This is a genomic window from Mesorhizobium sp. CA8, assembly GCF_020164955.1.
Lineage (GTDB): Bacteria > Pseudomonadota > Alphaproteobacteria > Rhizobiales > Rhizobiaceae > Mesorhizobium.
The window spans coordinates 57,672-173,014 of the sequence record NZ_JAIUHG010000009.1; the positions used below are offsets into that span (position 1 = coordinate 57,672).

Consider the following 115,343-nt stretch of genomic DNA (forward strand, 5'->3'; position numbering starts at 1 on the left):
GCTTTGCGGTCCCGGCCGACACCGTTGTGGGCTCATTGCGGCTGGTTGAGCAGCAGAAGGTCGAAATCCTGCGAACGCTCGCCCGGGATGCCGAGATCATCATCATGGACGAGCCAACTGCGGCGCTGCCCCAAAACGATGCAAGCACGCTGTTCGACATCGTCAGATCACTGCGCCAGCGCGGCAAAACCATAATCTACGTCTCGCATTTCCTCAACGAAGTGCTCGCAATGGCCGACTTCGTGACCGTGCTGAAGGATGGTCATTTGATCGATACCTCGCCTGCCGCGGGCGAAACACCTCGCACGCTCGTTCGCAAGATGCTCGGCCAGGAGATGGACCTCGCCTTTCCTGCGAAAACGAGCCCGGTCGGCAGCCACCCAGTCCTGCAAGTCGAGGGTCTCAGCCGCGCTCCGGCTTTTCAAGACGTATCGTTTTCGGTGCTGCCCGGCGAAATAGTCGGACTGGCCGGGCTGGTCGGGAGCGGCAGGACAGAGCTGGGCCGGGCCATCTACGGCGCGGATCGTTTTACCTCCGGCTCGGTTCGGTTCAACGGCGAGGCGCTGAAGGTCTCCAGCCCGAAGGACGCCATCAAGCTCGGTATCGGACTGGTGCCGGAATCCCGCAAGGATCAAGGGCTTATGCTGTCCATGGATATCATGGACAACATGACCATGCCTCATCTCGGCAGCTACACGCGCGCCGGCCTGATTAACGAACCGGGGCGTAAGGCGGCAACTTCGCGCGTCGCGCAGAGGTTGAAAATCATGAGGCCGGTCTCCGGGCTGCCCGTGCGGTTGCTCTCGGGCGGCAATCAGCAAAAAGTCCTTCTCGGGCGCTGGATGATGCGCAATGCGAAGCTGCTCATCATCGACGAACCGACCCGCGGCGTCGACGTCGGTGCCAAACAGGCGATTTACGTCTTCCTGAACGAACTGGCCCAGCAAGGCATGGCCATACTGCTGATCTCGTCCGAGATGGAGGAGATCCTGGGCCTTTGCAATCGCGCCGTGGTGATGCGCGAGGGGCGTGTCAGCCGGCAACTCATGGCAGGGAACTTGACGGAAGACTCCGTCCGGCGCGCCGCGTTCGGCATGCAAGAAGACGGAGAATGAGAGTGATCGCGCAAGAATCTGGACGGGCTGCTGAACGCAAGCGGATTGCTTTTTCGACTGGAGAGTTGGGCGTCGTTCTCGGCTTCCTGTTGCTTTTCATCGCGCTCAGCATCTTCAGCCCTGTCTTTTTCACGCCGCGCAACCTGCTGAATATCGTCGATCAGTGGGCGCCGATCGCACTGATCGCCTGTGCGGGCACCCTGGTCATCATGGCCGGAGGGTTTGATCTCTCGGCCGGTGCCACTTTTGCCCTGGCCGGGATCCTGTCGATCCTCGCAACCAATGTCGCTGGCCCTGTCGCCGGCATCGTGACCGGGCTGGGGGTCGGTTTCCTGATCGGACTGGTCAATGCGCTGCTGACCACGGTTGGGAGGGTCAACACCTTCATCGGGACACTGGCGACCGCGATAATCGGGCGGGGTATCGCCACTGCCATTACAGGTGGCTTCATCGTCTCCACGGACTCCGAGGGTTTTGCCATCCTCGGCACCGCACGTGTTCTCGGCATACAATTGTCGGTCTATATCCTGGCGCTGACTGCCATCGCCTGCACACTGGTTGTGCTTCGCACCCCCTTCGGGCGCCATATCCTCGCGTGTGGGGGCAACCCCGAAGCGGCACGTCTGTCTGGCGTCAGTGTGCACCTTACGCGAGGGGCTACGTTCGTCATTTCCGGTCTGCTGGCGGCGCTCGCCGGCCTTATGGTCGCCAGCCAGGTTGGGTCCGTGCAATCGACGACCGGCGTTGGCATCGAGTTTACCGCCATAGCCGCGGTTGTCATCGGCGGCAATTCCATCTTCGGCGGCGAGGGCGCCATCTGGCGCACCGTGGTGGGCGTCTTCATCCTCGCCATGATCGGCAATGGATTCACGCTCCTGGGCCTCAACCCAACTTATCAGGACATCGTCAAGGGATTGATTATCCTGGTCGCCGTTGGGATCGACGCTTGGACTCGCAAGAAAATCTGAGGGCAACAATGAAATATTCTTCCATTCAAAAAAAATGCGGCTTTTGTGGCAAGATGCTCGCAAGGGTCAGCACTGATGAATTCTGCGACAAGACCTGCGAGACAGCCGCCGCGACTAGTCCGTTGCCAGATGATCTCCCAAAGGCTTTGGCAGAATGGTTGAAGACCGACTGCTATTCCGGGCAATCCAACGTCGATGCGATCACGCTCGAAGTGATCAACGGGGCTCTGCTGTCCATCTGCAAAGAGATGGCCAAGACCATGGAGCGCACGGCCTACAGCCCGGTCTTCTACGAGGGTGCCGACCTCACGACAGCTATCTATGACGCGGATCTGACTCTCATCGCCCAGTACGAGGGCATCCCGGCTCAGATGGGTTCGATGAAATTCGCGGTCGAGGCAGGCATCGATCACATCGGCAAGGAAAATCTCCAGCCCAACGACGCCATCCTGTTCAACGACAGCTATCACGGAACGCCCCATCTTCCAGAATTCTGCATGATCATCCCGGTGTTCCACGATGGGGAGATCGTCGCCTACTCGGCCACCATCGCACACCATACCGACGTGGGCGGTAAGTCGCCGGGGTCGATGCCAGCCGACGCCACCGAAATCTACCAGGAAGGCGTCATCATCCCGCCCGTCAAATTCATCAAGGCCGGGAAGGAAGATCCCGAGCTGTGGGAGATCATGCTCGCGAATGTCCGCACCCCGTTGAAGTCCTATGGCGACGCCATGGCGATGTACGCCAGTACGCGCATTGGCGAGCGTCGCATTCTCGAACTGGTCGAGCGGCACGGACGCCATCGTTTCCAGGAGTTGTGCGATGAAGTCCGGCGCTATGCCGAGCGCCGCATGCGCGCCAGCATCCGCAGCATCCCGAACGGGATCTACGAAGGCACAGTCCGCTTCGACTATGATGGCGTGACCACCGATCCCACCGTCGTTCGGCTGTCACTGATTGTGCTCGATGAGGACATCATCTTCGACTACCGCGGCAGTGACCGACAAGCAAAGGGACCCGTGAACAGCCCCTACGGCGTTGCTTATTCCGCGAGCGCCAATGCGATTTTCAATGTGGTCGATCCGTACCTGAACCACAATCAGGGCACCTTTGCCCCGCTTCATGCCATCCTGCCGCGGGGCAGCATAGTCAACTGCATGCATCCGGCTCCTCTCAGCGGCGGTCAGTCCGAGAGCCACAATGCATTGGTCGAAGGTGTTCTCGACGCCCTACGCAAGGCAATTCCCGACCGGGCGCCTGCTCCTGGCGGGAGCTCGACCACCCAGCTCACAGGTGGCGGCCGCGATGAACATGGCGAACCGTATACATTCATAACCTGGGAAGGATCGGGCTGGGGAGGCCTTCGCGAACGGGATGGAACGACGGCGGTCATGGCTTGGGTCGGCGTCGGCAGCAAGACATTCCCTGCCGAGGTGCTCGAGACCCACTACCCCTGGCGGGTTCGCAAGCACGAGTTGCGCCCGGACAGCGGCGCGGGAAAGTTTCGGGGCGGGCTTGGGGTTGCGACCGAATATGAAATCCTCGTGGATGATTTCCAGCTCAACAGCGTGTCCTGGCGCGGTGTGTCGGCGCCGACCGGGTTCAATGGCGGCGAAGCCGGCCAGATCACCACCATAAGAGTGCTCCGCGACGGCAAGGAATACACGCCGCTCGAGTTGGGGGCTCACATTGTCTGCCCCACACAGTTCAGCGCTCTGAGACTTCGCCGTGGCGATCGACTGCGAGTCTGCTCGCCGGGCGGCGCCGGCTACGGAAACGTGGCGGATCGAGATCCATCTCTCATCGAGCGTGATCTGATTGCCGGCTACATCACACCCGCAAAGGCCGTCCAATCCTATCGCATGGCCAAGGCGCAGGTGGACGCGATTGCTTCGAAGTACGGCCAGCGGTCCGGCAATATCCGAGTTTGAGGGATTCTTCATATGACAATGATCGGCGTCGACATCGGCGGCACCTTCACTGATTTCATTATTGCCGAACGCGGCTCGGTCCGCGTTCACAAGCGACCAAGCACCCCCAAAGCGCCGGCAGAGGCGTTCCTGAAGGGCTTGGAGGAGGCTTCGGTCGCTCCCGGTGCGCTGGAAAAGGCGGTCCACGGAACCACCGTTGGGACAAACACGATGATCGAGCGCCGGGGGGCCAGAGCCGGGCTGATCACAACGCTGGGCTTTCGCGACACACTGGAGATCGGTCGCGGCATCAAGCCGATGACCGACTATTTCAACCTCCGCTGGAGCGCGCCTGCGCCCTTGGTTCCACGGGAATTGCGATGCGAGGTATCGGAGCGAGTTGCGCCTGACGGCAGTATGGTTGATCAGTTGGATGAAGCCGGTGTTGAGGCTGCTCTAGCCTTCCTGTCGGAGCAGGGCTGCGATTCCGTCGCGGTCTGCCTGCTGTTCAGTTACGCCAATCCGGTGCACGAGCGCCGGATCGCCCAGATTGCAGCGGAGAGGTTCCCCGAACTCTCGATCTCCACGTCCTCGGACCTGCTGCCGCAGTGGCGAGAATATGAGAGAACCTCCACCACCGCCGGAGACGCCTACATTAAGCCCGTGATGGCGCAGTACTTCACCGCCCTGGAGAACAAGATGGCGGCCGGGGGACTGAACCGCGAGCTTTTCATCATGAAAAGCAATGGTGGCCTGATGACTTCGCGGACCGCCAAGAACTATCCGATCCACACCTTCCTCAGCGGTCCGGCCGCGGCCGCACTGGCAGGGAAATTCATCGGAAAGAGTGCAGGCTACGACAATGTGATTACCACCGACATGGGCGGCACCAGCTTTGATTTGTCCTTGGTGCGTGACAACGAGCTTGCCTACCGCACCGAAGGCGAAATCGACGTCGGTATTCCGGTTCTCATTCCGACCATTGACATTCGCACCCTCGGCGCTGGCGGCGGTAGCATTAGCTGGATCGATGTCGGCGGCGCCCTGAAAGTCGGACCGCAGAGCGCGGGGGCTGATCCGGGCCCGGCCTGCTATAGTCGCGGCGGCACAAAACCGACCGTCACGGACGCCAACCTTGTCCTCGGCAGACTAGGCACTGAAGCGGCACTGGGTGGATCGGTAAGGCTCGATCGTGACAAGAGTGTCGCGGCAATCAGGCAGGTCGCAGAGCCGCTTGGTCTGGAGGTCGAAAAGGTCGCCAAGGGCATTATCGACATCTGCATCAACAATATTGTGCATGAGGTACGGGCGATAAGTGCCCAGCAGGGAATCGATCCGAGAGCCTTTGCCATCATTGCAGCAGGCGGTGCCGGACCCCTGCATGTAGCGGCGCTTGCCGACGTTCTCGGAATGAGAACCGTGATCGTACCGCCGCGGCCAGGTTTGCTCAGTGCTTCCGGGTTGCTTTTGGCCGATCTGCGGTTCGATAGCGTCCGTTCGTGGCCCTTGGTGCTTGAACGCGGCGACCTTGGCCAGCTCAATTCAGTCTTCGACGAGATGGTTGCAGAAGCCCTGCATAATCTCGAGGGGGAAGGCTATGCCGGCGAGCCAACGCTGATCCGTTCGCTTGACATGCGCTACGAAGGTCAGAACTGGGAAATCAGTGTCCCTGTGCCGACCGGGGAGATTTCGTCCGAAGTGGTCGCCACGGCCTTCGATACCGAGCACGAGCGCCTCTACGGGATTCGCATTCCCGATGCTCGCCACGAAGTTGTCAATCTGCGCGTCACCGCCATCGGCCCTCAGGCAGATCCGACGCGCTGGCTACCGACCATACCAACTGGCGTCGCCGGTCCGCCTCCGTCGAGGCGCAGGGTCTATGACCACGCCTCCGATCAATATGTTGAAGCGCCGATCTATCATCGCGAGACACTGGTAATCGGCCAAGAGTTCGAAGGCCTTTGCATTGTCGATCAGACTGACACGACGTTGTTCGTGCCCTTCGGGTGGAAATGCAAGGTCGACGATCAAGCCAATATCGTCATGACCCGCGAAGATTAACTGCAAGAAGGGAGGACAACATGGATCGTGACCGCGCCAAGGGGTAGGGAGCGGAACTCTGAAGTGGAAGTCAAACGGTAACAAAACCAACGAACTGAAAAAGTATCAAGGAGCGGAACAATGAAAAAATCAGGTCGTAGAATCTCAAAAGAAGCTATCGGGTTGGCCGGCGGCATCGCGCTGACGATGTCGATGACCACCGCGGCGCTCAGCGAACAGCTAAAGCTCGCCCTCTTCGTACCCTTCAAAAACGCCTACTATGCCCAAACGATCGCTTCGACACAGTCTATTGTGAAGGAAGCTGCCGGGACGGTGGAAGTGTTTGACGCCGGCTCGGATGCTCAACAGCAGGCCAGGCAGATTCAGGATGCGACGGTATCGACGCGTTTCAATGCCTTTATGATCGTCCCGTTCGACGGCGGCGGGGTAGTGCCTTTTGTCAAAGCTGCGGCCGACGCCGGGATCAAGGTCGCGATCGACACGACCGTCGTCGGGACGGACTTGAAGACCGAAAAGATCCAGGTCCCCGGGGTAGTGAGTTCCGCGACCAACCCGCCCTACCACGATGGCCGGTCGATCGGAGAGAACGTGGTGGAGGCATGCAAGAATATCAATCCGTGCAAGGCCATCTACCTGGCTGGTAAATTTTCCTTCGGCTACGACAGCGGCGTTCGGACAGGCGTTGAGGAAGTCCTGAAGAGCCACCCGAACATCAAGATCGTATCGATGGTCGAGGGAAACTATCTTGCAGATACCGCGTTCAAAACAATGCGGGACGCGTTTCTGGCGAACCCTGACGTCAACGTCGTCTTCTCCACTTCCGATACGATGATCGCAGGGGCGGTTAAGGCCGCCAAGGCGTCTGGGCTCACTCTTGGCGAGGGCGGTATCAAGCTCGTCGGCAATGGCGGCTCCGAAATCGCGGCACAAGGCATCAAGGACGGAACATGGTATTCGTCGCTGATCTGGATGCCGACATCGAGCGCTCAGTTCAACATCAAGAACTTGGAAGCTGCCGTAAACGGCAAGCCGCTGCCTGGTGAGGCGGCCATCTATACGCCGAAGGCGTTAAGCCCGGTCGGCCTCTTCATCGACAAGACGAATGTCGACAAGTTCAAGCCGGAGTACCAGGGCAGCTGAGCGATGGTGGGCAGCATCGTCGATGCTGCCCACTGCGCTTACTCTAGAGTTTTTGAGGCCGAGCATCCGATGGGCGATTTTTCGACGATTGAGTACAGTCTGCAGGACGAAGTAGCGACCATTCATCTCAATCGCCCCGCAAAGCTCAATGCCATAAACCTGCAGATGGTGTCCGAGCTCGAGGATGCCACGCGGCACGCGGAAGCCGACCCGGGCGTAAAGGTCATCATCCTGGCGGGCCGCGGCAAATCCTTCAGCGCCGGGTTTGACTTGAAAGAGATAGAACCAGGTTCATCCGATCCGGAAAAGAAACGACGTAATCTGGAACGGAAGTTCCGGATGATCATGAGCTTCTGGAATTGCTCGAAACCCACCATAGCGGCGGTTCACGGCCATTGCGTTGGTGGAGGGTTCGAGCTCGCACTATCCTGCGACATCACTCTGGCTTCAGTCTCATGCAGAATGGGAGAGCCCGAGGTCCGTTTCGGCTCCGGGGTGCTCGCCATGCTCCTTCCCTGGCTAACCGGGGCAAAGGCCGCCAAGGAACTGCTGCTGAGCGGCGATGACACAATGACAGCAGAGCGTGCGCTGTCGCTGGGCATCGTCAACCGCCTCGTGTCCGATGATGCGCTGGAGGAAGAGGCCAGGTCTCTCGCCAGGACAATCAAGCAGGCAGATGCTCATGCAGTGGCTATGACCAAGCGTGCGATCAACGGCTCGTTGAATGCTATGGGCATGCAGGAGGCTTTGCTGCACGCGCTTGAGATCGAGGTTTCGATTGAAACTGCTAGCACTCCGAAACGCACTGAATTTCAGCGAATTTACCAGACTGAAGGGCTCAAGGCTGCCTTGGCGTGGCGTGACGCAGCCGGCTAACCAAGTCAAATGACGATCGACGGCTATTGCCATTGCGGGAAGACGAAGTACCGCCCCCTGCAAGATGTTGTCTCCACGCTTGATGCGGTCGGAGTAGGCAGGGCCGTCCTTGTTCAGCATATGGGTGAGTATGACAACAGCTATATCGGCAAGGCTCTTGCCGAAAATCCCTCGCGCTTTGCCGGTGTCGCGCTTTTGAACCCAACAGGCGATTGGTCGGCTGCGTTGAAGACGCTCGCCGCGAGCGCTGGCTGGAAAGGAGTCAGAGTCGATCAGCCCATGTTGCTTGGGGCCACGGCCATGTGTCGTGCCGTCCTGGAGCGCGGGTTGGAGCTGCTGGTCTATATCGATGAGGACGGTGTTTCAGGAGTGCAGGAGCAGATCGCGGATCTTGCCACCTCGAACCCAAAGAGGCGGATTGTCATCTCGCATTATGGGATCGCTGATCGCGTCGAGTCTTTCAACGGATTCGGCCTGGCCTGCGGACTGTCGTCGATCTCTAACGTGAGGATTGTGCTCTCCGGCCTTTCCCAGTTTTCGAAGGAACCGTTCGACCCGTTCATCGAGCCCACGCATGAACTCATCGAATGCTTCGGCACCGAACGGCTGATGTGGGGGTCCAATTTCCCCGTTTGCGGCGATCGCGGTGGCTACGCCGCAGCCCTGGATTTCATTCAGTCCGGCAAGCTTGGCTTATCCGACAAAGCCCTCAATGACATCTTGTCCAAGACCGCTGACGAGACGTGGTTTGCGTAGGCCAGGGTTATGATCATGGAAATTTCGTCCCTCCAGGAGAGAGCATGACCGACACCTTCAAAGCCATCCGCGTCTCGCGCGATGCGGACAAGAAGCAGTCCGTCGATATCGTCGACCTCACCGAGGCCGACCTGATGGAAGGCGACGTTACCGTCGCCGTCGAGGCGACGACGGTGAACTACAAGGACGGGCTCGCCATCACCGGCAAGGCGCCGGTCGTGCGCCGCTGGCCACTGGTTCCAGGCATCGATTTCGCCGGCACCGTGATTTCCTCCTCGCATGCTGACTGGCGCAAGGGCGATAAGGTGATCCTCAATGGCTGGGGCGTCGGCGAGACGCATTACGGCGCCTATGCCGGCCGCGCCCGCGTCAAGGGCGACTGGCTGGTGCCGTTGCCCGAGGGCATGAGCGCGCATGATGCCATGGCCGTCGGCACGGCGGGCTACACGGCCATGCTTTCCGTCATGGCGCTGGAGCGTCACGGCATCGCGCCCGACCGCGGTCCGGTGGTTGTGACGGGCGCTGCGGGCGGCGTCGGCTCGGTCGCCATCTCGATCCTGTCCAGCCTTGGCTACCATGTCATCGCTTCGACCGGCCGCAACGCCGAGAGCCCCTATCTGATCGATCTCGGCGCGGCCGAGGTGATCTCGCGCGAGGAGCTCAGCCAGCCGGCGAAGCCGCTCGCCAAGGAGCGCTGGGCAGGCGGCGTCGACTCGGTCGGCAGCCACACCCTGGCCAATGTGCTGTCGATGACCTCCTATGGCGGCGCGATCGCCGCTTGCGGCCTCGCCGGCGGCATGGACCTGCCGGGAAGCGTCGCGCCCTTCATCCTGCGCGGCGTCTCGCTGCTCGGCATCGATTCGGTGATGGCGCCGAAGGCGGTCCGCCTGGAGGCGTGGCGCCGCATCGGCACCGACCTCGACCTGAAGAAGCTGTCGACATTGTCGCGCACGATCGGTTTCGACGGCATCGTCGCCGCCGCGCGCGACATCGTCGAAGGCAAGATCCGGGGCCGCGTCGTGGTCGATATGTAGCCGGAACTTCGCAAGGCAGCGGTTCCTCAGGCTTTCACCCAAATCACCGCTGTGAGACGTATCCGCCATGTTCCGGACCCTGTCCAATAATGATGAATGCACGTCGCAAATGTTCGTTTCAGGCGAGGCCGCGTGCGATAACTCGGCTGAAAAACCCGGTGAGGAATAGATGATGGTGAAGACAAGACGCACCGCGGTCTGCGCAATTACAAACGCCAAGCCCGCCGCGAGACCGAGCTCCTTTGTGTTCTATCTAGCTCAAGACTTCCCCATGATTGCGTTCTCATCTGCGGTGGACGCTCTTCGGCTCACCAATGCTGCTGTTGGATACCGCGCCTATGACTGGCGTGTCGCTTCGCGTAACGGCGATCCTGTGCGATCAAATTGCGGGGTCGATGTCTCGGCTGTCAGCGATCTTGCAGCAGAGCGAAAGAACCTCCTTGGTTCCGAGCGACCGGCGATGGTCATCGTTTGCGCTGGACGACTTTTGGAAGGCTCCTCCGATCGAGGTCTCGAGGCTTGGCTGCGCGAATGCAGGCTTCGCCGAATTTCAGTTGGTGCGTTCGGGTCGGGCAGCTACGCGCTCGCCAAGGCGGGCCTTCTGGACCGAAAAAAATGCGCTATCCACTGGGAAAAGCTGCCAGGTTTCAGCGAACAATTCCTCACAACATTTCCGAGCCACACGCTTTTTCAGGAAGACGGCGATATCTGGACCTGTGCTGGCGGTATGGCCGCGCTTCATATGATGTTGCACATTGTTGACAGAGATTTTGGCGAGCAGATCGTCACGCGCGTTTGCAATCAGGCATTGGTGGAACGGGCAAGGCTCCCCAGCGAGCGCCAGCGGATGCCGTTAGCCAACCGACCCGGCATGGTAAACGAAACGGTCGTGACCGTAGTGGAGCAGATGGAGCTGAATCTGGCTGAGCCGTTGTCCGTGGACGAGCTTGCATCGCGCGTGAAACTCTCTCGGCGCCAGGTGGAACGTCTATTTCGCAATCACATCGGTCACTCACCCGTGAGCTACTACCGTCAGCTGCGGCTGGAACGGGCAAAGCTGCTGCTCATGCAGTCCCAGATACCGATTGTCGACATAGCCATCTCCTGCGGTTTCATATCCGCTTCGCACTTCTCTAAGTGCTATCGAGAAGCAAATGGCATGTCGCCGATGCATGCGCGGAAAAATCGCTATCATCTTGCCAGTGGCGTGATTGCAGGCGGGCTGTACGGAGCGGCCGCGTAAGGAGCCGCCCGCTCACTGCGCTATCGAGGTAGGTCTCATGCCCAGTCGGGTAAGCGCTGCCGGATGGATTTTGGACGCACAATAGAAATACGGCCGCCGCCAGACGGCGCCGGGCATGTCACCCGTCCGCTTCCTGGTCTTCAGCGGTGAGCATATCCCACAGGCGCTCGACTTCGCGTCCTGCGAACTGCCCTAGATCGGCGGCCTGGACCGCGTTGAGGCGCATCGCTGTTTCTGAACCACCGGCGTCATGTAACGAAAGTTCAACACGCCCCGCCTGATCCAGCATCCATGCGAGCGCCACTGCTTCCGGCAAGCTGGACCCGGCGGTAACCGCGCCATTGCCACGCAACACGATGCCACGCGCCGCACCCATCATTTCAGCGACGCCAGCTGCCAATTCATCTTGGCGAAGAAGACGCGTGTCGAGCCACAGGGGAGGCGAGGGGGCGAAGTAGGCGCTGAACACGTCGCGCGCTGCAGGCACTTTGCCCATCAGCGACAATGGCATCAGACTTGGCGAGTAGAAGCGGCAGACACCGCTCACATCTGGTCGACGCCGATAGATCTGTTGATGGACCCGTACCTCACCCAGGACGCCGGCCGGCAACGGAGCATTGATCTCGACGATCGTGCATGCTTCGCCGACCTGTATGCGTCCCGGCGCCTTGGGTGGGCCTACGAGAAGATGGTCCGCATCCAGTCGCGCGCTGCAATGGCCAAAGGCGGTTACCAAGCCCGCCCGCGCTATCGCGCGACAGGCGAGTCTCAGCATTCGGGCGGTATGTTCTTCACTGGTGGCTGCGGGTTGAAGCATCTCGGTATCGTCACTGGGCCGCAAGTTGGGAGGTGCCGCCAGGATTGCATGCTTGCGGCATGACGCGCTGCCGAGGCGACAGACGGCCAAGCTGCTCCAGCAGGATATGGCAACGCAGCGTCGCCTCCGCCGCCCGGCGCTCTGGAGGCTCCACGGTCAGGCAGATATCACCCAGACGGCGATGACACTTTTGCGCATAGACGCATCCATGACCAGCCGTGACAGGCGTGTTTTCGTCGGACGTCGTCTCAAGGATCGGCCTTTCGCTCCGCAAGGCGGCGTTCAGGAGTCGTTCCGTATAGGGATGAAGCGGACCGTGATAGACGTCATCTACCAACCCGCTATGCACGACCTTGCCGCGGTAGACGATCATGACATCATCAGCGAACGCATGCACGACCGCCAGATCGTGGGAAATGAAAAGGATCGCGGTACCGCGCTGCGCCTGCAGATGCTTCAACAATTGCAGGATCGATGCTTGGACCGAAACGTCGAGAGCCGACACCGCTTCGTCGGCGATGACCAGCGCCGGCGATCCCGCGAAAGCTCGCGCGATGGCTACCCGTTGTTTTTGACCGCCGGAGAGTTCGGCAGGGTAGCGATCCATCAAAGCGGGATCAAGTTGCACGGCGAGCATCAGATCTCGTGCCCGTTGATCGACTGCGGATGCAGCTTTCAGGTTTGTCAGCTTGCGAATGGCGCGACGCAGTCCTGTTCCCACTGTGCGAGCGGGATTGAGCGTGCCACCCGGGTTCTGAAACACCATCTGCATGGCCGACGCGACCTTGTCTGACCGGCCACTTGGCGGCAGTTTGGAGCCTTCGAAACGGATGTACCCGTCGCTCGGCTGGTCCAGCCCGATAACCAGGCGCGCCAGCGTTGATTTTCCTGAGCCGGACTCTCCAATAACCGCCAGGGTGCGCCCGCGGTACATGTGGAAGGAGATGTCGTCATTGGCGCGGACTGCTTGCCCATTCCCGGAGACTGCGCGATGGGGAAACAAGCGGGTCAGGTGATCGGCTTCCAACAAGGGGGCGGGCAAGGCTGCCGGAGCTGTATCGTTTCGAACAGCATCCTGCAGCGGAACGTCAGCTTGTTCCGTGATCGGGAAGTGGCAACGGACCCTGTCATCGGGTTGGAGATTGTTCAGCGCTCGCAACTGCGGATGCTCCTCAAGGCAGCTATCGGCGCGCGCGTTGGAGCAGCGGTCTGCAAATCGGCAGCCTTCGATGCGTGGTTCGCGTACTTTGGAGGGTATGTCGATCCCGGTTAGTAGGGCACGCTGGCCCCTTGCGGCGATGCGAGGCGTGCACGCCAGAAGTGCTCGCGAATAGGGATGCGAGGGCTCGTTCATGATCTGATCGGTTGGCCCGATCTCGACCAGTTCTCCCTTGTACATGACGCCGATGCGTGAACACACCTGCGCCACAAGAGGCAAGTCGTGCGATATGAACAACATGCCCATTTGGCTGCTGGAACGGATTTCCGCGATAAGATCTACAATCTCCGCCTGGACCGAGACGTCAAGGGCCGTGGTCGGCTCGTCGAGCAGCATCAACGCAGGTCGGGCCAGCAACGCCATTGCGATAACAATCCGCTGCTTCTGGCCGCCGGACAGCTCAAAAGGGTAACTGCTTAGGACGCGATGAGTGTCGGCCAGCCTAACAGATCGCAGCGTGTGTTCTATACGCGCTTCCCGCTCCTCCCTCGACAGCACAGCCAATGTCGCGACCTCGCGCAACTGACGTCCTATCCGCAGCCGCGGGTTTAGCGAGGCCATCGGATCCTGATGGATCATCGCCAGTTTGCGTGCCCGAAGGTCTCGCAGGGCCGAGCTACGGAGTCCGTTGACGGGAATGCCGCATACCTGCACGCTTCCAGAGAGTATCCGCGCGCCACCCGTCAGATGGCTCATCACGCTCATTGCCAGGGTCGACTTCCCACAACCAGACTCGCCCACAAGTCCCAGGGCCTCTCCCGATTCTATGGACAGCGATACCTCGGAGACTGCTTCGATGGCCCGGCGTCCTTTGCCATAGGCGATCGTCAACGCTTCGACCTCAAGCACGGAGCTCACAATATCCATTTGTCTTGCTCCTCTTTCTGGCCAAGCCTTCTGCCAAATGATCAGGCGCGTCGCGCAACGGAGGCCACGGCGTCCGCGACAAGGTTGAAGCCAATCACCAAGGAGGCGATCGCCAGGCAGGGCACGAGGCTGATATGAGGCCAGACCAGCATGAAGGCCACGCCCTCCTTGACCATCCCGCCCCAGTCCGGGTCGGGCGGCGGCAATCCAAGCCCCAGGAAGCCGAGTGAGCCGATCTTGATGATCGTGTAGCCCATGCGCAGGCAAAAATCGACCAGCAGCGGTACGACCATGTTCGGCAGCAGCTCGAAGAACATGATGTAGAGGCCGCTCTCATTGCGGATGCGAGCCGCGTCCACAAACTCCCTATCCTTCAGGTCAAGGACCATGCCCCTGACGATGCGAGCAACGGCAGGCGCCGTGCTGACGGTGACAGCGACAATTATGTTGGAGGAGGAAGGACCGATCGCGGTGATCAAAACGACGTAGAGAACAATCACTGGAAATGCCAACATGACATCGCAAAGCTTCGTGACGATCGGGTCGATCAGCCTCGAGTAGCCGGATGCCAGGCCAAGCACGATGCCGAACGCGTATGAGGACAGAAGCGACAGGGGAGCGATGGTCAGCACGGAGCGGGCGCCGAATGCGATGCGCGCCCACACGTCACGACCGAGTTGGTCCGTACCCAGCAGGTGCAATGCCGAGGGTTCCGGCTGAGACAAAGCAGCGATGTCCTGCGCGTTCGGATCATATCCGGTCAGCAGCGGCGCAAATATCGCGACAAGACACCAAAGGACCACCGGAACGCAGCCGACGTAGAACAGCGGTGATCGAAGTAAGAGACTGTTCGAGACCGCTCGCCAGATTCGTTCAATGACAACCGGCGGCCTGCCATGACGAATCGGCGCCAGGAGCGGCTGGGTCTGATCGCTCATGCTCGCGCCCTCATCTCGGGATTGAGGACCATGTAACCCACGTCGCTGGCAACCTGAGTAAGTATGACCACGACCAGCGAGATCAGCGTACAGGCCTCGACCAGGGCGATGTCACCAGAGAGTGAGGCCTCCAAAAGCACTCGGCCGAAGCCTGGATAACCGAACACTACTTCTGTAACCACAACACCCGAAACCAGCCAGCCGATCTGCAGCAAGATTACAGTAAATGGCGTGACCATGGCGTTCTTTAGCGCATGTACGAAAACCACTCGTCTAAAGGAAAGGCCCTTCAGGATTGCGGCTTTGATGTAGGGAGAGCGCATGACGTTCGTCATGGAGGTACGGACGGTGCGCGCCACATATCCGAAGTCATAAATGATCAATACGGCCGCGGGCAGGATCAGCTGCGAACTCACCGACCAACCGGATGTCGTATCCAGGTTGCTTGCGCCAGGCAGCACCTGATAGGTGACGACAAATACAAACATCAGGATCACGGCTGATGCGTATTCCGGCACCGAAGCGGCGACGGATGCGACCAATGAGAGCGACCGATCGATTGCCGATCCTTCATAGGCGCCGCAGACGATCCCGATTAGCATACCCAGCAGCGCGATACCGAAAAACGCGACGGTTGCGAGAAGCGCCGTGTTCTCGAGCGCGGGCAGAACCACTTCCACTACCGGCTTTTTATAGAGTTGCGAGTAGCCGAAATTCCCAAAATATCGGGCGTCAACGACTGGCGAGCCGATCAGTCCCGACGTAACAACCGGGTCTTCGCGCAGGCCCACGACAACGCCAATCCAGCGAAGGTAACGAACAAGCAAGGGATCGTTGAGGCCGAGCTTCTCACTCAGCATCTGCCGCGAACTTTCGCTCGAATAAGGCCCGAGGATCTTGGCGGAGACATTGGTCGAGGAATATTCCAGCAACACGAAAACCAGGAAAGATGCCACCAGCATCGTGGCCAGTGCGCTCCCGACACGCGTCGCCAGCCGAACCGTGGGGTTCACTACGCAACCTCCTGGAGAGCGTCCAAGCGCTCCTCGTCGACCACCTGGTTGCGCAAGACACCAATCTGCTCGATATCCACCTCCACGACGTCGCCGTGCTTGAGGAAGACTGGCGGATTGCGCGACTGACCGACGCCACTCGGCGTGCCCAGCACCAGGATGTCGCCCGGCTCCAGAGTCATCGCCTGCGAGACAATCGCGATCGCCTCGGCCACCGGAAAGATCATGTCGTCGGTATTAGCCGATTGCATGACGGCCCCGTTGATTCGCGTTTGAAGCCTCAATCCGCGCGCCAGGGGCGGCAGATCGGAAGCGGCTACCAGACCGGGGCCAAACGCGCCGGTGCTGTCGAAGTTCTTGCCGATGGTCCATTGGGTCGTGCGAAGCTGAAAGTCCCGGACGCTGCCGTCGTTGAAGCATGAATAGGCGCAGACGAACCCGGCTGCGTTTTCCATCGAGATGTGTCGGCCACGGCGGCCGATCACCGCGACGAGTTCTCCCTCATAGTCGAATTTGACAGACACCTGGGGACGCGTCAGAGCGCCCCCTGGTGCAGCCAGAGAGGTCGACGAGCGCATGAAGATGCTCGGATACTCCGGCTTGTCAAAACCGCTCTCGGCAGCATGGTCGACATAATTCAGCCCGAAACATACGATTTTGCCGGGCCGGGGCAACGGCGGGAGCAGCTTCACCGAAGCCAGCGGCACTTTTGCGCCACGATAGGCTTTCGCCATCCGGACCGCCTCATCGAGGCGACCGGCCTGCACCAGTTCCAGCATCGTTGCCGGCAATCCCCTGTCGATTGCCCTCAGGGCAGCTACACCGTCGTCAAAGAGGTAGCCTGCTCGTTCGACGCCGTTGTCAACAAAGCTCACTAGCACGTTACGTTCCTCTCTCAGACGAGTCCCAACTCTTCGCCGAAAATGTAGCCCGACGGGTGCATCTGAAAGCCGCCGATGTCAGACCTCAGATACGTATAGTTTGATTTCCAGATCGGCTGCACGATGGGGCCGTCGTCCTGCATGAGAAGCTCGATGTCCTTCATGATCAGCCGCCGCTGCTCGATGTCGACCGTGGCTTCAGCCTTGCTGAGCAGTTCATCGAGCTCCGGGTTGGAATAAGACGATTCGTTCCATGGTGTGCCGGTGCGGTAGGCAAGCGCCAGCTGCATGATGGCCAACGGGCGGTGAGACCAGCGTGTGACACCGAACGGCACTTTGTCCCAAACTTCCCAATATTGAGCGCCTGGCAAAACCTTCAGCTTCACGCGGATGTTCGCTTCGGCCCACTGGGAGGTTACGCCCTGCGCCATGTTGACAAGATATTCGTAGTCGGCCGGAACGCTGAGCTCCAAATCGAGCCCGCTGGAATAGCCTGCGGCCGCGAGAAGGCGTTTTGCTTCTGCAAGGTCGCGCTTCATCGGCGGTAGGGGCGCGTACTCCGGGTTGACGGGGGCAACATGATGATGCTCACCGACTTTGCCCCGGCCCCGCAGCGATAGTTGCAGGATCGCATCCGCATCCGTCGCAAGACGCAGCGCCTTGCGCACACGTGGGTCGTCGAACGGCTTGATATTGCACTTGCCCCGAATGACGCCCGTCGTCGAAGTCGCAATCTCATAGTATTTCAGGCCAGGAAACTTGCTTAGCACGTCGACCTGAGAGGCGTCCGCCTCGTAGAGCCCATCGATTTGCTTGGACGCAAGCGCGGCGATGGCTGTGCTGGCGTTGTCGCCGAGATCGTAAAACGCGAAAGTCTCGAGTGCTGGCTTCCTGTCCCAGTGGTTGGTCCGGGCCTTGTACACGATGCGGTTGCGCGGCTGGAACTCGACCACTTCGAACGCACCGGTGCCATTCGCACCGACACCGAAATTGCCATTGCTTTCCGGATCCATCATCGGCAGCGCGGTGTGGAAAAGATGCTCGGGAACCGCCAGCTGGGGCGCTTTCAGGTTCAAGCGCACGGTGAAGTCATCGACTTTCTCAATTGCGTTGGCGTCCCACAATGTGACTTTCTTCTTGTCGCCGGCTTTTTCCTCGTTGAGCATGTACGACTTGAACAAGCCGATGCTCGAGGAGCCGTTGGCATCGTCCAATGCAAACTTCAGGTTCCAGACAACGTCATCGGCGGTGAACCTTCGACCGGACCTGAAGGTCACGTCGTTGCGCAGTTTGAGTGTCCAGGTTTTGAGGTCTTCGCTCACATCCCATTTGGAGACGAGATTGGGTCGGGTGATATTGTCCGCGCCGGTGCGGGTCAGGTTGTCGAGCGTCTGCCGAATGATGTTGCTCTTCTGGGCGCTATCGACCTGAAACGGCTTGGTCACGTCGTCGACGCGCATCCCCAATTTGACCTCACCACCCGGCTTGAACGTCGGCTGGGCTTCTTGAGCTCGTGCCTGCGGGATGATTTTATCGGCCATCGCATACGCTGTCGCAGCTGCCGTGCCGAGCAAAGTTACGGTACGCAAGAACTCGCGGCGAGTAGCCCGGCCCTCGGAGAGCAAGGAGGCTGCCTTGGAGACATATGGATGATGATCGCTCATTGGATTCCCCGTTTGTATGAATTTTTATGGTTTGCCGGCTTCGTTCGGCGAAGCCTTGTTTGAAGCATCGCCCGGCGCGAACCTCTGTCGCTATTGCATGTGGTCACACGCGATATCTGGTTGGTTATCGACCACCTCCCGGTTGGCATTGTTTCCAGCCTTATGTCCGACGGCGGATCAATGGTGGAAAGGTGGCGCAGGGTGCGGCCTCGGCAGGAAGGTCCGCAATCATCATTCCCAATATGGAGGCATAACAAAAAAGGAGGTCGCCTGCCTTCGCTGAGGGCTGCACATTAACTGGGAGCGGCAAGATGGGCCGACCAAGACGGGCCGACAATCTCCGATCCCCTGTCAGCGCGACGGCGGAAAAACATCAAAATCGAAGCGGGTCTCTCAATGGACAGCAATTCTTTCTCGTGCGATCTCGACCAGCGGGACGGTCTGACCTTCAGCCTCGACGCAAGATACTATACGGACCCGGCGATCTTCGATCTCGAGAAGGAAAGGATTTTCTTTCGCAACTGGCAATTTATAGCGCACAGTAGCGAGATCCCCAATGCTGGCGACTACGTCACGCGCAAGATAATCGACCAGGAAATAATCATCGTGCGCGGTCAGGATGATGAGATCCGCGCATTCTATAACGTGTGTGTCCATCGTGCTCACACCTTGGTCCGTGGCGATGGCAATTGCGGCCGCGTGATGACCTGCGCCTATCACGCCTGGAGCTACAATCTCGACGGTACTCTGCGCGGGGCGCCTAACCACAAGCAGGTCGAGGGTTTCGATCGAGCCAAGGTGCGGCTTTCCGATGTGCGCGTCGAAATCTTCAGCGGTTTCATTTTCGTCAATCTCGACCCAGACGCCCGACCGCTACGAGATCTTACCGGAGACCTCGACAAGCAAATCGCCGCTTTTGTGCCGAACCACAACGATCTGCGCTTTCTGGTCGAGAAACGCATAGAGCATGACTGCGGCTGGAAAGTTTCGGTCGAGAATTTCAATGAGTGCTACCATTGCCTGGTGGTGCACAAGACGTTGCGGGAAAAAGTTCTCGATCTCGACACGTACCGCACTGCGGCAGAAGGCATATATATACGCCATTTTTGCGAAGGCCGCGCTCCCGGCGAGTCCTTGTATCGGTTTGATCCAGAGCAGGGTCAAAACATGGGCGCTTTCTTCATTTGGCCGAACGTTGCCATTGTCAGCTATCCGGGAGGGATCGTCAGTACACGACACTTCATTCCCATAAACAGCCGACAAACGATCTACAGCTACCGATGGTACACCGACGGTCGAGCGAACGACGATGACATTCTCGACATGGCCCAGAAGCACTACGACACCAATGGTGTCGAGGATGCTGCCGTGGTCCACGAAGTGCAGAAGGGCCTTGAGAGCCGCGGCTACTCGCAAGGTCCGCTCATGATCGATCGTGGCCTGACCGAAAGCAGCGAGCACGGCGTCGGTCATCTACAGCGTCTCGTTCTGCAGGCATTGGCCTCATAACAAGCGGGGGAGCATCCATGAGGACCAGAAAGACCGAATGGTCGATCAGCTTGATCCATGCCCGCAAGCGGCGGGCGGCCTGGTGGGGACCAATCAAATCCAGCGAAGAATTGCTTGAAATCGTCTGTGACTATGGCAGGCGGCTTGGTGTGAAAGTCAATCCGTTCACGTCGGAATCTGAATCCGAGCTTGTGTCGCACATCTACAATGTAGCAGACCAAACGGACGCCTTCTTAGTGAACCCAGCCACTTTCACGACCTATGGCCGCAGCTTTCAAATGGCTTTGGTCGACACGGGCAAGCCGTATGTCGAGTGCCATTTCGCCAACCTGTCCAAGTGGTTCGAGGAGATTTCGCCACGTCAGCCGATCGAATCTATATTCACCCACCAGAGTTCGGGCATGGTGATGGGGCTGCGTCACTACAGCTTTGTCGGAGCGCTGGTGTCTCTCGTTCTGGCCCTGGACGATAAAAACTTCCTTGGCGCGAATGCTCGCAACGCCGAAGCGGCGTAGCCGCAGAGGGCTGGCAGAACAAGTTGCCATGCCCCTGTGAAGTTCGGCCGCAGGACACGAGATGCCGCCGCAAAGCTGCTAGCCGGACATGCGATGGTCGGCAGAGCGAAAAAGTCCCGCTGAAGCGGGTGATGATACGCACCAATGAGCACGCTGTCGCCGACCCGGCTGTCCTCGAGGATTTCCGCCTGATCAGCTCGCCTCCGCGACTTGGCGCGCCCCGCAAAAGTCCCTTCCCGACCAGCCCATTGCAAATGCAAGCTTAGGAGTTTTCTTTTGTCTCAGACCATAGGTTTTCTGGGCCTCGGCAAGATGGGGCAGCCCATGTGCGAACAGCTCCTGAAGGCGGGATTCCAGACCTTCGTCGTCGATCCTTCGGACGAGGCTGCCGGTCGGCTGGAGCGCCAGGGCGCGGTGCGCTTGCGGACGCCCAAGGCCTTGGCCGATCATGCCGCGATCGCGGTGATGATGCTGCCGACACCCGAAATCGTCGAGGAGACGGTACTCGGCGTGGACGGTCTCGTCCACGGAGCCAGGCTAGTCTGCGCTATCGATATGGGCACCAGCGGTTCGGCCTTGGCGGTCAGGATCGGTGAGGTCCTGCACCGGAATGGAAAGCGGTTCGTCGATGCGCCGGTGACAGGCGCGATCAAGGGGGCTCAGACCGGTACACTAACGATCATGGCGAGCGGGATGCCCGAAGACATCGACTTCGCTTCGACCGCGCTTGCCGCGCTCGGGAAGATGCATCGCGTGGGCAGCCAACCGGGGATGGGCCAGACGATGAAGCTCATTAACAATTTGGCATCGGCAGCGAACATGGCTGTCACCACCGAGGTGATGGTCTTGGGCCGGAAGGCCGGCCTGGACTGCCAGCAGATGCTCGACATCATGAACGCCGGCTCGGGCCGCAACTCGGCGTCTGAAGACAAGTTCCCGGACGCCATCATGCCGCGAACGTTCAACTTCGGCTTCCCCATGGACCTTCAGATCAAAGACCTGAAGCTGTGTATGGACGAGGCGTTGCGGCTGCGTGTACCGATGCACGTCGGCAGCAGCGTGTTCCAGCTCTGGTTCCATTGGTTGACACAGGGATCCGACAAACGCGATTTCACAACCATCGTGGAGATGATCGAGACGTGGTCTGGCGTAAAGATCGAATCGTCAGCCCAGAAATAGAGGGACGCACCCTGAAATCCGGCTGTGGGAAATCTGTCGGAAGCTATCCAAACTGCCGGATGAGGAAAGCGCTCCGATGGGCTCGCACCTAGCCTTCGAAGTTCGGCGACCAGTGTTGTTCCATGGCCTTGGCACTCTTTGCCGCCTCCTCCTTCAGCCATGAGACAACGATGGTGGTGGCTCTGGTCTCGATGCGTTCCTCCGGTAAAGCCATGTAGTAGGCGCGAGGCGTTCTCACTCCAATGGGAATTGCTTCCGTAAGCGCGCCGGCATCAAGCAGCCTCTGGACCAGACTCCGAAGCGCGAGGCATATGCCGTGGCCCGCGCGCGCGACCTCGATCATCACTGCGTAGTTGTTGAACTGTGCGCCCGCTGGCGGGATATCGGCGTAGATTCCCAGATCACGAAACCATGTGCGCCAGTCGAGGCCGCCGGGATCTGTCATGTCCAGCCAAAGAAGCGGTAAGGCCAGCAGGTCGGTTGGCGTGTTCAATTGATCGCGGAACCGCTCTTTCATATCCGGAGTGCAAACAGGAATTATTTCTTCCCCGAACAGCTGAAAGGCACGCCAGCCCCGCCAATTGCCGGTGCCATAACGGATGGCGATGTCGCAATTGCCCACGTCAGGCGATACAAACGGATCGTTCATTATCAGCCGTATGTCGATCGTCGGATGGCGCGCACGCAAATCTGACAGCAGAGACGCAAGCCAGAAGATGGAGAACGAGATGCTTGCCGTGATGGTGACGCTGCTCGGCTTCACGATACGTCTCAGATCAGTGCATGCCTCCGCGATATCCACCAAGCTGTCGTTGACCGCAGCAAAAAGGCGTGACCCTTCCGGGCTTAACTTTAGTCCCGTCGGCGAGCGATGGAAGAGTTTCACGCCCAGATCATCTTCAAGGACGCGGATCTGCCTGCTGATCGCGGCCTGGGAAACGTTGAGCTCTGATCCTGCCTTGGTGAAATTCATCTTGCGCGCAGCTGCCTCGAACGCAACGAGGCTATGCAAGGGCGGCAGCATCGAGCGCAGGGCTGTCATCGGATTGCTCCAAACGCTAAGGAAAGAACCTAAGGGGGTAACGCGGAACCTGAGACTGGGTCAACAAGCATCGATCGACTGGCACTAACGGTCGCGGCTTGGCAACAATTGTCATGCCCTCATAATCTCAATCCGCGTTGAACGCGCCTCACCGTTCAACGAAAGCTAGCCGCAACTGGCAAGATTGAGGCGATATAAATGAGAGGTTTAGCAGGCAAGACAGCCGCCGTAATCGGCGCGGGACAAGGTATTGGTCAAGCGGTGTGTCTCGAACTCTCCCGCTATGGCGTGAAGATCGCGGCGATTGATCTCGAAGAGCCGCGAGAGACGCTGGACCGGCTTGCTGGATCCGGCGCTGAGGCGCGAGGCTTTTGTACCGATGTGCGCTCTTTGACGGACATGCAGAAGACGGCAAAGAACGTTTCGGATTGGGCCCAATCGCCAAGCTTCGTGATCAATAGCGTAAATGTTCGTTCTTTTTCGCCGATATTGGAACTCAGTGCTGCCTATTGGCAAAATACGCTCGACGTCATTCTGACGGGGGGGTTCAACACCGCTCGCGCGTTTTGTCCGGCCATGGTCGAGCAAGGCCATGGTTCGGTCGTCTTTTTCACATCGATCACCGCACGTTATTCCTTCCCCAATCTCAGCCACTATCAGGCGGCCAAGATGGGGCTCGAAGGATTGTCTCGTGCACTTGCGTTCGAACTTGGTCCAAGCGGTGTGCGTGTCAACTCCGTCGCGCCGTGGTTGGTCGCCACTCCCAATTTCGGCGACCGCGCCGCGTTTTTCGAGTCCGAGGCACGAAACGGTGCTTTGAAGCGTCTCGCTACGCCCGAAGAAGTATCGCGACTTGTCGCATTCCTTTTGTCGGACGAAGCGTGCACGCTCACAGGCCGCGAAATCGACTGCGATATGGGCTACTCGTTGGCAGCTCAAGATTTCGACGGCTGGCTGGAACGGCGAGGCGGTGGCGTGCGGCCTGGCGAAGACGGTCGTGCCTTGGAACTTCCTCTGGAACGCCGGCTACGCGACAATTCCGACGTATTCTGACACCGGCCCTCAACACCTTATCCGAGGGATGGGGACGAATCGTGACGCTGGCAGTGTCGACCGCCCCTACTCGAAACTGTTGTCCGCACACAACCCTCGATGATGTCATGGCCTCGAGCAGCGCCGGCGTATTCAGTACATTTCTCAAAATCCGGACGCCTCTCTCAACCCGACCCTTCGCGTAGCGACAGAGCTGACGCGAGCGGTGAATTATTTCTTTGCATTGTCACGTGAGCGGGCGTGGCGTCGCATAGAGGCCGTTCTAGAACAGGTCAGGCTCCCGGCAAGTTATCTGAGGCGCTTTCCCGATGAGCTTTCCGGAGGAGAGCGCCAACGCATCGCCATTGCCAGGGCATTTTTGGCCGAACCGGATATCTTGGTCTGCGATGAAATTCTTTCCGCACTCGACGTTACCACGCAAGCTTGATCATCGATGCGCTGAACCATCTCAAATCGACTAACTCGATCACCCAGATTTTCATTTCTCACGACCTTGCATCGGTGAAGAAGGTCGCGGAGAACGTTGCGGTCCCGTTTCGCGGACAGCTTATGCAGGTGGGTAGCTCACATTGTGTCTACGACGGTCCACGTCACCTCTATGCCCAGGCTCTGCTGAACGCAGTGCCCCGGCTCGGCTATCGGCAATTAGCCGCTCACTGTCGAGCCACTCGCAGGCGGCTCTGCGGAAACATGCGCGTATTTCATTCGCTGTCCCCTGAGGATCGTCGGCACCTGCGATAAAATCGCGGCTCCGGCAAGGAAGTCGGCAACGCAGGTTTCGTCCGCTCCCATCGGCAGTTGGTCGAGTTGGCGCCAGCATCACACCAAGGAGAAAATGCCCGGTGAAGAAATGCACGACATTGCTGATCAGCGACTATGGCGCTGACGACGAAGCTTGGCGCAAGGCCTTCAGTGTCCACGATCCCAAGGCTGACATCAGGACTTGGGATGGTCTATGGAGACCAGAGGAAATTGACGCAATCCTGATCGATACCACCATGACCAGCCGGGGCGGGTTCGCTGAGTTCAGGAAGTTGCGCTGGGTCAGTTATCTTGGTCACGCAGCAGGAGACGTGCTCAGCGATCAAACACTTCCCGCCGGTGTCATCGTTACCCACCTCAAGGATCAACAATTGGCTGACAGTCTGAAGTTGTCGGCGCTCCAGTCCGTTCTTTCGCATCAGCAGCGGATTCTCGATTATAGAGCCCGGCGGCATCGCGCGAATGGTCGCGCATCAGGACCAAGCAGCCCTCAGATTTTTCTGTTGTTGTGCTCGGCATGGGTTTCATCGGCGTCCAGATTGCCACCATGCTCAAGGAGCATGGCTTTTCGGTCTCGACATGGAGCCGCTCGAACAGGTCCGTGCTCGGGATCGCAAGCCATACGACAGCAGCCAAGCTTGACGAGCTCCTCTCAAGGGCCGATTTCGTGTTGTCCATATTGCCGGAAATGCCCTCGACACGGCAATTGTTCGACGCCTCGAAGTTTAAGCTGTTCAGGCAAGACTGCGCATTCGCGAACAGTGCAGTCAACCAGGACGATCTCCTTCAGGCGATCGCGAGGGGGCGGCTACACTCCGCCTATCTTAATGTCTTCGAGACCGAGCCCCTGCCTTGGTTCAGTCCGCTTTGGTCTAATCAGAAGGTCGTTATAACGCCGCACGCCGGCGGCGGCCTCGGAACCAGCGAGGACAGCCTCGTCCAGGTGCCATCAATTATGGGCGTTTCCTCAGGAACGAGCCCCTGGAAAACACGGTGAGCAACGAGCGCGGGTACTGACCAGCAGCCTGTTCGGACCTTCTGGCCGACGTCGGCCGCACCCGCATCAACAACGCACCGCGGTGGTACGTCAAACCACGCTGCTTTGCGAGGCTCAGCACAGCTGCGATGAAGGCCTCTCAGGTATGGGAAGCTATCGCTGAGCGGTATGCCAGCCGCATCGCGATTTGGCCCGGGACCAAGTGCGCACCTGGCCATATCGCAGGCCGGATGTATCCGGAAAAATGACCTGCCAGATTGTTTTGCACTCGAAACCAGTGAGTGCCGCCCGCAATGCCCTTTTCGGCTTTGCGAAACGAGCCGCCATATTGGAGGATGAAACTTCCGCCATGCAGTGGCTCGCCACCTGCAAATCGGGCGCGGGGAAAAGTGCAAGCGTTAGTTGGGCGCTTCTGCTATTGGTCTGTCGAGTCGAAATTTCACCAGACCGAAAATAGAAACGGTTTCTTCAAGATGCGGCAGACTCCGTCGGCCGGGCAACGAAGTGCTATCAGCGCAATTGCCGCTTCCATGGCCTTTTTGGGATGAAATGACGGGCTTGAACAGATTTGAAAGAGCAGTCGTTGTGCAAGCTAGCCGCCATAGCTCAGAGCGGGTCGTGTTCGATGTCAACGACGCTGCCGCTATCTTGCTTCGCGATCTTGATCGCGAGACCTCAAATGAAAAGCCGCGATGGTCGCCTGTCTTCAGGCGTTGCGCGGTCAGGCCCATCCACCAGCTGCTCGAAGAGCTTTCGTGGCAGCCGCGCTCGAAGCAAAGATTCTGCGCAGCGATTAGAAGGCAATCCCCAGCAGTAGATCCAGCCGCGTGATGGAAGCCAAACGCTGTCCGCGGGAGGGCTCCGAGACTTGGCGCTAGTTTGCTGCCAGGCGCGCCCTGCCTTCGGCCGGAATCGGAAATATGATCAACACTTCCTCTCCCGCCTGCCAGCTTCACTGCTCCCGGGACGCCTGACTGTGGTATGTATTGGGACGTTAGCCGAGCTCTTCCCAAGAACGATGCACAGATCAAAGACTGTGGTGGTTTAGCCGGTATGGAATTTTGGCGCGACGACAGCAGCAATCGCCGTGCGCGAAGCGCTCCGCCGAGATCAATGCGCTTCCGTGAACTAGATTGCCGGGAGCCAGGCCCAGACCGCGATTTAATCGCGCCGGAGCTGAGCTCTCAAGTGCCCAGGCGCGAAACGAAAGTGCCGGCCATTGATTGGCGGACGCTTCACGCTTGCTCGTTCCCGCCATGCTGGTCGGGACCGAGTATCCATCTGCAGTCAGAATGCAGGTGCTTTCGCATGCTAATAGCGCCGCGTCTCCGCAGGGTTTTCGACGGTTTGGAACCGGTTCCCCAGATAGCGCAAACCGGGAAAGGCGGAGCGCGGCTGGGAGGGAGAGGGGGGAGGAAACGTTCGCAGCGGGTTTGAAGGTTCGGAGAGAGGCTCCGGCCGGCCGGCTACGGAGAAACGACATGGCAAAGGCCATTCAGAAAATCACCCTCGACCGATCGGACGACATTCCCTTCGACAAGCTCGAACTCTCGCAGAAGAACGTTCGCAACATCAAGGCGGGCGTCTCGATCGAGGACCTCGCCGAGGACATCGCCCTTCGCGGGCTTCTCATGAGCCTGAACGTACGGCCGATCCTTGGCGAGAACGATGAGGAAACCGGCCGCTACGAAGTGCCCGCCGGCGGCCGCCGCTATCGGGCTCTCGAACTGCTGATCAAGCAGAAGCGCATGGCGAAGACCGAACCCATCCCTTGCATCGTCAAGCGCGGCGGGGCGACCTCGGTCGAGGACGATTCGCTTGCCGAAAACGTCCATCGCCTCCAGCTCCATCCGCTCGACCAGTTTCGGGCATTCCAGACCTTACATCTGCAGGGTCTCGGCGAGGAGGAGATCGCTGCGCGCTATTTCGTCTCGGCGTCGACGGTGCGCCAGCGTCTGCGGCTGGCGTCGGTCTCGCCGCGCCTGCTCGATCTCTACGCGAATGACGAGATCAAACTTGAGCAGGTGATGGCCTTTTCCATCACCAACGATCACGTTCGCCAGGAACAGGTCTGGGATACGGTCTCCCGGTCGCATGTCCGCGAGCCGTACTACATTCGCCGGCTGCTCACCGAAACAGCGGTGCGTGCCGTCGATCGCCGCGCGGTCTATATTGGGATCGAAGCGTACGAGGCCGCCGGCGGCATTGTGATGCGCGATCTCTTCGAACAGGATCAGGTTGGATGGCTCCAGGATCCGGCGCTTCTCGAACAGCTCGTGTTCGAAAAGCTGAAGGCCGACGCCGAAACGCTGAAAGCCGAGGAAGGGTGGAACTGGGTCGACGCGGCAATCGACTTTCCCTATGGCCATGCTTCCGGCCTGCGCCGCTTTTACGGCGAGCGCTCAGAATTGAGCGCCGACGAGCTCGCCCGCTACGACGAGCTAAAGGCGGAATATGACAAGCTCGACGCGGAATACGCCGAGGCGACCGACTATTCCGAGGAAACGGAAACCCGGCTTGAGGAACTCGGCAACGAGTTGGACCGGATGAATGACCGGCCCCATGTCTTCGATCCGGAAGAGGTTGCGCGCGGCGGCGCCTTCATCTCGCTCGGCGCCGGCGGCGAGCTGAAGATCGAGCGCGGCTTCGTTCGACCGGAGGACGAGCCGGTCGTCGAGGCCGATGGCACCGGTGCCGGCAATCACGATGGCGATGATGCAGTTACAGCTTCCGCAACCGGCGGGATCTCGGTCAATGGCAAGCCCGTTGCCCTCGAGCCGCCGGAGGAAGAGGACGACCGCATTCGTCCGCTCTCGGATCGCGTCGTCGAGGACCTGACGGCAGCCCGCACGATCGCGCTCAGGAACGCTCTCGCAAACGATCCGGTCATGGCCTTTGTCGCCGCGCTGCACGTCTTTGTTCTCAAGAGCTTTTTCGTCTACGGCTCGGACTCTTGCCTCGAGGTCACGATGCAGAGCGCGAAGTTCGGCCAGACGCAAGGGTTGGGCGACACGGTTTGGGCGAAGGAGATCGAACAGCGTCATGAAGCATGGGGACACGATCTGCCGAAGACCCCCGCGGAGCTTTGGAACTACCTGGTCGCTCTCGACGAGGCCAGCCGGCAGGCGCTGTTTGCGCATTGCGTCTCGCTATCGCTCAATGCCGTTGTGCAGCCGTGGAACCGGCGACCCGGGGCGCTCGCCCATGCTGATGAACTCGCCCGCTCGATCGGCTTCGATATGGTCGAGGCAGGCTGGAAGCCGACGGTCGACAACTATCTCGGCCGCGTGACAAAGGCCCATATCCTGCAGGCGGTCCGAGAGGCGAAGGGCGAACAGTCCGCGCAGCTCATCGATCACCTCAAGAAGGCGGACATGGCTCGTGAGGCCGCCCGGCTGCTCGAAGGCAGCGGATGGCTGCCCGAACCACTGCGGCTCACCTTGGATGAGCCGCTCTCGGAACAGGGCGACGCTGCCGCGGACGAAGTCACTGAGGACACTGCAGTAGAAGGCGCCGACGCCGATCTGCCGGTTTACCTGACCACGGGCGCCAAAGGTGAGGATGCGGCTCTTCAGGATGCCGATGTCGAAGAGAACCGTCGTCTCGACGCTGCGGAATAGCCCTCTTCAAACCGCCTGACCCAAGGCTTGGCGTCTACGCCGGGCCTTCCTCCATCATCCACCTCGCCAGCCCGGCCGTCGCAAAGCGACAGCCGGGCTCTTCGTTTTAGGAGCTTCCAACATGAACACCATGATCACCAGCCCGCGGCCTGTATCGTCCGGCTTCAAGGTCGACATTTCGCGTGGTCAACGCATCGGCCGCGTCTCGTCCGAATGGTTTTCGCGCCCGGATGATGAGCGCTATCTGTCACTTTGCGACCTCCATCGCGCCGTCAGCGCCAGAACAGAGCGTGCTCGGGTTCGAACTGTCGAAAGTACAGAAATCCGCGTCGAGGCGACCCGTGACAATGCCCAGCGCCTTTCCCTGGTCGTTCCCGGCGGTCGTGAGCCGCTGGCGCCCACACACTGGAGCTATGGTCAGCTTTGCAGCCTGGTCGGAGCTCCGGCGAGCTATATGCGCCAGTTGCCCGCGCCGCTGGCGGCAATCAACCTTCAGCATGGCCTGCTCAACCAAAATGCGGAAATGGTCAAGACACTGGAGATGGATAACGGCCGCGTGGAACTGCGGGCAGTGACCGGCCCTGACTATGGCCGCATCTGGGACAAAGATCTTGTCGAGGCGGTGATGAGGATTGCCGGCAACGGCACCGGCGACACGATCTGGAAGGTGCCGGGTGTGCTCGACTGGTCGACCATGGCTCACAACCCCTTCGTCGATGTCACCAAGGATACCACGACGCTCTACGCCAGCGATCGCGACGTCTTTCTCTTCCTGGTCGACGACACCCATCCGATCGAGGCCGGCCGCCTGCCGAACGGCAAGCCCGACTGGTATTTTCGCGGGTTCTACGCCTGGAACAGCGAAGTCGGATCGAAGACGCTCGGCATTGCCTCCTTCTATCTACGCGCAGTTTGTGCCAACAGGAATCTTTGGGGCACAGAAAATTTCGAGGAAATCACCATCCGGCACTCGAAGTTCGCAGCACAGCGTTTCGCCCACGAGGCGGCCCCGGCGCTGACGAACTTCGCCAATTCCTCACCCGCGCCCTTCGTCGCCGGCATCCGCGCCGCCCGTGAACGGGTCGTTGCGCGAAACGATGAAGATCGCTCGGATTTCTTGCGCAAGCGCGGCTTCTCCAAGGCCGAAACCGGAAAGATCATCGAGACAGTACTTTCCGAAGAGGGCAGGCCGCCTGAGTCAATTTTCGACTTTGTGCAGGGTATCACCGCTCTTGCGCGCGGGAAGGCGCATCAGGACACGCGGCTCGAACTCGAGGGCAAGGCCCGGAAGCTGCTGGAAGCCGCAGCCTGATCTTAATCCATCCAGTAGTATCCTCCTATCGATCCCTTTCATCGCCCGGCTATCGCGCCGGGCGTTTGTCTTTTTGGAGCGCCCGTGACATCCGTTTTTCGTTTCCTGCTCAGGTCGCGGCGGACCCATCGAGAAGGTCGGCCACCTGTTCAACTTCTCCGTCGGCGACATTCCGACCCAACTGGCGCAAATTGCGCAACGCGCCGGGCCCCAAAGGTCGCGGTCGCGGCAGGCCCGCTGGAATTGACTGAGGGCACGGAGTGATCGACTATTCCCGGACGCGCTTCAATCGGCTCGGCGCCAACAAGGGAACAGGACGCCTATATCGCCCGTCTCAAGGCGAAGCGGCATTTCTATGTCAACGGATGGGGGTTTCTAAGCTGGTATACGACGCGATCAGGTGTTGATGTCGCGGGCGTTCTTCGCCGTCCCCGCACCAGACCGCCGCGGAACAATTGCCGCACCGTTCTCGTCTCCCGTCTGCTCGGCGGCGACCTGATCGCCTGCCGCCTTCAGGTCGATCTCTCCCCAGATCGAGTGCTCTCGGCGGGCCAGGCGTCGCCGATTCTTGATCTCGATGACAAAGGGCTTTTCTCAGGTTTCATACCAATCCGATGAGATAGATGGCTTCGGCGAGAGGCTGGAGGTGTTGTTATTCGCCTCGTTCTGTCAATGTCCGGCGCGGCCCTATGTTCCCGGATCAAGGAAATCGCGGTATTTCGCCTTCCGCGACCCGCCAGACCCAGGGTGTGATCTCTGGCCTCGCATTGATCATGTCGGTTAGAGCTTGTTCGTATTCCTCTCCGGCGCTCGCCGGGACGATGAACATCGCGACGGGGGCGGGCTTCTGTTCCGGCAATGTCACCGACACGACAGGCGCATCGCGGGGCAGGTTGAAACGCAACCCCTTGACGGTCCTCCGCTTCAGGTGGCTCAGCATTTCCAGAAGCCGCAGCTCGTGAATGTCCTCGAAGGGCAGCCAGTGTTCATTGACCACCATCAGCGCGACCTCCTCGACCGACGCGATGCCGGCGGTTGAGACGCCGAAAGTCGCGATGACGATCAGGTGGAAGGCTTCGCTCGAGCGCCAGAGTTCGAGCTCCGTCTCGTAGCGTGCTGCCAGCCGCCGCCATGCGCCGTCCTCGATCATCAGCGGAAACGGCATGTGCCGCACGACGATCTTCTGGCCCGCTCTAGCCGCGGAAAACTCCTTCACCTCGGCCACGATCATCATCAGCTTGCGAGGACCCGAGCCGGACGGCTGTATGCCCTTGAGCGCGGCCGCACGCCGCGCGGCGATCCCATCCTTATCCTCTGGATGGAACACTTCCGGCACGAAAAGCACATCGCTCAAGGGGCTACACCGAGCCGTCATTTGGGAGGCGGCATTGATGAGGCTGGTTCGCACCCGGCCCCAGCCACGCCGGCCTGCCCAGGTCGACCGCCATTTGGTCAATTCGCCTGCCTCCCACAGATAATGCAGCATTGCCCTGAGCGACAGCTTTCTGGGCTCGCTGCGAATGCCCCGCTCCGACGGCTCAGCCGACGCGGTGGCTCCGGATCTGGCCCCACGTTTCGTCAGCGAGAAATCCAGCTTCAGGTCGGCCTTGCCGCTGGCGTCGATCTGGATCGCGTTGCCGATCAGCGGGCCGAGGCCGGAAAGCTCGTAGGGCGGCTCATAGGAGGGGCAACCAGGATGGTGATCGCGCCCCGAAAGCGGCATGCGCTTGATGAGATACTGGTCCTCCAGATGCGCGATATACATGGGGATCGGCGGCTCCTTGCACATGCACATCGGGCGAAGCCGCTGCTCGTAGGCCTGCGGAAGAAGCGTCCGAAACTCCGGCGAGGATTCCTCCATCACCCGTTCGCCGATCGTGAATGTTCGCACGGCCGTTCCCTCCTTGCCTCGGTCGAAGCTACACGGGACAGTGCTCATTTTACTATCGAAAAATAGCTAGTAAACCTCCAGGCCGGGCGCTGGCGCCTCATCTCCCGAGAGAGGGGGGCCGGAAGGGGCGGCCTGCCGGGTTTGGAGAGCGTCCGGCTGGCCGCTCTTTTCCCGCTCTCGGCAGGATTTCCCATGAAGATGATCACATCCGGTGCCGCGAACGCGGCCGCCACCTCTCTTGCGCCAGCCGATCGCGCAGGTCGAGCGGGCAAGATCCTCCACGCCGGCCATGGCTTTTTGCCGTTTCTTGAGCGCGGCCAGGCCATCGGCGCAGCCGATCTCCGAACCGTCTTGACGAACGCCTTCGGCGGCTCGGACGCCGAAGGTTTCTGGGCCTGGAAGGATGCCTATGAGGCGACCGAGGTCGCGCAGGTGTTGTTCCTGCGCAAGTTCGGCGCGGCGATTTCCGCTCGCGCGGCGCAGACCACGCTTGCGATGCTGACCAAGGTTGCGGGCCTGGTCCCGACCCACACGCGGCGCTCCGAGGAAAGCCAACAGCTCCAGCAATTTTCGACGCCGATGCCGCTTGGCTTTGTCGCGGCCCGCGCCGCCGGGGTCATGGCCGACGACACGGTGCTCGAACCGTCCGCCGGAACCGGCCTCATGGCGATCTTCGCCGAACTCGCGCAGGCGCGCCTCTCCCTCAACGAATATGCACCGGTTCGCTATACGCTTCTCGAGCAGCTCTTCCCGGGATCGATGGTGTCGCAGCATGATGCCGCCCACATCGATGACTATCTCGACCGCTCGGTCCGTCCGACCGTCGTCTTGATGAACCCGCCGTTTTCCGCCGGCCTTCACGTCGAAGGCCGCATGGGCGATGCCGCATGGCGTCATCTCGCCTCCGCCTTCGCCCGGCTCGCCCTCGGCGGTCGGCTGGTGTCGATCACCGGCTCCAGCCTTTCCCCCGACAATCTCAAATGGCGCGACGCCTTCGTCCGCCTGCAGGAGCGCGGCACGGTCCTGTTCAGCGCCGCGATCGATGGCTCTGTCTATGCCCGACATGGCACGACGATGGAAACGCGGCTGACGGTGATCGATAAGATCGCCGCTCCCAATCCTGCGAAGTTGGTCTCCTCTCACGGCGTCGCTTCCGATCTGGAGATACTGCTTTCATGGATCTCGGATCTTCCGCCCCGCTCGCCCGCGACCGCGCCGAACTCCATCGGCGCGCTATCGAACGGCGTCCTGCGCGCCTGCGTGACGAAGATGGCCGGCCGCAAGGCCGCCGGCACCGTGCGTCCTGCGGCAGAATCCGCTTCCGCAACGCGCCCTTCGCCCGCCGTCCGCGCACCGCGACCCGTGTCTCTGCCGCCCGCTCATTTCAACGACGAAGTCATCGAACTCTCGTACGAACTGCGCGACGCGGCGCCGAAAGCGCGTGTCGATGTCGCCGACGGCATCTACGAACCGTACCGGCTGCAGGCGATCCACATTCCCGGCGCCAAGCCACACCCGGACAAGCTGGTCGAATCTGTCGCCATGGCATCGGTCGCGCCGCCCAAGCCGACCTATCGTCCGCATCTTCCGAAGCGTGTCGTGAGCAGCGGCGATCTTTCCGATGCCCAGCTTGAAAGCGTGATCTATGCCGGCGAAGCGCACGGCGGCTATCTCGCTGGCCACTGGTCCGTCGATGCGACCTTCGACAATCTGAAAGCCGTTACGCCTGAGACCGAGGGCGCTGTCCGTTTTCGTCGCGGCTGGTTTCTCGGTGATGGCACGGGCGCCGGCAAAGGCCGCCAGGCTGCCGGGATAATTCTGGACAACTGGCTCAAGGGCCGCCGCCGCCATCTGTGGATTTCAAAGTCAGAGACCCTAATCGAGGACGCCCAGCGCGATTGGGCCGCACTGGGACAGGAGAAGCTGCTGGTCACGCCCCTGTCGCGCTTCCGGCAGGGCAAGCCGATCAACCTCGAAGAAGGGATCCTCTTCGTCACCTTTGCCACACTGCGTACCGATGAGCGCGAAGGCAAACGCTCGCGTGTCCAGCAGATCGTCGATTGGCTCGGTCAAGAGGCGGGGAACGCAATGACTTTCGATGGCGTCGTCATCTTCGATGAAGGCCACGCCATGGCCAATGCCGCCGGCGGCAAGTCCGAGCGCGGCGAGAAGACCGCCTCGCAACAAGGCCGCGCCGGCCTGCGCCTGCAACGTGCGCTGCCCGATGCCCGCGTCGTCTATGTCTCGGCGACCCGCGCGTCCGACGTCGAATCCCTCGCCTATGCCGAACGCCTCGGCCTGTGGGGCAGCACCGACTTCCCGTTCTCGACCCGATCCGAGTTTGTCGCGGCGATCGAGGACGGCGGCGTCGCGACGATGGAAGTGCTGGCGCGCGACCTCAAGGCTATGGGTCTCTACGCCTCGCGGTCCTTGTCATTCGAGGGTGTCGAGTACGAAATCATTGAGCACGAACTGACCGAGGAGCAGGTCCGCATCTACGATTCCTATGCCGAGGCCTATCAGGTCATCCATAACAATCTCAACGCGGCGCTCGAAGCCACCGGCATCACCAGTGCGACCGGCAATGGCACGCTCAACAAAAATGCCAAGGCAGCCGCCCGCTCTGCCTTCGAAAGTTCGAAGCAGCGCTTCTTCAATCACCTGCTGACCTCGATGAAGACGCCGGCGCTGATCGGCGCGATCGACAAGGATGTGCAGGAGAGGCATGCGGCAATCGTCCAGATCATCTCCACCGGACAGTCTCTCACCGAACGCCGGCTGGCGGAGATCCCGACCGAGGAGCGGGGCGATATCCAGGTCGACATCACGCCACGCGAGATCGTTGCGGAATTCTTGCACCACTCCTTTCCGATCCAGCTCTTCGAGGAATATTCCGACGCCGAAGGTAATCTCCTGTCGCGGCCGGTCTATGATGCCGACGGTAATCCGGTTCTGTGCCGTGAAGCGGTCGCACGCCGTGACGCATTGCTCGAGCGGCTCGGCAGCCTGCCCGCGATCCCGACCGCGCTCGACCAGGTCGTCCAGAGGTTCGGCACGGATCGCGTTGCCGAGATCACTGGGCGAACGCGCCGCATCGTGCGCCGCGACGATGGCGGCACGATCGACCGCTTCGCCGTCGAAAGCCGACCGGGCAGCGCCAATCTGGACGAAACGCGTGCTTTCATGGACGACGAGAAGCCGATCCTGATCTTCTCCGAAGCTGGCGGCACCGGACGGTCTTATCATGCGGATCTCGGCGCGAAGAACCAGCGCCTGCGTCTGCACAATCTCCTCGAAGCCGGCTGGCGGGCCGACATAGCGATCCAGGGACTTGGGCGCAGCCATCGCACCAACCAGGCGCAGCCGCCGCGCTTCCGCATGGTCGCCACGAACGTCAAGGCGGAGCGCCGCTTCCTGTCGACCATCGCCCGGCGTCTCGACACGCTGGGCGCAATCACGCGCGGGCAACGCCAGACCGGCGGACAGGGGATGTTCCGCTCTGAGGACAATCTCGAATCCCAATATGCCCGCGATGCGCTGCGACAATTTTACAAGCTCATCCATTGCGGCGACATCGCAGGCTGCTCGCTGGATAAATTCGAGACGATTACCGGCCTGTCGCTGACCGCGGAGGAGGGCGGGCTCAAGGACGAGCTGCCGCCGATCCATACCTTCCTCAACCGCATGCTGGCGCTGACCATTGCCATGCAAAACCTGTTGTTCGACGCCTTCGAGCAACTGCTGGCCGCCCGCATCGAGGGGGCGATCGCGGCGGGTGTCTATGACAAGGGCCTGGAGACGCTTGTAGCGGACCGCATGACGGTGAAGGAGCGCAAGCTGGTCTACACCCACCCGGTCACCGGCGCGCAGTCGCATCTGCTGACGATCGAACGCATGGATCGCAACAGGCCGATGCTGCTCTCCGATGCCTTGCAACTTGCCGCTTGTGATTGCCAGGCCAAGCTCATGGTCAACGGCAAGTCCGGCCGCTCGGCCGTGCAGGTTCCGACACGCTCGGTCATGCTCGACGACGGCTCGGTCCAGCCGCGCGTCACGCTCATCCGGCCGACGGTCGAAATCCGCTTCGAGCTGCGTCAGCTTGAAGAAACGAACTGGCAGGAAGCGGACGAGCAGGTCTTTGCCGACGCCTGGAACACCGAGGTTGCCAGTCTGCCAGAGTTTGCCATCTCGACCATGCACATGGTTTCCGGCCTGCTGTTGCCGATCTGGAAATTGCTGCCGCAGGATTTTTGCCGTGTCTATCGGCTTGAGACCGATAAGGGCGAACGCATCGTCGGCCGTCTGATCTCCTCGGAAGGTCTCGCCCGGCTGTGCCAGAATTTCGGGCTTGATCGGACCGAGGTCATAAGCGCCGGCGAGGTGTGGCAATCGCTGCTCAGCGGCTCTGCGGTCATTGGGCTGGCCGGCAACATGACGCTGCGGCGTGTGCGGGTGATGAATGACTATCGCGTCGAACTCACAGGCTTCAGCGACGGGATGCGCGATAGGCTGAGAGCAATAGGCCTGTTCTCCGAAATGATCGCCTGGAAGGTCAGGTTCTTCGTCCCGACCACGGATGACGGACCAGTGATCCTGTCGCGTCTCATGGAGCGGCACCGCATCGTCGACGTTGCCGGCCGTGCGTGACCGCTATGCTGTCCGCCTCGCAACTGGCGGATCGTCTCGCGCGCGACGTCGAGGCGGTCTGCCGCCATTACCTCTCCGCCGGCCGTCGGGGCGGCAACTACTGGATCGTCGGCGACGTCGCCAACAACAAGGGCCGGTCGCTCTATGTGCATCTCGCTGGTCCCCGCAAAGGCCGGTGGACAGATGCCGCGGCCGGGCAATTCGGCGACCTGCTCGACCTTGTTCGCGAAACCTGCGGACTTGTGGATTTCCGCGACGTTGCCGATGAGGCTCGACGTTTTCTGAATGAGCCTAAGCCCGGTTCGTCGTATCGCGGGGACGAGGCCGGCGATGCCCCGCCGGTCGAACGACCGGCTGCCGAACGTGCGCGACGGCTGTTCCGCATGGCGCAGCCGCTTGCCGGCACTTTGGCCGACACCTATCTGCGCCAGCGCGGCATCCTGCGGGCGTCTTTGCATCCGGCGCTGCGCTTCCACCCGTCCTGCTACTACCGGGATCTCGTGACCGGCAGGACGAGCCGCTATCCGGCGCTGATCGCAGCCGTGACCGACCGCTCCGGCGCAATCACCGGCGTGCACCGCACATGGCTCGACCCGCAGGGCGAGGGCAAAGCGAAGGTCGACGATCCGCGCCGCGCGCTCGGCGGGCTGCTTAGGAACGCCGTGCGCTTCCACTTTCCCCTCCATGGCCCTGTGCCGGTCATGGCCGCCGGCGAGGGGCTCGAAAGCATCTTGTCGCTCTCGCACGTGATGCCTGGCATGGCGATGGTGTCAGCGCTGACCGCCAATCACCTCGCCGCTTTCCGGCTCCCGGCAGGATGCGTGCGCCTCTACATCGCCGCCGACGCCGATGCCGCCGGCCGGCACGGCATCGAGGGATTGAGCCGCCGCGCGCGGGCGCTCGGGATCATGCCGCTCGTGCTCGCCCCGGAACTCGGCGACTTCAACGAGGACCTGCGCCGGCTCGGTCCGGCTCGGCTTACCGCGCACCTTCGAAGCCAGCTTGCCACGGAAGACGCTCAGGCCTTTCTGCCCGCGTGAGACGGCCATGAGGCTGGGCGACGGTAGGGCGCGGCGTGGCGGGAGAAGGTCGCTCTCTGCCGGTCGCCGTTCGGTGGGCGCGCGCTCGCCGGCCTGCCGAGAGGCGACCCTTACCATCCGGCGTTCAGGCCTTCAGCGGGTCAGTCAGGTTTCTTCCCTGCCGGGCCGGAGGCGGCCCGGCATTCCTCGCGGCCCAAGAAACCTTCTTGTCCCCGCCCGGCGCTGCGCTGGGCCGCGGCGCGGGCGCCGCGGTTCCGGCCCGCCCGCCGCATGGAAGGGGATCGCCGTCAGGCCGCGAGAGGCGCGGCCCAAACCGACGGAGACCCAGCATGAACCTTACCCTTCCCCTCGACGACGCCTTCGAGCCCAACCACGCCTCGTCCCCGACCGACCGCTTCATCTACGAGATGCAGATCCACGGCCATCGCCCCTTCCAGGACGAGCCGGATTCACGCCCGTTGCCTGAGGAGCCAATGGTCCAGTCGGCGCTGACCGCAGTCTTTGACGCCATGTTCGAAATGCTCGGCGATACACGGCTGGAGCCGGATCTCGAGGACCTTCTCTGGTCGACGGTCAACCTCTTCCATCGCGCCGGCGAGCGCATCCAGCGCGAGCTTCAGCGCAACCAAGACGCGCAGCGCACCGGCCAGCGCGAGCAGGACGGTTCGGAGGTCAAGAGCGTCGAGCTCGAGCGCCACATCGCCGAAGGCATCACGCTTCTCGAGCGCCGCAACGCCTTCGAGTTCATGCGCGATTATGCGGCCGACCTCTTCGAGGCGCAGACCGGATCGGCATGGCGGCCGCGCACCGGCTCGAAGGTGAGCCACGCCAACATGACGGCGGCAATGATCGACTCCAGAGATTTCCTCTCTGCCCGCCGTCGCGCCGAAACCGAGGTGCTGTTGCCTGCCGGCACCAAGATCGTCTTCGGCGGCGGCATGGACTACAACGATCATGAGCGCATCTGGGCCGCGCTGGACAAGGCCTACGCGAAGCACCCGGACATGATCCTGCTGCATGGCGGATCGCCCAAAGGCGCCGAACGCATCGCCGCCTGCTGGGCGGAAGCACGCAAGGTGACGCAGATCGCCTTCAAGCCGAACTGGACGAAGCATGCCAAGGCCGCACCCTTCCGCCGCAACGACGAGATGCTCTCCGTGATGCCCGCAGGCGTCGTCATTTTTCCGGGATCCGGCATCACCGAAAACCTTCGCGACAAGGCCCGCCGCTTCGGCATCAATGTTTGGGAACTTAGAGGAGACGGCGCGTGAGCGCCGTTTTCCTCCTCCGGAGAATCCATCTAGCATGCCGCTTATGCGGACATTCACGATAGACGATTCAGGCAGGCACACTGGCGACGTCCTGGACGCCGCCAGTGCCGAGCCGGTTGTTCTCATCTCGGATGAAAAGCTCCGGTACGCTCTGATGAGCATCGAACGCTACGAACGGATGCGCTCCGTGGGGGATCTACGTCGTGTCGGCCGAACCGCCTAAATGCCGGAGAAACACAAAGAACTGTTCGCGGCGAAGATCGATCGGCTGGCATGCGGCGAAGGTTACGACGGTGAGTCGTAACTGCGACCATGGAGAGAAGTATTGCAAAATACAATCGCATCACAGGAGCGCGACATGGCCACCACAGCCCCGAGAAAGGAAACATCCGTCTCGATGCGATTCCGCGACGACGATCTGACGATCATCGATCGTGGCGCGGAACTGCTCGGCTTGTCGCGCACCGAATTCATGCGCCGCGCCGCATTGCACGAGGCGCAGGTGGCGATCCTCAACGAGACCGTCACCCGCCTCTCGCCCGACGCCTATGATGCCTTCATGCAGGCGATTTCCGCCCCGGCGGCCGCTCCGCCGCCGAAGGCGGCCGAACGGTTGCGACGGATAGCACCCTGGGAAGGCTAGATGGCCCTTCCCGGTATTGAACTGCTCGACGACACGCATCGGCTTGGCGCTTTCGACTCCGGCAGGATGAGAACGCGAGGAGCGACTAGCGCAGTTCTCCATCCAGTTCCGAATCGATCTCATCCAGAGCCGTAAGGGGCAGCATCTCTCCGCGTCGGAATTCTTCTTCAGCTTTCAGCAGCGAACGAAGCGCATGACGGCGATCTTGGTCGCGCGTCATGTTTCCGCGGTTGAGGGCGTGCCGATGTTTTCCTGGCGCCATGTATTGGTTTTCCCGTTGGCGCGCATGTCCGTTCACTCACATCGTCCAATCTTCCACGCGCAGGCCCTCAACCCGTGCAAACTCGCCAGTATTGTTGGTGATGACAGCGAGTTCACGGGCCTTGGCCTGACCGGCGATCAAGGCGTCGTACGGGCCGATGGGTGTTCCCTTCGCAGCAAGGGCCGCCCGGATTTCTCCAGCGACGAAAGCGTCATGCAGGTCGAAATCGAGGATTGGAAAATCGGCGATCATCAGACGTAAGGTTTCGAGATTATGCTGCACCTTGGCGCTCTTGTGTGCACCGAAGTAAAGCTCATGAACGACGATCGAGGACAGGCCAATGCTGCCTTGCGGGCTGTCGAGAACGCGCCTGACCAGCTGATCCGATTTACGCCCGATCAATGCGATGACCGCGTTCGTGTCGAGGACATAGGAAATCACGAAAATACCGCGTCAAGCTCCGGCCGATCCTGCTCTTCCGGCTGCTGCCGGCCATCCGCCATAAAATCGGGGCTTGTTCCGCGGGCCAACGCCGCCTTCAGCGATGTCCATGCCTCCTCGGTCTCGATATGCGGGCGAAGGATTAGCGCATCGCCTTCCTGCGTGATTTCCACGCGCTCCACATTGAAACGAAATTCCTTCGGCAGGCGAACGGCTTGCGAATTGCCAGTCTGAAAAACTCGGGCGAGATGAGGCATGACTATTCTTCCGACGTATATACGATCACGTATATACGTCATTGCGGCCTTTGCTTCAAGACGCGAGATCCGGGCGCATCCAGTGCGGCCGACCCGATCTCTATTCCGCCACCAGGCAGCCTGCAAAGCCAGCATTCGCGACCGAAGGCATGGCGATCCCCTTGCGAGGGGACCGCGCGGAAACGCGCCCTGCGAACCGATCCCGACAGCGCGAGACCGCTAGCTCGCCGACCATTGGTGTGCCTGACTCCACCGACGGTCGGGTGTCCGGACGTTGGCAGGGCGGGGTCTCCCAAAGATCGCCCCTGCGACGGCGGCATGGATACCTCCACCAAGATATTGCAGCGCGGCTTGAATGCGGCGATACGGCTCCAGTCCGGACCGACCTCGCGGACCGTTTAAGGGGATGATGCGGAAGGGGCCGTCATGCGCTTAAAGCGGCCGGGAACGGGCGAGTGCAGGGTGTGGATCGACATGGTGATGGAGCGTTCAGAAGCGCGCGACCGATATCCGCAGCGCTGGACCGGACGGCCATAATGGGTATTCGCTCCCTTCGGCTGCCCCGAACCATTCCCGTTATGTCGCTCGTATAGACGACCGTCTGCTTTTGCGGCCAACCCCTGACGGGGTAAGACTCGCCCGAAATTTTTGCAAAATTCGATTTCGGTTTCTTTGTCCTGGCGGAAAATAGAATTTTGCAAAATTTTCGGCCGAGCTGACCGCAGCAGATCGGCCGTCTCTTCGTGCGCCATCGGGAATGGTCCCGAGCAACCGAAGGAGACAGAACCATGGCCACCACGATCGCAACCCTGACGCAGAAGACCGACGGCTCTCTCGAAGGCGTCTTCGCCACTATCCGGGTCAACGCCCCGATCGCCATCGTCCCGAACGGCCAGAAGGCAAGCGACGAAGCCCCCGACTTCCGCGTCATCCACCGCCGGACCGGCTTCGAGATCGGCGCGGGGTGGAACCGCATCGCCCGCCAGACCGGCGAGGAATACCTTTCGGTGAAGCTGGAAGCCCCGGAGATCGGCGTGATCTTCGGCAACCTCGCTCCCGCCCCAGGCGGCGATCCGAGCAAGAAGGTGATCCTCTGGAACAACCCGAACTGAACGGCAAGCAACCGGCCCCGAGCAATCGGGGCCGGTTTCGCCGCTCAATGTCAGGGTCGTTCCGCGGTCGTTGGAGCGAAAGCGGGCATCGAGCCCGATTTCGCTCCTTCTCGTTGCCACACGGGCGAGGACCTTTCTGCTCAGAACGCCAAGTCTGCCATGAGGCACTCGTGCCGCGTCAAGGACGAGCGGTCCCCCCAAAATTCTACGAATTTCGGCTCCCCCGCTCGCCGCCTCCGGCGGTCGCTACGCGATCCTTGACCCGACCCGATCCTCACGGCCCGCGCGCGTCATCTTTCACATCAACAAAGGAGATGACGACCATGACGATTTCCATCGAACAGCACATCGAGGAACTGCGGGCCGAGCTGCGCAATGCCGTCTACCGCGACGAGCGTCGCTGGATGGAGGCGGAACTGGCGCAGGCCCAAGCGGAACTGGAGGCGGCGATCACCGCACAGGACGCCGGGATCGAGGCCGAGCCTCCCCACTGAGGGAGGCTTTTGCCTGAACGCCCGGTTTGCCACCCCCGGATCGACCGGGGTGGCAAACCAGAAGCTTCGCTTCGCCAGGCATCGCTCTCCTGCGCCCATCAGGCGCGGACGGTCTGGTCTTGTATCCACGCGCCCTCTTTGCCCGCAGCAGCTCGAGAAACATCGACACGGCCTCTTCCTCCCGGTCGAAGTGATGAACCATCGACTGTCCGCCGCAGCCGATGCGCCCCCAACGGCGTGTCAGGCAGGGAGTGCCGAACAAGGTCGTTTCGATGGCAAGCGCATAGAAGCGCGCCATGTTTCGAGCGGCGTCCGTGCGTTCGACATAAAGCCGATAGGGCTGAGCGAGCATGGGACAAGAATCGCTGATCGGCAAATGCCCGTCCAACGACACTTATGAATCGTTTGTCGCGCAGCGATTCGTTTTCGTGATGGATTGCCCGTCCTCTCAAAGCCGGTTTCGGCGAACCGCCTCCGGCGGCCGGGCTCTATTCGCTCGGCTTCGCGTCGCTCACGGAGCCCGCTGCGCGGTCTCCGCCTCCGGTTACGATCCCTTTCGCTGGCGAGCGCGGGCCGGCGTCGACCGGCCGCTTCGCTTCGCTATAAGGGCTCCCGCGCCCCCGAGTCCTGGCAGATCCCACGTGCGACCTGTTCTTGCTTTGATCTCTCTTGCGATTTAGACTCTCGCATTCTCGATAGTTTGGCTCAGTCGGCCAACCGACAGGACCAGCGCAAGCGATCAAGCGAGGTGGCACGATGAGCGAAATTCAGCCTGCTGCCGGCAAGGACCTTCGGGTTGGACGAACAAACCCGGGTCTTTGCTTGCTACGGCTTTTCGCCCGCCTGCTTGGCACCATCGTCGTCGGAAGCGTGGTGACCGTATTTTACTGCGCGTGGCATCTGTCCTTTCTTGCGCTCTGCATGTTCCGCCCTGTCGTCAATCTGCTTGTCCCTGCCGGGCTCGTCATGGTTCCGCTCTCGATCGCGGCCTTCGTGAAACCCGAAGCCGCGAACGGGATCCCGTTCTGGGCCATTCTCCTGATGGCGATCGGCGTCGTCGGCATTGCCACGGGCTATGCGAAATTGTCGACTGGTGCACGCCACCGGGTGAGACCGATCCGTTCGAACGCCATCGCCGTCGCCACTGGCGCTGACGTTTTCCGCGACCTTGATGGTGCTCACGGCTTGACGAAGCGATTGGCCTTGGCCGCCTCGTTCATCTCCTTGCGCCGGAAATAGATCGCACGGCCGCAGCGGATCGGACTGTGGCCCTGCACGATGATGATCTGCTCGTCCTTGCGCATGGATTGGGTGATCTCGTGCGGCATGATCAGCGGCCGACGCTGGAAGTTCACACTCTCGGATTTGCGCGAGCTGGCGTTTTTCACGTCCCAGCCGATGTTGCGCGAGCTCCCCTTCACCTCGACCGTCATTTCCCCGCATTGCGCCGAGACGTTGCGCGCCGTGTCGAGCGCCTTGATCGCGGCGTAGCTTGCGAAGGCGCATCCGTCGATCCACGACGTCGCGCCGTCTTTGCCAAAATGCCGCTCCATCTGCCCGACGGACTGGTACATCAGCATCATGCTGATGCCGTATTTGCGGCCACGGTCGCGGGCCTCCTCCAGCACGCGCATGTATCCGAGCAGATCGACCTCATCGAGCATGAACAGCGCCCGGCGCCTGAAGCCACCGTCGGCCTGGATCATGGCGTTGACCAGCGAGCCGATGATCACACGGCCAATGCCGGGATAGGAGCGCAGGATCGATGCCGGGATATTGAGGAAAACGTCCTTTTTGCCCGATACGATGTCGCTCGACCGGAACGCGTTGCCGCAGACAAGCGCCGCGTAGCTGTCAAGCGACAACCATTGCGTATCCTTCGATGCGGTTGAATACACGCCCGAGAACGTCTGCTCGGTCATGTTGGTGAAGACGCCGAGGGTCTCGCGAATGAAGGCGGACGCGGAATGCTCCTGGATGTCGCGCAGCATTGCCAGCACCGAGGGCTCCGGCTCGGAAACGATCTGCCTCAGGCTGCGCAAATTGCGCCGGCCGGCATAGTCGGGCGACAGCATCACATGGGCGAGAAACCCGGTCAGGAGATTATGCGCCTGGTTCTGGAAGTAGGAGCCGGTTGAATTTTCGAAGCGTACGCTTTCCGACAGCAGCATATGCGCGACGCCGACAATATCTTCTTCCTTCTGACGCGAGGTCCCAATCGCGTCGAGCACGTTGAAGCCCATGACCGGGTTCGTCGGATCGAGCACCATCACCTCGCGGCCGAGCGCGCGGGTTCTGTGCTCGGCCACCATCGGCGCGACCTCGGTGGAGGGGTCGAGGCAGATCAGCGGCCCGGTGTAGCGCAGCGCCGTCGGCACGACATTGCTTGTGGTCTTGTAGCCGCCCGACCCGGCGAAGAAGAGCATATGGGTGGAATCGAAATTCTGCTTGTAGGTGAGCAGTGGCGCCTTGCCGCCTTGCCCCCATGTCGCCGGGTCGTTCGGATCGAACGGCAGCTCATGGACGATTTCCTTGTCGACACGGTAGCGCTCGCCGACGACGATCTCGCCATCAGGCGGAAACAGTTTTGCCGCCGCTGGCATCGGCAGCCAGTCCGCGTCTCCGAAGGTGCCGCGCCTGGCGCGTTTCACCGGTTCGGGAACGACGGTGGAAATGCGTGCGGCAACCGCCACCGCCATGAAGCCGGCGATCGCGCCGATGACGGCAACCATGTCGAGATAGGACAGCGCCTGGTCCCACGACACCGCGCCGCCTTCTACCGACGGGGCCAGCCTGCCGAATTCGCGCAGCGCGTAAAAGCCGGCCACCATCAGAAAGCAGACGAGGCTCGCCATCGCGACCGGCCTGCGCCGGTGCAATGGCAACGCCCAAACGGCCAACAGGCCGGCAAGCGGCCCGAACAAAAGCGCCGGCACGGGCGACGCCCGCAGGAACCAATACTCGGTCTTGCCTGACATGCCCGCTGCCAGTTCCGGCCAGCGCCACCCAACCACATAAACGGCGAAAGCGCTGATGGCGATCGGCACGAGGACGAGCAACAGGCTCGGATGCGGTTTTGCCTCCACGGTCATGCCGGAGTCTCCATGCTCAGCCGGAAACCAGCATCAGGTGCAGGAACCTTGAAAGCAACCTCGCCGAGATCGCGCAGCCGTCGATGCTCGGCCGAACCCGGCGTGACGCCTGCCAGCTCAAGAAGACCTCCGAGCAGAAATGCCCGGTCCGCCTTCGACAGGCCCGCCCTGACGACGATGCCGCCGAGCAGGAATTTTTCGCGGGCCTCGCGCTTGCGGTCAACCGTCATGAGAAACCTCCGCCGCCGTTCCAGACCCGCTAACTGCTGATCGACGCGGCGAAGCAGTTGGACCGGTAGCCCCTTTCTTCTCCGCTTTGCGAAATCGGGCAGTGATCTCCTCGAAGACCGCGTCGAGCTCCTCGTCGGAGATCTCCATTTCCGCCAGACCCGATTTTGTCGCGGCACGCGCAAAGCGCTCGGCGGATTTGGCGATCACTGTTCGCCTGCGCTCGCGCAGTTTCTCGATCTGGGCGTCGATGTCGGAAATCGATGATTTTGCAGCCATGCCGGTGTCCTTGTCGGTTCGAGCAATCTGAACGACGGTGACTATACTATCTAGAAACTGATAGTAAGATAGGCAAGTTTGCCTCATCCCGAAAACGTCGCAGCCGGAATCCGGCGATCGGCCGCCTTCTGGAAAAGCGGCATCGACCCTGCGGTTCGATTGGTTTGAGGGCGCAATATACGTCGCTGGCGCGACGTGCCCGGAAGGTCTGGAGACGACAGTGGCGATCATGTTCGTCAGAGCGCAGGTGATCGGCAGGGGAGCGGGACGCAGCATCGTCTCGGCCGCCGCCTATCGCCATCGCGCCCGGATGATGGACGAACAGGCAGGCACGTCCTTCAGCTATCGCGGCGGCGCGTCCGAGCTGGTGCATGAAGAGCTGGCGCTGCCGGACGACATTCCCGCCTGGCTGAAGACCGCCATAGACGGGAAGACCGTTGCGGCCGCCAGCGAAGCGTTCTGGAATGCGGTCGATGCCTTCGAGACCCGAGCGGACGCGCAGCTTGCCCGCGAACTGATCATCGCCTTGCCGGAGGAATTGACCCGGGCCGAAAACATCGCCTTGGTGCGCGAGTTTGTCCGGGACAATTTTACGGCCAAGGGCATGGTCGCCGACTGGGTGTTTCACGACAAGGACGGCAATCCGCACATCCACCTGATGACCGCCTTGCGGCCGATAACGGCCGAGGGCTTCGGGCCGAAGAAGGTGCCGGTGCTCGGCGAAGAAGGCGAGCCGCTGCGCGTCGTCACGCCCGGCCGGCCGAACGGCAAGATCGTCTACAAGCTCTGGGCCGGCGACAAGGAGACCATGAAGGCGTGGAAGATCGCCTGGGCCGAAACCGCCAGCCGGCATCTGGCGATTGCCGGCCACGAGATCCGCCTCGACGGACGCTCCTATGCCGAGCAGGGTCTCGACGGCATTGCGCAGAAACACCTTGGCCCGGAGAAGGCGGCGCTCGCCCGCAGGGGCATCGAGATGTATTTCGCGCCGGCCGATCTGGCACGCCGGCAAGAAATGGCCGACCGGCTGCTTGCCGATCCTGAGCTTCTTTTGAAGCAGCTCGCCAATGAACGCTCCACCTTTGATGAGAGGGATATCGCCAAGGCGCTGCATCGCTACGTCGACGATCCGGCGGATTTCGCCAATATCCGTGCCCGGCTGATGGCCTCGGACGATCTGGTGCTGCTTAAGCCGCAGCAGGTCGATAGCGAGACCGGCAAGGTTTCCGAACCGGCCGTCTTCACCACAAGAGATATCCTGCGCATCGAATATGACATGGCGCAGTCGGCGCAGGTTTTGTCCGAACGGCGGGGCTTCGCTGTCCCTGATCTTGCTGTCGCGGCAGCGATCGAAAAGGTCGAAACACAGGATTCGCAGAAACCGTTTCGCCTCGATCCCGAGCAAGTCGATGCCGTTCGCCATGTGACCCGCGACAACGCCATCGGAGCCGTCGTAGGTCTTGCCGGCGCGGGCAAGTCGACGCTTCTCGCGGCGGCGCGGGTCGCCTGGGAAGGGGAGGGACGCCGGGTGATCGGTGCAGCCCTTGCCGGCAAGGCGGCGGAGGCACTGGAGGACAGTTCCGGCATCAGGTCGCGCACGCTGGCATCCTGGGAACTGGCATGGGCTAGTGGGCATGGACAGCTCAAACGCGGCGATGTGCTTGTCATCGACGAGGCCGGCATGATCTCCTCGCAGCAGATGGCGCGCGTGCTCAAGGCCGTTGAGGACGCCGGTGCGAAGGCCATTTTGGTCGGTGACGCCATGCAGCTTCAGCCGATCCAGGCAGGCGCAGCGTTCCGGGCGATCAGCGAGCGGATCGGTTTCGCCGAACTTGCCGGCGTGCGCCGCCAGCGCGAACAATGGGCGCGCGAGGCCTCGCGTCTCTTCGCCCGTGGCAAGGTCGAAGAGGGCCTTGATGCCTATGCACAGCAGGGCCGCCTGGTCGAGGCCGAAACCCGTGCCGACCTCGTCGAGCGTATCGTCGCCGATTGGATCGACGCGCGCCGCGACCTGCTTCAGAAATCTGCCGATGGCGAGGATGCGCCCCGTCTTCGTGGCGACGAACTGCTTGTATTGGCGCACACCAACGAGGATGTAAGACGTCTCAACGAATCCCTGCGCAAGGTGATGATGGAGGAGGGCGCCCTGACGGAGGCGCGCGAATTCCAGACGGCGCGCGGGCTTCGTGAATTCGCCACGGGCGATCGGATCCTCTTCCTGGAAAATGCCCGTTTCCTCGAACCCAGGGCAAAACGGCTTGGGCCGCAATATGTGAAAAACGGCATGCTCGGCACAGTCGTTTCCACCGGCGACAAGCGCGGCGATACGCTGTTGACCGTCCGTCTCGACAACGGCCGCGACCTCGTCATCAGCCAGCATAGCTATCGCAACATCGATCACGGCTATGCCACGACCATCCACAAGTCCCAAGGCGCGACCGTCGGCCGGACCTTCGTGCTGGCCACCGGCATGATGGACCAGCATCTGACCTATGTGTCGATGACCCGCCATCGCGATCGCGCCGACCTCTACGCGGCGCGGGAAGATTTTGCGCCGAAGCAGGAATGGGGAGGAAAGGCGCGTGTCGATCACGCCGCCGGCGTCACTGGCGAGCTGGTCGAGACCGGTCAGGCGAAGTTCCGACCGCAGGTTGAGGACTCCAAGGAGAGCCCTTATGCCGATGTGGGGGTCGATGACGGAGCCATCTATCGCGTCTGGGGCGTCAGCCTGCCGAAGGCGCTCGCCGAGGCTGGCGCCTCGACCGGTGACACCGTCACGCTCCGCAAGGACGTTGTCGAAACCGTCAAGGTGAAAGTGCCCGTCATCGATGAAAAGGCGGGCGAGAAGCGCTTCGAGGAACGCGAGGTCGAGCGCAACGTCTGGACCGCGGAACAGGTCGAAGCCGCCGACGTACGGCGGGAGAGGATCGAGCGGGAAAGTCGTCGGCCGGACCTCTTCAGACAACTGGTCGAGCGCCTTGGCCGGTCCGGCGCCAAGACGACGACGCTCGATTTCGAAAGCGAGGAAGGCTACCGGGCGCATGCGCGGGATTTTGCGCGGCGACGCGGCATCGACACGCTCGCCGGCGTCGTGGCCGGGATGGAGGAGCGAGTTTCCCGGCGGCTGGCATGGATTGCGGAACGGCGCGGGCAGGTGGCAAAGCTTTGGGAGCGTGCGAGCGTCGCGCTGGGCTTCGCGATCGAGCGGGAACGGAGTGTTTCCTACAACGAGGCACGCAGCGAATCGCTCACGGCAGAAGTTCCGTCGGCTGGACAATATCTGATTGCGCCGACCGTCGCGTTCGCCCGCAGCGTCGACGAAGATTCGCGCCGCGCGCAGCTTGTCTCGGAACGGTGGAAGGAGCGGGAAGCCATCCTGCGGCCGCTGCTGGAGAAGATCTATCGCGATCCCGATCATGCCCTTTCGGCGCTGGCCGCGCTGGCATCAGACGCGACAATCGAGCCACGCAGACTTGCTGATCATCTGGCAAGCGTGCCCGAGAAGCTCGGCCGCCTGCTGGGGTCCGATCGGATCGTCGATGGCCGTGCTGCTCGCGATGAGCGGAACGCAGCCAAGGCCGCCCTGTCGGAATTGTTGCCGCTCGCTCGCGCCCATGCCACCGAGTTCCGCCGGCAGGCGGAGCGCTTCGGCATCCGCGAGGAGCAGCGCCGCGCGCATATGTCCTTGTCGATCCCGGCACTCTCGAAGCCGGCCATGGCGCGTCTGGTCGAAATCGAGGCGATCCGCGAGCGCGGTGGGGACGACGCCTACAAGGCGGCCTTCGCCTATGCCGTCGAGGATCGCCTTCTAGTCCAGGAGGTCAAAGTTCTCAACGATGCGCTGACGGCACGCTTCGGCTGGAGCGCTTTCACCGCGAAGGCGGATGCTGCTGCTGATCGCAACATGGTCGAGCGTATGCCGGAAGATCTTACTCCCGATCGCCGCGAGAAGCTCGCCCGGCTCTTCGCCGTCGTTCGGCGGTTTGCCGAGGAGCAGCATGTGGCCGAACGGCAGGATCGCTCCAGGATTGTCGCCGGCGCCAGCGTCGCACCGGGCAAGGAGGCGATTGCCCTCTTGCCGATTCTGGCCGCCGTCACGGAGTTCAAGACGCCGGTGGAAGAGGAGGCGCGGGGCAGGGCGCTCGCAGCCCCGCATTATCTTCATCATCGCGCCGCGCTCGCCGAAACGGCGACGCGCATCTGGCGTAATACCGCCGGCGCGGTCGGCAAGATCGAGGAGCTTGTCGTGAAAGGCTTTGCCGGCGAGCGGATCGCGGCGGCCGTCAGCAACGATCCCGCCGCCTACGGCGCGCTGCGCGGAACCGATCGGATGATGGATCGCCTGCTCGCCGTCGGCCGGGAACGCAAGCAAGCGCTCCAGGCCGTGCCGGAAGCGGCGAGCCGTGTGCGTTCGCTCGGCGCCTCCTATGCCTCCGCTTTCGATAGCGAAATCCAGGCCATCACCGAAGAGCGCCGGCGCATGGCGGTCGCCATTCCCGGCCTGTCGCAAGCGGCGGAGGACGCGCTCAGGCAACTGGTGGCGGCGAGGAAGCAGAATGTCGCCCAGCAAGACGTCGCCGCAGGTTCGATCGATCGGCGCGTTGTCCAGGAATTCGCCATGGTCAGTCGGGCGCTCGACGAGCGCTTTGGTCTTAATGCGATCCTGCGCGGCGAAAAGGACGCCATCAATCGCGTGGCGCCGGCGCAGCGCAGCGCATTTCAGGCCATGCGGGATCGGCTGCAGGTCCTGCAGCAGACGGTTCGCACGCAAAGCAGCCAGGAAATTATTTCCGAGCGGCAGCGGCGCGTTATCGACCGCGCCCACGGCGTCACCCGATGAGCATCTTGGAGAAAAGAGAAGTCTAAGTTTGTGGGGCGGGCGAGACCCCTTGCTCACACTAGCCCTCTTCCGGTAAAGCTCCGCGCCCGCAATGGAAGCGCCTGAGACGCCAATCATATTCAGCAAGTGGCTTCTATTGCAGCTCGTATAAATAAGGAAGGACTTATGAGGCGTCAGCCCAGACCGTTCATTGTCGAAGTCAGACAGAAGCGCAGCCATCAAAAAGGCAGTCATTCCATTTGGGCTGGTGTCGATCTGTCAACAGCTTTCGCCGAGACAGCAAGGAAACTCGAGGAGATCAATGAGCCGAGCCGAGAGCTTATTGACTCCAATTTCGTGGCCGTTAATGCTGAACCGGTTCAAAAAGAAGAGGCGGAGCGTCACATGGTAGATCCTGAACAAGCTGAATCAGTAGAGGCCGCCGCGAAAGGCGTTGCGACGCCAGGCGACAAGAAGAAAACCCGGCGCCCGCGAAACGCAAAGGCAGAAACTAGGGAAACTGCCCGTAAGAATGGCGCCACACCGTCAATCGAAGTTAAAACACCGCAACCCGTTCGACTTGCCCGTAAGGTCTATTCCGCGGAGCAGCGTGCGCAAAAACTCAGCCAGATCGAAAAGCTGATTAGTGGCGGCGCCACTCTCAGAAGCGCCGTAGAGCAGGCAGGCACATCGGAGCAGACCTATTATCAATGGAAGAAGAAAGCTGCCGCACCTGCGCAAGCCGGTGACGATCTCAAGGATCTTCTGGCGCTCGAGGAAGAAAACAAGCGGCTGAGGAATCTGCTTGCGGGACGCCTGCGCAAGGAAAACGCAGAGCTAAAGAAAAGGCTGGGGCTGCAGTAAGGTGGAGCTTTCGGGCCTAAAACGAGCGGTGCCACGCCGGGCCGGTCTTTTGGCCCATTCATAGTGATCGCGTCAAACTGGCGCTCAACGGAGCGCGGGGTAACGGCCGTCGTTCGCATTCTGCAGGAGTAGCGGGCAGAGAGAAGCAAAAGTGTCGATCGAACTGCGCCATCTTCGGGTCTTCCTTGCGGTCGCGAACGAGGGCAATTTTCGGCGTGCCCACCGCCCCTCACCCGATGCTGCTCGAGAGTGGACGTTCCGCCAGACACTTTTATGCAAAGGTTCTACCCGATAGGGCGGTCAGGTCGGACGACCATAGGATAGGAACAAAAGGGGTGACGGTTCGTTCACTTGTTTCGGTTATTTCGGATATTGCGATTGCTGATTCGCGGTGCTATATCCGTGAAACATAGGGAAGACGACCATGACTACGCTGCTCGAACGACCGATATTGCCTTCGGCCGACGATGCCGAATTGGCTGCGCAGGCCAGCCGCCAGCTTTCTAGAGCTAAACACGAAGGCGCGGAATTGCGCGTACAAGTGGATGGCGGAGAGATGCTGCGCCTGCCTAAGGCAGTGAATGATCTCCTTTATCATTTGCTGACTGAAATGGCCCAGGGTAACGCCGTTACCCTATTTCCAATCCATGCCGAACTGACCACTCAGGAAGCTGCTGACTACCTGAACGTGTCACGACCTTATCTTGTTCGTCTCCTCGAGGAGGGTAAGGTGAAGTTCCATATGGTAGGAACTCATCGACGGGTAAAATTCCGCGATTTGGAGGCCTTCCGTAAGTCAACTGAGGAGGAGCGCCAGCGCGTGATGGACGAACTCGCGGCCCAAGCGCAGGAGTTGGGGATGGGCTATTAGGAAATCCAGTTACACGGTCATTCTCGACGCTTGTGTATTGTACCCAGCCCCGCTGCGAGACTTCCTGATGGAGCTTGCAGCGGGAGGGCTGTTTCGTGCGAAATGGACTGAAAAAATCCACGACGAATGGATCCGCAACGTCCTTAAGGATCGTGAAGACCTCAAGCTGGAACAGCTTTTGCGGACAAAGCAACTGATGAACCAAGCGGTGCCTGACTGTACCGTTGAAGGCTATGAGGACTTGATTGAAGGTGTGAAGCTACCTGACGGTGATGACAGACACGTTCTTGCGGCCGCCATCCACGCGGCATGTGACGCCATCATCACGTTCAACCTAAAAGACTTTCCGCGAGACTATCTTGCCAAGTACCAGCTAGAGCTCCTGCACCCGGATGAATTTCTGTTCCACCAATTTGGCCTGAATACAGCCGCCGTTGTTGTGGCAGCACAACGGTGTCGCGCGCGCTTGAAAAATCCCCCTAGAACGGCAGAGGAATACCTCGACACCCTTGAACGGCAAGGACTCACCAAAACCGTAGCCGAACTCCGACACTACGCTTCCGTCATTTAGCCCTCCAGAAGCGAGCCCGGCGCATCTGCATAGTGTCTCGCATGCCAGCCGGCACTGCCGATCTAGCCAACTTGCGCAGAATCGAGCTCCGTTGTTGTTGGACAATTACCGAAGCGGCGCTCTCGATGCTCATGCCGGCGGATGAACTCCTGCGTCTCGTTCGCCGCCGCACGACGAAAGCGGCTTTCGATCGATCAAAGTCACTGTCAGCAATTGCGTGAATGCTCGTGCGAACGATACGGCCTGTGTTCTGCAGTCACCCGGTAGGCCGGTCAGGCGAGCTACGATTTCTGAGCGGCAGAGGCGCGTCATGGACCGCGCGCGCGGCGTCAGCCGATGAGCATCTTGGAGCAAAATTGAAAGAGCTCGTATGGAAATTCCTCACATGGGACATGTCGGGGTGGAAACAGCCTGGCTGCACGGTTTCGAGCTGTGCGATTCAGCGAGCAAGGGTTGTGTAGCTCGGCCCAAATCAGGCAACGTTCAGTGGTCAGAAATGGCCATTGCCGTTGCCCGCCACCTTCCGTTAGCACTGCAATGAAATGGATCGGGGACGCATCCCTGATCAATAAAACATTAGGATTTCAGCGTCGATGATGAAGACCAGCATCGATCATTTGCCTGAGAAGAAGCAGCGCGAACTGGGTCGCATCATGGATATCCTCCATGAGGAGTTCGAGGATGCGCTGGCGGACAGTTCGAGCGAATTCAAGAAGAAGGGTCGTATTCTCAAGACGGTCCTGTTCGGCTCGTACGCCCGTGGCGATTGGGTCGACGAGCCGCATACGATGAAAGGCTACCGCTCGGACTACGACCTGTTGATCGTCGTGAATAATCGCAAGCTGGCCGACTTCGCCTATTGGTACAAAGCAAAGGATCGCCTCGATCGCGATCGGGGCGTGAACACGCCTACAAATTTCATCGTACATTCGCGACGCGAGGTGAATACAGCACTGCGCGAGGGGCAGTATTTTTTCACTGACATCCGACGCGATGGGATCGTGCTTTACGAGCTGGACGACGAGCCGCTGGCCGATCCCCGGCCGCTCACTCCGAAGGACGCTTATGACACTGCGAAAGAGCACTTCGACGAACGACTTCAGCAAACCAAGTCATTCATGAGAGTGTTCGATTTTTGCCTTCGCGAGAAAGATTATAAGCACGCCGCTTTCGAGCTGCATCAGGCGATTGAGAACACCTACGCCGCACTTCTGTTGGTGCTGACCAACTACAGCCCGCCGTCGCACAAGTTGTCCTTCCTGCGGGCCTTGGCGGAAGAGCGGGAACGACGACTTGCCGAAGCTTGGCCGCGCGACCAGCAACGCTATCGTGCCTGGTTCAACACGCTGAACGAGGCGTATGTCAAAGCGCGGTATTCCAAGCATTACGCGATCAGCGAAGAAGCCCTCGTTTGGCTCGGCGAGCGTACCGGCGAACTCCACAGGCTTGTCGAAGAGGTCTGTCGTGCTCATCTGGCACGGTTGAAGGAAGTCGCGGATGGCTGACGCCTCAGCTCTCTGCTCTCATCCAGCGTGCGCTTCGACAGACCTGCAGTATACGACAGCCCTGATTTGAGGTTCAGGGACCTCGTGTTCAGGCCAGATCCGCGCTCTTTTCCAGTGCAGCAGCCCGGGAGTGTAGTACCCGATCCCCGGCGTCGCGACACCGAGCGGTGTCCCGATCCCGGCGAAATTCAGTTTGAAGTGATATCCAGATTTCACGACGACGAAATCCCGGCTGGCCATATCGATGCCCTGGCTCGCAAACGCCGCCGGATCATGCGTGAAGCCCGGCTTGCTCGTCAGCATGATGCTCAGCCGGTCATCGATAACCAACACCGCAGTGCGGCCGAGCGACGTTTCTTCGCCGGCACCGAACGGGCCCTTTATTACAAAGCGACCGTCGGTAATTGATGCAACCACCCCGCAAACGCTGAGAGGCGCGAAACCTGGCGTGAGCCGCCCGCCTATGTCGAGCGTAACTCGAGTGCCTGTGCCAGCCTTCGCAGCTGCTTCGACGCTTGTCGGATCCGTAACGGGAACAGCGCCACGAAGACAGCCGCCTCGATCCAGCGCGTGCTCGAGGATGGCCGTGCTGTCGCCGGGCGCCCCTGCCAGAACCCGATCGCCCATGTCAGCGAGGATGTACGGACGCCGGCCAGAGACTCGCGCAACGACATCAAGCGCCTCGTCGATCGCGGGAAGACTATCTCGGAAGCGCTCGCGCCAGGCCCAGAAACGCTGGGCGAGTTCCGCTGCCGCTGCTTGCGCAAGCTGGCTCGGACCATGCGTCAGCACGACAATCGCTTGCCCCATGTCCTCGTCATCCGAGTAGGGGTAGACATTGAACAGAGATATGTCCCAGATCTCCGGATGGGCCGCGGCGATGGCCCGCGCACGTGCGTGGAGCTCGGCGAGCGGGCCGGCGCCAGTCTCGGCGGCTCCAGGCAGGATCATGGGCACCTTGGCCATCGTGAGGACCGGTTCCAACATCCCATCCAGCACAGCCGTAAGGCATTCGACGACCCGCTCGCCACACGAAACCACATCGGAATGCGGGTTTTCCTTGCACGCAATGCAGATCTCGACCGAGCGGAGCATGGCCGGCGTAACATGGGCGTGCAGGTCAAGACCGATGCCAATCGGGACATCGGGTCCAACTGCTTCGCGCAAGCGAACAAGAAGATCGCCGTCGGCATCCGGCAGCTCGGTCGTCGCCATTGCACCATGCAATTCCAGGGCTATGGCGTCATATCGTTTCTGGCGAGCCGAAGCTATCAACGTGTCCCGGAGCTGAATGTAGAAGTGATGATCCAACAGGCCGCCAGGGGGAGCCACTGCCGAAACGGTCGGCACCACCTCGTACCCGAGTTCCGTTCCCCGCTTGACGATGCCGCCGAGCGTCGTTCCAGAGCGCCGTGCGTGTTCAAGTAATTCCTCGCCATCCTTGATTTCGAAAGCCTCACCTGCAGTGATCTGCGGGCTGAAACTGTGCGACTCATGAAACAGGCGTCCAACAAGAATGCGTCGAGGGGTCGACGCGCTCGCGTCTGGCCAGCGTTGTGCGTCGGCTCGGCGTGATGGCATTGCTGGGTGCACAATTTATCTCCTTCTCGACGCGAGAAGCCAACCGCCTAGGCCTCATCCCCGGCGATCAGGGTCGCTTCGCCGCCGCGCAATTTCGATCGTGCTCATGAGGACTAGAGAGACCAGCGTCAGAACAGTCGAAACGGCCGCGATGACTGGTGTTAGATTGAAATCAATGTCCTCGAACATTTTGCGGGTAATCGTCTTGCCCTCGACGCCCGAAATGAAGAAAGCGACGGTCGCTTCATCGAATGAGGCGAGGAAGGCGAAGACCGCGCCAGCGGCAACGCCGGGCACAATGTTCGGCAGCACGATGTGAAAGAAGGCCTGTATTCGCGTGGCGCCGCAGTTGAGCGCTGCAAGTTCGAGGTTCGCATCGAAGCGTTGCAGGGCGGCACTCACCGTGATCACCACATAGGGGACCGCGAGCATGGAATGGGCTATCACAAACCCATAGAAATTCCCCACCAGGCCGAGGGGAGCGAAGAAAAGATAGAGCGCCACGGCGATGACGATATGGGGCACAATCAGCGGAGCCAACGTCAACGCCTGCAGGAACTCTTTGCCCGGCAAGCGGCCCCGAACCAGGGCGACAGCGGCAAGCGTTCCGATCACTGTAGCCGAAATTGTAGTGGCCACGGCAATGCGAACGCTGAACCAGGTCGCCGCCATCCAGTCCGGATCGCTGAAATACGCCTCGTACCATTTATACGTCAGGCCATGTGGCGGAAATTCGATATAGGGCGAGGTTCCGATCGACATCGGGACGACGATGAGCGTGGGCAGAAGAAGGAAGAACAGGATTAGCCCGATCGCCAGCGCGGCAACAACCACGGCCGGACCGTTTCGCATGCCGCGCTTTTCTCGAACTGCGCGTTCGGCAAGAACCAAGTCTGCGTCAGCCAAGTTTGAACCCCTTGTTGAGTGCCAACGCACGCCGGAACACGACCACCAGCAAAAGTGTCGCGAGCAGCAGGACGACCGATAGCGCGCCCGCGAATGGCCAATTCAGAAGTTCCGTCGTCTGCTGACCGATCAAGGTCGACATCATCAGCGTGCTGGGCCCGCCGACGAGCGCCGGCGTGATGTAGAATCCCAGCGACAGAACAAAGGTGATGAGCACGCCAGCCGCGACCCCAGGGAGGCTCAGGGGTAGCGTGATTCGAAGGAAAGCCTGGAGACCGCCGGCGCCGAGATTGCGCGCCGCCCTGGTAAGATCGTCGGGAATGCTGCTGACCACGGAGTAGATCGGCAACACCATGAAAGGCAGCAGAACCTGCGTCATCGCCACGACCACCGCCCCTCGCGTATAAAGGAGCTGCAGTGGCGCCTCGATCAATCCAGCCTCAAGGAGGCTGCTGTTGACCACTCCGTTGCGCTGGAGCAGGACGATCCACGCATACGACCGCACGAGCACACTCGTCCACAAAGGTATGAGCACGCAGGCGCCGACCAGCGTTGCCGCGCGCCCGGAGACCCGTGCCATGGCCAGCGCAACGGGATAGCCGAGCAGAAGGGCCAGAACCGTGACGATGAATGCGATCTCGAACGTCCGCCAAAGGACGAGGAGGTATAGCGGCTCCTCGACGATGCGCAGGTAATGCTTGAGCGTGGCCTGAGGCGCAAAGATGCTGCCCCAGAACAGCTTTCCTACGGGATAGAGAAACCCGCCAGAAAGGAGCAGAAGAAGCGGCGTTACGAGAAGGAGGGATGGCGTTCGCCCATACTCTCTTGACGATGTTGGACTGCCGCGAAGAAAGGGGCGTCTCATGACCGGTGTCGCAGGCATCGTCAGCACCTCGCCTGGCCGAAAACGCGCACTGCATGGCCCGGAATGGCCAAACTGACGCGGTCGCCTTCGCCAGGATGCGAAGCGTTGTGGTCCGCATGGACCTGAACATGGACGAGTTCTCCGCCCGGAAGCCGAACCAGGAAGGTGCGGAACGAGCCGACGAAAATGACAGTCTCGACAACGCCCTCAAGCGCTGGGCCGTCTGCCTCCCCAGGGCGGAGCAAGCGTATCTGCTCCGGTCGCACAGCCAAGCGCACTCGATCGCCGGGTTTTGGCAGAACCGTGAGGGCAGGTGGGCACTGAACCAGTCGAATGAACCCGCTTTGGCCAATGCCGATCTCGAGACCAGTCCCGTTGTAACTTCGGCATTCGCCCTCCAGAAAGTTCGTCTTGCCGACGAAATCGGCGACGAACGGCGTGGCGGGCCCGTCGTAAAGTTCGGCAGGCGAGCCGATCTGCTCCAATGAGCCGTCACGCATCACCGCGATGCGGTCGGACATTGTAAGCGCTTCTTCCTGGTCATGTGTCACGTAGATGACGGTCACGCCGAGCCGCTGCTGCAGGCGTTTGATCTCGATTTGCATCTGCTCGCGGAGCTTCTTGTCCAGCGCGCCCAAAGGCTCGTCCATGAGAAGCACGGGCGGCTCGAACACAAGCGCGCGCGCCACCGCGACGCGTTGCTGTTGCCCGCCGGACAGCTCGCTCGGCAGGCGTTTTCCGTACCCCTCAAGCTGTACCAGAGCCAAGGCGTCACAAACGCGGCGCGTTGCGTCCTGCCTTGGAACTTTGCGCATGCGCAGCGGAAAGGCGATGTTGTCGGCCACCGTCATGTGGGGAAACAGCGCATACCGCTGAAACACCATGCCGACATTGCGCCGGTTGGGAACGACATAGGTCACATCCCGATCGCCGATCGAGATCTTGCCCATGCTGGGCATCTCGAAACCGGCAATCATCATCAGGAGCGTCGTCTTGCCTGATCCTGACGGACCGAGGAGTGACAGGAACTCGCCCGCGCGAACGTCCATGGAGATTTCCTCCACCGCCCGAACCGAACCATACCGCTTGCCTAGCCCCCAGACCGATACATTCATGCCATCCACCGCCCAGCTACCTCCCAGGTTCCTCGCGTTCAGCCATTTTGCCAAAACTAAAAAGTGCGAAGACCTTCGGCATTAAGGTCTTGCACTGGCAATCAGGTGCACTCAGCTCGCAAGCCACGTGCTCCAGCGTTCCAGGACCGCCTCGCGGTTCGCCGCCAGCCAGCCACGGTCGACTTGGATGATCTGAGACCAATTGGCGGGCTGAAGGACGCTCAATGCGCGTGCGTCTTCGGGCAGGAACGCGACGGCTTCGCGTTGGGCAGTCGACCCGAACGATTCAAGTGCGAATGCCGCGTGTGCCTCGGGCCGCGTATAGATGAAGTCGAGGAGCGCCAGGCCGGCATTGGGGTGCTGTGCGCCCTTGGTCACTGCCCAGAACGCAGCATCGAGCGGCGCTCCGTTCCAGCTGATTGCGAGCGGCAACTTTTCTGCGCGCAGCCGAAAGGCGCGACCAGAAAACAGCATGGCCATGACCACTTCGCCCGTGCGGAAGATCTGCTGGCTCTGGTCGCCGCTTTTCCACCATACCGTAACATGGGGTTTGATCTCATCCAGCTTTCGGAAAGCTCGATCGACGTCCAACGGGAACAGTTGACCACGGCTCACGCCATCGGCCTCAAGCGCTGCAATCAAGTTCCACCACGGATTGCCGACATTTGGCAGCGCCCTCGGCCCGGGAAATGCCTTCACATCCCAAAAGTCCGCCCAGCCCGCCGGCTGAGGCTGACCATCGGGAAAACTGCGTTTGTCGAAGGCGAGCACTCCGCCTCCGATGTCGAACAGGACACCTTTGCCCAGGCAGGAGCCGGCGACCCCTCGCGCCGCGACGTCCGGCAGGTCCGCACAATTGCCCAGGTCCTCCAGGAGATTGGTGACGTCCGGGGTGAGGGAGTCGATCGAAAGGGTGATGACGTCCCATTCCGTCCGTCCAACGGATGCCATGGCTTTTAACTTGGCCAGCTTCTCGCCATAGCCGCCCCCGGTGGCCACCACCTCGATGCCGGTGGCTTCGGTGAAGGGGCTGTAGAAGTGCTTCTTCACAAGATCGCCATACGCACCGGTGCCGCCCGCCACGACCACTTCTCGTTCCCCGCCCTTGCGGGCGCGATCCACGAGGCCATCCAGAGGGGCGGCGACGGTCTGCTCGGGCGCGCCGCCGGCGCCGACGGCAAGAGCCGCTCCTGCAGAAAGCGTCAGCATTCCGCGCCTGTTCATCGACGTCGCAAGGGCCACGATGTCCTCCTTCAGCCAGCGAGCCTGCGCCTGTTGCGCATTTATGAAGTATGAAATTTGGTGTAACAAACTTTTCACATTCGCGTCAAGATAGGCAAGGCCGGTCGGGCTGTAATTTTCTGGCGGCTGTCCTGCTGCGGGAATAAGTTGAGGCCGAAAGAACATGCGATTCGATACCGCAGGCCGCCGGCTCTCCGGACGGGTAAGGGACAGGCTCACTGATGTTTGCTGCGCCAAAGCAAAGGAACGAAGCGCTCGCCAACGACTTGGCGCCCATCGACAGGCATCGCAGCCTTGGTGAGAGCGCCTATCTGAGTTTGAAGGATTCGCTGATACGCGGGGCGTTGCGGCCCGGCACCAAGCTTACGCTTCGTTCGGTCGCCGAGGTGCTTGGAGTCAGCACGACGCCTGCGCGCGATGCCATCACACGGCTGATCGGCGAGGGAGGGCTGGTCAATACCGGCCCGAAGACCGTGGTTGTGCCCAGTCTGACCCTGCCGGACCTCGATGAGATCACCGCAATACGCCTTGCCCTCGAAGGGTTGGCCGCCGAGCAGGCCGCCACCCGGGTGACCAAAGAGGAAATCGGTGACTTGGAGCGTTTGCAGGAGCGCATCAATCGTGGCCTTGACGAGGCGCGCTACAGCGAGGTGCTCGATGCCAACAAGGACTTCCATTTCCTGATCTATCGCCGCTCGGGAATGCGCCAGCTCGTCTCCATGATCGAGTCCTTGTGGCTGCGCATGGGACCGGCCTTCAATGATCTCTACCCGGAATTCGCCTTGTCGCGAGCGGGTGTTTCGAACCATCTGTGGGCTTTGCGCGGCCTACACGACCGTGACGCGGCGGCGGTCCGGGCGGCGATCGAGAACGATATTCGCAGCGGTTACCGCCGCCTCTCGTCTCTGATCACCGGGAATCGAGCGGACGCAAAAAAACAACCCGGCGGCTGAATTTTGTTGCATCAAATTTCAAAATCTGTTTTTCCTCTCTCCTGACGCAAGTGGTCGCATGGCGCGGCCGGTGATCATGGAGGTGCGGCGTGACCCCGGTCTCGACCCATTTGGAAAATTCCCAAAAAAGCGAATTCTCAGCGGGACAGCGCTCACATGCGTTGTTTGACCGCGCTCGTGCGGTCTTTCCGGATGGAACGACGCGCGTCACGGTCGAACGCGACCCGGTGCCCCGCTACATTGAGCGCGGCGAGGGGGCCTTCGTGATCGACGCGGACGGCAGGCGCTTTCTCGACCTCAACGCGAACTTCACGACGCTTATTCACGGCCACGCGTTCGAACCGGTGATCGCTGCCGTCGAAACGCAAATGAGGAATGGTACCTGCTTTGCCAACCCTACGGAGGCGGAGGTTGAACTTGCCTCGCTCCTGTGCAAGCGCGTCCCGGGGATCGACCGCATCCGCTTTGTCAACACCGGCACGGAAGCCGTCATGTTCGCCATCAAGGCGGCCCGTGCCTTCACCGGCCGGCCTTGCATCGCCAAGATAGAAGGTGCCTATCACGGCGCCTATGATTGGGTGGAAGTGGCGCAGGCAAGTACCCGTGAAAACTGGGGTCCGCCGGACCACCCGGCTGCGACTGCATACTATCACGGGATGCCGACTTCGGTGCTGGATGACGTGGTGGTGCTTCGGTTCAACGATGCGGCGGGGGCGCGTGAGCTGCTCAGCCGGCGCGCCGGCGACATCGCAGCCGTGCTCATCGACCCCATGCCCAGCCGTGCCGGCCTTGTCGCTCCGGAGCCCGAGTTCCTTTCCGCGCTTCAGGAAACGGCGCGCAAGCATGGAATTCTCATCATCAGCGACGAGGTTCTCAATTTTCGTCAGGATTATCGCGGCGCTTCGGCGCGCTACGGTCTCCAGCCGGATCTGTTTGCTTTGGGCAAGATCATCGGCGGAGGGTTTCCGATCGGCGCGGTTGGCGGCTCGGCCGAGATCATGACCGTGTTTGACGCCCGCGGCGGTCGCCCATTGCTTCCGCAGGGAGGAACCTTCTCGGCAAATCCGATCTCGATGGTGGCCGGCCACGCAGCGATGGCCGCGCTCGATCAGGCTGCGTTCGCACGACTGGAAACGCTGGGCAGCAATCTCCGCAAGAGATTCAGGGACGCGATCTCACGCGCAGAGGCACCGCTGAGCGTTACCGGGGCTGCTTCGCTGTTCCGGATCCATCCAAAGCCGATGCCTCCGCGGGAGTTTCGCGACGCCTATTGCAACCCGGCGGAAGCGAAGATCGGCCACGAGATGTCCCGGTTCTTTGCTCGCAATGGCATCATTCTGCCCAGCGGCGCCGCGGCATGTCTTTCGACACCCATGGGCGAGGCGGAGATCGATGCGATCGCCGGTGTCTTTGAAGCCTTTCTTGCTAAAAAATCCGCTCTGCTAGAGGAGATAGCGTGATGTCGGCGCCTCGCGAAACCGTCGCCGAGCGTATCGCCCGGGCGTTGCAGCGCCATGGGGTTGAGCTCATTTTCGCACAAAGCCTTCCTTCGGCGGTCATCCTTGCGGCCGAGGCGCTGGGTATTCGGCAGATCGCTTACCGCCAAGAGAATATGGGCGGCGCAATGGCCGATGGATATGCGCGCAGATCTGGCCGCGCCGCCGTCGTCGCGGCCCAGAACGGCCCCGCTGCGACATTGCTGGTTCCTCCACTTGCCGAAGCGCTGAAAGCCAGCGTGCCGGTCGTGGCGCTCGTCCAGGAGGTGGAGAGATCCCATTTCGATCGCAATGCTTTTCAGGAGCTTGACCATGTCGCCCTGTTTCAGCCCTGCGCCAAATGGGTGAGGCGTCTTCTCACGGCAGATCGGGTGGACGACTACGTCGATGCGGCCTTCACCGCGGCCGGAAGCGGCCGGCCCGGCCCTGCGGTGTTATTGCTGCCGGCGGATTTGTTGCGGGAGGTGGCGCTCGAGTGCGCGCATCCGCGCACGGCCATGCTCGGGGCCTGGCCAATTGACAGATCGCGACCAGGCGATGGGGCCATCTCTGCCGCAGCCAAATTGCTGGCGCAGGCACGCCAGCCGATCGTCATGGCCGGCGGCGGTTCTCTGACGACTGGAGGCCCACCGGCGCTTGCTCGCTTGCAGCAAGTTGCGCACTTGCCAGTGGTTACGACCCCGATGGGCAAAGGAGCGGTGAACGAAAAGCATCCGCTTTCCCTCGGCGTGCTCGGTCCGCTCACCGGCCCGGGATCCGTGGGGCGTTATTCAAGGCGGCTTCTGGCAGAGGCGGATGTGATCCTGCTGGTCGGTACCCGCACCAACCAAAACGGGACCGACAGCTGGCGTTCCATTCCGCGGTCAGCTCGGATCATCCATATCGATGTCGATCCGGCAGAAATCGGTCGCAACTACGAGGCGCTCCGCCTGGTCGGCGATGCGGCAGAAACGGTCACCGCCCTGGCTGACGCGCTCAGTCAGTGCGACTTGGCCAATCGCCTGGCCGGGCGCGATCGGTTGGAGCGCAGGATCGCGCGCATGTGGGCAGCTTTCGAGGCGGAGCGTGGAAGGACCCTGGTGCGCCAAGCGGCGTTGCTTCGGCCCGAGCACGTCATGATGGATCTTCAGCGCTGCCTGACGCCGAATACGACGGTGGTCGCCGATGCAAGTTACTCTTCCATGTGGGTGGCCGGCCAGTTGACGGCCCTTGCAGCCGGCCAGCGTTTCCTCACGCCGCGTGGCCTTGCCGGTCTCGGTTGGGGACTGCCGATGGCCATCGGCGCCAAACTGGCCGATCCCGGTGCGCCTGTTGTCGCGCTGGTGGGTGATGGCGGCTTTGCTCACGCATGGGCGGAACTGGAGACAATGGTGCGTCTCGGCATCGCCGTCACCGTGATCGTGCTGAACAACGGCGTGCTCGGATACCAAAAAGACGCCGAAACGGTGAAGTTTGGCCACTACACCAGCGCCTGCCATTTTGCGCCTGTCGATCATGCCGCCCTGGCCAGGGCTTGCGGTTGCAGTGCCTTCCGCGTCGAGAATGAGGAGGAGGTCTTGCCTGCGCTTCAAACCGCACTTGCTTCGCAGGAACCGTGGTTGATCGAGATCATTACGGATCCCGATGCGCACCCGCCGTTGTCCCTCTTTGACGGCACGCTCGACATCGCCGAACCGTCTCTGGCTCTGGCGGAGACTGTCTGATGGCCGAGCTTGGCGAGGAGACACCGGTTGCGGTGATCACTGGCGCATCGAGCGGTATCGGCCTTGCAAGTGCCGATGCGCTCCTGCGGGCAGGGTATCGTGTTGCCTTCTTCAGCCATCAGCCGGACCGGGTTGAGGCGGCGGCTCGGACCCTGGCCGGTTCCTATGGCAGGGAGCGAATAAGATCGGCTGTGGTCGACCTGCGGGACCCTGAGGCGGTGCGCCGGTTCTTTGGTGATCTCGTGGCGCATTGGCCGGCGCCATCCGTCCTCGTTTGCAATGCGGGTTTCTCCCCGAAACGCAACGGCGGGCGGATTCCGATCGAAGAAATTGACCTTGCAGAGTGGCACGAAGTGTTGGCGATCAATCTCACCGGTGCGCTGGTTTGCTGCCAGTGCGTCCTGCCAGCCATGGCCGAACGCCGATACGGGCGCATCGTTTTCATCGGCTCCCTGGCCGGTCGCACGATGCCCCGAATAGCTGGTGCAGCCTACACTGCGTCCAAGAGTGCCCTTGCCGGTCTCGCCCGTTCGATCGTCAGCGAATATTCCGGATTCGGCATCACCGCCAACACGATCACGCCCGGTCGCATCGTCACCGACATGACAGGTCCGACGGATTCGCTCGTCAACAAGGAAAGCCTCGCGCGCATCCCCATCGGGCGTCTGGGGCGACCGGAGGACATTGCCCGAGCCGTTGCCTTTTTGGTGGCGCCGGACGCCGACTTCCTGAACGGCGCGGTGATCGACATCAACGGTGGCGAATTCACGCCTCCATAGCCTCAGTGCTTTTCTGAATGTCTTCCATGTTTCGGGATCCTTGCCATGCCCCTTGCAACAACCACCCCCGAGGCTCTAGCCGGGCCAGATAGGCCGCAACATTGCGATCTCATCGTCCACAACGCCGCGATCCTCACGATGGACGACCGTGACAGCGTTGTTGCGGATGGCGCTATCGCGATACGGAACGGACGCATCGTTGCGCTCGACAGCCAAGCGAAGATCTTGGCCGGCTTTACGTCAGATCGGTCGTTCGACGCGGCCGGTGGCACCGTCCATCCGGGCTTCATCGACGCGCACATCCATGTTTCCCAATATACGGCGCGCAGCGTCTTGCCCCTAATGGAACGGACATCCGCTACCATGGGCCACTGGAAAGGCGAGCTGACCCCGGAGGACGAGCACGCAAGCGCGCTTATGGCTGCTCTTGACTATTTGAAGTGCGGTTACACGGGTTTTGTCGATCCGGGTACCGTCTTTGCGCCGGACGCGGTCGCGGCGGTGGCGGAAGAAGCCTGTATTCGCGTCTGGCTCACTGACCCTTACGTGGCCGATGGCGGCGAGGCGCTGGCCGCCAACCTGCCCGAGCTCGTCAGCGGGAGCTTTCTCGCCCGCTGGCCACAAAATACGGATGAAGCGCTCAAGAGACTGGGTTCCCAGCTGTTCCGCAACAGGAACAAGGACAGCCTGGTGAAAGGGTTTATCGGCCTCTACGGAGAGGGAACCGATTCCCCTGAACTCTTCGAAGCCGCGCTCGGCCTCGCCCGAGATCATGGTGTGCGCTTGCAGGAGCATCTGGGATATCTCCCGGCCTTTCAGCTCAAGCGGGAGGAGACGCTAGGCCAACCGTTGCTCCAATGGTTGGAGGATCGCGGCTTCCTGGATCCCCACTTGACCTTCGTTCACATGAACCTGGTGCGTGAAGGCGAGGTTTCGCTTCTCGCCAAATATGACGTGCGCGTGGTCTGGTGCCCTTGGGGTCAATTGCAGATGCTCGGTCAGGCGGGCGCGCAGGCGCGCATGGTTGAGCTCCACCGATCGGGAGTGGCTGTCGGCATCGCGAGCGACATTCCCCGCGTTGCCGATTTCGATGCCCTTGGAACACTGGCCGCGTCCGCCTCCGCGGCCTCGGGGCGGCCGGCCATGCCACGCGAACTTATGCGCATGCGCACAATCGGCGCCGCGGCAAGCATCGGCGCCGAGGGTGAGCTTGGCAGCCTCGAAATCGGCAAGCGCGCCGATTTCGTGGTGCGGGGCCCCAGCGTGTCCGTGAATTTCGGCTTCGATGCAGGTCTTGAACTGGGAGTGATCGGCGGGCGCGATACTGTCGAGGCAGTATTCGTGGCCGGCCGCCAAGTCGTCGAAAAGGGGCGGGTCCTCGGTTTGGATGAGCGCGCCGTCATTGCCGCAGCCCACCGGTCGGCACGCGCGCTTGCGTCCAGGATAGGGCTTCGCGGCTGAGCCGGGAGGTCGTGCTGCAAAGCCCGGCGAAAGGACGAACGGCATTACCTGTAGAACAGGACTTTGCCACCAGGAATGAGTTGTCCACAGAAGTCGTAGTCGGCGATGTTGCGTGTCAACAGGACAAGTCCCGATTTCAAGCCTGCAGATACAGGGTGCAGTCATGCAAGCAGCGCAGCTTCTGGTCATTCCGGTAGCCCTGCAGCCGACACAGCGCCCCGTTCAGAACAGCAGCGCGGCCAAGGACGTCTGCATCTGGCGTCAGGATCCGGTGTCCGGGCATGGATCGGATTACTTCCGAGACAGCCCTGTGCACGCCCGGGGTGCCGGGATCGTCGGGGTTCAGCACACCAAGCGTATGCGCCAGCTCCTGGATGCAGATCGCCGAATGGTTGTTGTGCTGGCCCTCCATGATCTGCGTCACCAACGCAGGGGCTTTGCCTTGGAGCCTGTCGATATACACACAGGTGTCGAGAAGAGGGCTTGCCCACCGAGCTCGCCTTCGTTCACAAACGGCAGTCGATCATCAGGTCGCCTGGCGAGGTTTTGGTTGGAAAGCCACGCAGCGAGCGAAGGGCTGCTTCAACATCGAATTCTGACACCCAAATCTCGATCAGAAGCCGAGCTTGATGTCTGGGTCAATGGTTCCGGTGAGCTTGTTCATGGTCGCCGGGAAATTGTCCTCGAGCGCCACATTCGCGAGAGCGAGCTCAAGCAACTCGGTATCTCCCTTGATGCCTGTCTGGCGCTTGGCCTGCTCAATCAGAGCACGGCTCAAACGCGCCGTGATCCGCCCGTCTTTAGAGCCGATCAGGCCTTGGCGAATGGCAGCGCGAAGCGTCTCCCGAACGATAAACGTCTGTTCGCCCGGCATATCCTTGTTGGCATCGTTACGGATCGCGTTTCGCATGCGCTTCTTTTTCGCTACGAGGCGCTGTTGCGGAGCAGTCGAGGACGACCGCGCTCTCAGCGTCTTCGTCATATGGCAATCTCCAATTCTGTTAGCCAAGTCTGGCAGTTTGTCGAACATAACGGACGGGCGCGGCATTGTCACTCGCCGGCTGCCCGGTTTTGGTGAACATCCATTCGTGAGGTCGCAAGGCGAGCGAGCGGCTCGCAAACTTGGTGTATCGAACGTGCGATCTACCTTGCCGTAGGCCAGAGTCAGGGACGGGGCAGGTTGAGGCGGGCGGCGAGGCCTCGCACCGACTGATGGGCGCGCGCGACCACGGCGGGCGCGTCGGCGTTCAGAACTTCGCCATGCTTCACTACGCATTTGCCCTCAACGAATACGGAGGCGATGGTGCTTGCATCGGCGATCACCGCGAATTCCAGCGCCGGGTCGCATCCCAGGTTTTCAGACACGTCCGGCCGCCTGACCACAAAATCGGCTCTCTTGCCGGGCTCAAGACTGCCTAGCTCCGATGCGGCCCCAACAGTAGCGGCGGCCCCGACCGTCCGCATGCGCAGGATTTCCGGACCAGACCCCGGCAGCCCTGTCGCAGCCGCCGCTACGGTGGCGAGCGTGCCGAGTGCGCTGAAATGACCTGCGCGCGGGATGTCGCTTGCGACACCTACCCGGACTCCGGCACGATGCAACTCCACCATCCGGCCTTCGGCGCCGCCGCGGCCCAGCATCTGCAACTGTCCGTAGGGGCACCATACAATGCCCACGCCGTGTGCTGCCAGGAGCGGGACGTCGCTGGGGTGGACAGCGTTCATGTGCACAAAGGTGACATGGTTGGCGAGCAAACCCTCATTGCTCATGTGCTGCATCAGGCTGGAGCCAAGCGCGGATTCCCGCTGCCGATATGGCAGGGGAGCGTAGCCCAGGTGCTCCTGCAACTGCACGCCATGCTCGCGGGCCAGCTTGAACGCGGCGCGGAACAGTTCTTCGGAATCTGTACCCTCGCCATAGAGGCCGACAAAAGCTCTGACGAGACTGTTCGGGTGCTTGTTGCGGAACAGTTGCGAGCCGAGTCGTCGGAAGGCGTCGTCCCGATCTTTTGGCCACAACGCAAGGAACGACTCGCTGACCAGCTCGGGGAAGTGTTTCTTGAGTTCGCCGCCCGCGTCGGCGACATAGGGATCGGTGAGCCAGACGCGAATGCCCAATTCGTCCGCGACCGCGGCGACCGCATCTGGCGTGAAGATCGTCCCCGGGTCGACGAAGCCCGTGTGGCCGCTCTTCAAATAATCCACCGCAGCCAGGGCCGCGCTGGCATACTCATCCTGCTCGGTCAGCGCGCTCTTCCAGTCGCCCATCGTGATGCCCGTTCCCACCATGGAGGACAGCACGCTGCGCGAGGTGTATTGGGAAATGTGCACATGAGCGTCGATGAAGCCGGGATGGACGATCCCTCCGCCAGCATCGAGGAGTTGGCGAGAATTGTAGCGGGAGAGGATCTCCCGAGTAGGCCCGACGGCAACAATCGCCCCGTCACGAACCGCCATGCCGCCGTCCGCGATCACCCTGTCTGTTGCATCGGCCGTCAAAAGCACCGCGTCATGCACGACGAGATCGCAAACTTGCCTCTCCCCGCGGGTCTCCTCAGTCAAGACGCTCATAGGTCCTCTCCACGTTGGGGGACTGAAAGAGAAAATGCGCCACCTCAGCCCGCATGGCTTCTGGGTCCGCCGCTTTGGCGGACAACGCCGTACTGGCTCGGGCGAACCTCGTAGAAGCCCTTCACGCGATCGCCGTATTGTCTGTCTTCGATGTGCGTGAATCCGATCTTTTCAGCGGCGCGAACGGCACGTTCGTTGTCCGGCCGGACCAGCGCGACCACGCGTTCCAGGCCGAGTTCTTCGAAGGCATAGCGCAGGATCGCGGCGCCGAGTTCCGGACCGAGCCCCCGGCCAGCAACATGCCCGAACAGGCAAAGGCCATACTCGACGTCTACCGTATCCTCGAAGTAGCGCAAGCCGGCGCGGCCCGCGAATTCGCCTTCTGTCACGGAATTTCCCTTGAGGAATACGCCGAAAAAACCGAAGCCGTTCTGCCGCCAGGCCTGAACATACTGGTCCATCTTTTCTTGCGTATTTTGGCGCGACGGAGGCTCACCGAAGAACAGCGACTGAACGACAAGCGGATCGGTGTGCAGGCGATGGACATCGTCGAGGTTCGACATGACCAGCGGCCGAATGAAAAGCCGCGGCGTCTCGAGAGCAACCATGATCCTTCTCCATAAAGAGGTGTCAGAGCTTCCGGGATATCAACCCGCGAGCCATGAAAATGCTGGCGACTATCGGCGTCATGAGCATCATCTGGCCCAAATCCAGTCTTTCCCCCGAAAAGACCGCGCCGAGCGCAATGCTCAGAACCGGGACGATGTAATGATGCATGCTGGCAAAGGTCGGCCCGCTCAATTTTATCAGGCGATAGTAGACGACATAGACCAACGCCGTGGACATGACGCCGAGGAGCAGGAGGGCCGCGAGAGCCTGCGCGGTCGGGGCGATCGTCCAAGGTCGCTCGAAGGCAAGACTTAGCGGAAGCAACATTGGAACTGCGCAGATCATCACCGCCGTTCCAGTCACGAGGGCATTTGCATCCTGCAGCCGGGCCACGGCTCGGCCGGAGAGCGCATAGCTGGCGGCTGCTCCGAGCAGAGCCAGGAGCGGTGCAGCACTGCTGCTCGAATGCAAGGTGGACATTACGGAATGGCCCAGGAATGCGGCGAGGCCAACGAAGCCCATCAAAAGACCGAAGGTCGTCCCCCTTGATGGCCATTCGCGCCGGACAAGATGAGCGAAGAGCATCGCAAAGAGAGGGGTTGTGGCGACCAGGATCGCCATTTCGCTTACCGGCACACTGATCGATGCCCATGCGATCAGATAAAGCGGCAGGGCATGGCCGAACAGCGCGACCTGGCCGTGCCGAGCCCATGAACCGAGATCTGCGGGAACGGACCGTGCATCGGTGAGCCTAAGCCAGGCGAGCAGAACGGTGGCGGCGATGACGAGCCTCGCCGTGGCGAGGGTCGCCGGCGGCACGCCAACAACCGCGATCTTGATGAGAAGGTAGGAGCCCGCCCACCAGATGGAGACCACCGCAAGCAGGAGGTAGGCCAGCAGCGACAGCTGGTCGGCCGCAACAGCAAAGGTGCTCTTCATGGCGATCATTCCTGTTCACGCGCCGGCGGATGGGGTCGTTTCTGCAATCTGAAGCTTGGTCCAGCTCATAGGCCTATACGAGAGCCGACTTGGCTGCGCCGGCAACGATGCCATTCGTGGTTCAGGCTGGAGTAAGTGCCTGTTTGTAGCTGGCAATCCTGGTGCAGAGCCGCTCCAGGTCCGAACGTTCGTGACTTGCAGTCAGGCAGATGCGTATGCCGGCGCGGCCCCGCGCAACTGTGGGGAAGAACGTCACCGACGTGTAAAAGCCGGCATCCAGCAGGCGTTCTGCAAAATCGATGGCCGCGAATTCGTCACCCACAGTGATCATGCGAATTGGCAGCGGGGCGCCCCGTTGTTCTGTCTGGACGCGCTTATCGAAGAAAGCGATCTGCTCGGCTAACCGCTCCTGGCGAAGTCTGAGTTCGCTCGTTTGGTGAATGCCTGCCGAGGCGAACGCGGCGCCAATGGCTGCGATGTTTGGCGAAGCAGAGAACGCATGAGGAATGGAGTAGCAGCGAAACAACTCTTCCTGATGCGCCGTTCCAAGCATGAGCATGCCACCGGACGCGCCGAAGCCTTTGCCGAGCGAGGCCGCCACAATCGTGCGCTCGCCCAGTTCACGGGGCAATTGCGAGCGGACGAAGCCTTCACCGTTGCCGCCAAAGAGCGAGATTCCGTGCGCGTCGTCGATGTAGAGAAAGAGGCCGTACTTCTCCTGCAGTTGCAAGAGTCCTTGGATCGGCGCGAAACCTCCCATGGAATAGACGCCATCGCACACATATGCGACGACCGGATGCCTGCGGCAGATCTGCTCCAGGGCATCCAGGTCATTGTGGGGGATTGTCTCGACTGCCGTTTCCTGCGCCACCACCGGCTTGTGAAAGGCGAGCGAGGCGTGGGCGAGACGGTCGAAAACAATCACCGGTCTCTGCCCTTCCGTCAGATGCCCGGAGGCAATGATCGGCAGCGCCCCCATGTTGGCGACCATGACCGTTGAATACGCGATGACGCGTGCCCCGAAAAGTTCTGAAAGAGTATCCTCAAGATCGCCTATGAGCCCGAAGTTCAGTCGTGTGCGGGCACATGACCAGTGAAGCGATCCGTATTCTTCCACAGCGGCAATTGCACCGGCAATGATGGCTGGATGATTGTCCAGTCCGAGGTAGGAACAACGCACGTAGTCCGTGATCGTATTGCCACGACGCTCCCCTGCCGTAAGGGATACTGCCCGTCCCTTTATGGAGCGCCCATAGACGGCCATGAGCCCGCGGCGGTGAGCCTCTTCGAAATACATCCGCGTCCAATCGATGACCGAGGCGGTGTTGCGGAAACGAGTGGCGCGCCCACCGCGGGCTGCGGAATATGCTGCCGACATCTGACCCTCCTTGTCGCAAGTAAGTCTTCAAAAAACCAAATTGGGGTCTTTCGTGTATGTGTTGCACCAGAGGGGCACATATACGGAATAATATATTTGTTGTGCGTGAAATGTTATTAATTGCTTCTGACGGACATTTAATAATCCAGTCAAACCTTCAAAATTTGGTAGCAAGCTAGAGTGAGCGGAAATCCGCAGGGCCGGTCCGGCGCCGGATGAGCAAGGTCCTGCGCTGGTTGACCTCACAGTACGCCGCCGCACAGCCGCCACTTGTGTGAGGCGTCTAATGTGACACGGTTCTGCCGCTCAGAAACCGTTCTTGTCATCAAGCATGTAGCCGGCAGACCGGATCGTTCGGATGGAGACGTCAGGCCCGAGCTTCTGCAGCGACTTGCGTAGCCGGCTCATGTGAACGTCTACCGTGCGGGTATCGACGTGGATGTTGTTTGGCCACGCGACCGCAATAAGCTCCTCGCGGCTGAAAACTTGACGTGGATTTTCGAGCAGATGTCGCAACAAGCGGAATTCGATCGCCCCAAGCTGGATCTCGCTTTCGCCACGCCTCACGCGAAAGCTGTCGGGTCGCATTTCCATGTCGCCAATAGTTAGAACATGGTGGCCGTAAACATTGGTGCGAGCCCCCGTCGTTCGCGTTGACCGCAACGAAAAAAGCAGCTTCGCCGGCACCAGAGGCCGCGCCAGGCTGTCGTCCACACCTGCCTTCAAAAGCGCGATATGCTGGTCTTCGGCGCCGGGTGCGATCAGGGCGACGAGCAGGATGGGGCGGGTCGTCGGGTCCTGCTTCAGCCGGGCACAGAGCGCGGCGGCAGGAAGGCCGCCGGGACGACAGTCCAGGATCACGGCCGCGGGAAATGTCTCCCTCGTCCGTTCCGCCGCCTCCTCGACGTTGCCAGCGAGAACGGTTTTGTATCCGTCCACACCGAGGATGTATTCAAGGATCATGTAGAGTTCTGCGTCTTGTGAGCAGATAATTGCCACTGGCTCCATCGGCAGCCCTGCTCCTGTCGAAGGCGAGCGGGCCCTTGACATGCGAGAGCGCGCGGTGGTTCTCCTCAGCTGGAACTCTAGCACCCGCAGGTTTCCGAGCTCAAAGGACAGTCAACGCTCACCGTTAGCGCAACCGATGACAGCGGCATAGGTAGTAGAATTACCACCGTCCCGGGGTGCCGTTCCCATGTAGGGCCGCTCCCCGCGATTTGCCTTTTGCATCGATCTGAAATAGTTTTGCCTCATGCCAGGAGGCGCTCAACGGCATTGATACCGCGCGCCTTCGACCGCAAGGCCAGGGACGACACGACTGCGTCCGGGCAGATGCCCGAGACGGTGGCTCACTTCTGTGGGTGATCAACGTCCGGCCTGATGGCTTCTTCAGCCCGCGCCGGACGCAACCGCGGGAGATTTTGGCGTGGCACAAAACGATAGCGAAGACATACTGGCCGGCGGCAATCCGCTGGCACTGTGGCATTTTGCCAAACCTTCTGAGGCCGTCGACGCAGCAATTGCCCTTTATGGTTCAAGGGCATCGCTCGCGGCGGCATCCGCGGCCTTCACAGCGCGCTATGCCGGTCGCGAAGATGATTTCCGCTTCTGGTTCGCCGTCTTTTCGCAATTAAGACGCAGGGATGGGAAGGAGCCCGTAGACGCAGAAAATCTCCCGCTGACCAATGTGGGGCCACTGACGTCCTAACAAGATACAGAAGGTAGAACTGATGGTGCTGCTCTCCTGATCTTGAGGCAGTGCTAATGCTGCCCGGCTTCAGCTTGCGTTGTAGCTGTCAGTGGCTGAAATCACTTTCAACGGGCCTTGGACATCTGTAAGATGCGGTCGTTTCCGTGGCGTTCATGCAAGGGAGCGGCAATGAATACCACGCACGTGCTTCAGAGCGCATTGCAGTTGGCTAACGCTACCACCGTTGAGGCGCTCGTCGCCCTCTATCGCGCGGCTATCCACCAGTTCGGATTTAGCCACTTCATTGTGACGGGATTGCCGAGCCAGGGGCAGCGTTTCGAACATCTGGTTCTTGAACGCTTCTGGCCTGAAGACTGGATGTCTCACTATGTGTCGCGCGATTATATCAGGCGCGATCCGGTCGCGACTGCCTCCGTTGTCTGTAAGGCGCCCTTCACCTGGAAGGAGGCGAGGGTCCGCGCCAGGGAGCTGGGCTCTGCCGGCGATCGCATCATGATGGAAGCGGCCGATGCCGGCCTGAAGGACGGCGTGTGTGTGCCCATTCCCGTTCGCAACGCTGTGGCCGGCTGCATATCTCTGGCAGGGGAGGCGCCGATAACCGAAAAGGCGGCCCTCGAACCCGTCAACATTCTTTCTCTTACCTTCGCGAGCAGGCTTCAGCTGCTGGTCGACCACGGGCGCCCCAAAGGTCTGACGCTCTCAGCGCGCGAACGCGAAGTGTTGACCTGGGTGGCCGACGGCAAGACGGCCTGGGAGATCTCCAGGATCCTCGGCATATCAGACTCGACGGTGAACAAGCACATCGCCGGCGCGATGCGGAAGACGGGTTCTGTCACGCGTGCGCAGGCGGTCGCCAAAGCTTTGACCGCAATGGAGATTGCCGGCTAAACCGAAGTTCGGCGTCAATGGCCAAAGCTGGCCATAGCCGGTGCGGGCGTGCCCGAAGAATGTCGCTCCGAACAGGAGTGGCTGCAGTCATGATTCGCCTCATCACAGGGAGCGCCGACCCTCGCCACCAGGATCTCCTGGAGGAACATTACAGGTTGCGTCACGAGATTTTTGTCGGCGAACGTGGCTGGACCGCTCTTGCCCGACCCGACGGGCGTGAGGTCGACGCCTATGATACGCCGCAAACGGTTTACGTGCTCGCCATCGACGATGGTCATGTTGTCGGTGGATATAGGTTTTTGCCGACGAGCACGCCCCATCTTCTCCAGGATCGCTATTCGCACCTCGTCGAGGGGCCGGTACCCTGTGGCCGTGAGATACACGAATGGTCGCGGTTTTTCATAAGAAAGGATCGTCGCGGAGGGAGGCTCTTCCGGCAACTGATCGGCTCCGTTCCCGGGGCGTGCAAGCTCCTCGGCATTGCTAGCCTAACCAGTGTGATCGAGCCTGATTGGCTGTCGCGGTTCGATGCCGCTAGCTTTCGCTACCGACTGCTCGGGCCGTTCATCGAGGCCGCCAACATGCAGTTGGCCGCGGTGCAGATCGACATTCAACAGGCCTCGGCGTCGGGCGAGGCGCAATCGGCTGGGACACTGACATTGGCTCCCGGGATGGGCGAGGCACATGATTAGGCGTTCCACCCGTTCCCGCCAATTCGCGGTTATTTCTCCAAGACTCCGAAAGGTCCCTTCAATCGCGTCGTGTCACTAGAACCCGCGGCTTGCGGTCGCCCGGGATCGCCCTGAATCTCAGGTTCGTACCGAAGGCATTTCCGCGGCTAGCAATCTGAGCCGGCCATCTCGACGTCATCTCCGGGCAGGGGCCAGGTCAGGAGGTTTAGATGTACAAGTACGCCGCGGAAGCATTCTTGCCGATCCCGGATGCAGACAGGGTCCGAGAGAAGGTCTGCGCGCGATCCCGCGACTATTGCCAGCATATCGGAGCCATGGGTGCCGATACTCTGCTCGAGTTCGACGATGGCCGCGCAACCCTGAGACCGACAGATGAGGGCCTGCAGTTCCGGGTCGAGGCAACGAACCTCGTCACCTTCTACGCCATTCGAACGTTGCTACAAGGGAGCGTCTCCGCCAATATAACGGCTTCCGGAGAGTCCGTCGAATGGCGCCGAGCAGGTTTACCGCTGCAACGGTCCTCATTCTCCGCTCAATGACGTACGACAGGACCTCGAATGCGGTGCAACTCGCGTTCGCGGGCAGATGGGCAAGTCAGGAGCGACATTCCTAGTTTGCCAGATCCGGACATTTTAACTTTGCGGCGACAGATGATGTGGCGGCGATGTAGAAATGTCGCCGGCTCTGCAAAGTAGAAATGTCGCATTGGCCGTTCCAAAGGGCAGGGTGCAGCAAGTTAGAAATGCGACAGTGACGCGCTTCTTGGCACGGACCAGAGCGCCCGATCGGGCGTAAGCTGGTCCGGGTTGCGCAGCCCGATCGGGGGCGTTCCAGCCTGGCTCCCTGGCTTTAGCTTTGAGTGCCGACTTCATTCGGCAGCAGCCAACCCAGCCAAGGCCTGTTCTCGCCGCGCAATCACCGCTGGATCCTTCGTGAAATCAGTCCTTCTTCCCGCCTTCGTCCCGCGCTTCCTGTAGGCGGTCTGCTCACTGTTGGTCTTGATCTTCGGCGGAGGCCGCGCCTCGTCCTGCTGAGACTTGATCCAGGTCAGCACTTCGCCGAGGCGTTTATTCTCGGTGACCGCCGTGTGCGTGACGCGCTGCTCCTTATCGAAGACGGTGTAAGGCAAGGAACACGCTCTCCATCGAACGTCCAGCCGACCGTCGGCGAACTCGTAGATATCGACGTATTTGCCGACCAGCCCGCACGAAAGCTCGTTCTTCTCAAGCATGATTTGCCTGCGTTCGTAGGAGAACGACAATTGCTGGCCGACATAACGCTGCTCACGCTTGCACAGCACGTCACGCAGCCGATCCGTCGGCATGTTCAAGGCGCGATGCAGATTGTCCGGTCGGGCAGGGACCTTGGCGAACCTTTCGTTAAAGTCAGCCATGAATATCGGCAAGAACGCGTTGGCCGCCTCGATGTCCGATATGCCAGCGAGGCGCAATTCCTTCACGAGCCGGTCCTGCAGCGTCCGATTGACCCGTTCGACCCGGCCCTTGGCCTGACTGGAATTGGCGCACAGGATCTCGATGTTGAGTTCCGACAAGGCGCGACCAAACTGGGTCATGCCGCGACCTGCCTTGGCATCCGTCTTGGCGACACGGAACACCGTATGCTTGTCGGAATAGAATGCGACTGGGCAACCGTGTGCCTTCAGATAGAGCTCGAGCGTCTCGAAGTAGCTGAAGGTGCTCTCCGACTTCACAAAGCGAAGCTGCTGGAGCTTGCTCGTGGCATCGTCGATGAAGACGAGCAGGGTGCATGGATCGCCCCGCTCCTCGAACCAACGGTGATCGCTGCCGTCGATCTGCACCAGCTCGCCATACGACTCCCGACGTAATCTGGGCTGATGGAACGTCCTGCGCTGCTTTCGGGACAGCCAGATTCCAGCTTCCGCCATCCATTTGCGCAACGTCTCTCGGGACACGACCAGGCCGTGGTTCGCCGCCAACTTCTCGGCCGCCAAGGCGAGCCTTGTGCCGAAGTGCTGCGGCGCCTTCGGCTCTGAACGCCTTCAGCAGACGCTGGACCTGGCGGGTCGTCATATCCAGCACATGCGCCGCAGAGACAACCGTCATGCGCCGCTCCAAAACCTTCGACAGCACCTGGATGCGTTGCAGCTCGCGCTCACTCATTAAAATCAGTCCCAACCCGCCGTCTCCCTCGCTCACCAACGAGCAGGGCGACATTCCTACTTTGCGGAATCAAGACATTTCTATTTTGCGGCAATAGATGAAAGTCGCATAATCTATCTTATGGAACCAGAAAAAATACGTTTATAAACAAAATAGAGGAGGAAATCCGATCTCAAGCCGGCCTTCTTCGGTCTGAAACCGTCCGTCACTACATTTAGTAAAATCCCAGAGGCGAAGGGTGCCCAGATTGTTCTGATTTCCTTCCTCCTTGGCATCGTACTCTCTGTAAATATCGTGGGGATGGCGGAACTTGACGGTGTCGTCTGCTAGGTAGCGCTGGAACCGACGGCTGCCCGGCCGAAAGGTCGTGGGGTTCGCTCCGAAGAACCGGCTCAATCGTTCTTTCCAGAACGCTTCGGTAAGCGGTCCATCTACGATTTCACGCGCAACGTTTCCGAACGTTTCCCTCTGCTTTTGAGGACTAGAAACGAGGCAATGAACTCATCCGCACTCAGGACCTTGGCACGTTCGCTGCCTTCGATGCCGGAGCGATCGGCTGAACCGGTTAGAACGACCAGACCTTGAACGTTGGGAGCCGGCACGCCCTTAGTAGACGGATGCTTCTTGAGCGTATCCGTGAGGAGCTTCCAGACGTCACGGACGATGTCATTGATCTTCGCGACAGGAGAGGAGTCTCTGCCCACGCCGTCTGAAACCATCGGCCGTCGCGTGCTTCAATACGACCGTGCCAATCCTTGATGTCCACTAGGAAAATTCGATGATCGGCAACCACGATCAGGTCGACCTCGCGAGACTTTCCTGCACCCAGCACCACATCGAGGTTGGTAAAGCCATACCATTGTGGTGGAAGGTCTTTCTTGAACCGGTCGATGCCTTTTATTTCGCGCTTGTGAACGCCCCTGCCGCAATTCGTAATCTGCATTTTTCCCTCGCCTGCCGTACTATACGGGTCACAGCGAATCGCCTGAAGCCCTTTCTTTATTGGCTCGTGGTTTTTAACGCATACGGCAACCCGCAACTTGCCAAATGACTGGATCGCCGGCTCGGTTCTCGAATCCTTCCCCACCGTCGGAACTGCACTGCAATTCGTGACGCGTTGGTTGCACATCTCGGGATTGGACGATATGAGCGTATTAGTTTTCAAATTAGGAGCATTACGGTGTCTGAAGAAGCAAACAATCTCATCGAGCTTACTGCGGATATCGTTTCCGCCTATGTCCAGAAGAATGCAGTTCCAGTGTCTGGCTTGCCCGATCTGATTGCCGGTGTGAATTCGGCATTGTCTAATATCGGCCAGGCAGCTCAGGTAGAAGCACCGGCCCAGAAGCCGGCAGTAAATCCCAAAAGGTCCGTGTTCCCGGATTACATCATCAGCCTTGAAGACGGACAGAAATACAAGTCGCTGAAGCGCCATCTGGCGACCCGGCACGGGATGACGCCCGACGAATACCGGGCGAAGTGGGGCCTGGCGAAGGACTATCCCATGGTTGCCCCAAACTATTCGGCCGCCCGATCAGCGCTTGCGAAATCGTTGGGCTTGGGAAGGAAGGCCGCTCCGGTCAAGAAGCCCGCTTCGAAGCGTAAGGCGAAAGCCTAACCTATATTCTGACGGACCGATCGCAGGGGCTGAAGGCAGCGTGGGCTGCCCTCCTCGGCATATCCCGCGCTACGCATTATCTGCTGATTGCCGTTGCTGTTTTTCCGAAGCGCCGGCGGCCGGCAAACCTTCCTTTCTGGCCTTGGTAAACGCTCGGTCGCCCTCCAAGAATTCGGCCAGCATGAATGGAATGAGCTCAGCCACGGTCTCAGACTCACCATAGGTCTGACGATAAAGCGCCGCATATTCGCTCAGGGCCTGGTTTAGGTCAGCGCTAACGGTGATCGTGATCTTCGAAGGTGTCCGATCGGGAAGCTTTCCCTATTTCAGGTTTGCCATGGGTCCTCCTTTTCAACCGGTATATGGCCGCAGCAAGAGGTCCTTGTGAACATGTATCGGGATCGTGAAACCGTGGCGAATGCCGAACTGGACGGCCTCATCCATCAATTTTTGCCCAGCCGCCGACAGCTTGACGTCGCTGCCGTCCGTACCCCAGTGGAACGTCTCCTTGTAGTGACGCGCCTGTTGGATCACCGGGTCCACTTCTTCATAGCGGTTATGGAGATAATGGGATGTCCAAGGCGGGGGGTAAGTGGAGATCAGGTCCGTAGCGCGGCGCGGCCGGGGCCAGGGAAAGATGTAAGCGAATAATGGCACGTCGAGCGAAGACGCAGTCTCGGCCAAGGCGTCGCGCAGATCGGTCGCGTCGACGCTTTCTGTCAGCTGTTCGATGAATTTGTGGAATACGTTATCCATACATAACACTGCGAGACGAAGACGGTGACTACCGCGCCCGCTGCGTAGCTGTGCGATCAGAGATTCTCTGCCATCGCTCTGCTATTCTAGATCTACGCGAGCTTAAAATCGCATGCACAGTCGGTGCGGCGGAAACTTCTCGTCCGGGAGACGAACCGTTCGCAATGGCCAGAACGGGACGACTGGGCCTCTGGCGTGCTAAAGCTGGTAGAGATCATCTAACGTCCGTGCTGCCGGCGATGGGTTCAGCTACGATACGCCGTTGGATTTGCTCCGAAGGCCTGGCGGAAGCATTTCGAAAAATGCGATGCAGACGCGAAGCCGCAAGCTATTGCGATCTCAACGACAGGCAATTCTGTTTGTTCAATTAGCTGCTTGGCGCGGACAAGCCTCAGTTGGAGATAATACCGCATCGGAGATGACGAAAGAGATCGCGCGAACAGCCGCTCGATCTGTCGCGGTGATCGCCCGACGCACTTTGCAATGTCACGAAGGGGAAGTGGGTCTTCGATATGGTCCTCCATGATGTCGATGACCTCGGCAAGAGGTTTACAGAGGCGTGCTTCGTCTGCGTCGACTTGCCGATCGGACGCAGAGCGCCAGTGCCCGGCGGTGGTATGTCGGCAAACAGCCAGCGCCGTTTCTTTGCCAAGATGCTCAGTGATCAACTGCATAACTAGGTCGAACGAGGCGAACTCGCCCGCGCAAGTTACGAGATGAGAATCTCTGACGAATAATTTATCGGTTACGCGAAGGCTGGCAAAGGTTTCAGCAAGGGCAGCCCGCTTGTCCCAATGGATTGTGCACGTGGCATTTTCCAGCATTCCGCTTTCCGCCAGTAGCCAGGTTGCAGTGCCCAATGCTGCGATCGGCACCGCCTGCCGCCTGCAAATGCGAAGAACACTAACCAAGCTGGCTGACGTCTGTCGCTCAACCCGCTCACCAGCGCAGACGATCACCATGTTGGGGCTTTTGCCAGCCTGAACGCTTTGGCCGACCCGGATGAAATCTCCACTGACGATCAAGCCAAGGCCGCTAGCGGACACGACCGGCTCGCCGTCTAAGCTCGCAACCGTCCATTGAAAGAAGGGGCGCCCGGAAACGGAATTCGCAAGGCGAAGTGGGTCCACAAAGGATGCAAGGCTAAGCTGCGAAAATCCGGGAAGCGCCAAAATGACAAGTCGAAAAACATCGTCATGGGCACGAACTTCCTGGCCCCTCAGATCCCACTCAACGGTGCGCGAGCGGGCCGCAGTTGAGAATGGCGCATTCATAAGGTCAATTCCTCTAAGGCGGTTTTTAATCCGGGTCGGGCGCAGAAGCGCACACGATCGTCCTCAGCTGCGCGTATTGTGTCTGCGCTTCATGAAATCCTTGGCGGTCTCGACCGCCACAGCGGCGTCCCGGCAATAAGCGTCGGCGCCGACGGCCTTGCCGAATTCCTCGTTGAGTGGCGCGCCGCCAACCAGCACGACATAATCGTCGCGGATGCCCTTTTCCTTCATCGTGTCGATGACGACCTTCATATAGGGCATGGTGGTGGTGAGCAGCGCCGACATGCCGATGATGTCGGGCTGGTGCTGCTCGATGGCGTCCAGATATTTCTCGACCGCATTGTTGATGCCGAGGTCGATGATTTCGAAGCCGGCGCCTTCCATCATCATGCCGACGAGATTCTTGCCGATGTCATGAATGTCGCCCTTGACGGTGCCGATGACCATCTTGCCCTGCTTCGGCGCGCCGGTGGCGGCGAGGAGCGGACGCAGGATGGCCATGCCGGCCTTCATGGCGTTGGCCGACAGCAGCACTTCCGGCACGAAGAGAATACCATCGCGGAAATCTTCGCCGACGATTCGCATGCCTTCGACGAGCGCTTCGGTCAGCACGGTATAAGGCTGCCAGCCGCGCTCCAGAAGGATGTTGGTACCTGTCTCGATTTCTTCCTTCAGACCGTCATAGAGGTCGTCGTGCATCTGCTGCACAAGCTCCTCGTCGGACAGCTCGGAAAGAACGATCTCTTCATCCGACATGATCATCCCGCTGTTGCTGTTGAAAATGTTGGGTGGGCTAAATCTGGATCGGCTGGGTAACACCCAACGAAATCTTCCTGTAATGGAAGATGCCGTGGATTGTTCCTATCACTCGAAGCACTCTCGGTATCGCGCAAAAAGCTCATGAGGGCTTGAGTTTCCGGCCAGGCGTTTGCAGGATCGCTGCGCTTTTCTCACGCCTCTCTGAGAGGAAGAGGCACGGAAGATCGAGCCGATGAGCCAGGCTTTCAGGGTTGCCGCGAAATTCGAGAACTCTTTCTTGCTGTTCCATGCGAGGCAGAAAACCAACCCGGTCCCGCTTGGACAAACCTGAGCTTACCCGCCTCTATCAGCGAGTCCCGCCACCACCCGTCCATTGAGTGCAACAAAAGCAACATCGACCTTCCCAGCTTGCGACGGAGGGAGTTCGGACTCCTCCATTTTCCCCAGCACTTTTATTTACCCAGTCGCCGAGCTTGCCATTCTTGTACGGGCTTTCCCGCCCCTGCCAGACCATGCCCTCCAGCCCATCTTTTCGATGGCTTCGAAGAATTCCGCGCCGTCGCCCTCGACGTGCTCGCACTATTACATGAACCTCTTCGACCTCCGCAGCGATTGGCTGTTGGACAGTTGCAACCCAGGCAGCGGAAGTCGCCGCCGAATCGACTGAGGCGAACGTTGCCGTGAGACGCATTTACTTTGGCGACGCCGTTTTGCCGATGACGCCGATCGCTCTGACCGACGACGATTTTTATAGAAGCTTCTCCATGGCTCCTGAAGCGGTGCTTGAGCTTTGGCGACATCGATCTGTGGTCCGTTTATCGCCCCGTTGCCTAGCTTCAGCGGCAGATCTCTCTTCCGCAGACGCCGACAGCGCCGCCGTAATCTGTCGCAGTGAAACTACTCCGAGAGGCTGACCGTTTTCGCTCGTGACGACGCCCATGTCGTAACACGAATCAGTAAGCGCCTTTGCGACCACCTCAAGCGTCGAGCCTGACTTCAACTGAGGCAGCGACCCGCTCTCGAATCGGGTTGCGGGATCCATGACAGCATCAACTCGTATGAAACGCCCACGATTGACGTCCTTGACGAACCTCGCGATGTAGTCGTCTGCGGGGTTCAAGAGGATATTCTGACTGTCGCCCTGCTGGACAATCGACCCATCCCGCAAGATGACGATGCGATCTCCCAGTCTGAGCGCCTCGTCCAGATCGTGGGTTATGAAGACGATAGTCTTCTTGAGCTCCGACTGCAGTTCCAGCAGCATCGTCTGCATATCTGTCCTGATCAGTGGGTCGAGAGCCGAATATGCCTCGTCCATAAGGAGGATCGACGCGTCGTTGCTGAGTGCTCGCGCGAGCCCTACCCGTTGCTGCATGCCACCCGACAATTCGTGAGGATAGCGCGTCTCGAACCCAAGGAGGCCTACGCGGTCAACCCAGCGCATGCCGATTTGGCGGCACTTCGCTGCCTCGACTCCTCTGACCTCCAGCCCGAATGTCACGTTGTCGATGACCGTCCTATGCGGCAGGAGGCCAAATCGCTGGAACACCATCGCCGTCTTGTTTCGGCGGAATTCGCGCAGTTCCAGCTCGGACATCTCGATAATGTTGCGCCCGTCAATGATGATCGAGCCGGAAGTCGGCTCGATCAGGCGGTTAATATGGCGGATCAGCGTGGATTTGCCGGAACCGGACAGCCCCATGACGACCTGGATTTTCCCAGCGGACATGGAAATGTTGATGTTGTTCAGCCCTAAAATATGCCCGTTCGCTCTTGCGAGGTCGGCCTTCGAAAGTCCTTCCCTCACAGATTCGATGTATCGCTCCGGAGATCTGCCAAATATCTTGTACAGGTCACGAATCTCAATCGACGCGTCGTTTCTATTCATGCGCTGCACCTTGATGTCTTTGCAGCCTGTGCCCATAGGCCTGGCTGATGCGGTCGAAAATAATTGCGATGCCGACGATGGCAAAACCATTGAGTATACCTTGCGTGAAGTACTGGTTGGCGATGGCTTGCAGGACGTTCAGGCCGAGTCCCTGCACTCCAATCATCGAAGCGATGACAACCATGCCAAGCGCCATCATGATCGTCTGATTGATGCCGGCCATGATCGTCGGCATGGCAAGCGGCAACTGCACCTTCCAGAGCTTCTGCCCTCGCGAACAGCCATAGGCATCGGCTGCTTCCAATACCTCCTTGTCGACCAGACGAATGCCGAGATCGGTGAGGCGGATGATCGGCGGGATCGCATAGATCACCACCGCGATGAATCCAGGCACGCGCCCGATGCCCAGGAGCATCACGACCGGAATAAGATAGACGAAGGGCGGCATGGTCTGCATGACGTCAAGCACCGTCTGCACGACCCCGCCCACATGCTTGAAGCGGTTCATCAGTATGCCTAGCGGCATGCCTATGGCGATGGAGAAGACCGTCGCGGCGAACACGAGCGAAATTGTCTTCATCGCGTCCTGCCACAAGCCAAGAAGGCCTATCGCGATCAGCGTTCCCACGACGCCAGCAACCACACTCCATTTACGTGCCGCTATCCAAGCGATCAAGGCCAGTGCAAGGACAACGAGCGGCCAGGGTGCACGCGAAACTACATCCTCGAGGAAGATCAGGACACGCTGCAGCGGATAAAAGAAATTCTCGATCGAGTCACCGTAGACGCGCGTGAGGTTCCTAAGAGAACCGTCGATTGCCCGTTTGATGACCAACAGGAATTCAGGCTCCAATTGAGGAAATTTGAATAGCCAATCCATATCGCGGTGCCCTATCGTGAGTGCCCTATCGACGGCGCGGTCATGACGCACTGAGAATTTGCCAGCGACTTGGTGCGCGGAGACCAAACGTTGCTCTCCCAAGGTCGAGAGCTTACATGTACGATATGTGGATATCGTTGGGGTACGCAGGTGCGGGCCTCGAGCAAACCTCTCGAAACCCGCACTTGCAAGTCGGCAGAACTTAGAGCGCGGCCTTGACCTTTTCGGCAACGTCAGCGGAGACCCACTTGGTCCAGACTTCCGGCATGTTCTGAATGAACCACTTGGCGCCGTCGGCTCCGCTGGCCTGGTTCTCGGTCATCCACAGCATCACCTTGCCGACTTCAGCCTGCGTCCAGCTGCGCTTGCCGAAATACTCCATTACCTGGTCCACACCGCCACGCTGCAGGTATTTGCTGCTGGCCAAGGTCACCATTTCGGCTGGCTTCCAATAATTCGGCTTAGGATCCGGGCAGTCCTGCTTCGTGGTGCAGTGTGTCCACTCGGCGTCGTCGTGCGCGGGGCCTTCTAGACGGACCATCGGGTACTTCACCAGAAGTGAAGTCGGAGCCCAGTAGGAAGCGATGAAGCCCTGCTTCTGCTCGTACGCTTTGGCGATCGCGCCGTCGAGAGCTGCTGCCGACCCGGTCGGGACCAGTTCAAAGCCCTTCTTCTCGGCCTCAAAGGCCTTGAAAAGTTGCGACGTCACGACTGTATCGCCCCAACCCTGTGGGCCCTGGAGAATCCCGCCTTTGGACGGATCCTCCGGAGCCGGAAAGAGGTCTGGATGCTTCAAGGCGTCATCCACAGTTTTGATATCGGGATGAGCGTCCGCAACGTACTTGGGAATGTACCAGCCAGAATTCTGGCCGTCGCTGATCGCCGTTCCAATTTGGCTGATGCGTTTCTCTTCAGCGCCTTTCTTGTAGACGTCCCCGAGCAGGCTGGGCGTTGATTCCGGGGAAATGTCAGGTTGGCCCTTCTCGATCATTGCCGTGATGGTTGGCACAGTATCGCCTGCAACGGTGGTTGCACTGCAACCATAGCCGTTGTTGAGGATGAACTGGTCGACATAGGACATGGCCTCGGCGGACTGCCAGCTGAAAACTGCCAGCGTAACGTCTCCGCAAGCCGCGTGAGCTGCACTGCCACCTAGCAGAGTCCCAAGGATGGCAGCGGGACATATTAGGCGTCTCATGTGTTCTCCTCTTATTAGGCGTGGCTTATTGACATATGGCACCGACCCCACGCTGCCCGGCGAAAATAAACCCTCTGCAGAACTTAAGACCTCGAGAGCGTCTTTTGCTCCGGGCTATGCGAGATTTGGCGAAATCTCCGGTTCTCTTCTTCTGACAAAGTCATCAAGAGCTTCCCGCTTCGCAATATCGAGCGGCGGCGGTTCGTACTGCCTCAGGAGCGACTCCGCCTTCTCTGCCGCCCGAACTGGAAGATCTTTGCGGCCATTGGCAACCCATTGCTCGTAGGCCTCGTAGTTCAGGATCTCGGGCGCGATAAATGCGTCCTGGAAATATTTCAGTGTGAACGCGTCACCCAGGTAGTGCCCGCCCGGGCCAACGCGACGCATGGCCTCCATCCCCTCCTCGAGCCGGTCGAAGTTTACGCCCGCAGCGTATTTGGCCATGAGCAGGTTCTGCTCGCCATCGGTCACCAGCTTGGCCAGGCAATGAACCATGCCAGCCTCGTCCCAACCCCCGGCATGCAAGAGCAGGTTGGCGTTCGCGGTGACGGCAGCCATGTAGGAGGTGGCGGATTCATAACCGGACTGAGCATCAAATGTCTTCGCGGACGATTGCGACGCCGTGGTTCGCCATGGAATGTTGTACCTGCGAGCAAGTTGGCCGACGATGGCATTCAGCTGGCTGACTTCGGGCATCCCTGACATCGGGGCGCCTGACTTCATCGACACCGAAACTGAATACTGTCCATAAATCGTTTTGGTGCCGGGCGCGACGAGTTGGGTGTAGGCTACGCCTGCAACGGCCTCGGCATTCAGTTGCACAACGGTGGATATCACGTCGGCGGGTGTATTCGCCGCCCCAAGGACAAATGGTGAAATCAACACCACCTGGTTGGCCAGCGCGAAGACCCGTAGGCCCTCAAGCATGGTGGCGTCCCAAACCAGGGGCGAGTTTCCGGAGACCTGACCCCACAATACGGCATTTTCGTCCATAAAGTCCTGACCGTAGACGATGCGAGCCATGGCCATGCAGTCTTCGGCTCGTCCCTGCCCGGTGGTCAGGCCGTTGGTGGCCAGATCGATCTCGACAAAATTGCTGTGGGAGATGTGCAGGTGCCGCCACGGCACCGGGATATCTGTGGGCTCGCAAGCAAAACCGGTGCCCATGTGAAAGCCTGGGCTCATCTGGATGAGCTTGTTGATTTTCCGTAGGTCGGCAATCGTTGAAAAACGCCGAGTCCCATCGAGATCGCGGATGTTGGGGGCGCCCTGCATCGGACAGAACGTCAGGGTGTCCACTCCGATCTCGAACCGGGTATTGTCTCCGCGGCCTGTCATCTCGAAACGGGAAGGCGCTTTCGCCAGAAGGGACTCGATCAGTTCGCCGTCGATGTGTACGCGCTGGCCGCGAACGTCAGCGCCCGCCTCCTTCCACTGCGCAAGTGCGAGCTCGTCGCGAAAATCGATGCCAATTTCCCTCAAAACAGTTAGCGAGGCCTGATGGATGTGCTCCAGCTGATCGGCGCTCACCAGTTCCACGGGTCGCAGTCCATAGCGTATCGTTGACAAACGCGGCGCGACTGCATTCTCGCGGGCTGCCTTACGGCTTGCGCGCCCGCGGCGTTTTTCAATTATGAGGTTCTCGGTCATCATCTCACCACTTCGCAAGGCGCCTAACCGGACGCGTTTCACTTGCCGCCCTCCAGCAAGGCGGCGAGTGCGGCAAGCAGCTCGCCTTTCATGGTTTGATCGATTGGCCGCAACGGCTTCCTAACATTGCCGGTGCCGAAACCTCGATGGTGCGCGGCGGCAATGACACACGGGACATAGTCGTGGGTCCAAATGTGCAGCATGGCCGGAAGCATGCGCTTCCACGATGCTAACGCGTCCGCATATCGGCCTTCGGCGATATGTCCATAAAGTGCGACGGACTCGAGAGGGGCAAAGTTGGCCCCTCCCCATATTGCGCCGACGGCTCCCGCCATCAGCGCGTAGACGGTTGTCGTGTCGCAGCCGTTGAGGACCTTTCCGCCGGCCTGAAGGTAGCGTTGATGTGTGGTGAGGTCACCGGCGCTGTCTTTGATGTAGTTGAAGTTTCTGAGGCCGTTGAGCCGAAGATAGAGATCAGGCGAAACGCTGATGCCCGTCGCTTGCGGGATGTTGTAGCCGATGATGTCGACTCCAACTTGATCGTCGATTCCCCGGTAGAATTCAAGGAGACCGTTATCATCGGAGGGTCCCTCCAAATACGGCGGCAGTATCATGAGCGCGTTCGCGCCGAACGTCTCAGCCCTCTTCGAACGGCGGATGACTTCATCAAAATTGAGGGCCGAGCTTTGACATATGACATTGCAGCGGCCGGCGATCTGGCGGATACCAATACGATAGAGTTCATCGCACTCCTCTTCGGTCAGGTAGGGGTGTTGTCCGGTGCCGGATCCTAAAACCAGACCCTGAACGCCCGCTTCGACATATTGGTCGATCAGGCGTTCCCAAGTCTCGTAGTCTACGAATCCTGCCTCGTTGAAAGGAGTCTGCATAGCAAGATTGATGCCGGCAAGGTTCGCCATCTTTTGTTTCCCCTATACTTCCAGTCCTGCCTTTTTGAGACGATATGCCGTGGTCATTCGAACCCCGATTTCCGTGACCAGCTTCGGGTAGCCCCTATTCGGAGCCGGGCGAGCCCTCAGTATGTCGATGGTGCGGGAGCTCATTCCAAGCGCGAACTCTGCCAGCGCCTTACCGAAGGCCGCTCCGCGCGACACGCCCGTGCCATTGCAGAAGCCGGTGCCATAGACATTGGTGGCCAGTTCGCCGAAGATCATGCCGTTGTTCTGGGCCAGCGTCATCATTCCTCCCCAGCTGTGCTCGTACCCGATCGGCGCCAGTTCGGGATAACGACGTTCGAAGGCGATCTGGTGCGTGCGTTTGGCCCACTCGAGGTCAGCGCGCGAGGCCTTGAAGTCTCGCGCATAGCTGTAGACGTTTCTCAGAAAGAGCCGATTGTCGACCGTGCGCCGGAGCGTGGTGCCGAAGCTGTCGGCGGGGATGACGCCGAAAGTCCGCCTGGCACCCAATATGGTCGATTCCTTCTCCGTCAACGGTCGGGTGAGGCTTGCGAAAGTGTAGAGCGGAATTGCGGTTTCATCGAAGAAGCCGAATTTCGTCATATAGCCAGTGTTGCAAAGATATATCTTGCTGGCCCTGATGGCGCCGCCCGGGGTCTGGCAGACGTGGCGCGAATTCGAGTTATCGGGATTGTTGCTGTACTCGACGTCCGTGATAGGCGTATTCTCGTAAATCGAGCAGTTGCCCGGAAGCGCTCGGGCCGCGCCATACATATATTTTGCAGGTTGCAGCAGGACGGTCCCTGGCGCAAATAGCGCCTTGATGTAATGCAGAGAGCCGGTAATAGATTGAATCTCTTGCTTATCCACCCAAAAATAAGTCTGGCCAAGGTTATCAAGGGCTTGCGCGAACATTCTTAGGTTCGCTTCGCCATGGGCCGTTGCGGCGCTGTGGTACTTGCCTTCAGGACTCCAGTCGCACTTTACACCCAGTTCCTCGACTGACCTCCTGATATAAGCCAGACCTTCCTGGTTGATCTCGTACTCTTCATTGTTGCCTCTGATGTCTTCGGCAAAGTGCTTGTTGCGCGGATTGTGGGCGAGGTCGATGGCGAAGCCGGCGCATCTGCCCGCGGCATTGTTTCCGATCCTGCCGGCATCGACGAGTACGACGGAAGAGTCGGGATCCAGTTCGGCCAGACGGCGAGCACAATGCAGCCCCATCCAACCGCCTCCGATGACCAAATGATCGCACGAAACGTCTTTCGTAAGCGTATTTGCGGGCTCAACCGGTCCCATCGTGGCGAACCAGCCCGATACAGACAGTTCAGGATGTACAGTCGGCACTCGCAAGGCGATATCCACCTGATCGTTGAAGGAACGAGTGGCCATGCTGTCATTTCTGCAGAATTTCGGTAGACGGGAAAGAATCTCCGTGACATGAATGCCAATCATGTCTGGCTGCGCAGCAAGGCTGGTGCTCCGCGGCGCCGACCGGGTCGAATGAAGCCGGGTTGACCGTTGACGTCCGAGCTGGGACGGCGGCGTGCTGATTAGCGGCTACCTGGCGTTGACCATCAAGAGCTTTCCGTTGATCTCGTTCCAGGGGACAATTTCAATCCAGGGGGAGCAGCTATGCCTGGAGAAATTCGGACGATCAGCCGGCGTCATGGTTGATTTCTGCGCCTATTTACGAAGCTACCGTAAGGCTGTCGTCCGCCCGGCGTAAATGACCGGGATGCATGACGAAAACACAATTCGCGCTATGATGCGCCCAGTCAGCATTCATGGAGACTCACTTTGGCTGATCACATTAATATTCAGCAGATCCTTCTTGAGCTTTCTGCGCTGGAGCGTTCGTTGAATGATCCTGCCACATTGAGATTCCTTAGAAGTTCGGCACAGGAGAACACGATTAAGACATTCGGGCGAAAGATCACGAACGGCTGGGAAGAGGCGTTGGATGAGGCGCTCCGCGGCGTGAGAAATATCTCGAACAATCGCCGAGTTTACAGCCACGCAACTGACCGAGGTGGGATAGGCCAAACTCAGCCCATCCTCCCCGGATGTTACCCGTTGCCGGCAATCAGTCCGCCAAATTCGACGCCTTGAAGCAGCGGCTTCACCCCCGAGGGTGTTGGAGCAACGGCCACGCAACAGTTCGAATTGCACAAGATTGCCGAGTGCCTCGGGTGAGTGCGAGGACCTTGGTAGTCATGCCGCTTTTTGGGCGCCCTGTGGCTTGGCTCTGAGCTACCGCTGAGGACAAGGCGCGAAGCATGAGCACATGGTTCTTGGCGTCGACCTGGGCACGAACAATTGCAACATTGTCGCTCGATGCAGATGGATCATAGTCGTGTGACCGCGGATCCGTCGCGAAGAGGTGAGTGCGAAAGGTTGCTATCGGTCATGCGGAGGTCTGCCGCAAGCTTTGCCGGCAACGGGTTCGACGGCGCCGTGCGTCGCTCGCAAGGGAGCCCATGACGTTCAAACCGCCTGACAACTGACACAGCCAAAGCTAGAATAGTCGGCGTCGTCTCGCTACGAAGGGGAACTGTATTGGGGGGCAGGACAATTTCGATTTCGTCTCGCGTCAGCTTTCTTGCGACTCGATGAAATTGAGCAGGTGAGAATTCTCAGCTGACAGTTGGACTGGCCCCGCTGACGCTGACCTCTTCAACCGAAATTCACAGCCCGTCCAAACGCTCGGAGATACGGCGCGCCGCACCCATGACCTCCTGTGCGTACGCTTTCATTGTGCGCGACTTCATCCGGCTCGCAGGCCCCGAGACACCTATTGCCGCCTCGACTTTTCCTAGAATCCGGATTGGAGCCGCGACTCCGCAGACGGACTCGCGCCATTCTCCCTGGTTAATAGCGTAACCCTGAGCTCGGACCTTTTCGAGTTCTGCAAGCAGGCTGGTGCGCGATGCATGTGTGTTCGGCGTGAATGCCTTGAGATCGTCGCAAATGGCCTCAATCTCCGCGGCCGGCAGGTAGGCGATGAGCGCTTTGCCAGTTGCCACCGCGTAGCAAGGCGCCCTTCCCCCGACCGTGGTATAAGCACGAACCGGCTCCGGACTGTCGATCTTGTCGATGTAGAGCACCTCGCGCCCTTGCAGAACCGAAAGGTGAACCGTCTCGCGGGTCTTTGCAGCGAGTTCCCCCAAAATTGCTTCCGCTCCGGCCTTGATGTCGAACTTGTCCATTACACGCCGGCCGAGCTCCCAGAGTTTAAGTGAAGGCGCATACCGGCCAAAGGCCGGGTCGCGGCGAAGGTATCCGGCAGCCTCGAGGGTTTTGAGGATGCGATGCACGTTGCTTTTCGGCAGGCTCAACTCATGAGCCAATGCCGTAACACCGCTATCCTCTCCGGAAGTGACGATCACCTCCAAAGCGCGCAGACCCTTCAACAATGTCTTGTCCATCTACCGGCCCCTCACCGATCCGCGCTTCATCTGTCGCTTCCGAAGCTCTCGGTGACGATCTCTCTCACTCCAGATACAGCCGAAAGCGCTGCAATACAATTACGCAGTTGCCGCGCGCCGCTCGCTCGCGACGCGTTCTACATAGCCACGGACCCGCTCCTTTAATCCAGGACGTGCAGCGGAACGGACCAGAGCAGCGAGTGCGCGGTCATCGTCAGCAACGGAGATCTGCGAACGCAGCATCGCCGCCGTCCTTTCGTCGACCCGAGCGACTTTCGCTGCTTCATCGGCGATAAGCTGGCCGATCTGCTCTTCGGTTTCCAGTATCGCCGTCACCAATCCGATCCCAAGCGCCTCTTCAGCGCCGATAGGCTTTCCGGATAGAGCGAGGCGGCGCGCCGCGTCCCGGCCCACGAGAGATGCCAACCGCGCAGTCCCCAGAACCAGACCGAAACCCGATCCCGGAAACGCAAACTGCGCACCCCGCAGAGCAACCCGCGTTTCACAAGCCGCAAACAGGTCTGCGCCGGCGCCATAACAGCGTCCCCGTCCAATTGCGATGCTGGCGATGGGCAAGGAATGAACCATCTGAAGCACCGCCTCGATACGAACAAATCGAAGCAGAAGCGTGGCATCGGACTCGCTTTCAATATCCGACAGATCGAAGCCCGTGCAGAAATGCTTTCCGGCGCCGTCGATAACCAAGAGTCGCGACTTGCCTTGAACCGCAGTTCTGATCGCGCGATCGAGTTCTTCTATCAAGCTCGCACTCAACGCGTTTCCTTTTTCGGGACGAGATAGGGTGACGCTCGCGCGGCACTCGTCACGAACTACCACGATTCCTTGTCTTTCGCTCATCAATCATCCTCTTACAATGTCCGCTCATTGATAAACAATGCAGCGCTTAAAGCTGTCCGCTGGACAATCAAGCGCCAAACGATTATTCTCACATAATAGAACACCGGTCTACATATTAGAACATGGAAATTGATAATGTCGGAGCGAGCGCTTCCCCTTGAAGGCGTGAAGGTCGTCGAATTCTGTCAGGTGGCCGCCGGTCCGTTCTGCGGAATGCTGCTGGCCGACTTCGGCGCAGATGTCGTGAAGGTCGAGAATGTCGACGGTGGCGATGGAATGCGCCAATGGCCTCCGTTGACGAGCGGCTTCAGCGAGAATTTCGCCTCTCTCAACCGCAACAAGCGCTCGATTGCTCTGAACCTCAAAGCGCCGGAGCAAAGAGAGGTTGCGCTGCAGCTATGCCGCAAAGCCAATGTCGTTGTCGAAAACAACCGCCCCGGTGTCATGGCGCGCCTTGGGCTCGGATTTGACGACATCCGTCACCTCAATCCCTCGGTCATCTACGCTTCGATCTCCGGCTTCGGGCAGATCGGGCCACGTTCGAATGAAGGCGGTTTCGACGTCACTATCCAGGCCATCAGCGGCATCATGAGCGTCACCGGAGAACCCGACGGCGGCACCGTGAAATGCGGTGTTCCCGTGAGCGATTTCGCGACCGGGCTCTACGCCGCTTTTTCTATCGCGAGCGCGTTGCGCCAGGCTGAGCAGGAAGGCCTTGGAAGGTACATCGATGTGTCTCTCCTCGGATCAAGTCTTGGCATCTCTGCTCTCCAGACATCGGAGTATTTCGGCACGGGTGTCTCCCCGCGAAAGCTCGGAGCGGCGCACCCGCGAAACGCGCCATATCAGGCATTCCGCGCAATGGACGGATCTTTCGTTATGGCGGCAGGCAATGACAAATTATGGGTATCGGTATGCGAAGTCGTCGGGCTGCCCGAGCTTCTCGCCGACGCCCGCTTCGGCACGAATTCCCTGCGCGCAGCCAACCAGGCAGCGTTGAGCGCCCTTCTCGGAGACGTCTTCATAGCACGTTCCGTCGAAAGCTGGCTGGATGCCTTCCGCGCCTCTGGCGTCCCATGCGCACCGATAAACGATTTCGCTACGGCACTCGCCGATCCCCAGGTGGCCGCAATGGGTTGGGTCGAGCGGATCACCTTGCCGGGTGGCGACACGACCAATACGTTTGGCTGTCCAGTTCGCCTGGACGGCCTGTCCCCACGTATTCGGCGCGGACCACCGGCGCTCGGGGAGCACACTTCCGAGATTATGGAGGCCCTGCAGAAGGCTAAGAAGCCCAAGAGGTTGGCCTCTTGAGCATACAACCCTTCAAGGATTTCGTCCGCTCGCTCACCGAACTGGCTGACAGGAATGCGCGCGAAGAATGTATGCTCTCAGCAGCGCAGCCGCTCATGATGGACCTCCTGCAAAACGATTGCTGGCTGCCCGACGATTTTGCCCGCGCGGACCCGGAGAAGTATACGCAGTACCTGCTTCATTGTGACCCGCTGGAGCGATTTTCAATCGTCAGTTTCGTCTGGGGTCCGGGCCACGAAACTCCCATTCACGACCATACAGTCTGGGGCCTGCTGGGTGTGCTGCGAGGCTGCGAAATCTCTCAGCGCTATATCGAAGGCGATGGCGGACTTCACACGCAAGGGGGATTGGAATACCTCGAAAGCGGTGCGATCGACATGGTGTCGCCGACGATCGGAGACATCCATAAGGTCTGGAACGGCATGAAGGAGCGCGCTTCGGTCTCCATCCATGTCTATGGCGGAAACATTGGCCGTATCAGTCGTCACGCTTTTGGCAATGACGGGTCTCGTAAGGATTTCGTCAGCGGCTACTCATCCCCGGTGATACCCAACATCTGGTGCAGGTAAATCCGAGGGGATCTCTGCGAATGCCCTCGCGCGGCGGCGGCATGCGCAGTGACGCGTTCATCAACAGCAACAGAAAGAACTGAATTGATGCTCAACTGGAAAGAATATCGCGGTGCCGTCGTGAAGCGAGTCGGGGACCTGCGCAGCTTGGTCCCCGAAGTTATGAAAGGCTATGCGGCGCTGGCCACTTCAGGCGAAAAGTCCGCACATCTGGACGGCAAAACACGCGAGATGATCGCACTTGCAGTCGCAGTCACGACGCGTTGCGACGGTTGTATCGCCAGCCACGTTGAGGCCGCTATCAAGCATGGCGCGACACGCGAGGAACTGGCCGAGGCTTTGGGCGTCGCGATCGCCCTCAATGCAGGCGCCGCCCTTGTATACTCGGCCAGAACGCTCGACGCATTCGAGCAGCTGTCGGCTTGACCGGAAGAGGTCTGGGAAGGCTGGCCAACCTGATTGGGCGAACATCAACGCGCCGGCGATAACTCCACCTAGTCGCAGCGTATCGGAGGAGAGACGCTGCGCAAGGGTTTGCCAGAGTTTTGGTCTGAACTCACCAATAAGTCGTGCCGAGGTTTTATGCCATACGATCAGAAAAAAACGGTAGAGGCGATTCGTGCTTTCGAGAAGGGCGAGATCGTTGTCGTAACTGACGACGACGGACGTGAAAACGAGGGTGACTTAATCGTCGCAGCTGTTCACTGCACACCTGAAAAGATGGCGTTCATTGTACGTCACACGTCGGGCATCGTCTGTACACCGATGCCGCGCGAGGAAGCCAAACGCCTCAATCTTACGGCAATGGTTGCGGAGAACGACTCAGCGCACACAACTGCGTTCACCGTCTCGGTTGATTTTAAGCACGGCACGACTACCGGAATCTCTGCTGAAGATCGAACGCTGACTGCTCGGAATCTGGCCAATCGCAATGTTGGCCCGTCCGATTTTGTAAGGCCTGGTCATATCTTTCCACTTGTCGCTCGCGAGGGTGGGGTCCTCATGCGCTCGGGTCACACCGAAGCGGCGGTCGATCTGTGCAAGCTTGCGAACCTGCCCCCGATCGGCGTCATTTGCGAACTGGTCAATGACGACGGGACAGTGACCCGTGGCCCGCAGGTTGCGCGTTTTGCAGAGAAACACGGTCTAAGACAGTTATCGGTCGCGGATCTGATAGCATATCGCCAGCGCAAGGAGACGCTGGTCGAACGAATCGCATCGTCAGAAATCCACACGCTGGGCGGCAAGGCAATGGCGCACACGTACGCGGTTCGGTGGGACAGAATGCATCATTTGGCCGTCGTCTTCGGCGATATCCGCGACGGCGAGAACGTGCCTGTCCGCCTCCATCAGGAGAATGTACTTGATGATGTTTTTGGAGCGGTTGAGCGGCTCCATGAAATTACGCGTGAAATGGGAAAGCGAAAACGGGGTGTCATAGTCTATCTTCGCGAGGGCTCCGTCGGGGTCGGAATTACCGAAAGGCCGGCCCTTAGGCCTGGCGAGGCCCATGACCAAGCTCAAAAGCGAGAAAGCGAATGGCGGGAGATCGGGCTGGGAGCTCAGATACTTAAGGACCTGGGTATCAGTTCCATCAATCTCATCACCTCGCGCGAGCGCCACTATGTCGGCCTGGAGGGGTTTGGCATGGCAATCGTCAGCACAAAGATCACGTAATGCGCGTCGCGATCGACAGCCGTACGAATGTGGCGGCATTTCCGGTTTGACCCGGCGGTCAACACTGCGTCTCGGTCCGTCACAAAAATAGGAGACTCGGATGTCAGGTAGCCATCACCACCACCATGATCATGATCATCACGATGGACTTGACCACGGACACGGCGAACCGCGCTGGAAGCACGACGGCGTCCGCGTGATCAAGGGTGATCGGCTCGATTCGAACACCGCGCAGACGCCAGGCATGTTCCGTCAGGCTGCAATCAACCATGCCCGCGTTGGCGCTCAAAAAATCTGGGCAGGCACGGTCGCCATCGAGCCCAACGCCAAGACCGGCGTCCACCACCACGGTGCGCTGGAAAGCGTTATTTTCGTGCTGCGCGGGAAGGCGCGCATGCGCTGGGGCGACAAGCTTGAGTTTGTTGCCGAAGCCGAGCCGGGCGACTTCATCTTCGTGCCGCCCTACGTACCGCATCAGGAGATCAACGCCGATCCAAACCAAGTGCTTGAGTGCGTGCTGGTACGTTCCGACAACGAAGCCGTCGTTGTCAACATAACCGATGTCGATCCTGTCGAGAAACCCGAAGAGGTTTACTGGGTGGACCCGATTCACAAGCATCCGTGATACGAGTATCGGCGCCTTATGTAGGGCGGACTGCTCCTGTGCGCACTTTGCCTACCGGGCCGAGCCTGCGCCTTGCCGAACGCTTGCGTGATCGCGAACGGAAAGGAAGGGACCGTTTGGCACATCGAGAAGAGTTCTTGGCTTTTCTGTAAGCCTGGAGATACGCAGCGCGGCCGAGTTCAACGCGCTAACATCGTCTTTCTCCCTGCGGAGGGCGGCATGAACCTCCTCTCCAAGTATAGCTTCGATCTGCGGAAATCTCGGTGTGGCAGGCCGGTGCTGGGTGTGCAGAAGACCCTTATGGGCTAGGTCATGGATGAAACTCAACACCCTCGAGCTGGCCTTCATTTCCGAGTCGGTTGCAAAGCGCGGCGCCATCGGCAGGCCATGCTCTCGCTGTTGGTCGGATTTCGCGGAGATTAGCCAACCTACGGCTTCGATGGCAAGTCGGGCGCGTTCCTTCGGCAGGTTCGTCGGAATGGCCAACAGGAAGCCGCTTAACGGCGATGCCCGTGTTCCGCCGAACGCAACTGGCTGCAGCAGATATTTGACGCGCGCCTTGATCAGGGACCGAATGTCGTATTCGAGTCGCGTGGCGCGCATCGACCATATATAGCCCATAGCGGCCTGGCCAGACATGAAAACATCGAGCGAATCGTCCCAAGCGGATTTGAGGATCGTCGGCGGCGAGATTTCGATCAAGCGATGCATGTAGCCGAGCGTGCGATGACCGGCATCGGACACTATGACGTCTGCGAGTTCTTCTTCTTGAAGTCGCTTACGCAAAAGGCCGGTGCGCGGTCCACGTGCCAAAAGAGGCGAGCCGCCCGCGGCGGCCATCAGCGCCATGAAACTCTGCGCCACTGGCGTTCCAGGGCCGGCGTCCCAAACGATACCGTATCGTCCCGGTCCCGCAAGCTTGCGCCCGGCCGCGATCACCTCGTCGAAGGTCTTTGGATATTTCAGCCCAGCCTCTTCGAAAAGGTCCGAGCGCGCGGCAAAAGTGTTGACGCTACAGTAGATCGGAACGCCATAATTCTTGCCATTCCACTGGCCGAGCGATTTAATGTCCGCATCCGCCACAGACGAGGCATAACCCGACTGATCCAACAGGTCGGCGATTGGCTGGATCACGTTGCTTTCAGCGAGGTCACCCAACCAGGACAGGTTGACGCTAACGATGTCGTAGCGCGAGACCGCTCGCTTGCTGTTCTCGATAAGCTCGCGCCTCATCTCCGCGCATTGATGTAGGTGGAAGCTACTCGTGGACCCAAGATTGCTGCGGAAATCAGTCCAGACATTGCGCAGTGCAGCGAAATAAGGGTCATCGTTTACCAGAAACTGCAGTTCCCCGCGGTTGGATGCCGCGCTTGTAAGCTTGCTCGGCGGAACGAATTGCGAAGCCCGCGCTTCGCCGAAGTAATACTCATCCTCGCTTTCCCCCGGGCAACGCGCGCCGATGGCTTCGGCGAAGACAGACTTCATTTCGCGGGCGTAAGTCTCGAACGCCTTCATCATCCCGTCGCTGGGATGGAGAGAATGTGTCTTCTTCGACTTGCCTCGGACGGACCGGACGATGAGACCTTGGCTGATTAGCGACCGAATAAACCGGCGAGACGTCGCGTAGGGCAAGCCCGTCACGCTGCACAACGAAGTAATAGTCACTGCCTTCTTCACATACTCGCTTCTCACGAGATGCGTGACAGTGTTCCAGAAAGGCCGATCATCACGATCGGGCATTGCGCGATCGAAGGCCCCATAAACCCTTTCGATCAATTTGACGACGCGTAACACCTCAAGCTCATTCATGGCATACTCATCTCTCGTGCGTTTGGCATGGTTAGAGAATGTTCCTGTCCGAAGACCGTATGTTCCCTCCGGGAACATTCTTTTAGCCCAATGCGGCCGGCAGGACTTTCCATCGAGACACTGTTCTGCATGTTGATACGGCATTCCAAATATTGCACCGTTAGGGCGACTCGTCAAAGAAATCGTTTCCTATTCAGGTGCCAATCCAGGAATTGACGTGAGCCTACCCCGTCCGGAACTCGCGCTTCGACACATCGGGGAGGATGGATGTCGCGGCCTATGATCACCGCGACCGCCCGCATCTTCTTTCGTTCCGTCGGCTCGGGCGTCAGTGGCGCTGTAGCAGCTCCAGTGCAGACTATCGGGCTCCTAGGGCAGACAGCCCCTACCTGTTCGCGTTGTCCAATCCGGGCGACGTGTGATCAAAATGGCCAATCTGTTAATTGCCACTCGCTCTCTTTGGTCGCACGCTCTACCCGTTAGTCGTTTCACACTCGAGCGGCTTCACACGGGGCTTGCCCGGAATACGCTACGAGCGACCTGCTCGGCAGTCTGACGAAGGAGCTAGCACGTGTTGACCATTCTCAACCACCAGGGTCAGGAGATGGAGCGCGAACTCTTGGCACATTGGTCCAAGCCGAAGGTTGTGACGCCACCAGCAGGCACTCCACGCTGGCAATGGCCGTCCGACATTGACGTACTGTTGACGACTCCGTCAGGCTGGGAAGGTGCGCCAGCCAACCCCGTTCCTGGCTTTGACCGCCTGCGGCTGGTGCAGATGGATACTGTGGGAATCGATCGATATCCCGAATGGCTATTGCACGCTCCCAACGTTGCCAATGCCCGCGGGAGTAATTCGGTGCCGCTGGCTGAATATGTAATGTCAGCAGTCCTTGGTTTTGAAAAGCGCTTCATCGAAGCGCGGATTACCAGACGTGAGGAATGGCGGCATATTCCCATGGGCCAAGTGGAAGACCGCATGATCGGCATTGCGGGCTACGGGGCGGTCGGTCAGGCTATTGCTCACCTCGCCAGAGCCTTCGGTATGCGCATCGCCGCGTTCAAGCGAACTTCCTGGGAACAGCGACCCAAAGGTGTCTTGATCGTCGATTCTATTGGCGAGTTGGCCGAGATTTCTGACCATCTTGTGCTGGCATGCCCGTTGACGCCTGAGACACGGTATCTCGTTGATGGCCGCGTACTGGCGTCGGCACGTCGCGGTATGCATCTGATCAACGTGGCGCGCGGCGGGCTTATCGAGGAGCGCGCGCTATTGAAGGCGCTAAACGACGGCACGGTCGATCGTGCATCGCTCGATGTGACCGAGCCCGAGCCGCTGCCGAGCGGCCATCCTTTCTACACACATCCGAAAGTCAGGCTGACGCCGCATGTCTCGTGGGAAAGCTCCGCCAACAGCGGTCGGATGCGCCGGATCGTGCTCGACAACATTGATGCGCTGATCGATGGCGCGCAGATACGAAATCTCATCGATATCAACCGCGGTTACTAGTGCAGACAACTAGACTTGCGCGCCGAACCCAGACCGGTTGGCGGAGGAACGACCTAACAGCGTGCCAGAGTTCGGCAAGGTTCGGGAAATCAGAGGAAGACAATGATGCACAGCACCAATCCACAGCAGCATCAAAGCAAGCTTCGTGTTCGCGCACGCGATCCAAAACAGAGACCGCAGATGGCCGAAGGCTTGGCGCCGACGGGCGGTATCACGAGCAATGAGGATTTCTTCATCGTGCATCACTATGCGCCGGCGGAGGTCGACGCATCGACCTGGAAGCTGGAACTTAAGGGCGCGACAAAAAGGGCTGTTCTGACGCTTGAGGATCTGCGCAGCCTTCCCCTGCACTCGGTGACTGCCATTGTCGAATGTGCCGGTATGAGCCGCGGCTACCTGCCGGATCCCCGCCCGGGCACCCAGTTTGGCCACGGTATGGTAGGGAAGGCCAAATGGAGCGGACCCAGACTGAAGGACGTTCTGGAGTTTGCTGGCATGCCGCTGGATTTCGTGACGCTGATCGTTCGTGGCGGCGACCAGGGTTTAACGATGCCGGAGAACGAGCATTCTGACTTCGCCAAAGGTTTGCCGCGCGATAAGGTGCTCGACGGCGACACACTGCTCGCGATCAACATGAACGACGAGCCGCTGCCATTTCTGCATGGCGGACCCGCGCGGATGGTCGTGCCGGGATGGTATGGCGTCTGGTGGGTGAAATGGCCGGCTGTCATTGAGCCTTCCGCCGAGGCAAAGTTCGACGGTTTCTGGCAGCATCGTCGCTATACGTTCCAGACGTTGGAAGGTGAACAGGTCGCGGTCGTCACGGATCAGCTGCCGCGTTCGGTGATCGTGTCCCCCTCCGACCGCCAAGTGGTCGAAAAGGGCAAGGTCGGAATCGAGGGCCTGGCCTGGGCGGGCGAGTCGAGAATTGCGAAGGTCGAAGTTTCAATCGACCGCGGTCGCAATTGGACACCGTGTCAGCTCGACGTCGGAAAGGAGCGGTGGGGTTGGACCCGATGGACAGGGACCGTGGAATTTAACGGCCCGACCGGCTTGCATCAGATCGCCGCCCGGGCAACCGACGAAGCGGCGCGCACCCAGGAATGGACGAGTGCCGACAACAAGTTCGGCTATGGCAACAACCGGATCGTATCTGTCAGCGTCGATGTAGTGGCATGATTACAGACCAGCACCGAAAAATGGGGATGGCGCCGCGAACGTAGTTTATCCGAGTTCCCGGATCGGGATCTGGCACATTTCCTGGCGGATCCACACGAGATTTTCGATCCATCTTTGTTAGATTTAATAAATCAGGCCAGGGGCGCCCATGACGAGAAGGCCTGAGACTTGGACTTAAGGCGCCATTTCGTCAGATAAGACACAGTCGGCATAAACGATAGACCCCCCGACAGGCGAAGCAATATATGGGCAGTCAATTCGACTTTTCGGCGGTGGTCAGCGGTGACTATGGCAAGCTATTCGTCATCGGCGTTCAATACACCTTTGTCCTCTTTGGGTTGAGTTGGGTGGTATCCATGTCGGTCGGGACAATCTTGGCGGTTTTGAGCCTCAGCCGCACTAAGGTGCTTCGGTGGCTGGTCGCGGTCTTCGTCGCATATCATCGTAACGTTCCCCTGCTGGTGCAGCTGATGCTTTGGTATTTCGCAATCCCACGCACGCTGCCAACATCTGTCACCAGCGTCATTAATTCGTGGAGGCCTGAAGTGGCATATGCAGTCATCGCGCTCTCGCTCTGCTGCGGGGCCTATATTGCTGAAGACATTCGCAGTGGGCTGCGCGCGATCCCTCGGACCCAGTTCGAAGCTTCACGATCCATAGGCTTCAGTCGGTTTCAGTCTATGCGTTGGGTGATCTTGCCTCAGGCATTTCGCCTGTCCTTGCCGTCACTGATCAACGATACGCTCGACCTATTCAAGAGCACAAGCATCGCGGCGGTAATCGGAGTAGGAGAACTCACCTATCAGATGCGGCTGATCGAGAACGAGACATTCCGCATCTACGAAGTCTTTATCGTCGTTAGCGCGATCTACTTCTCCGTCACCATTCCGTTCATGATCCTGGCTGCCGCGGCGTCCCGCCATGCCGCTTTGTACAGGAAATAGGCTTGATGCTCACGATCGTTCAAGATCACTGGAGCTTTCTGCTTTGGGGTCAATTCCCCGACGGTCCAATAGGAGGACTTGCCCTCACGATTGTCATTGCGGTGATGAGTCTTGCCATCACCTTCCCGTTCGCGGTGTGCATCGCGTTGGCGCGCACCTCCGGATTACCCATGTTGCACTGGCTGTCTACCGGCTATGTCTATGTCGTCCGCGGCCTGCCGATTTTGACGTTCCTTCTGTGGTTGTATTTCCTGTTGCCGCTTTTACTGCCTTTTTCGATAACGCCCTTTTGGACTCTGTTGGCAGCAATCGTTATCTACCAGTCCGCCTATCTGTCGGAGGTCATCCGTGCCGGTATAGAGGGATTGCCGCCCGGCCAGACAGAGGCTGCACGTAGCCTCGGAATGTCGTGGTTCATCGTTACCCGGAAAGTTGTGTTGCCGCAGGCGTTGTACGACGTCCTTCCCGGAATTCTAAACCAGTTCACGATCATTATTAAAGAGTCTTCTCTTGGCTCTGTCATAGCCTTGAATGAGTTGACTTTCCAGGCGGCGCAAGTCGACTCCTTCCTGGTGACAAAATCGTTGAGCATCTATTGTCTTATAGCTCTCGTTTATTTCATGATCTGCTTCTCTCTTTCTTATCTGGTGAAGAATTTGGAGAATCGGATTGCGAATAAGCGGGGAGCGACTCTGACTGGACCGGATAATTTTGGATTTGCGTGATTTCTAAGCGCGCACAACTAGAACGGACAACTTCGTGTCAGACGCAGCGATTGTTTTTGACCAGGTGCAGAAGCGCTTCGGTGACTTCACAGCATTGGCTGGTTTCAGCGAGCGGGTTGGAAAGAATGAGGTGATTATCCTGTGCGGACCCTCTGGATCGGGAAAGTCGACGCTCGTCCGGACGGTCAATCGCCTGGAGACACTGCAAGGCGGACGGGTACTTGTGCACGGACAGGATGTTGCGGAGCATACGGTCAATGTGGATGTGCTCCGGCGCGGAATTGGATTCGTCTTCCAGCAATACAATCTCTTCCCGCACCTGTCGGCGATCGACAATGTGGCGATTGGACTTCGGCGCTTGCTGGGGCAGCCCAAGGACAGTGCTGCCGACCAAGCCCTGGCACTCCTGGCCCGTGTCGGCCTCAAGGAAAAAGCTCATCGCCGTCCGTCAGGTCTTTCTGGCGGAGAACAGCAGCGCGTTGCAATCGCCCGGGCCTTGGCGATGAAACCTACCATACTCTTGTTCGACGAGCCCACCAGTGCTCTGGATCCGCAAATGGCGGGCGAGGTTAGGTCGATCATCAGCTCGTTGGCCGAAGAGGACATGACCATTATGTGCGTGACACATGACATGGGGTTGGCGACATCAATGGCGGACCGTGTCTGGTTTCTCGAGGGTGGCGCGCTGGTGGAATCCGCAGCCGCGAGCGATTTCATTCGGTCGGAAAATCCACGTGTGCGGAACTTTCTTTCGAAAATCCTGCCTCACTGCCGCTAAAGAGGCTGTTTTCGAAAATCGGTTTGCTAGGCGTTCCGTTTGAGGCTGGGTTATGATTCAAGCGTTGGATGTGGACAGAGCCGTGAGAGTGGCCTAGGTCGCCCAAGAAGACCGAGCGCTGCCCGTTCTGATTTGACCGACGAGGAGTGGGAGCAGTTCGCGCCGCTGATCACAAGCCTAGGCGCGGGCGTCCGAAGGACGCTTTGGTAAAGGCGCCCGTCGCTTCGGCGACACGCTTCGACCCTTGGGAGATAGCGGGATCAAGTATTTCGCGCGAGCCACAAAAAGCTAGTTCTTTTGGTGTCTCCGCTCAGCCAATGCTGGCTGAGCGGCGACTCTAGCGCACCTGATTGGTCTTATGGATCAATGCTTCGATCCGTCAGAACGAGCGCTGGAAGCGTAGGATACCGCCGACAGCGTTGCTCTTGCCAGCGGGGATGCCGGTCCAATTGGAACCGTTGCTGTCGTGGTCGTTATGAGCCCAGTCAACTTCGGCCGTGATCGTGAGGCCCGGGACAATCTTGTAGGCGACGTTCGCCGCAAGACCGAATTCCTTAGCCTCATCATAGGATACCTGGAGGTTGAACGAAGTCTTCTCGTTGAACTTGTAGGTGCCGCCGCCCCAGACTGCCCAGTTGCCGCCCCACTGTTTGTAGAAGCCGCGGCCGCCAGCCGGGATTGCCCAGGTCGGGTCGGACAGGTTGTCGTCAGTGCCGTAGCCAGCCATGATGAACAGCGACAGCGCCTCGGTGGCATTCACGTCCAGGCGAACCTTGCCGGCCACTTCCTCGTAGTTGCTGTCATAGGAGACGACGCCAGTGATGGCGCCCCAGCCCTTCGTGTACTTAACGCCGCCGACGACATGCGGAACATAGCTGTCGATCGTGCCTTTGACCCCCGAGCCTTCCTCGAGCGAGATCACGGCGGAAAAGCCAGCGCCAGCGTCGAAGTAGTACTGGACGACGTTGGTGTCGAAATCGCCGTAGGGAACCAGCGTATCGTTGATCACGTTGCCGGCGTAGCCGATGAACGTGTCGAAGGCCGATTCGTCCTTACCGACGCGGAGACCGCCGAGTTGGATCCAGGCAAAATTCAGTGAACTGCTGTTACTGCCGTCGGAATAATTGAAGCGGGTTTCAGTGTAGGTCTTCAAGGTGCCGAGCTCGGTTTCCTGACCAGTCCACGTCTTCAAGGTGAAGCGGGTCTTTTTATGCCAAGTATCATTGGTGCCGTCGTCCTCATGGTCGACCGCACGACGGCCGTCGAACGAGCCTACCTCGCCGGCCGAAGCATCCCAGCGGATGTAGCCACCGATGCGCAGGCAGGTTTCGGTGCCAGGGATGTAGAAGTAGCCTGCGCCGTAAACGTCGCAGATCTTGATGTACTCAGCTGGTTCCGGCTCGTCAACGGTGACGGCATCGGCCGCGCGTGCGCCCGTGACCGCGGCCAAAGCGGCTGCGGAGCCGAGAAGAAGGCTCTTGATGCTCATTTTTTATCTCCAGTCACAAAGATCAAAAAAGGGGTCAGGGCATCTTCTTTGTTAAAAGACAGCGCCCCTCCCCGTTCCCCACGATCGAAAAGGTGCTCGACGCGCTACCTTTTCGCAGTTTGATTGCTATCCATGACGTCTCTAAATGCAATATAAATGCGATGTAATCCACTGTATCTTAAACAACCGTGGCCTTTATGCCACGAAAATCGTGGATATACCGGGCAATTGGCCCATACTGCACATACTATACAATCTGTACAGCTCTCACCTGGTGCCAAATACACTGCGTATTGCGTCGTCGCGCGTGCGGTCCTCAAGAGCCTTCACAGGCTCACAACGGGATTCTCGTCAGCGGCACTTCATGTCGAGGAAAAGTCTCGTGCAGCCCGGATAACTTCTGCAGCCAAATCTTGCCGGAGCATCTCTATGGGAATTCGGCCATCAAGCCGAGATGAAGGGGACGTCAGCCAAATCCACGCCGGTCTGGGATTGGCGATCAAGGAGAGCACTTGTCGTATCCCCGGCGCAGGCCTGCCGTCGATGAACTGGGCTAAGGGAAACACATGCTTGCGCGCGCCCTTCCGCAACGCAACTACATCATTGTGCCGTTGCCACCAATGCAATGTCGAACGCGGTATGCCGAAGTGGTCTTCCAGGTATGTTGGCCCCGCAACCGCACCCGCCCAGTCTTCAATGCGCTGGCTATCGCTTGGCTGATCTCGCGCTTTTACGACTGCGCACCCACGTGCGCCCTCAGTCTGCGGCGTGCGCGGAGCCGTCTCGGGAGGAGTCGCATCGAAACGTCGCTCTGCGTCGGCCGCGAGCCTGCGAACAAATTCAAAGGCCAGGGCAGTCAGATCGTCATGAACGGTTTGTTGATGCGTTGCAGAAACCAAATCGGCGGCTCTGCCTTGCCCTATGTGCGATGCGACTGAACTCCCACCCTTCATAACTTCCGCGAGTTGAGCCAGAACGCGCTGGACTTCCTTTGCAACCAAGCATGAAAACTCGTCCTGGCGAGGTTCATTTCCAAAATCAAATGATTTTGTCACGTGTGACTCCCTGCCGCGTAAGAGCGCGATTGAATTCTGATTTTGGGCTACGATTTCGCCATGGAAGTAAATGCCCCGTATCGATACCGACCCCGGCTACAAGCCGCTGCTCAGCTTCAATTAGTGGGAAGAACGTTCGGCTGGTTAGCATGCTGGCGCCACGCGTGCGCGACCACGAACATCGACGTCGCCCAGCCATGATCCAGGTACCCGTGGGCAGTCTTTTGATGCCAAACAGCCATTGAACCAATTCTCAAACGGACTCTAAGATCGTTACCTATGCCGTGGCTTGGGATCGGGCTACGTTATCCAACATGCCCTGCCCTGTCGGGAGTTATCAATGCCCCGAGCGTAGGCCGGCGGAGACTATCCGCTTGAAGTCAAAGCCAAAGTGACGCTCAGAGCCGAGATCAAATGTAATTTTAACGCCGCCGGGCATGCAGTCTCGGCAGCACCGCGGAGCCACGACAAGACGCAGACCGAATTATCACAGACCGCATCGTCGATGGTCTCACTAGCGGAGCCGAGAGCAGAGAGATCTGCTGCAGCATTGCCTGCTGAGCTTCTCTGATGGGATTGGGGGCCTGATCGCGAATAAAATGCTGCAAAGTTCCGCTCCAACTGATGGCCCCTGTTCGAGTACTAACTTGCCGCAGTCGCCCCTGAGGTCGACATGGCGGAGCACTTCGCCATCTCGAATCGTCACTACCGCGCACTGCCCCTCGGATCCGCGCGGAGACGGCGAATTGCTAATTCAGCATCACTTTCGACCCCCACTTCTAACAGGCCAATAGTGAGAAAACTTGTATGACGAAACACCTACCGCCTTCCCTATCCGGTCTACTTAGTCGTCGAAGCGCTTCTTTATCGGGTTCAGGTAAACGCGCTTCATCGCATCAAAAAGCATCTGTCCAGCATCATGACCGGATGGCACGTTGACCAATTCCAGGATATCTCGTCGGACGTGGAGCAACTCGGCACCGGTCCACATCGCATAGATCTGAGTTTGGCAGGCGCGCTCCAGGTAGTATAGCCGCTCGTAGGCATGGGCAACGGTTTTGCCGAGAACAATAATTCCATGATTGGCAAGAAACAGAACATTTTTCTGACCGAGAACTCGAGCCATCCTCTCGCCCTCGTCTAACGTTGTCGCTTTCCCGTTATAGCTTTCATCGTACGCTATGTCGTTCAAAAAGCCTATTTCGATTTGTCCGATGGCTTTGAGGGAGGGGTCCTTCAGCCGTGTCAAAGCGGTCGCAAAGGGCATGTGAGTATGGAAAACCGCAGCGCATTCAGGACGAGCGCGGTGGATTGGTACATGAATGCAATAACAGGTCGACTCGACGATTCCATCGCCTTTCAGCGTGCTGCCATCAAAGCCTACTTCCAGAAGCTCGCTGGCAGCAGCCTCGCTCCAATGCTGTCCGAAAGGCAGAGAAAGAAAGCGATCCGGCTTGGATTTTGAGTATGCAGTGAGATGGTTGAATATGCCTTCATTCAACTCCTGTGCCGACGCAATTCGATGTGCAGCTGCCAGATCGCTTCGAAGTTGCCACCAGTCCTTGTCGAGACTCGCCGAGGGTGGCGACGCAATAGTATGTTGATCCATTTATAGAACCTCCCTAGAATCATTCATCTCAGCGATTCGAGTGAACTTTTTTCCACATCGCTTGCGTCCACACTTCGAGCGACCCGCTTTCTAATTAATTGGATCACCAAATTTGAACGCGCGTTCCTTCATGATTGGTCCTATCGTTCTGTCGTACATTTTCTGGCCTTCACCAGATTTTTCCAGGTCGACGAGAACCTTGTTGAGATGATCGACCCATGCTGGATCGCCCTTGCGAACGGCGAAGCCGATTTTGGAATAACCAAGATCGCCGTCCAGGATGACATATTTTGCGCTATCGGCGTTCGCCAGGAAGGTTCGCAAGAACAATTCGCCGGACGCAAGGGCATCAACCAATTTCTGCTCTATCGCGACGTAAGCCTGGTTGCCATCATATGAAATAAGTGTGGCCTCCGGGAACCGCTCACGGGTTATCTTTTCAAGAAGCGAACCTTTATTGTTGGCAAAACGTGCGATGCGAAGGCCGTCGAAATTAGTGATGCCTGAATCTTTTCGGACCATGACCTTGAAGTAGTTAGTGAAATACACCGCGCTGAAGTCGACCTGCTCGGCGCGAGCTGCTGTCCAGGTCATCGCTGCTGCGAGAAGATCCACTCGGCCCTGGAGCAAATCCGCAATTCGTGCTTCCGACGCAACCAGTTTGTACTCTACGGGCACACCAAGAGAGTGAGCAACCTTTTCACAAAGCTCGGGTTCTAACCCTTCAATTTTGCCCGTTGTTGGATTTTGCAAGGCGAACCCTGGAGTGACCCCTTGGACTCCACATACAAGTTTTCCGCGTTGCTTGGCATCTTCCATGACGCCAGCGAAGACTCCGGAAATAGTTGCGCCACAAACCATCAGTGCTATTGCTATTTTTTGCAGGTGTTTTTGACCGGAAGCCATTTTTTGTCCCCACTTTTTGAAAACAAGGTTCACAATCTGGAAAACTGCATCAGCCAAGCCGATAATTGATCTGCGGCTTTTTTCTGCAAAGCGGAAAGAAGTTCACTATGGACATCGCGGCTACACGATGTGCCTAGAAGCCGGTCTAGACAGCCGGCAACAAAATAGCTTCAGGCGCAGTTTGTCGCCCAGCGATGGATGCGGTCGCCCCGAGTGCCTATCCGAAGTCGAAGCATCGACCTGCCCAGCTATCAACCTGCTCTATATATGACCCAGTTTTTTCGAGCTACCCGGCAAGATGGATCGCTCGTAGCCTCTAAGAGGCAGACTTCTATCTTGAACTGGCGCTGAATTTCGGGAGGAGCCAATTATCAGACCGCATACCGAGTCAGAACCGATATCAATCGTGTTCTATCTCATCGAGGAGTTCGACTTGCTTGCTTTCGCGTCAGCGGCGGGCATACTTCATCGCGCCAATCGAATTCTCGGATATCAGGCCTATATCTGGCGTACGGCTTCGAACCTGCAGGAAACCGTGACCGCCAGTTGCGGTACACCTGTCCTCGCCGAAATGTCGCTTATGTCCGAGCGAAGGGCGCTTTTGAACGGCTCGCGCCCTTCCATGGTCGTCGTTTGCGCCGGAGACAATGTCGATAACCACAGCACGAGAGGCCTTGAAGCCTGGGTTCGAGAATGTCGGCATCACCGGGTGATATTGGCTGGTCTAGGAACCGGGACGCAGATTCTTGCCAGCTCCGGCGTTCTCGACAACAGGTCTTGTGCCGTTCATTGGCAGTTCCGTCCAAGCTTCAGTGAGCGCTTCATGGATGTGGACGTCCGAACCTCGATCTACACGATCGACGATGGTATCTGGACCTGTTCGGGAAGTTCGGCGTCGCTGGACATGATGCTGCATCTCGTCGGGCAAAAGTTCGGACCGGGGGTTGTCTCTCAGATTTGCGAACAAGCACTAATCGAACGTGGCCGAGGCCCGCAAGAAGCGCAACGGATTCCTTTTGTGAAAGGTGGCCGACTGTCGAACCCAACAGTCGTAAAGCTGATACAGGAGATGGAGCGGACAGCCGGCGACCCCGTCCCGATGAGTAGCCTAGCAAAATTCGTCGGTCGTTCACGCCGCCAGATGGAGCGCCTCTTCCAAAAAGAAATCGGCTGCTCACCAAGCAGGTACTACCTGCTTCTGCGGTTAGAGCGTGCGAAGCTGCTCCTTGTGCAGTCGGACATGCCGATCATCGAGATCGCCGTCGGGTGCGGTTTCGTCTCGGCTTCCCACTTTTCAAAATGTTTTCGCGAGGTGAACGGCGTTACTCCTCAGGCGCTCCGAAGGTCCAACGCGAACGAAAACCGTCGGCTCTTATCCGAGTCCCACGGCGCCGATTCCAAAGTCAGAGCTTTGATATAATGGTCCGTTTCCCAATCAGTATGCGGATGCCGTCATAAAGGCCACTCCGGGTGATCGCGCGATCTGGGCTGCAAGAGTGGCCAACGTCATATTTGTTGTGCGGATGCAATCTCGGCGTCGAATGCTTCCGCCATTAAACGTGCCTTGCGAGGCGACTGTTCGAACGAGGGCTTCGAGGGATTGGCCACACCCGGCAGCCTGGTTTTGCGCCGCTCGCCACGTTACCTCCTATTCGTCCGATGCGGAGAGCGCCGCCGTGATCTGTCGGAGCGAGATTTCACCCAGCGGCCTGCCATCGTATCCGGCCACAAGAAAGGTATCCCGATCAGAGTTGGCCAAGTTCTTCGCCGCTGCCTCCAACGTCGTGCCAAGCGTGATACGGACGAGCGACTTCGGCTCTGACGAGGACAGCGGACTCATGACGGCTTCGACCTTAAGGAACCGGGCGCGGTTCACGTCCTTCACGAACCGCCGGATATAATTGTCCGCAGGCCGGAGAAGGATATCTTGGCTGTCTCCCTGCTGAACGATCGATCCATCGCGGAGGATTACAATGCGGTCGCCCAGCCTCAGCGCCTCGTCGAGGTCGTGGGTGATGAAGACTATTGTCTTCTTTAGTTCAGTTTGGAGCTCCAGCAGCATAGTCTGCATGTCGGTACGGATGAGAGGGTCCAGCGCGGAGTATGCCTCGTCCATGAGAAGGATCGAGGCGTCGTTGCTCAAAGCCCGCGCCAAGCCCACCCGCTGCTGCATGCCTCCGGACAGTTCATGCGGGTATCGTTGCTCGAAACCCCTGAGGCCGACGCGATCGATCCAACGCATCGCCACGTCGCGGGCTTTCGACCTCTCGACGCTTCGGATTTCCAACCCGAAGATGACGTTGTCCATCACGGTACGGTGCGGCAGCAACCCGAACCGTTGGAACACCATGGCGGTCTTGTTGCGGCGGAACTCCCTTAATTCGAGTTCCTTCATATCCAGGACGTTCTGACCGTCGACAATGATGGAGCCCGAGGTCGGCTCGATCAGACGATTGATGTGTCGGATCAGCGTCGACTTTCCCGAGCCAGACAGACCCATCACAACCTGTATCTTGCCGGCGGGCATCTCGATGTTGATGTCGTTGAGGCCGAGAATGCGATTGTGCTTGGCAGCCAGCTCTGACTTCGACATCCCGTTTCGGACGGCTTCGACATACCGATCGGGTGTCGGGCCGAATATCTTGTAGAGATCACGGATCTCGATCTTTGCGCCGCTGCTATTCATCAGCGGAACCCCGATGTTTCTGCATGCGCCGGCCATAGGCCTGGCTTATCCGGTCGAAGATGATCGCTATGCCCACGATGGCGAACCCATTGAAGATTCCCTGGGTGAAGTACTGATTTGCGATCGCCTGAAGGACGTTGAGGCCCAGACCCTGAACGCCGATCATCGAGGCGATTACAACCATGCTGAGAGCCATCATGATGGTCTGGTTGATCCCAGCCATGATAGTCGGAAGCGCCAGTGGCAGTTGCACCTTCCAAAGCTTCTGCTGCCGAGAGCATCCATACGCATCGGCCGCTTCCAACACTTCCTTGTCGACGAGACGGATGCCGAGGTCGGTGAGCCTGATGATAGGAGGTATCGCGTATATCACCACCGCTATAAAGCCGGGTACCCTGCCGATGCCGAGCAGCATGACCACCGGGATAAGATAAACGAATGGAGGCATGGTCTGCATAATGTCAAGGATCGCCTGCATGACCGCGCCGACACGACGGAAGCGGTTCAGGATGATCCCGAGTGGAATACCGATCGCGATGGCGAATATCGTGGCCGCAAATACGAGGGAGATCGTCTTCATCGCCTCCTGCCAAAGTCCGAACAGGCCGATGGCGATCAGGACGCCGATGACCGACAGAACCACCGCGCGGCTTCGCGCGCAGAGCCATGCTATGGTTGCGAGTACGATGATGACGATGGGCCAAGGCGCTCCGGTAGCGACGTTCTCGAAGAAGGTAAGAATGCGCTGTAAAGGAAAGAAGCTGCTTTCGATAGCCGCTCCATAAGCACGCGTGAATGCTCTCAAGGACCCGTCCACGTAGCGCTTTATCGCCAGCAACACCTCGGGATCGAGTTGCGGAAATCTAAAAAGCCAGTCCATTCAGCAATTCCAGTACAATCTCAAGCGGCGTTAACGCAGCGCACACACGGCGACCTGGACAGGACGCCGTGTCGTGAAGTGTGATCGTATCCGCAGCCGATAGGCGGGTGCGCAGGATGCGACCGCCGCGGCGCCAGATGGCTCCGCGACAATCAGCGATTTCAGTTCGCGGCAGCTTTTACTTTTTCTGCGACATCTGCAGATACCCACTTCGTCCAGACTTCAGGCATGTTCTTGATGAACCACTTGGCGCCATCCTCGCCATTTGCCTGATTGTCGGTCATCCAGAGCATGATCTTCCCGACTTCAGCCCGGGTCCAACTGCGTTTGGCGAAATACTCTTTTGCTTCGGCGACGTCGTCGCGCTTCATAAATGCCGCACTTGCGACCGTCACCTCTTCCGCAGGCACCCAGTAATTCACCTTTGGATCGGGGCAATCCGGCTTGGAAGTGCAACGGGTCCATTCTGCTTCGTCATGAGGACCCTGCAGCATCAACATGGGATACTTCACCAGCAGCGATGTCGGCGCCCAGTATCCGGTGATAAAACCCTGCTTCTGCTCATACGCCTTTGTGATGACGCCATCCAGGGCCGCGCCCGATCCGGTGGGGACCAGTACGAAACCCTTCTTGTCCGCCTGGAGAGCCTTGAACAACTGAGCCGTCACGACCGTCATGCCCCAACCCTGCGGTCCCTGGATGACCCACCCCTTTGACGGATCTTCCGGGGATGGGAACAGTTCCGGGTGCTTGATCGCATCTTCGACGGTCTTTATGTCCGGATGGGCATCGGCAACGTATTTGGGAATAAACCAGCCCGAGGTGGAACCATCGCTGATCGCGACACCGATTTTGACGACGCGGCCTTCGGCAGAGCCTTTCGCATACAGATCGCCGACGACTGACGGCGACACGGCCGGAGAGACGTCTGGCTGACCTTTCTCGATCATTGACGTGAGAGTTGGAACCGTGTCGCCAGCAACTACCGATACGTTGCAGCCATAGCCGTTGTTGAGAATGAATTGATCGACATAGGTGTTCACTTCAGCTGATTGCCAATTGAAGGCCGACAGCGTGATGTCACCGCATGCCGCATGGGCAGCGCCGGCACTCATCAGAGTGCCGAGGGCGGCGAATGAAAGCAAGTACCTTCTCATCGAATTCTCCCATTACCATGAGCTTGTTGGTCATTGGTCACCCGGATTGGATAGATTGGTACCGACCTCGCCGTCAAACTTGGAAATGGGGCGCATTTTATCGAAGGAACGAAATTGCACGTTCGCCGCGGATACCCTGCAGCGAAGGGCTTCTAGCGAGATTCACATATACGCTCGCGTAAGTCTATGTTTTTCCTTGCGAAAATAATGGGAGTTCATATTTCCGGTGCCGGAACTCACTGGCGACGCTTTCGCCTGTTTGGCCACAGTATAAAGCTATTCTATATCAAACTGCTAAATTTTTGCGGTCGGAAGGTCGATTTCTCCCCGCTGAATAGACGCTAATGATCTATCTCGCGTCGCTCATGAAGGCCTCTGGAAAGGTCGACATGAACCACAACGGCGGAATCCTTGACGAGGAAGTCGCCGAGGGATTCATCCTTGCCTGCTGCTCCAAGCCGCTGTCGAACGTCGATGTTGAGGCTTGATTGGCCAGCTATCAATCCAGTCAATGCGAAGACTTCAATTTTTCCGCCTACAGGGCTGAACCTCGTTCCGGTATCAAACAAGCGCCGGCCGAGGGGCCGGCGAGGCGTTTGGCAACCTTGACCTCCGTGATTGTGGCTATTGGGGAGCGTTGGCCGCTAAAGCGCCTCAAGATGCAGTCCCTGGAGAGAACGATGTCGTCGACCGATGAACCTCTGGATCGAGATATCGGGTCCACACTCGAGATTTGGCGTTATCCGGTCAGCTCACTGACGGGCGAGCGCATGCGCCGAGCGCCCGTGTCATCTCGCGGCCTCGATCTGGATCGGGCTTACGGTCTGTTCGACGAAGACACGAACGACATCGTCTACCCCTCCATTCAAAAGCATTGGAACGTCGCGCCACTGTTCGCGGCTCGGATTGTCGACGCGGGCACACTCCAAATCTCGAGAGACTCAGAAAGGTGGCACGACGCCGACGATCCAGCAATCGCCGAGGCCATGGCAACGAGCTTCGGCCGGAGAGTGCGGGCTTGTCGATATGGAGAGCACCTCGGAAACAAGATAGCAGCTTCTCGATACGAGCTCAGCCCGATCCATCTTTTGAGTCGGCAGTCGATCGAGGCGCTGCGTCGGTCCCTGCCGGAAAGCGAGATCGACGAACGTCGCTTCAGGCCCAATATTCTGGTCGACATTCCCGATTCGGGTGAGATGCCCGAGTACAGCCTCCTAGGAAAGGAGTTCCGGATCGGCAATGTTCGGCTACGCGGCACGAAGCCGTGTGGCCGATGCAGTTTCACGTCACTTGAGCAGCAAGGAGTGCCCGAGGATCGACGCGTTCTTCGCACCCTCATTGCGCAGTTCGAGAAAAACTTCGGCATTTATTGCGACGTCCTAACCGAAGGCGAGATA

Annotated in this window: 100 protein-coding genes and 5 pseudogenes (2 of these 105 cut by a window edge); 55 read left to right on the plus strand and 50 right to left on the minus strand. The window is 59.6% G+C overall.

All coding sequences use genetic code 11. The features are described 5' to 3' along the window. The 9 genes from LB553_RS12510 to LB553_RS12550 all read left to right on the plus strand — a co-directional run. On the plus strand, window positions 1–1,115 hold the 3' portion of the coding sequence (locus tag LB553_RS12510; protein ID WP_224513576.1) for a sugar ABC transporter ATP-binding protein. The gene continues 373 nt to the left of window position 1, outside the view; only the last 1,115 of its 1,488 coding nucleotides appear in the window; its start codon lies off the left edge, out of view; it ends in the stop codon at window positions 1,113–1,115. A 2-nt stretch (window positions 1,116–1,117) separates the two neighbouring features. Then, window positions 1,118–2,083, plus strand: a complete 966-nt coding sequence (locus LB553_RS12515; protein ID WP_224513577.1) for an ABC transporter permease — start codon at window positions 1,118–1,120, stop codon at window positions 2,081–2,083. A gap of 8 nt (window positions 2,084–2,091) precedes the next feature. Then, window positions 2,092–4,017 carry a hydantoinase B/oxoprolinase family protein gene (locus LB553_RS12520; RefSeq protein ID WP_224513578.1) on the plus strand — a complete coding sequence of 642 codons (1,926 nt, stop codon included), beginning with the start codon at window positions 2,092–2,094 and terminating at the stop codon, window positions 4,015–4,017. A gap of 12 nt (window positions 4,018–4,029) precedes the next feature. Continuing rightward, window positions 4,030–6,057, plus strand: coding sequence for a hydantoinase/oxoprolinase family protein (locus LB553_RS12525; RefSeq protein ID WP_224513579.1), 2,028 nt, complete (start codon window positions 4,030–4,032; stop codon window positions 6,055–6,057). A 120-nt stretch (window positions 6,058–6,177) separates the two neighbouring features. Next, window positions 6,178–7,197, plus strand: a complete 1,020-nt coding sequence (locus LB553_RS12530) for a sugar ABC transporter substrate-binding protein (RefSeq protein WP_224513580.1) — start codon at window positions 6,178–6,180, stop codon at window positions 7,195–7,197. A gap of 3 nt (window positions 7,198–7,200) precedes the next feature. Further along, a complete protein-coding gene (locus LB553_RS12535; protein WP_224513581.1) occupies window positions 7,201–8,073 on the plus strand; it encodes an enoyl-CoA hydratase/isomerase family protein in 873 nt (290 codons plus the stop codon). A 9-nt stretch (window positions 8,074–8,082) separates the two neighbouring features. Further along, window positions 8,083–8,829, plus strand: coding sequence for an amidohydrolase family protein (locus LB553_RS12540; RefSeq protein WP_224513582.1), 747 nt, complete (start codon window positions 8,083–8,085; stop codon window positions 8,827–8,829). A gap of 44 nt (window positions 8,830–8,873) precedes the next feature. Beyond that, window positions 8,874–9,863, plus strand: a complete 990-nt coding sequence (locus LB553_RS12545; RefSeq protein ID WP_224513584.1) for an MDR family oxidoreductase — start codon at window positions 8,874–8,876, stop codon at window positions 9,861–9,863. 271 nt (window positions 9,864–10,134) lie between these two features. After that, window positions 10,135–11,106: a GlxA family transcriptional regulator gene (locus tag LB553_RS12550; protein WP_411962172.1), complete on the plus strand. Its 972-nt coding sequence runs from the start codon at window positions 10,135–10,137 to the stop codon at window positions 11,104–11,106. Between the two features lie 118 nt (window positions 11,107–11,224). On the opposite strand, the gene LB553_RS12555 is transcribed toward LB553_RS12550, so the two are convergent. From LB553_RS12555 to LB553_RS12580, 6 genes are read right to left on the minus strand one after another with little or no spacing between them, the layout of a single operon-like run. Then, window positions 11,225–11,923, minus strand: coding sequence for a class II aldolase/adducin family protein (locus LB553_RS12555; RefSeq protein WP_224513588.1), 699 nt, complete (start codon window positions 11,921–11,923; stop codon window positions 11,225–11,227). Between the two features lie 10 nt (window positions 11,924–11,933). Then, on the minus strand, window positions 11,934–14,009 hold the full coding sequence (locus LB553_RS12560; RefSeq protein ID WP_224513591.1) for an ABC transporter ATP-binding protein: 2,076 nt from the start codon (window positions 14,007–14,009) through the stop codon (window positions 11,934–11,936). 41 nt (window positions 14,010–14,050) lie between these two features. Then, the gene (locus LB553_RS12565; RefSeq protein WP_224513593.1) at window positions 14,051–14,947 is read right to left on the minus strand and encodes an ABC transporter permease; all 897 of its coding nucleotides are present in this window, start codon (window positions 14,945–14,947) and stop codon (window positions 14,051–14,053) included. After that, window positions 14,944–15,960: an ABC transporter permease gene (locus tag LB553_RS12570; RefSeq protein ID WP_224513594.1), complete on the minus strand. Its 1,017-nt coding sequence runs from the start codon at window positions 15,958–15,960 to the stop codon at window positions 14,944–14,946. The genes LB553_RS12565 and LB553_RS12570 overlap by 4 nt, the downstream gene beginning before the upstream one ends. Continuing rightward, window positions 15,960–16,835: a fumarylacetoacetate hydrolase family protein gene (locus LB553_RS12575; protein ID WP_224513597.1), complete on the minus strand. Its 876-nt coding sequence runs from the start codon at window positions 16,833–16,835 to the stop codon at window positions 15,960–15,962. Before LB553_RS12575 ends, LB553_RS12570 begins: the two co-directional genes overlap by 1 nt. Before the next feature lie 20 nt (window positions 16,836–16,855). Next, window positions 16,856–18,505 (minus strand): ABC transporter substrate-binding protein, encoded by a 1,650-nt coding sequence (locus tag LB553_RS12580; RefSeq protein ID WP_224513598.1) that lies wholly within the window; start codon window positions 18,503–18,505, stop codon window positions 16,856–16,858. A gap of 396 nt (window positions 18,506–18,901) precedes the next feature. Here LB553_RS12580 and LB553_RS12585 point away from each other — a divergent pair, with 396 nt between their 5' ends. From LB553_RS12585 to LB553_RS12595, 3 genes are all read left to right on the plus strand, one after another. After that, complete coding sequence (locus tag LB553_RS12585) at window positions 18,902–20,014, plus strand: aromatic ring-hydroxylating oxygenase subunit alpha (RefSeq protein WP_224513601.1); 1,113 nt, start codon at window positions 18,902–18,904, stop codon at window positions 20,012–20,014. A gap of 17 nt (window positions 20,015–20,031) precedes the next feature. Beyond that, on the plus strand, window positions 20,032–20,529 hold the full coding sequence (locus LB553_RS12590; protein ID WP_224513602.1) for a type II 3-dehydroquinate dehydratase: 498 nt from the start codon (window positions 20,032–20,034) through the stop codon (window positions 20,527–20,529). Window positions 20,530–20,805: 276 nt separating this feature from the next. Next, on the plus strand, window positions 20,806–21,708 hold the full coding sequence (locus LB553_RS12595; protein WP_224513604.1) for an NAD(P)-dependent oxidoreductase: 903 nt from the start codon (window positions 20,806–20,808) through the stop codon (window positions 21,706–21,708). Between the two features lie 88 nt (window positions 21,709–21,796). On the opposite strand, the gene LB553_RS12600 is transcribed toward LB553_RS12595, so the two are convergent. Next, a complete protein-coding gene (locus tag LB553_RS12600) occupies window positions 21,797–22,750 on the minus strand; it encodes a LysR substrate-binding domain-containing protein (protein WP_224513607.1) in 954 nt (317 codons plus the stop codon). 198 nt (window positions 22,751–22,948) lie between these two features. On the opposite strand from LB553_RS12600, the gene LB553_RS12605 reads away from it, so the two are divergent. The 6 genes from LB553_RS12605 (at window position 22,949) to LB553_RS12630 (ending at window position 30,494) form a co-directional block, all read left to right on the plus strand. Next, entirely contained in the window at window positions 22,949–23,803 is an 855-nt protein-coding gene (locus LB553_RS12605) for an SDR family NAD(P)-dependent oxidoreductase (RefSeq protein ID WP_224513609.1), read from the plus strand. Between the two features lie 130 nt (window positions 23,804–23,933). Next, on the plus strand, window positions 23,934–24,230 hold the full coding sequence (locus LB553_RS30795; RefSeq protein WP_224513743.1) for an ATP-binding cassette domain-containing protein: 297 nt from the start codon (window positions 23,934–23,936) through the stop codon (window positions 24,228–24,230). A gap of 852 nt (window positions 24,231–25,082) precedes the next feature. Beyond that, complete coding sequence (locus tag LB553_RS30800) at window positions 25,083–25,562, plus strand: NAD(P)-dependent oxidoreductase (protein WP_411962166.1); 480 nt, start codon at window positions 25,083–25,085, stop codon at window positions 25,560–25,562. 692 nt (window positions 25,563–26,254) lie between these two features. Further along, window positions 26,255–26,359, plus strand: a complete 105-nt coding sequence (locus LB553_RS12620) for a DUF982 domain-containing protein (RefSeq protein ID WP_224513611.1) — start codon at window positions 26,255–26,257, stop codon at window positions 26,357–26,359. A gap of 684 nt (window positions 26,360–27,043) precedes the next feature. Then, window positions 27,044–29,182: a ParB/RepB/Spo0J family partition protein gene (locus tag LB553_RS12625; protein ID WP_224513613.1), complete on the plus strand. Its 2,139-nt coding sequence runs from the start codon at window positions 27,044–27,046 to the stop codon at window positions 29,180–29,182. A 121-nt stretch (window positions 29,183–29,303) separates the two neighbouring features. Then, window positions 29,304–30,494 (plus strand): DUF932 domain-containing protein, encoded by a 1,191-nt coding sequence (locus LB553_RS12630; RefSeq protein ID WP_224513616.1) that lies wholly within the window; start codon window positions 29,304–29,306, stop codon window positions 30,492–30,494. Window positions 30,495–31,194: 700 nt separating this feature from the next. Here LB553_RS12630 and LB553_RS12635 read toward each other — a convergent pair. Continuing rightward, a complete protein-coding gene (locus tag LB553_RS12635; RefSeq protein ID WP_224513618.1) occupies window positions 31,195–32,385 on the minus strand; it encodes a DUF1173 domain-containing protein in 1,191 nt (396 codons plus the stop codon). 192 nt (window positions 32,386–32,577) lie between these two features. On the opposite strand from LB553_RS12635, the gene LB553_RS12640 reads away from it, so the two are divergent. From LB553_RS12640 to LB553_RS12660, 5 genes and pseudogenes are all read left to right on the plus strand, one after another. Further along, entirely contained in the window at window positions 32,578–37,032 is a 4,455-nt protein-coding gene (locus tag LB553_RS12640) for a strawberry notch family protein (RefSeq protein WP_224513619.1), read from the plus strand. Between the two features lie 5 nt (window positions 37,033–37,037). Then, window positions 37,038–38,072 (plus strand): toprim domain-containing protein, encoded by a 1,035-nt coding sequence (locus LB553_RS12645; RefSeq protein ID WP_224513745.1) that lies wholly within the window; start codon window positions 37,038–37,040, stop codon window positions 38,070–38,072. A 329-nt stretch (window positions 38,073–38,401) separates the two neighbouring features. After that, window positions 38,402–39,343 carry a DUF2493 domain-containing protein gene (locus LB553_RS12650; protein ID WP_224513621.1) on the plus strand — a complete coding sequence of 314 codons (942 nt, stop codon included), beginning with the start codon at window positions 38,402–38,404 and terminating at the stop codon, window positions 39,341–39,343. 43 nt (window positions 39,344–39,386) lie between these two features. Beyond that, window positions 39,387–39,647, plus strand: a pseudogene (locus tag LB553_RS12655) (type II toxin-antitoxin system prevent-host-death family antitoxin). A 54-nt stretch (window positions 39,648–39,701) separates the two neighbouring features. After that, window positions 39,702–39,986 (plus strand): DUF1778 domain-containing protein, encoded by a 285-nt coding sequence (locus LB553_RS12660; RefSeq protein ID WP_224513624.1) that lies wholly within the window; start codon window positions 39,702–39,704, stop codon window positions 39,984–39,986. A gap of 85 nt (window positions 39,987–40,071) precedes the next feature. Here the strand turns inward: LB553_RS12660 and LB553_RS12665 are convergent, their stop codons facing one another. The 4 genes from LB553_RS12665 to LB553_RS12680 all read right to left on the minus strand — a co-directional run bounded on the left by LB553_RS12665 (window position 40,072) and on the right by LB553_RS12680 (window position 41,698). Then, window positions 40,072–40,284, minus strand: coding sequence for a CopG family transcriptional regulator (locus tag LB553_RS12665; protein WP_224513626.1), 213 nt, complete (start codon window positions 40,282–40,284; stop codon window positions 40,072–40,074). Further along, on the minus strand, window positions 40,285–40,689 hold the full coding sequence (locus LB553_RS12670; RefSeq protein WP_224513627.1) for a type II toxin-antitoxin system VapC family toxin: 405 nt from the start codon (window positions 40,687–40,689) through the stop codon (window positions 40,285–40,287). Then, a complete protein-coding gene (locus tag LB553_RS12675; protein ID WP_224513628.1) occupies window positions 40,686–40,946 on the minus strand; it encodes an antitoxin in 261 nt (86 codons plus the stop codon). Before LB553_RS12675 ends, LB553_RS12670 begins: the two co-directional genes overlap by 4 nt. A 398-nt stretch (window positions 40,947–41,344) precedes the next feature. Then, the gene (locus tag LB553_RS12680) at window positions 41,345–41,698 is read right to left on the minus strand and encodes a hypothetical protein (RefSeq protein ID WP_224513629.1); all 354 of its coding nucleotides are present in this window, start codon (window positions 41,696–41,698) and stop codon (window positions 41,345–41,347) included. Between the two features lie 36 nt (window positions 41,699–41,734). Here LB553_RS12680 and LB553_RS12685 point away from each other — a divergent pair, with 36 nt between their 5' ends. Both LB553_RS12685 and LB553_RS12690 read left to right on the plus strand, forming a co-directional pair. Beyond that, on the plus strand, window positions 41,735–42,058 hold the full coding sequence (locus LB553_RS12685) for a DUF736 domain-containing protein (protein ID WP_224513630.1): 324 nt from the start codon (window positions 41,735–41,737) through the stop codon (window positions 42,056–42,058). A gap of 323 nt (window positions 42,059–42,381) precedes the next feature. Further along, window positions 42,382–42,552: a hypothetical protein gene (locus LB553_RS12690; RefSeq protein ID WP_224513631.1), complete on the plus strand. Its 171-nt coding sequence runs from the start codon at window positions 42,382–42,384 to the stop codon at window positions 42,550–42,552. 94 nt (window positions 42,553–42,646) lie between these two features. Here LB553_RS12690 and LB553_RS12695 read toward each other — a convergent pair. Then, window positions 42,647–42,904, minus strand: a pseudogene (locus LB553_RS12695) (WGR domain-containing protein); the annotation flags it as partial. A 404-nt stretch (window positions 42,905–43,308) separates the two neighbouring features. Between LB553_RS12695 and LB553_RS12700 the strand changes: the two are divergent. Continuing rightward, on the plus strand, window positions 43,309–43,791 hold the full coding sequence (locus LB553_RS12700) for a hypothetical protein (RefSeq protein WP_224513632.1): 483 nt from the start codon (window positions 43,309–43,311) through the stop codon (window positions 43,789–43,791). On the opposite strand, the gene traG is transcribed toward LB553_RS12700, so the two are convergent. The 3 genes from traG to LB553_RS12715 are packed head-to-tail and all read right to left on the minus strand — an operon-like array spanning window position 43,731 to window position 46,151. After that, window positions 43,731–45,644 carry a Ti-type conjugative transfer system protein TraG gene (gene traG / locus LB553_RS12705; RefSeq protein ID WP_224513633.1) on the minus strand — a complete coding sequence of 638 codons (1,914 nt, stop codon included), beginning with the start codon at window positions 45,642–45,644 and terminating at the stop codon, window positions 43,731–43,733. The genes LB553_RS12700 and traG overlap by 61 nt on opposite strands. After that, complete coding sequence (locus LB553_RS12710) at window positions 45,641–45,874, minus strand: conjugal transfer protein TraD (RefSeq protein WP_224513634.1); 234 nt, start codon at window positions 45,872–45,874, stop codon at window positions 45,641–45,643. The genes traG and LB553_RS12710 overlap by 4 nt, the downstream gene beginning before the upstream one ends. Then, on the minus strand, window positions 45,864–46,151 hold the full coding sequence (locus LB553_RS12715) for a TraC family protein (RefSeq protein ID WP_224513747.1): 288 nt from the start codon (window positions 46,149–46,151) through the stop codon (window positions 45,864–45,866). Before LB553_RS12715 ends, LB553_RS12710 begins: the two co-directional genes overlap by 11 nt. Before the next feature lie 220 nt (window positions 46,152–46,371). On the opposite strand from LB553_RS12715, the gene traA reads away from it, so the two are divergent. The 5 genes from traA to LB553_RS12740 all read left to right on the plus strand — a co-directional run bounded on the left by traA (window position 46,372) and on the right by LB553_RS12740 (window position 54,781). After that, the gene (traA, locus tag LB553_RS12720) at window positions 46,372–50,991 is read left to right on the plus strand and encodes a Ti-type conjugative transfer relaxase TraA (protein WP_224513635.1); all 4,620 of its coding nucleotides are present in this window, start codon (window positions 46,372–46,374) and stop codon (window positions 50,989–50,991) included. A 165-nt stretch (window positions 50,992–51,156) separates the two neighbouring features. Beyond that, entirely contained in the window at window positions 51,157–51,834 is a 678-nt protein-coding gene (locus LB553_RS12725) for a transposase (RefSeq protein WP_224513637.1), read from the plus strand. A 424-nt stretch (window positions 51,835–52,258) separates the two neighbouring features. Further along, on the plus strand, window positions 52,259–52,705 hold the full coding sequence (locus tag LB553_RS12730) for a helix-turn-helix domain-containing protein (RefSeq protein WP_224513639.1): 447 nt from the start codon (window positions 52,259–52,261) through the stop codon (window positions 52,703–52,705). A gap of 19 nt (window positions 52,706–52,724) precedes the next feature. Then, a complete protein-coding gene (locus LB553_RS12735) occupies window positions 52,725–53,276 on the plus strand; it encodes a PIN domain-containing protein (protein ID WP_224513748.1) in 552 nt (183 codons plus the stop codon). A gap of 596 nt (window positions 53,277–53,872) precedes the next feature. Further along, window positions 53,873–54,781, plus strand: a complete 909-nt coding sequence (locus LB553_RS12740) for a nucleotidyltransferase and HEPN domain-containing protein (RefSeq protein ID WP_224513749.1) — start codon at window positions 53,873–53,875, stop codon at window positions 54,779–54,781. Between the two features lie 18 nt (window positions 54,782–54,799). On the opposite strand, the gene LB553_RS12745 is transcribed toward LB553_RS12740, so the two are convergent. The 5 genes from LB553_RS12745 to LB553_RS12765 all read right to left on the minus strand — a co-directional run bounded on the left by LB553_RS12745 (window position 54,800) and on the right by LB553_RS12765 (window position 60,709). After that, window positions 54,800–56,374 (minus strand): M81 family metallopeptidase, encoded by a 1,575-nt coding sequence (locus LB553_RS12745; RefSeq protein ID WP_224513641.1) that lies wholly within the window; start codon window positions 56,372–56,374, stop codon window positions 54,800–54,802. Between the two features lie 42 nt (window positions 56,375–56,416). Then, entirely contained in the window at window positions 56,417–57,214 is a 798-nt protein-coding gene (locus LB553_RS12750) for an ABC transporter permease (RefSeq protein ID WP_224513750.1), read from the minus strand. A 46-nt stretch (window positions 57,215–57,260) separates the two neighbouring features. Then, complete coding sequence (locus LB553_RS12755; protein WP_224513643.1) at window positions 57,261–58,133, minus strand: ABC transporter permease; 873 nt, start codon at window positions 58,131–58,133, stop codon at window positions 57,261–57,263. A 20-nt stretch (window positions 58,134–58,153) separates the two neighbouring features. Continuing rightward, the gene (locus LB553_RS12760; RefSeq protein ID WP_411962170.1) at window positions 58,154–59,257 is read right to left on the minus strand and encodes an ABC transporter ATP-binding protein; all 1,104 of its coding nucleotides are present in this window, start codon (window positions 59,255–59,257) and stop codon (window positions 58,154–58,156) included. Between the two features lie 102 nt (window positions 59,258–59,359). Next, the gene (locus tag LB553_RS12765; RefSeq protein ID WP_224513645.1) at window positions 59,360–60,709 is read right to left on the minus strand and encodes an ABC transporter substrate-binding protein; all 1,350 of its coding nucleotides are present in this window, start codon (window positions 60,707–60,709) and stop codon (window positions 59,360–59,362) included. Window positions 60,710–60,711: 2 nt separating this feature from the next. On the opposite strand from LB553_RS12765, the gene LB553_RS12770 reads away from it, so the two are divergent. From LB553_RS12770 to LB553_RS12790, 5 genes are all read left to right on the plus strand, one after another. After that, entirely contained in the window at window positions 60,712–61,443 is a 732-nt protein-coding gene (locus tag LB553_RS12770; RefSeq protein ID WP_224513648.1) for a GntR family transcriptional regulator, read from the plus strand. A gap of 89 nt (window positions 61,444–61,532) precedes the next feature. Further along, entirely contained in the window at window positions 61,533–62,903 is a 1,371-nt protein-coding gene (locus LB553_RS12775) for an aspartate aminotransferase family protein (protein ID WP_411962162.1), read from the plus strand. Then, the gene (locus LB553_RS12780) at window positions 62,903–64,642 is read left to right on the plus strand and encodes an acetolactate synthase catalytic subunit (protein ID WP_224513650.1); all 1,740 of its coding nucleotides are present in this window, start codon (window positions 62,903–62,905) and stop codon (window positions 64,640–64,642) included. The genes LB553_RS12775 and LB553_RS12780 overlap by 1 nt, the downstream gene beginning before the upstream one ends. Beyond that, window positions 64,642–65,421 carry an SDR family NAD(P)-dependent oxidoreductase gene (locus LB553_RS12785; protein ID WP_224513652.1) on the plus strand — a complete coding sequence of 260 codons (780 nt, stop codon included), beginning with the start codon at window positions 64,642–64,644 and terminating at the stop codon, window positions 65,419–65,421. Before LB553_RS12780 ends, LB553_RS12785 begins: the two co-directional genes overlap by 1 nt. A gap of 45 nt (window positions 65,422–65,466) precedes the next feature. Next, entirely contained in the window at window positions 65,467–66,882 is a 1,416-nt protein-coding gene (locus LB553_RS12790) for an amidohydrolase family protein (RefSeq protein WP_224513654.1), read from the plus strand. 136 nt (window positions 66,883–67,018) lie between these two features. Here the strand turns inward: LB553_RS12790 and LB553_RS12795 are convergent, their stop codons facing one another. The 7 genes from LB553_RS12795 to LB553_RS12825 all read right to left on the minus strand — a co-directional run bounded on the left by LB553_RS12795 (window position 67,019) and on the right by LB553_RS12825 (window position 73,339). After that, window positions 67,019–67,309: a hypothetical protein gene (locus LB553_RS12795; RefSeq protein ID WP_224513656.1), complete on the minus strand. Its 291-nt coding sequence runs from the start codon at window positions 67,307–67,309 to the stop codon at window positions 67,019–67,021. Between the two features lie 186 nt (window positions 67,310–67,495). Beyond that, window positions 67,496–67,864 carry a hypothetical protein gene (locus LB553_RS12800; protein WP_224513658.1) on the minus strand — a complete coding sequence of 123 codons (369 nt, stop codon included), beginning with the start codon at window positions 67,862–67,864 and terminating at the stop codon, window positions 67,496–67,498. 182 nt (window positions 67,865–68,046) lie between these two features. Then, window positions 68,047–69,450, minus strand: coding sequence for an amidohydrolase family protein (locus tag LB553_RS12805; protein ID WP_224513660.1), 1,404 nt, complete (start codon window positions 69,448–69,450; stop codon window positions 68,047–68,049). A gap of 44 nt (window positions 69,451–69,494) precedes the next feature. Beyond that, window positions 69,495–70,058, minus strand: a complete 564-nt coding sequence (locus tag LB553_RS12810; RefSeq protein ID WP_224513663.1) for a GNAT family N-acetyltransferase — start codon at window positions 70,056–70,058, stop codon at window positions 69,495–69,497. A 22-nt stretch (window positions 70,059–70,080) separates the two neighbouring features. Continuing rightward, entirely contained in the window at window positions 70,081–70,998 is a 918-nt protein-coding gene (locus tag LB553_RS12815) for a DMT family transporter (RefSeq protein ID WP_224513665.1), read from the minus strand. A gap of 121 nt (window positions 70,999–71,119) precedes the next feature. Beyond that, window positions 71,120–72,376 carry an aminotransferase class I/II-fold pyridoxal phosphate-dependent enzyme gene (locus LB553_RS12820; protein WP_224513667.1) on the minus strand — a complete coding sequence of 419 codons (1,257 nt, stop codon included), beginning with the start codon at window positions 72,374–72,376 and terminating at the stop codon, window positions 71,120–71,122. A gap of 306 nt (window positions 72,377–72,682) precedes the next feature. Further along, window positions 72,683–73,339: a response regulator transcription factor gene (locus LB553_RS12825; protein ID WP_224513669.1), complete on the minus strand. Its 657-nt coding sequence runs from the start codon at window positions 73,337–73,339 to the stop codon at window positions 72,683–72,685. Window positions 73,340–73,802: 463 nt separating this feature from the next. On the opposite strand from LB553_RS12825, the gene LB553_RS12830 reads away from it, so the two are divergent. The 4 genes from LB553_RS12830 (at window position 73,803) to LB553_RS12845 (ending at window position 76,206) form a co-directional block, all read left to right on the plus strand. Then, window positions 73,803–74,084 carry a hypothetical protein gene (locus tag LB553_RS12830; RefSeq protein WP_224513671.1) on the plus strand — a complete coding sequence of 94 codons (282 nt, stop codon included), beginning with the start codon at window positions 73,803–73,805 and terminating at the stop codon, window positions 74,082–74,084. 171 nt (window positions 74,085–74,255) lie between these two features. Continuing rightward, the gene (locus LB553_RS12835; RefSeq protein WP_224513673.1) at window positions 74,256–74,975 is read left to right on the plus strand and encodes a LuxR family transcriptional regulator; all 720 of its coding nucleotides are present in this window, start codon (window positions 74,256–74,258) and stop codon (window positions 74,973–74,975) included. 89 nt (window positions 74,976–75,064) lie between these two features. Further along, a complete protein-coding gene (locus LB553_RS12840; RefSeq protein WP_224513675.1) occupies window positions 75,065–75,667 on the plus strand; it encodes an acyl-homoserine-lactone synthase in 603 nt (200 codons plus the stop codon). Window positions 75,668–75,876: 209 nt separating this feature from the next. Then, complete coding sequence (locus tag LB553_RS12845; protein WP_224513677.1) at window positions 75,877–76,206, plus strand: hypothetical protein; 330 nt, start codon at window positions 75,877–75,879, stop codon at window positions 76,204–76,206. A 329-nt stretch (window positions 76,207–76,535) separates the two neighbouring features. Here LB553_RS12845 and LB553_RS12850 read toward each other — a convergent pair. Together LB553_RS12850 and LB553_RS30805 are read right to left on the minus strand one after the other, a co-directional pair. Then, window positions 76,536–77,823 (minus strand): annotated as a pseudogene (locus tag LB553_RS12850) (ISNCY family transposase). Between the two features lie 550 nt (window positions 77,824–78,373). Next, window positions 78,374–78,643, minus strand: coding sequence for a nuclease-related domain-containing protein (locus LB553_RS30805; RefSeq protein ID WP_412033333.1), 270 nt, complete (start codon window positions 78,641–78,643; stop codon window positions 78,374–78,376). Here LB553_RS30805 and LB553_RS12860 point away from each other — a divergent pair. Beyond that, window positions 78,587–78,859, plus strand: a complete 273-nt coding sequence (locus LB553_RS12860) for a hypothetical protein (RefSeq protein WP_224513764.1) — start codon at window positions 78,587–78,589, stop codon at window positions 78,857–78,859. The two genes, LB553_RS30805 and LB553_RS12860, sit on opposite strands and share 57 nt — an antisense overlap. Window positions 78,860–78,988: 129 nt before the next feature. After that, entirely contained in the window at window positions 78,989–79,426 is a 438-nt protein-coding gene (locus tag LB553_RS12865; protein WP_224513678.1) for a MucR family transcriptional regulator, read from the plus strand. 69 nt (window positions 79,427–79,495) lie between these two features. Here the strand turns inward: LB553_RS12865 and LB553_RS12870 are convergent. The 12 genes and pseudogenes from LB553_RS12870 to LB553_RS12925 all read right to left on the minus strand — a co-directional run. Continuing rightward, window positions 79,496–79,735 (minus strand): annotated as a pseudogene (locus tag LB553_RS12870) (DUF2274 domain-containing protein); the annotation flags it as partial. Window positions 79,736–79,777: 42 nt separating this feature from the next. Continuing rightward, window positions 79,778–80,182: an autoinducer binding domain-containing protein gene (locus tag LB553_RS12875; RefSeq protein WP_224513680.1), complete on the minus strand. Its 405-nt coding sequence runs from the start codon at window positions 80,180–80,182 to the stop codon at window positions 79,778–79,780. Window positions 80,183–80,427: 245 nt separating this feature from the next. Further along, window positions 80,428–81,456 (minus strand): GlxA family transcriptional regulator, encoded by a 1,029-nt coding sequence (locus LB553_RS12880; RefSeq protein ID WP_224513682.1) that lies wholly within the window; start codon window positions 81,454–81,456, stop codon window positions 80,428–80,430. Window positions 81,457–81,519: 63 nt separating this feature from the next. After that, window positions 81,520–82,212, minus strand: coding sequence for a corrinoid protein (locus LB553_RS12885; protein ID WP_224513684.1), 693 nt, complete (start codon window positions 82,210–82,212; stop codon window positions 81,520–81,522). A gap of 751 nt (window positions 82,213–82,963) precedes the next feature. Continuing rightward, window positions 82,964–84,103, minus strand: a complete 1,140-nt coding sequence (locus LB553_RS12890) for a quaternary amine ABC transporter ATP-binding protein (RefSeq protein WP_224513686.1) — start codon at window positions 84,101–84,103, stop codon at window positions 82,964–82,966. Continuing rightward, window positions 84,096–84,983, minus strand: coding sequence for an ABC transporter permease (locus LB553_RS12895; RefSeq protein ID WP_224513688.1), 888 nt, complete (start codon window positions 84,981–84,983; stop codon window positions 84,096–84,098). The genes LB553_RS12890 and LB553_RS12895 overlap by 8 nt, the downstream gene beginning before the upstream one ends. 202 nt (window positions 84,984–85,185) lie before the next feature. Then, complete coding sequence (locus LB553_RS12900; RefSeq protein ID WP_224513690.1) at window positions 85,186–86,181, minus strand: glycine betaine ABC transporter substrate-binding protein; 996 nt, start codon at window positions 86,179–86,181, stop codon at window positions 85,186–85,188. A 114-nt stretch (window positions 86,182–86,295) separates the two neighbouring features. Next, window positions 86,296–87,834, minus strand: a complete 1,539-nt coding sequence (locus LB553_RS12905) for a trimethylamine methyltransferase family protein (RefSeq protein WP_224513691.1) — start codon at window positions 87,832–87,834, stop codon at window positions 86,296–86,298. A 35-nt stretch (window positions 87,835–87,869) separates the two neighbouring features. Beyond that, the gene (locus LB553_RS12910) at window positions 87,870–88,751 is read right to left on the minus strand and encodes a dihydrodipicolinate synthase family protein (RefSeq protein ID WP_224513692.1); all 882 of its coding nucleotides are present in this window, start codon (window positions 88,749–88,751) and stop codon (window positions 87,870–87,872) included. 12 nt (window positions 88,752–88,763) lie between these two features. Further along, the gene (locus tag LB553_RS12915; RefSeq protein ID WP_224513693.1) at window positions 88,764–90,140 is read right to left on the minus strand and encodes an NAD(P)/FAD-dependent oxidoreductase; all 1,377 of its coding nucleotides are present in this window, start codon (window positions 90,138–90,140) and stop codon (window positions 88,764–88,766) included. A 1,295-nt stretch (window positions 90,141–91,435) separates the two neighbouring features. Continuing rightward, entirely contained in the window at window positions 91,436–92,176 is a 741-nt protein-coding gene (locus LB553_RS12920; protein ID WP_224513694.1) for an IclR family transcriptional regulator, read from the minus strand. A gap of 99 nt (window positions 92,177–92,275) precedes the next feature. Beyond that, a complete protein-coding gene (locus tag LB553_RS12925) occupies window positions 92,276–93,034 on the minus strand; it encodes an enoyl-CoA hydratase/isomerase family protein (RefSeq protein WP_224513695.1) in 759 nt (252 codons plus the stop codon). 135 nt (window positions 93,035–93,169) lie between these two features. Between LB553_RS12925 and LB553_RS12930 the strand changes: the two genes are divergently transcribed. The 5 genes from LB553_RS12930 to LB553_RS12950 all read left to right on the plus strand — a co-directional run bounded on the left by LB553_RS12930 (window position 93,170) and on the right by LB553_RS12950 (window position 97,219). After that, window positions 93,170–94,348, plus strand: a complete 1,179-nt coding sequence (locus LB553_RS12930; protein WP_150828376.1) for a CaiB/BaiF CoA transferase family protein — start codon at window positions 93,170–93,172, stop codon at window positions 94,346–94,348. Continuing rightward, the gene (locus LB553_RS12935) at window positions 94,345–94,917 is read left to right on the plus strand and encodes a cysteine dioxygenase (protein ID WP_224513696.1); all 573 of its coding nucleotides are present in this window, start codon (window positions 94,345–94,347) and stop codon (window positions 94,915–94,917) included. Before LB553_RS12930 ends, LB553_RS12935 begins: the two co-directional genes overlap by 4 nt. 87 nt (window positions 94,918–95,004) lie before the next feature. Next, window positions 95,005–95,343, plus strand: a complete 339-nt coding sequence (locus tag LB553_RS12940) for a carboxymuconolactone decarboxylase family protein (RefSeq protein WP_224513760.1) — start codon at window positions 95,005–95,007, stop codon at window positions 95,341–95,343. A 156-nt stretch (window positions 95,344–95,499) separates the two neighbouring features. Beyond that, window positions 95,500–96,594, plus strand: a complete 1,095-nt coding sequence (gene ribB, locus LB553_RS12945) for a 3,4-dihydroxy-2-butanone-4-phosphate synthase (RefSeq protein ID WP_224513697.1) — start codon at window positions 95,500–95,502, stop codon at window positions 96,592–96,594. A 100-nt stretch (window positions 96,595–96,694) separates the two neighbouring features. Further along, window positions 96,695–97,219, plus strand: a complete 525-nt coding sequence (locus tag LB553_RS12950; protein ID WP_150828379.1) for a cupin domain-containing protein — start codon at window positions 96,695–96,697, stop codon at window positions 97,217–97,219. 51 nt (window positions 97,220–97,270) lie between these two features. Here LB553_RS12950 and LB553_RS12955 read toward each other — a convergent pair whose 3' ends face one another. Then, the gene (locus LB553_RS12955) at window positions 97,271–99,028 is read right to left on the minus strand and encodes an ABC transporter substrate-binding protein (RefSeq protein ID WP_224513698.1); all 1,758 of its coding nucleotides are present in this window, start codon (window positions 99,026–99,028) and stop codon (window positions 97,271–97,273) included. Between the two features lie 574 nt (window positions 99,029–99,602). Between LB553_RS12955 and LB553_RS12960 the strand changes: the two genes are divergently transcribed. The 5 genes from LB553_RS12960 to LB553_RS12980 all read left to right on the plus strand — a co-directional run bounded on the left by LB553_RS12960 (window position 99,603) and on the right by LB553_RS12980 (window position 104,164). Next, the gene (locus tag LB553_RS12960) at window positions 99,603–100,538 is read left to right on the plus strand and encodes an NAD(P)-dependent oxidoreductase (RefSeq protein ID WP_224513699.1); all 936 of its coding nucleotides are present in this window, start codon (window positions 99,603–99,605) and stop codon (window positions 100,536–100,538) included. 102 nt (window positions 100,539–100,640) lie between these two features. Beyond that, a complete protein-coding gene (locus LB553_RS12965) occupies window positions 100,641–101,717 on the plus strand; it encodes a molybdopterin-dependent oxidoreductase (protein WP_224513701.1) in 1,077 nt (358 codons plus the stop codon). Between the two features lie 245 nt (window positions 101,718–101,962). Next, window positions 101,963–102,661, plus strand: a complete 699-nt coding sequence (locus LB553_RS12970) for an amino acid ABC transporter permease (protein ID WP_224513703.1) — start codon at window positions 101,963–101,965, stop codon at window positions 102,659–102,661. A gap of 5 nt (window positions 102,662–102,666) precedes the next feature. Further along, the gene (locus LB553_RS12975; protein ID WP_224513762.1) at window positions 102,667–103,386 is read left to right on the plus strand and encodes an amino acid ABC transporter permease; all 720 of its coding nucleotides are present in this window, start codon (window positions 102,667–102,669) and stop codon (window positions 103,384–103,386) included. Window positions 103,387–103,420: 34 nt separating this feature from the next. Beyond that, a complete protein-coding gene (locus LB553_RS12980) occupies window positions 103,421–104,164 on the plus strand; it encodes an amino acid ABC transporter ATP-binding protein (protein WP_224513705.1) in 744 nt (247 codons plus the stop codon). Between the two features lie 379 nt (window positions 104,165–104,543). Here the strand turns inward: LB553_RS12980 and LB553_RS12985 are convergent, their stop codons facing one another. From LB553_RS12985 to LB553_RS13000, 4 genes are all read right to left on the minus strand, one after another. After that, a complete protein-coding gene (locus tag LB553_RS12985) occupies window positions 104,544–105,653 on the minus strand; it encodes a porin (RefSeq protein ID WP_224513708.1) in 1,110 nt (369 codons plus the stop codon). A 362-nt stretch (window positions 105,654–106,015) separates the two neighbouring features. Then, window positions 106,016–106,708, minus strand: a complete 693-nt coding sequence (locus tag LB553_RS12990) for a hypothetical protein (RefSeq protein ID WP_224513710.1) — start codon at window positions 106,706–106,708, stop codon at window positions 106,016–106,018. Between the two features lie 844 nt (window positions 106,709–107,552). Next, on the minus strand, window positions 107,553–108,317 hold the full coding sequence (locus LB553_RS12995) for a class II aldolase/adducin family protein (protein ID WP_224513712.1): 765 nt from the start codon (window positions 108,315–108,317) through the stop codon (window positions 107,553–107,555). Window positions 108,318–108,407: 90 nt separating this feature from the next. Then, the gene (locus LB553_RS13000) at window positions 108,408–109,280 is read right to left on the minus strand and encodes a transporter substrate-binding domain-containing protein (protein ID WP_224513714.1); all 873 of its coding nucleotides are present in this window, start codon (window positions 109,278–109,280) and stop codon (window positions 108,408–108,410) included. Window positions 109,281–109,629: 349 nt separating this feature from the next. Here LB553_RS13000 and LB553_RS30700 point away from each other — a divergent pair, with 349 nt between their 5' ends. Further along, window positions 109,630–110,643: a GlxA family transcriptional regulator gene (locus LB553_RS30700; RefSeq protein ID WP_224513717.1), complete on the plus strand. Its 1,014-nt coding sequence runs from the start codon at window positions 109,630–109,632 to the stop codon at window positions 110,641–110,643. A gap of 228 nt (window positions 110,644–110,871) precedes the next feature. Here LB553_RS30700 and LB553_RS13010 read toward each other — a convergent pair whose 3' ends face one another. The 3 genes from LB553_RS13010 to LB553_RS13020 form a co-directional block, all read right to left on the minus strand. After that, window positions 110,872–111,909 carry a quaternary amine ABC transporter ATP-binding protein gene (locus LB553_RS13010; protein WP_150828483.1) on the minus strand — a complete coding sequence of 346 codons (1,038 nt, stop codon included), beginning with the start codon at window positions 111,907–111,909 and terminating at the stop codon, window positions 110,872–110,874. Further along, the gene (locus LB553_RS13015) at window positions 111,902–112,789 is read right to left on the minus strand and encodes an ABC transporter permease (RefSeq protein ID WP_224513718.1); all 888 of its coding nucleotides are present in this window, start codon (window positions 112,787–112,789) and stop codon (window positions 111,902–111,904) included. The genes LB553_RS13010 and LB553_RS13015 overlap by 8 nt, the downstream gene beginning before the upstream one ends. A gap of 161 nt (window positions 112,790–112,950) precedes the next feature. Continuing rightward, window positions 112,951–113,946 (minus strand): glycine betaine ABC transporter substrate-binding protein, encoded by a 996-nt coding sequence (locus LB553_RS13020; RefSeq protein WP_150828485.1) that lies wholly within the window; start codon window positions 113,944–113,946, stop codon window positions 112,951–112,953. 362 nt (window positions 113,947–114,308) lie between these two features. On the opposite strand from LB553_RS13020, the pseudogene LB553_RS13025 reads away from it, so the two are divergent. Then, window positions 114,309–114,434 (plus strand): annotated as a pseudogene (locus tag LB553_RS13025) (hybrid-cluster NAD(P)-dependent oxidoreductase); the annotation flags it as partial. Beyond that, window positions 114,435–115,343 carry the 5' end (the start) of an FAD-dependent oxidoreductase gene (locus LB553_RS13030; protein ID WP_224513720.1) on the plus strand. Its footprint extends 1,557 nt past the window's final position, so the window shows 909 of its 2,466 coding nt (coding positions 1–909); it begins with the start codon at window positions 114,435–114,437; the stop codon falls past the right edge of the window.

Coding starts and splice junctions, on each gene's coding strand:
- LB553_RS12685 (WP_224513630.1), top strand. CDS start 41,735: ATGGCCACCACGATCGCAACCCTGACGCAGAAGACCGACGGCTCTCTC.
- LB553_RS12780 (WP_224513650.1), top strand. CDS start 62,903: ATGTCGGCGCCTCGCGAAACCGTCGCCGAGCGTATCGCCCGGGCGTTG.
- LB553_RS12540 (WP_224513582.1), top strand. CDS start 8,083: ATGACGATCGACGGCTATTGCCATTGCGGGAAGACGAAGTACCGCCCC.
- LB553_RS12835 (WP_224513673.1), top strand. CDS start 74,256: ATGAATACCACGCACGTGCTTCAGAGCGCATTGCAGTTGGCTAACGCT.
- LB553_RS12640 (WP_224513619.1), top strand. CDS start 32,578: ATGAAGATGATCACATCCGGTGCCGCGAACGCGGCCGCCACCTCTCTT.
- LB553_RS12530 (WP_224513580.1), top strand. CDS start 6,178: ATGAAAAAATCAGGTCGTAGAATCTCAAAAGAAGCTATCGGGTTGGCC.
- LB553_RS12750 (WP_224513750.1), bottom strand. CDS start 57,214: ATGCGAAACGGTCCGGCCGTGGTTGTTGCCGCGCTGGCGATCGGGCTA.
- LB553_RS12995 (WP_224513712.1), bottom strand. CDS start 108,317: ATGGATCAACATACTATTGCGTCGCCACCCTCGGCGAGTCTCGACAAG.
- LB553_RS12715 (WP_224513747.1), bottom strand. CDS start 46,151: ATGGCTGCAAAATCATCGATTTCCGACATCGACGCCCAGATCGAGAAA.
- LB553_RS13015 (WP_224513718.1), bottom strand. CDS start 112,789: ATGGACTGGCTTTTTAGATTTCCGCAACTCGATCCCGAGGTGTTGCTG.
- LB553_RS12535 (WP_224513581.1), top strand. CDS start 7,201: ATGGTGGGCAGCATCGTCGATGCTGCCCACTGCGCTTACTCTAGAGTT.
- LB553_RS12620 (WP_224513611.1), top strand. CDS start 26,255: ATGGTCGCCTGTCTTCAGGCGTTGCGCGGTCAGGCCCATCCACCAGCT.
- LB553_RS12605 (WP_224513609.1), top strand. CDS start 22,949: ATGAGAGGTTTAGCAGGCAAGACAGCCGCCGTAATCGGCGCGGGACAA.
- LB553_RS12545 (WP_224513584.1), top strand. CDS start 8,874: ATGACCGACACCTTCAAAGCCATCCGCGTCTCGCGCGATGCGGACAAG.
- LB553_RS12700 (WP_224513632.1), top strand. CDS start 43,309: ATGAGCGAAATTCAGCCTGCTGCCGGCAAGGACCTTCGGGTTGGACGA.
- LB553_RS12985 (WP_224513708.1), bottom strand. CDS start 105,653: ATGAGCATCAAGAGCCTTCTTCTCGGCTCCGCAGCCGCTTTGGCCGCG.
- LB553_RS12955 (WP_224513698.1), bottom strand. CDS start 99,028: ATGAATGAGCTTGAGGTGTTACGCGTCGTCAAATTGATCGAAAGGGTT.
- LB553_RS12965 (WP_224513701.1), top strand. CDS start 100,641: ATGATGCACAGCACCAATCCACAGCAGCATCAAAGCAAGCTTCGTGTT.
- LB553_RS12910 (WP_224513692.1), bottom strand. CDS start 88,751: ATGGCGAACCTTGCCGGCATCAATCTTGCTATGCAGACTCCTTTCAAC.
- traG (WP_224513633.1), bottom strand. CDS start 45,644: ATGACCGTGGAGGCAAAACCGCATCCGAGCCTGTTGCTCGTCCTCGTG.
- LB553_RS12580 (WP_224513598.1), bottom strand. CDS start 18,505: ATGAGCGATCATCATCCATATGTCTCCAAGGCAGCCTCCTTGCTCTCC.
- LB553_RS12555 (WP_224513588.1), bottom strand. CDS start 11,923: ATGCTTCAACCCGCAGCCACCAGTGAAGAACATACCGCCCGAATGCTG.
- LB553_RS12930 (WP_150828376.1), top strand. CDS start 93,170: ATGTCGGAGCGAGCGCTTCCCCTTGAAGGCGTGAAGGTCGTCGAATTC.
- LB553_RS12825 (WP_224513669.1), bottom strand. CDS start 73,339: ATGATCCTTGAATACATCCTCGGTGTGGACGGATACAAAACCGTTCTC.
- LB553_RS12845 (WP_224513677.1), top strand. CDS start 75,877: ATGTACAAGTACGCCGCGGAAGCATTCTTGCCGATCCCGGATGCAGAC.
- LB553_RS12520 (WP_224513578.1), top strand. CDS start 2,092: ATGAAATATTCTTCCATTCAAAAAAAATGCGGCTTTTGTGGCAAGATG.
- LB553_RS12800 (WP_224513658.1), bottom strand. CDS start 67,864: ATGACGAAGACGCTGAGAGCGCGGTCGTCCTCGACTGCTCCGCAACAG.
- LB553_RS12560 (WP_224513591.1), bottom strand. CDS start 14,009: ATGGATATTGTGAGCTCCGTGCTTGAGGTCGAAGCGTTGACGATCGCC.
- LB553_RS12565 (WP_224513593.1), bottom strand. CDS start 14,947: ATGAGCGATCAGACCCAGCCGCTCCTGGCGCCGATTCGTCATGGCAGG.
- LB553_RS12915 (WP_224513693.1), bottom strand. CDS start 90,140: ATGGCCACTCGTTCCTTCAACGATCAGGTGGATATCGCCTTGCGAGTG.
- LB553_RS12940 (WP_224513760.1), top strand. CDS start 95,005: ATGCTCAACTGGAAAGAATATCGCGGTGCCGTCGTGAAGCGAGTCGGG.
- LB553_RS12680 (WP_224513629.1), bottom strand. CDS start 41,698: ATGGCGCACGAAGAGACGGCCGATCTGCTGCGGTCAGCTCGGCCGAAA.
- LB553_RS12875 (WP_224513680.1), bottom strand. CDS start 80,182: ATGGATAACGTATTCCACAAATTCATCGAACAGCTGACAGAAAGCGTC.
- LB553_RS13020 (WP_150828485.1), bottom strand. CDS start 113,946: ATGAGAAGGTACTTGCTTTCATTCGCCGCCCTCGGCACTCTGATGAGT.
- LB553_RS30800 (WP_411962166.1), top strand. CDS start 25,083: ATGGGTTTCATCGGCGTCCAGATTGCCACCATGCTCAAGGAGCATGGC.
- LB553_RS12600 (WP_224513607.1), bottom strand. CDS start 22,750: ATGACAGCCCTGCGCTCGATGCTGCCGCCCTTGCATAGCCTCGTTGCG.
- LB553_RS12625 (WP_224513613.1), top strand. CDS start 27,044: ATGGCAAAGGCCATTCAGAAAATCACCCTCGACCGATCGGACGACATT.
- LB553_RS12900 (WP_224513690.1), bottom strand. CDS start 86,181: ATGAGACGCCTAATATGTCCCGCTGCCATCCTTGGGACTCTGCTAGGT.
- LB553_RS12550 (WP_411962172.1), top strand. CDS start 10,135: ATGATTGCGTTCTCATCTGCGGTGGACGCTCTTCGGCTCACCAATGCT.
- LB553_RS12840 (WP_224513675.1), top strand. CDS start 75,065: ATGATTCGCCTCATCACAGGGAGCGCCGACCCTCGCCACCAGGATCTC.
- LB553_RS12880 (WP_224513682.1), bottom strand. CDS start 81,456: ATGAATGCGCCATTCTCAACTGCGGCCCGCTCGCGCACCGTTGAGTGG.
- LB553_RS12675 (WP_224513628.1), bottom strand. CDS start 40,946: ATGCCTCATCTCGCCCGAGTTTTTCAGACTGGCAATTCGCAAGCCGTT.
- LB553_RS12740 (WP_224513749.1), top strand. CDS start 53,873: ATGAAGACCAGCATCGATCATTTGCCTGAGAAGAAGCAGCGCGAACTG.
- LB553_RS12970 (WP_224513703.1), top strand. CDS start 101,963: ATGGGCAGTCAATTCGACTTTTCGGCGGTGGTCAGCGGTGACTATGGC.
- LB553_RS12890 (WP_224513686.1), bottom strand. CDS start 84,103: ATGAATAGAAACGACGCGTCGATTGAGATTCGTGACCTGTACAAGATA.
- LB553_RS12905 (WP_224513691.1), bottom strand. CDS start 87,834: ATGATGACCGAGAACCTCATAATTGAAAAACGCCGCGGGCGCGCAAGC.
- LB553_RS12645 (WP_224513745.1), top strand. CDS start 37,038: ATGCTGTCCGCCTCGCAACTGGCGGATCGTCTCGCGCGCGACGTCGAG.
- LB553_RS12725 (WP_224513637.1), top strand. CDS start 51,157: ATGAGGCGTCAGCCCAGACCGTTCATTGTCGAAGTCAGACAGAAGCGC.
- LB553_RS12790 (WP_224513654.1), top strand. CDS start 65,467: ATGCCCCTTGCAACAACCACCCCCGAGGCTCTAGCCGGGCCAGATAGG.
- LB553_RS12730 (WP_224513639.1), top strand. CDS start 52,259: ATGACTACGCTGCTCGAACGACCGATATTGCCTTCGGCCGACGATGCC.
- LB553_RS12650 (WP_224513621.1), top strand. CDS start 38,402: ATGAACCTTACCCTTCCCCTCGACGACGCCTTCGAGCCCAACCACGCC.
- LB553_RS12525 (WP_224513579.1), top strand. CDS start 4,030: ATGACAATGATCGGCGTCGACATCGGCGGCACCTTCACTGATTTCATT.
- LB553_RS12925 (WP_224513695.1), bottom strand. CDS start 93,034: ATGAGCGAAAGACAAGGAATCGTGGTAGTTCGTGACGAGTGCCGCGCG.
- LB553_RS12815 (WP_224513665.1), bottom strand. CDS start 70,998: ATGAAGAGCACCTTTGCTGTTGCGGCCGACCAGCTGTCGCTGCTGGCC.
- LB553_RS12710 (WP_224513634.1), bottom strand. CDS start 45,874: ATGACGGTTGACCGCAAGCGCGAGGCCCGCGAAAAATTCCTGCTCGGC.
- LB553_RS12690 (WP_224513631.1), top strand. CDS start 42,382: ATGACGATTTCCATCGAACAGCACATCGAGGAACTGCGGGCCGAGCTG.
- LB553_RS12820 (WP_224513667.1), bottom strand. CDS start 72,376: ATGTCGGCAGCATATTCCGCAGCCCGCGGTGGGCGCGCCACTCGTTTC.
- LB553_RS12785 (WP_224513652.1), top strand. CDS start 64,642: ATGGCCGAGCTTGGCGAGGAGACACCGGTTGCGGTGATCACTGGCGCA.
- ribB (WP_224513697.1), top strand. CDS start 95,500: ATGCCATACGATCAGAAAAAAACGGTAGAGGCGATTCGTGCTTTCGAG.
- LB553_RS12755 (WP_224513643.1), bottom strand. CDS start 58,133: ATGAGACGCCCCTTTCTTCGCGGCAGTCCAACATCGTCAAGAGAGTAT.
- LB553_RS12920 (WP_224513694.1), bottom strand. CDS start 92,176: ATGGACAAGACATTGTTGAAGGGTCTGCGCGCTTTGGAGGTGATCGTC.
- LB553_RS12885 (WP_224513684.1), bottom strand. CDS start 82,212: ATGTCGGATGAAGAGATCGTTCTTTCCGAGCTGTCCGACGAGGAGCTT.
- LB553_RS12860 (WP_224513764.1), top strand. CDS start 78,587: ATGATCGGCAACCACGATCAGGTCGACCTCGCGAGACTTTCCTGCACC.
- LB553_RS12660 (WP_224513624.1), top strand. CDS start 39,702: ATGGCCACCACAGCCCCGAGAAAGGAAACATCCGTCTCGATGCGATTC.
- LB553_RS12770 (WP_224513648.1), top strand. CDS start 60,712: ATGTTTGCTGCGCCAAAGCAAAGGAACGAAGCGCTCGCCAACGACTTG.
- LB553_RS12950 (WP_150828379.1), top strand. CDS start 96,695: ATGTCAGGTAGCCATCACCACCACCATGATCATGATCATCACGATGGA.
- LB553_RS12975 (WP_224513762.1), top strand. CDS start 102,667: ATGCTCACGATCGTTCAAGATCACTGGAGCTTTCTGCTTTGGGGTCAA.
- LB553_RS12585 (WP_224513601.1), top strand. CDS start 18,902: ATGGACAGCAATTCTTTCTCGTGCGATCTCGACCAGCGGGACGGTCTG.
- LB553_RS12805 (WP_224513660.1), bottom strand. CDS start 69,450: ATGAGCGTCTTGACTGAGGAGACCCGCGGGGAGAGGCAAGTTTGCGAT.
- LB553_RS12895 (WP_224513688.1), bottom strand. CDS start 84,983: ATGGATTGGCTATTCAAATTTCCTCAATTGGAGCCTGAATTCCTGTTG.
- LB553_RS13010 (WP_150828483.1), bottom strand. CDS start 111,909: ATGAATAGCAGCGGCGCAAAGATCGAGATCCGTGATCTCTACAAGATA.
- LB553_RS12810 (WP_224513663.1), bottom strand. CDS start 70,058: ATGGTTGCTCTCGAGACGCCGCGGCTTTTCATTCGGCCGCTGGTCATG.
- LB553_RS12630 (WP_224513616.1), top strand. CDS start 29,304: ATGAACACCATGATCACCAGCCCGCGGCCTGTATCGTCCGGCTTCAAG.
- LB553_RS12590 (WP_224513602.1), top strand. CDS start 20,032: ATGAGGACCAGAAAGACCGAATGGTCGATCAGCTTGATCCATGCCCGC.